The 102,335-nt window shown below is 72.2% G+C and carries 94 protein-coding genes; 53 read left to right on the top strand and 41 right to left on the bottom strand.

Translation table 11 applies throughout. The features are described from left to right. Both ACFY1P_RS10530 and ACFY1P_RS10535 read left to right on the top strand, forming a co-directional pair. The coding region (locus tag ACFY1P_RS10530; protein ID WP_390750412.1) for an FG-GAP-like repeat-containing protein at positions 1-200 on the top strand (200 nt) is incomplete at its 5' end. Positions 201-424: 224 nt separating this feature from the next. Beyond that, positions 425-1,555: an acyltransferase family protein gene (locus ACFY1P_RS10535; protein ID WP_390750413.1), complete on the top strand. Its 1,131-nt coding sequence runs from the start codon at positions 425-427 to the stop codon at positions 1,553-1,555. 23 nt (positions 1,556-1,578) lie between these two features. Here ACFY1P_RS10535 and ACFY1P_RS10540 read toward each other — a convergent pair whose 3' ends face one another. From ACFY1P_RS10540 to ACFY1P_RS10555, 4 genes are all read right to left on the bottom strand, one after another. Next, positions 1,579-2,100, bottom strand: coding sequence for a GNAT family N-acetyltransferase (locus ACFY1P_RS10540; protein WP_390750414.1), 522 nt, complete (start codon positions 2,098-2,100; stop codon positions 1,579-1,581). A gap of 4 nt (positions 2,101-2,104) precedes the next feature. Next, positions 2,105-2,764 carry a transcriptional regulator gene (locus ACFY1P_RS10545; RefSeq protein WP_390750415.1) on the bottom strand — a complete coding sequence of 220 codons (660 nt, stop codon included), beginning with the start codon at positions 2,762-2,764 and terminating at the stop codon, positions 2,105-2,107. Between the two features lie 83 nt (positions 2,765-2,847). Beyond that, on the bottom strand, positions 2,848-3,078 hold the full coding sequence (locus tag ACFY1P_RS10550) for a DUF6126 family protein (RefSeq protein ID WP_390750416.1): 231 nt from the start codon (positions 3,076-3,078) through the stop codon (positions 2,848-2,850). Beyond that, a complete protein-coding gene (locus ACFY1P_RS10555) occupies positions 3,075-3,722 on the bottom strand; it encodes an XRE family transcriptional regulator (RefSeq protein WP_361528286.1) in 648 nt (215 codons plus the stop codon). The genes ACFY1P_RS10550 and ACFY1P_RS10555 overlap by 4 nt, the downstream gene beginning before the upstream one ends. A gap of 213 nt (positions 3,723-3,935) precedes the next feature. Here ACFY1P_RS10555 and ACFY1P_RS10560 point away from each other — a divergent pair, with 213 nt between their 5' ends. From ACFY1P_RS10560 to ACFY1P_RS10570, 3 genes are all read left to right on the top strand, one after another. Further along, a complete protein-coding gene (locus ACFY1P_RS10560; protein ID WP_361528288.1) occupies positions 3,936-4,364 on the top strand; it encodes a ribonuclease domain-containing protein in 429 nt (142 codons plus the stop codon). 69 nt (positions 4,365-4,433) lie between these two features. After that, a complete protein-coding gene (locus ACFY1P_RS10565) occupies positions 4,434-6,164 on the top strand; it encodes a coagulation factor 5/8 type domain-containing protein (protein ID WP_390750417.1) in 1,731 nt (576 codons plus the stop codon). A gap of 110 nt (positions 6,165-6,274) precedes the next feature. Beyond that, positions 6,275-7,477 (top strand): cytochrome P450, encoded by a 1,203-nt coding sequence (locus ACFY1P_RS10570; protein WP_361528292.1) that lies wholly within the window; start codon positions 6,275-6,277, stop codon positions 7,475-7,477. Between the two features lie 269 nt (positions 7,478-7,746). Here the strand turns inward: ACFY1P_RS10570 and alc are convergent, their stop codons facing one another. Both alc and allB read right to left on the bottom strand, forming a co-directional pair. Next, a complete protein-coding gene (gene alc / locus ACFY1P_RS10575; protein ID WP_361522625.1) occupies positions 7,747-8,907 on the bottom strand; it encodes an allantoicase in 1,161 nt (386 codons plus the stop codon). Next, positions 8,904-10,298 carry an allantoinase AllB gene (gene allB / locus ACFY1P_RS10580; protein WP_390750471.1) on the bottom strand — a complete coding sequence of 465 codons (1,395 nt, stop codon included), beginning with the start codon at positions 10,296-10,298 and terminating at the stop codon, positions 8,904-8,906. The genes alc and allB overlap by 4 nt, the downstream gene beginning before the upstream one ends. A 257-nt stretch (positions 10,299-10,555) precedes the next feature. Between allB and ACFY1P_RS10585 the strand changes: the two genes are divergently transcribed. Further along, positions 10,556-11,335 (top strand): IclR family transcriptional regulator, encoded by a 780-nt coding sequence (locus ACFY1P_RS10585; RefSeq protein WP_361522627.1) that lies wholly within the window; start codon positions 10,556-10,558, stop codon positions 11,333-11,335. Positions 11,336-11,341: 6 nt separating this feature from the next. On the opposite strand, the gene ACFY1P_RS10590 is transcribed toward ACFY1P_RS10585, so the two are convergent. Then, positions 11,342-11,764: a DUF5955 family protein gene (locus ACFY1P_RS10590; protein ID WP_390750418.1), complete on the bottom strand. Its 423-nt coding sequence runs from the start codon at positions 11,762-11,764 to the stop codon at positions 11,342-11,344. A 151-nt stretch (positions 11,765-11,915) separates the two neighbouring features. Between ACFY1P_RS10590 and ACFY1P_RS10595 the strand changes: the two genes are divergently transcribed. From ACFY1P_RS10595 to pqqB, 8 genes are all read left to right on the top strand, one after another. Continuing rightward, complete coding sequence (locus tag ACFY1P_RS10595) at positions 11,916-12,560, top strand: NTP transferase domain-containing protein (protein ID WP_390750419.1); 645 nt, start codon at positions 11,916-11,918, stop codon at positions 12,558-12,560. Between the two features lie 178 nt (positions 12,561-12,738). After that, positions 12,739-14,364 carry a malate synthase A gene (aceB, locus tag ACFY1P_RS10600; protein WP_361522636.1) on the top strand — a complete coding sequence of 542 codons (1,626 nt, stop codon included), beginning with the start codon at positions 12,739-12,741 and terminating at the stop codon, positions 14,362-14,364. A 307-nt stretch (positions 14,365-14,671) separates the two neighbouring features. After that, positions 14,672-14,884 (top strand): pyrroloquinoline quinone precursor peptide PqqA, encoded by a 213-nt coding sequence (gene pqqA, locus ACFY1P_RS10605; RefSeq protein ID WP_361522750.1) that lies wholly within the window; start codon positions 14,672-14,674, stop codon positions 14,882-14,884. Further along, positions 14,884-15,576 (top strand): pyrroloquinoline-quinone synthase PqqC, encoded by a 693-nt coding sequence (gene pqqC, locus ACFY1P_RS10610; protein ID WP_390750420.1) that lies wholly within the window; start codon positions 14,884-14,886, stop codon positions 15,574-15,576. Before pqqA ends, pqqC begins: the two co-directional genes overlap by 1 nt. Then, positions 15,573-15,941: a pyrroloquinoline quinone biosynthesis peptide chaperone PqqD gene (gene pqqD / locus ACFY1P_RS10615; protein WP_390750421.1), complete on the top strand. Its 369-nt coding sequence runs from the start codon at positions 15,573-15,575 to the stop codon at positions 15,939-15,941. Before pqqC ends, pqqD begins: the two co-directional genes overlap by 4 nt. Continuing rightward, positions 15,934-16,998 (top strand): pyrroloquinoline quinone biosynthesis protein PqqE, encoded by a 1,065-nt coding sequence (gene pqqE / locus ACFY1P_RS10620; RefSeq protein WP_390750422.1) that lies wholly within the window; start codon positions 15,934-15,936, stop codon positions 16,996-16,998. Before pqqD ends, pqqE begins: the two co-directional genes overlap by 8 nt. A gap of 60 nt (positions 16,999-17,058) precedes the next feature. Further along, positions 17,059-18,636 (top strand): hypothetical protein, encoded by a 1,578-nt coding sequence (locus tag ACFY1P_RS10625; RefSeq protein ID WP_390750423.1) that lies wholly within the window; start codon positions 17,059-17,061, stop codon positions 18,634-18,636. 21 nt (positions 18,637-18,657) lie between these two features. Further along, the gene (pqqB, locus tag ACFY1P_RS10630) at positions 18,658-19,551 is read left to right on the top strand and encodes a pyrroloquinoline quinone biosynthesis protein PqqB (protein WP_361522651.1); all 894 of its coding nucleotides are present in this window, start codon (positions 18,658-18,660) and stop codon (positions 19,549-19,551) included. Between the two features lie 19 nt (positions 19,552-19,570). On the opposite strand, the gene ACFY1P_RS10635 is transcribed toward pqqB, so the two are convergent. The 3 genes from ACFY1P_RS10635 to ACFY1P_RS10645 all read right to left on the bottom strand — a co-directional run bounded on the left by ACFY1P_RS10635 (position 19,571) and on the right by ACFY1P_RS10645 (position 23,412). Then, entirely contained in the window at positions 19,571-21,097 is a 1,527-nt protein-coding gene (locus ACFY1P_RS10635; protein WP_390750424.1) for a YfcC family protein, read from the bottom strand. 205 nt (positions 21,098-21,302) lie between these two features. After that, positions 21,303-22,142 (bottom strand): TauD/TfdA family dioxygenase, encoded by an 840-nt coding sequence (locus ACFY1P_RS10640; protein WP_361522656.1) that lies wholly within the window; start codon positions 22,140-22,142, stop codon positions 21,303-21,305. Positions 22,143-22,212: 70 nt separating this feature from the next. After that, positions 22,213-23,412 (bottom strand): acetyl-CoA carboxylase biotin carboxylase subunit family protein, encoded by a 1,200-nt coding sequence (locus tag ACFY1P_RS10645; RefSeq protein WP_390750425.1) that lies wholly within the window; start codon positions 23,410-23,412, stop codon positions 22,213-22,215. Positions 23,413-23,623: 211 nt separating this feature from the next. Between ACFY1P_RS10645 and ACFY1P_RS10650 the strand changes: the two genes are divergently transcribed. Then, on the top strand, positions 23,624-24,046 hold the full coding sequence (locus ACFY1P_RS10650; RefSeq protein ID WP_361522662.1) for a hypothetical protein: 423 nt from the start codon (positions 23,624-23,626) through the stop codon (positions 24,044-24,046). A gap of 86 nt (positions 24,047-24,132) precedes the next feature. On the opposite strand, the gene ACFY1P_RS10655 is transcribed toward ACFY1P_RS10650, so the two are convergent. Then, positions 24,133-24,708, bottom strand: a complete 576-nt coding sequence (locus ACFY1P_RS10655) for an HD family hydrolase (protein ID WP_390750426.1) — start codon at positions 24,706-24,708, stop codon at positions 24,133-24,135. Between the two features lie 211 nt (positions 24,709-24,919). On the opposite strand from ACFY1P_RS10655, the gene ACFY1P_RS10660 reads away from it, so the two are divergent. Both ACFY1P_RS10660 and ACFY1P_RS10665 read left to right on the top strand, forming a co-directional pair. Continuing rightward, entirely contained in the window at positions 24,920-26,089 is a 1,170-nt protein-coding gene (locus tag ACFY1P_RS10660) for a helix-turn-helix domain-containing protein (RefSeq protein ID WP_390750427.1), read from the top strand. Positions 26,090-26,682: 593 nt separating this feature from the next. Continuing rightward, positions 26,683-27,726: a methyltransferase domain-containing protein gene (locus tag ACFY1P_RS10665; protein ID WP_390750428.1), complete on the top strand. Its 1,044-nt coding sequence runs from the start codon at positions 26,683-26,685 to the stop codon at positions 27,724-27,726. Here the strand turns inward: ACFY1P_RS10665 and ACFY1P_RS10670 are convergent. The 7 genes from ACFY1P_RS10670 to ACFY1P_RS10700 form a co-directional block, all read right to left on the bottom strand. Further along, complete coding sequence (locus ACFY1P_RS10670; protein ID WP_390750429.1) at positions 27,659-29,131, bottom strand: nucleobase:cation symporter-2 family protein; 1,473 nt, start codon at positions 29,129-29,131, stop codon at positions 27,659-27,661. The genes ACFY1P_RS10665 and ACFY1P_RS10670 overlap by 68 nt on opposite strands. A gap of 237 nt (positions 29,132-29,368) precedes the next feature. Then, the gene (locus ACFY1P_RS10675; protein ID WP_390750472.1) at positions 29,369-30,784 is read right to left on the bottom strand and encodes an 8-oxoguanine deaminase; all 1,416 of its coding nucleotides are present in this window, start codon (positions 30,782-30,784) and stop codon (positions 29,369-29,371) included. A 5-nt stretch (positions 30,785-30,789) separates the two neighbouring features. After that, positions 30,790-31,686, bottom strand: coding sequence for a factor-independent urate hydroxylase (gene pucL, locus ACFY1P_RS10680; protein WP_390750430.1), 897 nt, complete (start codon positions 31,684-31,686; stop codon positions 30,790-30,792). A gap of 8 nt (positions 31,687-31,694) precedes the next feature. Further along, positions 31,695-32,069 carry a hydroxyisourate hydrolase gene (gene uraH / locus ACFY1P_RS10685; RefSeq protein WP_361522676.1) on the bottom strand — a complete coding sequence of 125 codons (375 nt, stop codon included), beginning with the start codon at positions 32,067-32,069 and terminating at the stop codon, positions 31,695-31,697. Next, on the bottom strand, positions 32,066-32,620 hold the full coding sequence (gene uraD, locus ACFY1P_RS10690) for a 2-oxo-4-hydroxy-4-carboxy-5-ureidoimidazoline decarboxylase (RefSeq protein WP_390750431.1): 555 nt from the start codon (positions 32,618-32,620) through the stop codon (positions 32,066-32,068). The genes uraH and uraD overlap by 4 nt, the downstream gene beginning before the upstream one ends. Positions 32,621-32,720: 100 nt before the next feature. Beyond that, complete coding sequence (locus ACFY1P_RS10695; protein ID WP_361522758.1) at positions 32,721-33,056, bottom strand: helix-turn-helix domain-containing protein; 336 nt, start codon at positions 33,054-33,056, stop codon at positions 32,721-32,723. Between the two features lie 50 nt (positions 33,057-33,106). After that, positions 33,107-33,358, bottom strand: a complete 252-nt coding sequence (locus ACFY1P_RS10700) for a hypothetical protein (RefSeq protein ID WP_361522761.1) — start codon at positions 33,356-33,358, stop codon at positions 33,107-33,109. Between the two features lie 109 nt (positions 33,359-33,467). Here ACFY1P_RS10700 and ACFY1P_RS10705 point away from each other — a divergent pair, with 109 nt between their 5' ends. From ACFY1P_RS10705 to ACFY1P_RS10720, 4 genes are all read left to right on the top strand, one after another. Further along, the gene (locus ACFY1P_RS10705; RefSeq protein WP_390750432.1) at positions 33,468-34,298 is read left to right on the top strand and encodes a TIM barrel protein; all 831 of its coding nucleotides are present in this window, start codon (positions 33,468-33,470) and stop codon (positions 34,296-34,298) included. 59 nt (positions 34,299-34,357) lie between these two features. Then, a complete protein-coding gene (locus tag ACFY1P_RS10710) occupies positions 34,358-35,245 on the top strand; it encodes a 2-hydroxy-3-oxopropionate reductase (protein WP_361522685.1) in 888 nt (295 codons plus the stop codon). A gap of 73 nt (positions 35,246-35,318) precedes the next feature. Further along, the gene (gene gcl, locus ACFY1P_RS10715) at positions 35,319-37,043 is read left to right on the top strand and encodes a glyoxylate carboligase (RefSeq protein WP_361522688.1); all 1,725 of its coding nucleotides are present in this window, start codon (positions 35,319-35,321) and stop codon (positions 37,041-37,043) included. Positions 37,044-37,185: 142 nt separating this feature from the next. Next, positions 37,186-37,863 (top strand): hypothetical protein, encoded by a 678-nt coding sequence (locus ACFY1P_RS10720; RefSeq protein WP_390750433.1) that lies wholly within the window; start codon positions 37,186-37,188, stop codon positions 37,861-37,863. A 141-nt stretch (positions 37,864-38,004) separates the two neighbouring features. Here the strand turns inward: ACFY1P_RS10720 and ACFY1P_RS10725 are convergent, their stop codons facing one another. Both ACFY1P_RS10725 and ACFY1P_RS10730 read right to left on the bottom strand, forming a co-directional pair. Next, positions 38,005-39,639 (bottom strand): AMP-binding protein, encoded by a 1,635-nt coding sequence (locus ACFY1P_RS10725; RefSeq protein WP_390750434.1) that lies wholly within the window; start codon positions 39,637-39,639, stop codon positions 38,005-38,007. After that, positions 39,636-41,342, bottom strand: coding sequence for an AMP-binding protein (locus tag ACFY1P_RS10730; RefSeq protein WP_390750435.1), 1,707 nt, complete (start codon positions 41,340-41,342; stop codon positions 39,636-39,638). The genes ACFY1P_RS10725 and ACFY1P_RS10730 overlap by 4 nt, the downstream gene beginning before the upstream one ends. A gap of 156 nt (positions 41,343-41,498) precedes the next feature. On the opposite strand from ACFY1P_RS10730, the gene ACFY1P_RS10735 reads away from it, so the two are divergent. The 4 genes from ACFY1P_RS10735 (at position 41,499) to ACFY1P_RS10750 (ending at position 45,763) form a co-directional block, all read left to right on the top strand. Beyond that, the gene (locus ACFY1P_RS10735) at positions 41,499-42,332 is read left to right on the top strand and encodes a LuxR C-terminal-related transcriptional regulator (RefSeq protein WP_361522700.1); all 834 of its coding nucleotides are present in this window, start codon (positions 41,499-41,501) and stop codon (positions 42,330-42,332) included. Positions 42,333-42,637: 305 nt separating this feature from the next. Then, positions 42,638-43,039, top strand: coding sequence for an SAV_915 family protein (locus ACFY1P_RS10740; protein ID WP_390750436.1), 402 nt, complete (start codon positions 42,638-42,640; stop codon positions 43,037-43,039). Between the two features lie 55 nt (positions 43,040-43,094). Continuing rightward, positions 43,095-44,432 carry a diaminopimelate decarboxylase gene (gene lysA / locus ACFY1P_RS10745; RefSeq protein WP_361522703.1) on the top strand — a complete coding sequence of 446 codons (1,338 nt, stop codon included), beginning with the start codon at positions 43,095-43,097 and terminating at the stop codon, positions 44,430-44,432. Positions 44,433-44,560: 128 nt separating this feature from the next. Continuing rightward, positions 44,561-45,763 carry a magnesium and cobalt transport protein CorA gene (locus tag ACFY1P_RS10750; RefSeq protein ID WP_390750437.1) on the top strand — a complete coding sequence of 401 codons (1,203 nt, stop codon included), beginning with the start codon at positions 44,561-44,563 and terminating at the stop codon, positions 45,761-45,763. Between the two features lie 108 nt (positions 45,764-45,871). Here ACFY1P_RS10750 and ACFY1P_RS10755 read toward each other — a convergent pair whose 3' ends face one another. Beyond that, complete coding sequence (locus ACFY1P_RS10755) at positions 45,872-46,216, bottom strand: peptidase inhibitor family I36 protein (protein WP_361522709.1); 345 nt, start codon at positions 46,214-46,216, stop codon at positions 45,872-45,874. Between the two features lie 325 nt (positions 46,217-46,541). On the opposite strand from ACFY1P_RS10755, the gene ACFY1P_RS10760 reads away from it, so the two are divergent. From ACFY1P_RS10760 to ACFY1P_RS10800, 9 genes are all read left to right on the top strand, one after another. Beyond that, the gene (locus ACFY1P_RS10760) at positions 46,542-47,771 is read left to right on the top strand and encodes a helix-turn-helix domain-containing protein (RefSeq protein WP_390750438.1); all 1,230 of its coding nucleotides are present in this window, start codon (positions 46,542-46,544) and stop codon (positions 47,769-47,771) included. Between the two features lie 56 nt (positions 47,772-47,827). After that, complete coding sequence (locus tag ACFY1P_RS10765) at positions 47,828-48,268, top strand: hypothetical protein (protein ID WP_390750439.1); 441 nt, start codon at positions 47,828-47,830, stop codon at positions 48,266-48,268. Beyond that, positions 48,268-48,471: a hypothetical protein gene (locus tag ACFY1P_RS10770; protein WP_390750440.1), complete on the top strand. Its 204-nt coding sequence runs from the start codon at positions 48,268-48,270 to the stop codon at positions 48,469-48,471. The genes ACFY1P_RS10765 and ACFY1P_RS10770 overlap by 1 nt, the downstream gene beginning before the upstream one ends. Positions 48,472-48,713: 242 nt before the next feature. Next, on the top strand, positions 48,714-49,946 hold the full coding sequence (locus ACFY1P_RS10775; RefSeq protein ID WP_390750441.1) for a hypothetical protein: 1,233 nt from the start codon (positions 48,714-48,716) through the stop codon (positions 49,944-49,946). 104 nt (positions 49,947-50,050) lie between these two features. Next, entirely contained in the window at positions 50,051-51,373 is a 1,323-nt protein-coding gene (locus ACFY1P_RS10780; protein WP_390750442.1) for a UDP-glucose dehydrogenase family protein, read from the top strand. 48 nt (positions 51,374-51,421) lie between these two features. Beyond that, a complete protein-coding gene (locus tag ACFY1P_RS10785; RefSeq protein WP_390750443.1) occupies positions 51,422-51,748 on the top strand; it encodes a MazG-like family protein in 327 nt (108 codons plus the stop codon). Between the two features lie 104 nt (positions 51,749-51,852). Then, entirely contained in the window at positions 51,853-52,323 is a 471-nt protein-coding gene (locus ACFY1P_RS10790; protein WP_361522712.1) for an NUDIX hydrolase, read from the top strand. A 189-nt stretch (positions 52,324-52,512) separates the two neighbouring features. Continuing rightward, complete coding sequence (locus ACFY1P_RS10795; RefSeq protein WP_361522715.1) at positions 52,513-52,728, top strand: DUF6243 family protein; 216 nt, start codon at positions 52,513-52,515, stop codon at positions 52,726-52,728. A gap of 226 nt (positions 52,729-52,954) precedes the next feature. Continuing rightward, on the top strand, positions 52,955-53,821 hold the full coding sequence (locus tag ACFY1P_RS10800) for a DUF2127 domain-containing protein (protein ID WP_361522718.1): 867 nt from the start codon (positions 52,955-52,957) through the stop codon (positions 53,819-53,821). Between the two features lie 3 nt (positions 53,822-53,824). On the opposite strand, the gene ACFY1P_RS10805 is transcribed toward ACFY1P_RS10800, so the two are convergent. Continuing rightward, a complete protein-coding gene (locus tag ACFY1P_RS10805) occupies positions 53,825-54,361 on the bottom strand; it encodes a CGNR zinc finger domain-containing protein (protein WP_390750444.1) in 537 nt (178 codons plus the stop codon). A gap of 234 nt (positions 54,362-54,595) precedes the next feature. On the opposite strand from ACFY1P_RS10805, the gene ACFY1P_RS10810 reads away from it, so the two are divergent. Genes ACFY1P_RS10810 through ACFY1P_RS10820 form a run of 3 tightly spaced genes read left to right on the top strand, consistent with a single transcriptional unit; the run spans position 54,596 to position 56,234 of the window. Then, positions 54,596-55,213 (top strand): AzlC family ABC transporter permease, encoded by a 618-nt coding sequence (locus tag ACFY1P_RS10810; protein WP_361522723.1) that lies wholly within the window; start codon positions 54,596-54,598, stop codon positions 55,211-55,213. Beyond that, positions 55,210-55,521: an AzlD domain-containing protein gene (locus ACFY1P_RS10815; RefSeq protein WP_390750445.1), complete on the top strand. Its 312-nt coding sequence runs from the start codon at positions 55,210-55,212 to the stop codon at positions 55,519-55,521. The genes ACFY1P_RS10810 and ACFY1P_RS10815 overlap by 4 nt, the downstream gene beginning before the upstream one ends. Before the next feature lie 26 nt (positions 55,522-55,547). Continuing rightward, positions 55,548-56,234 (top strand): RraA family protein, encoded by a 687-nt coding sequence (locus ACFY1P_RS10820; protein WP_361522729.1) that lies wholly within the window; start codon positions 55,548-55,550, stop codon positions 56,232-56,234. Between the two features lie 141 nt (positions 56,235-56,375). Here the strand turns inward: ACFY1P_RS10820 and ACFY1P_RS10825 are convergent, their stop codons facing one another. The 5 genes from ACFY1P_RS10825 to mgtA all read right to left on the bottom strand — a co-directional run bounded on the left by ACFY1P_RS10825 (position 56,376) and on the right by mgtA (position 65,005). Continuing rightward, positions 56,376-58,172, bottom strand: a complete 1,797-nt coding sequence (locus ACFY1P_RS10825; protein ID WP_361522731.1) for a prolyl oligopeptidase family serine peptidase — start codon at positions 58,170-58,172, stop codon at positions 56,376-56,378. Between the two features lie 126 nt (positions 58,173-58,298). After that, positions 58,299-59,372: a hypothetical protein gene (locus tag ACFY1P_RS10830; RefSeq protein WP_390750446.1), complete on the bottom strand. Its 1,074-nt coding sequence runs from the start codon at positions 59,370-59,372 to the stop codon at positions 58,299-58,301. A 436-nt stretch (positions 59,373-59,808) separates the two neighbouring features. After that, complete coding sequence (locus ACFY1P_RS10835; protein WP_390750447.1) at positions 59,809-60,795, bottom strand: hypothetical protein; 987 nt, start codon at positions 60,793-60,795, stop codon at positions 59,809-59,811. A gap of 632 nt (positions 60,796-61,427) precedes the next feature. Then, positions 61,428-62,222: an MgtC/SapB family protein gene (locus tag ACFY1P_RS10840; RefSeq protein ID WP_390750448.1), complete on the bottom strand. Its 795-nt coding sequence runs from the start codon at positions 62,220-62,222 to the stop codon at positions 61,428-61,430. Positions 62,223-62,266: 44 nt separating this feature from the next. After that, positions 62,267-65,005 carry a magnesium-translocating P-type ATPase gene (mgtA, locus tag ACFY1P_RS10845; protein ID WP_390750449.1) on the bottom strand — a complete coding sequence of 913 codons (2,739 nt, stop codon included), beginning with the start codon at positions 65,003-65,005 and terminating at the stop codon, positions 62,267-62,269. 555 nt (positions 65,006-65,560) lie between these two features. On the opposite strand from mgtA, the gene ACFY1P_RS10850 reads away from it, so the two are divergent. Then, positions 65,561-66,547 carry an endonuclease/exonuclease/phosphatase family protein gene (locus tag ACFY1P_RS10850; RefSeq protein ID WP_390750450.1) on the top strand — a complete coding sequence of 329 codons (987 nt, stop codon included), beginning with the start codon at positions 65,561-65,563 and terminating at the stop codon, positions 66,545-66,547. Between the two features lie 7 nt (positions 66,548-66,554). Here the strand turns inward: ACFY1P_RS10850 and ACFY1P_RS10855 are convergent, their stop codons facing one another. The 6 genes from ACFY1P_RS10855 to ACFY1P_RS10880 all read right to left on the bottom strand — a co-directional run bounded on the left by ACFY1P_RS10855 (position 66,555) and on the right by ACFY1P_RS10880 (position 75,316). Next, positions 66,555-68,297, bottom strand: coding sequence for an FG-GAP-like repeat-containing protein (locus ACFY1P_RS10855; protein WP_390750451.1), 1,743 nt, complete (start codon positions 68,295-68,297; stop codon positions 66,555-66,557). A 143-nt stretch (positions 68,298-68,440) separates the two neighbouring features. Continuing rightward, the gene (locus ACFY1P_RS10860; RefSeq protein ID WP_390750452.1) at positions 68,441-69,586 is read right to left on the bottom strand and encodes an XdhC family protein; all 1,146 of its coding nucleotides are present in this window, start codon (positions 69,584-69,586) and stop codon (positions 68,441-68,443) included. Positions 69,587-69,640: 54 nt separating this feature from the next. Beyond that, positions 69,641-71,101, bottom strand: a complete 1,461-nt coding sequence (locus tag ACFY1P_RS10865) for an NCS2 family permease (protein ID WP_390750453.1) — start codon at positions 71,099-71,101, stop codon at positions 69,641-69,643. Between the two features lie 180 nt (positions 71,102-71,281). After that, positions 71,282-73,885 carry a xanthine dehydrogenase subunit D gene (gene pucD / locus ACFY1P_RS10870; RefSeq protein WP_390750454.1) on the bottom strand — a complete coding sequence of 868 codons (2,604 nt, stop codon included), beginning with the start codon at positions 73,883-73,885 and terminating at the stop codon, positions 71,282-71,284. A gap of 4 nt (positions 73,886-73,889) precedes the next feature. Next, positions 73,890-74,438, bottom strand: coding sequence for a (2Fe-2S)-binding protein (locus ACFY1P_RS10875; protein WP_361533961.1), 549 nt, complete (start codon positions 74,436-74,438; stop codon positions 73,890-73,892). Next, the gene (locus tag ACFY1P_RS10880) at positions 74,429-75,316 is read right to left on the bottom strand and encodes an FAD binding domain-containing protein (protein ID WP_361533958.1); all 888 of its coding nucleotides are present in this window, start codon (positions 75,314-75,316) and stop codon (positions 74,429-74,431) included. Before ACFY1P_RS10880 ends, ACFY1P_RS10875 begins: the two co-directional genes overlap by 10 nt. A gap of 245 nt (positions 75,317-75,561) precedes the next feature. Between ACFY1P_RS10880 and ACFY1P_RS10885 the strand changes: the two genes are divergently transcribed. Continuing rightward, positions 75,562-77,271, top strand: coding sequence for a PucR family transcriptional regulator (locus ACFY1P_RS10885; RefSeq protein ID WP_390750455.1), 1,710 nt, complete (start codon positions 75,562-75,564; stop codon positions 77,269-77,271). Between the two features lie 798 nt (positions 77,272-78,069). On the opposite strand, the gene ACFY1P_RS10890 is transcribed toward ACFY1P_RS10885, so the two are convergent. After that, positions 78,070-80,085 carry a GTP-binding protein gene (locus tag ACFY1P_RS10890; RefSeq protein WP_390750456.1) on the bottom strand — a complete coding sequence of 672 codons (2,016 nt, stop codon included), beginning with the start codon at positions 80,083-80,085 and terminating at the stop codon, positions 78,070-78,072. A 364-nt stretch (positions 80,086-80,449) separates the two neighbouring features. On the opposite strand from ACFY1P_RS10890, the gene ACFY1P_RS10895 reads away from it, so the two are divergent. Further along, a complete protein-coding gene (locus tag ACFY1P_RS10895) occupies positions 80,450-81,253 on the top strand; it encodes a hypothetical protein (protein WP_361529860.1) in 804 nt (267 codons plus the stop codon). Between the two features lie 189 nt (positions 81,254-81,442). On the opposite strand, the gene ACFY1P_RS10900 is transcribed toward ACFY1P_RS10895, so the two are convergent. Beyond that, positions 81,443-82,252 carry a GntR family transcriptional regulator gene (locus tag ACFY1P_RS10900; protein WP_390750457.1) on the bottom strand — a complete coding sequence of 270 codons (810 nt, stop codon included), beginning with the start codon at positions 82,250-82,252 and terminating at the stop codon, positions 81,443-81,445. 115 nt (positions 82,253-82,367) lie between these two features. Here ACFY1P_RS10900 and ACFY1P_RS10905 point away from each other — a divergent pair, with 115 nt between their 5' ends. Both ACFY1P_RS10905 and ACFY1P_RS10910 read left to right on the top strand, forming a co-directional pair. Then, positions 82,368-83,222, top strand: coding sequence for a (2Fe-2S)-binding protein (locus tag ACFY1P_RS10905; protein WP_390750458.1), 855 nt, complete (start codon positions 82,368-82,370; stop codon positions 83,220-83,222). A gap of 198 nt (positions 83,223-83,420) precedes the next feature. After that, entirely contained in the window at positions 83,421-84,470 is a 1,050-nt protein-coding gene (locus ACFY1P_RS10910; RefSeq protein WP_301891585.1) for a DUF2637 domain-containing protein, read from the top strand. Between the two features lie 33 nt (positions 84,471-84,503). On the opposite strand, the gene ACFY1P_RS10915 is transcribed toward ACFY1P_RS10910, so the two are convergent. Beyond that, positions 84,504-85,031, bottom strand: a complete 528-nt coding sequence (locus ACFY1P_RS10915) for an ATP-binding protein (protein ID WP_390750459.1) — start codon at positions 85,029-85,031, stop codon at positions 84,504-84,506. 486 nt (positions 85,032-85,517) lie between these two features. Continuing rightward, positions 85,518-87,992 (bottom strand): protein phosphatase 2C domain-containing protein, encoded by a 2,475-nt coding sequence (locus tag ACFY1P_RS10920; protein WP_390750460.1) that lies wholly within the window; start codon positions 87,990-87,992, stop codon positions 85,518-85,520. Between the two features lie 104 nt (positions 87,993-88,096). On the opposite strand from ACFY1P_RS10920, the gene ACFY1P_RS10925 reads away from it, so the two are divergent. Both ACFY1P_RS10925 and ACFY1P_RS10930 read left to right on the top strand, forming a co-directional pair. Then, positions 88,097-88,801 (top strand): LuxR family transcriptional regulator, encoded by a 705-nt coding sequence (locus tag ACFY1P_RS10925; RefSeq protein ID WP_390750461.1) that lies wholly within the window; start codon positions 88,097-88,099, stop codon positions 88,799-88,801. 112 nt (positions 88,802-88,913) lie between these two features. Next, positions 88,914-89,396, top strand: coding sequence for a DUF456 domain-containing protein (locus tag ACFY1P_RS10930; RefSeq protein WP_361529839.1), 483 nt, complete (start codon positions 88,914-88,916; stop codon positions 89,394-89,396). Positions 89,397-89,446: 50 nt separating this feature from the next. On the opposite strand, the gene ACFY1P_RS10935 is transcribed toward ACFY1P_RS10930, so the two are convergent. The 4 genes from ACFY1P_RS10935 to ACFY1P_RS10950 form a co-directional block, all read right to left on the bottom strand. Then, positions 89,447-89,950, bottom strand: coding sequence for a methylated-DNA--[protein]-cysteine S-methyltransferase (locus ACFY1P_RS10935; RefSeq protein WP_390750473.1), 504 nt, complete (start codon positions 89,948-89,950; stop codon positions 89,447-89,449). Then, complete coding sequence (locus ACFY1P_RS10940; RefSeq protein ID WP_390750462.1) at positions 89,947-91,410, bottom strand: DNA-3-methyladenine glycosylase 2 family protein; 1,464 nt, start codon at positions 91,408-91,410, stop codon at positions 89,947-89,949. The genes ACFY1P_RS10935 and ACFY1P_RS10940 overlap by 4 nt, the downstream gene beginning before the upstream one ends. Before the next feature lie 812 nt (positions 91,411-92,222). Beyond that, entirely contained in the window at positions 92,223-93,320 is a 1,098-nt protein-coding gene (rsgA, locus tag ACFY1P_RS10945) for a ribosome small subunit-dependent GTPase A (protein ID WP_390750474.1), read from the bottom strand. Positions 93,321-93,642: 322 nt separating this feature from the next. After that, positions 93,643-94,848 carry a YihY/virulence factor BrkB family protein gene (locus ACFY1P_RS10950; RefSeq protein ID WP_361529830.1) on the bottom strand — a complete coding sequence of 402 codons (1,206 nt, stop codon included), beginning with the start codon at positions 94,846-94,848 and terminating at the stop codon, positions 93,643-93,645. A gap of 237 nt (positions 94,849-95,085) precedes the next feature. Between ACFY1P_RS10950 and ACFY1P_RS10955 the strand changes: the two genes are divergently transcribed. The 9 genes from ACFY1P_RS10955 to ACFY1P_RS10995 form a co-directional block, all read left to right on the top strand. Beyond that, positions 95,086-96,333, top strand: a complete 1,248-nt coding sequence (locus tag ACFY1P_RS10955; RefSeq protein ID WP_390750463.1) for a GAF domain-containing protein — start codon at positions 95,086-95,088, stop codon at positions 96,331-96,333. 339 nt (positions 96,334-96,672) lie between these two features. Continuing rightward, positions 96,673-97,242: a GNAT family N-acetyltransferase gene (locus ACFY1P_RS10960; RefSeq protein WP_361535081.1), complete on the top strand. Its 570-nt coding sequence runs from the start codon at positions 96,673-96,675 to the stop codon at positions 97,240-97,242. Positions 97,243-97,330: 88 nt separating this feature from the next. Then, the gene (locus ACFY1P_RS10965) at positions 97,331-97,414 is read left to right on the top strand and encodes a putative leader peptide (protein WP_356458947.1); all 84 of its coding nucleotides are present in this window, start codon (positions 97,331-97,333) and stop codon (positions 97,412-97,414) included. Positions 97,415-97,578: 164 nt separating this feature from the next. Then, positions 97,579-99,276 carry a nitrite/sulfite reductase gene (locus tag ACFY1P_RS10970; protein ID WP_361535084.1) on the top strand — a complete coding sequence of 566 codons (1,698 nt, stop codon included), beginning with the start codon at positions 97,579-97,581 and terminating at the stop codon, positions 99,274-99,276. Between the two features lie 79 nt (positions 99,277-99,355). Continuing rightward, positions 99,356-99,535 carry a hypothetical protein gene (locus tag ACFY1P_RS10975; protein ID WP_361535087.1) on the top strand — a complete coding sequence of 60 codons (180 nt, stop codon included), beginning with the start codon at positions 99,356-99,358 and terminating at the stop codon, positions 99,533-99,535. Continuing rightward, positions 99,532-100,224: a phosphoadenylyl-sulfate reductase gene (locus ACFY1P_RS10980; RefSeq protein WP_361535090.1), complete on the top strand. Its 693-nt coding sequence runs from the start codon at positions 99,532-99,534 to the stop codon at positions 100,222-100,224. Before ACFY1P_RS10975 ends, ACFY1P_RS10980 begins: the two co-directional genes overlap by 4 nt. Positions 100,225-100,244: 20 nt before the next feature. Beyond that, positions 100,245-100,778, top strand: coding sequence for an adenylyl-sulfate kinase (cysC, locus tag ACFY1P_RS10985; RefSeq protein WP_361535093.1), 534 nt, complete (start codon positions 100,245-100,247; stop codon positions 100,776-100,778). Next, on the top strand, positions 100,775-101,695 hold the full coding sequence (gene cysD / locus ACFY1P_RS10990) for a sulfate adenylyltransferase subunit CysD (RefSeq protein ID WP_390750464.1): 921 nt from the start codon (positions 100,775-100,777) through the stop codon (positions 101,693-101,695). Before cysC ends, cysD begins: the two co-directional genes overlap by 4 nt. Positions 101,696-101,697: 2 nt before the next feature. After that, positions 101,698-102,335: GTP-binding protein (locus ACFY1P_RS10995; protein WP_390750465.1), on the top strand; the 638-nt coding region annotated here is incomplete at its 3' end.

The following is a 102,335-nucleotide window of genomic DNA, read 5'->3' on the forward strand; positions in this document are numbered from 1 at the left end:
CCACCGGCGTCGGCCAGCCCGGCGACAAAATCCGCTTCGCCGACATCAACGGCGACGGCAAAGCCGACTACCTCGTCCTCCACGACGACGGCGCCATCGACGCCTGGATCAACAACGGCGGCACCGGACACGGCGGCTGGACCGAACAAGGGACCCTCGCCACCGGCGTCGGCGAACCTGGTAGTAAAGTCCGAATCTAGCAGCTTGTCCCGTCATGGTGATCAAGCTTGCTGATGTCCTTTACGGGACGATCTTGACGTAGGCAGTACCCCCTGTCTTCCGCCCGGCTCCTGCCGGGCGGAAGACAGGCGTTTCAACGGGCCTTGGAGAGCATTTCCCCAAGGCCCGCGCAACGCTCGCGCACTGCTCTGCGACGTAACCGACGCCGCAGGACTCGCCTGCTCTTAACCTGGGATAATCGACAGTGAGCCTGATAGCCCCCATCACCACCGTGCCGTCCGACAAACCCCCCACCTCACGGGTACGTCTGGACTCGCTGACCGGCCTGCGGTGGTACGCGGCGCTGCTCGTCGCCTGCTTCCACTTCGGCTACGAGGAGATATCCTCCGGCACCTCTTTGCACGTCTTCAGGCTTAAGGAGATCGTCTACGCCGGCCCCTCGGCGGTTTCCTTCTTCTTCATTCTCTCCGGGTTCGTCCTCGCCTGGTCGGCCCGTCCTCATGACACCGTGACCGGGTTCTGGCGGCGCCGTTTCGCCCGTATCTACCCGAGCCACCTGGTGACGTTCTTCGTCGCAGTGGTCACGATGATCTGGATGAGCAAGGCCCTCGATCTCCGCATCGCGCTGGCGAACCTGAGCCTGCTCCAGTCCTGGATTCCGAACCGGAAGGACTGGTGGTTCGGGTACAACGGCGTCTCCTGGTCGCTGAGCTGCGAGTTCCTCTTCTATCTGTCGTTCCCGCTGGTGATGAAGCTCGTCCGGCGATTCTCCACCCGCGGCCTCTGGGCGACGGTGGTCATAGGCAACGCATGTGTCGTCCTGGCCCCGCTGTACATGAAGTCCGTCGAGCACGCGACCGGCTGGGACCCGAAGTTCCTGCTCTATGTCTTCCCGCCCATGCGACTGGTCGAGTTCGTGATCGGTATCGCTGTGGCGCTGCTCGTGAAGAAGGGCGCCTGGCGCGGCCCGGGGCTGACCGCCAGCCTCGCCCTGTCCGTCCTGGTCGTCTTCGGGCCGAGCCACGTCATGCCCTTCGACTTCCACTGGGCCGCCGACACGGTCATCCCGTACACGCTGACCATCGCCGCGGCCGCACGAGCCGACGTCCGAGGAGAACCCTCACCGTTCAGGAACCGGATCAACGTGTATCTGGGAGAGGTCTCTTTCGCCTTCTACCTCGTGCACGAGATCGTCATATTCAGCGTCGACCATTTCCTCAAGTCCCACCACTTCACCATTCCCCTGGTCGCGCATCTGGGCCTGGTGCTGGCGATCTCTCTTGGCGGCGCGGTGCTTCTGCATGAGTACGTGGAGAAGCCCGGCGTGAGGCTGCTGTCCGGCGGCCGACGGAAGAAGCAGTCGGCCACGGCCTGAAACAGGTCTGCGGAGCCGGGGGTTCACAACCCCCGGCTCATGAACAGCGCCACCTCCCCCTCCGACTCCGTCCCGACGTACAGCGACCTATCCAGCCCGCACAGCGCGAAGCCCAGGCGGCGGTACGTCCTCACCGCCGGGGCATTGACGTTGGTGACCTCCAGCCATGCCGTGCGGGCGGAGAGTTCGCGGCCGTGGGTCAGGGCTTGTTCCATCAATGCCGTGCCGATGCCGTGGCCGCGGTGACGTGGGGACACTCTCAAGTCGGTGATGTGCAGGCGGCGGTTCCAGGTGGCGTACGCCAGGGTGATCGCTCCGCACACCTCGCCCTCGGCGTCCAGGGCCACGATGACGTGTTCCCCACCGTCGGCCTCGTCCTCGTCGTCCGGGTAGACCTTGCGCACCGGTGGGTCCACCGGCACCGGGCGCACCCGGAATTCGTCGTCGGTGGCGGTTACTTCGAGGACCGTGTCGGTCGTGAAGGAGTTGTCGATCTCCTCGGCCCGCTTACGGTCCTCCGAGGTCGCTACGCGGTAGGTCACCATGGGCTCACCGTACAGCGAGCGTCTCCCAGAACATCAGCTCGTAGGACTGGAGCAGCCGGCCGTAGCGGTGGGCGGACGGTTCCGAGAGCAGGCCGGTGTCCAGGCCGGAGTGGACGGCGGCCAGGGAGAGTTCCTCGGCCTCCGGTGACGGGACGGCGAAGAAGTCGAAGAAGCCGCACGCGCTCTCGTCGAAGCCGTAGTGGTCGCGCATGGCCCGGCTGACGGTCGCGCAGTAGCCGGACCAGGCGGCGAAGTTAGCGGTGAGGGCCACGGCCGCGTCGACGGGTTCGGCGCCCAGGGCGAGCCAGGCCGCGTACGCGGGGTAGGCCTGGCAGCCGGCCTGTGGCTCGTACTCCCGTACCGCCTTCTCGTCCAGGCCGCAGGCGGTCGCCAGGGTCGTCAGCCGGTGCAGGGCCTCGGTCTCGCCCTCCGCGAGGAAGCGGAAGAAGGCGGCCACGGCGGGCTGGAGCCCGGAGCGGTCGGCCAGGTGCAGGAAGCTGCGGCGGTCGCTGGGGATGATGTGGTGCTGTTCCAGGGCGAGGGCCGCGAACACCTCGCGGGGTGCCTCGCCCGCCGCGATCAGCGGCACCAGCCGGTTCGCCCCTTCGGCGGGCGCGAGGCCCGCCACCGCGTCCGCCAGCACTTCCCGGGCCGTACGAGCCATCGCGACGCCTTCCTGTCCCGAGCGGTGAGGAACCCCGGGAACAGGCTGCCAGAAGATCGTCGATCAGCGCCCGGCCGCCGCGCTCACTTCGCTCCCGCCAGGTAGAAGAGGAGGAAGAGGAAGCCGGCGAAGAAGTGGACGGCGACGAGGTAGATGAAGATGCGGATCGTGATCGCTATCGGCGCCCGGTCCTGCTCGTTCACCTTCTTCTTCCCGCCCGGTGCGACAGCGGATGCGGTCGGCGCGGCCGGTGCCGCAGTGGTGACGTCCGCGGTGTTCAGGTTCTGCGAGGCGTCCTGCGAGGCGTTGCTCACGGCATTCCCCTCCGGGTCGGTGCGGCGCCGCCGAGGCACAGCTCGGTCGCGCCGCTCTGCATCAGCGTGTGCATGAACAGCAGGTCCGCTCCCTCGCCCGACGCCGCCGCGATCCGGTGCGGGGTCAGCGAGTCGAAGTGCGCGGCGTCGCCGGGGTCCAGCACGTGGACGGCCTCGCCGAGCGTCAGCCGCAGCCGTCCGCGGGTGACGTAGAGCCACTCCTCGCCGGGGTGCACGCGGACCAGCTCCGCCTGGCCGCCCGCGCCCGGAGGCACGTGCAGCCGCAGCGCCTGCATGGCCCGCCCGGAGCCCCCGGCCCGCCAGTAGGTCCAGCCGCCGGACTCCTGGGCTTCCATGCGATCGGCGCGCACAATGGGATCGCGCTCGGGGATCGCCTCGCCCAGCAGGTCGGAGACGGTGGTTCCGTACGTGCGCGCCAGCGTCAGTAGCATCGGCAGGGACGGGGTGCGGCGGCCGGTCTCCAGGCGGGACAGGTGCGCGGGGGACAGACCGACGCGCGCGGCGGCGGCCTCCAGGGTCAGACCACTGCGTCTGCGCAGGTCACGCAGGCGTGGGGCGACGGACGGCAGATCGGCGAGATCGGCCGGGCCGGACGGCGCGGCCAGGTCGGGCGACGGGCTCATGCCTCCGGTATAGCGGCCCGCATGCCTCAGAGGCAAAGGTTTTGCCTCTGAGGCAAAAGGCGGCTGAGGCAAAGATTCCGCCCAGGGTCCCACCAGGGCTCCTCATGGATTTCTCTTGATCAATTCAGTACCCGGCACGCCCCGGTGAACAGCCGGGAAACTTCGCCATTTGGCATTGACATGTCATGCGCTACGCGCGTCATGCTGGGCGTCATGACCAACCCCCCTCGTTTCATGCGTACCGCGGCGCTCGCCGCCCTGGCCTCGGCGCTGCTGATCGGCGGCCCCGCGGCCGCCGCCACTCCCACCACCGCCGCCCACCCGGCCATCGCCTCCGCCTCCGTCTACGAGGACGCCGTCGGCAGCATCTGTTACGGCAAGCTGCCGTCCGAGGCGCACGACACGATCACCCTCATCGACAAGGGCGGCCCGTTCCCCTATCCGAGGGACGGCATCGTCTTCTCCAACCGGGAAGACGTGCTGCCGGAGCAGTCCGCCGGCTACTACCACGAGTACACCGTCAAGACCCCCGGTGCCCCGAACCGCGGCACCCGACGGGTCATCACCGGTGAACAGCAGCACGAGGATTACTACACCGCCGACCACTACCAGACCTTCAGCCGGGTCGACTTCACCTGCTGAGCCCACCACCCACCGCGAGTCCCGTCCCGCCGTCGCTCCCGACGGCGGGACGTCCGCTTCAATGGCCCGGTGAGATCCCGGTCCGTACGTGCCCTGATCACCGCGGTGGCGGCTGCCGCCTGCCTCTCCCTCTCCCAGGCTCCCTCCGCGGCCCCGCCGGCCGTCCCCGACCTCGGCCCGTACGTCAGCGTCTTCGGGCCCACGACGCCGCGGGCCGTGATCCAGCGGAAGGTGGACGAGGTCTTCCGGCGGCAGGAGCGCGACCAGTTCGGGGCCGGCCGCCAGGCTCTGCTGTTCAAGCCGGGCACCTATGACGTCGACGTCAACGTCGGCTTCTCCACGCAGGTCGCGGGCCTGGGGATGTCACCGGACGACGTCGTCGTCCGGGGTGCCGTGCACGCCGAGGCCGACTGGCGGCAGGGCGACGCCACCCAGAACTTCTGGCGCGAGGCCGAGAACCTCAGTGTCACCCCCGCCTCCGGGGCCGACCGCTGGGCGGTGTCCCAGGCCGCCCCGTACCGCCGGATGCACCTCCGCGGCGACCTGCGGCTCGACGACGGGGGCTGGGCCAGCGGCGGCTTCCTCGCCGACTCCCGCGTCGACGGGCGGGTGCGCTCCGGCACCCAGCAGCAGTGGCTGACCCGCGACAGCAGCCTCGGCGGCTGGACCGGCGGTACCTGGAACATGGTCTTCGTGGGCGTGCGGAACGCCCCCGCAGGCACCTTCCCGCACCCTCCCTACACCCGGGTCGAACGGGCGCCCCGCGTACGGGAGAAGCCGTTCCTCTACGTCGACCGCGCGGGCGCCTACCGCGTCTTCGTACCCGGTCTGCGCACCGCCGCCCGGGGCACCTCCTGGGAACGCGGCGCCCGGCAGCCGGGCTCCTCGCGGCCGCTCGACCGGTTCCTCGTCGTCCGCCCCGGGACGCGTACGGACCGGATCCAGGCGGCGCTCGCGCGCGGGAAGGACCTGCTGCTCACGCCGGGCGTCCACCACCTCGACCGGACGCTGCGGATCACCCGTCCCGGCACGGTCGTCCTCGGCCTGGGGCTGGCGACCCTCGTCCCCGACCGCGGCACGAGTGCCCTGTCCGTCGCCGACGTGGACGGCGTACGCGTCGCCGGTCTCCTCGTCGACGCCGGGCCCGTCGCCTCGCCCGCGCTGATGGAGATCGGACCGCCCGGCGCCCGGCGGCGGCACGACCGCGATCCCGTCTCCCTGCACGACGTCTTCTTCCGCATCGGCGGGGCGGGCGTCGGCAGGGCGGTGCGCACCCTCGTCGTCAACAGCTCGGACGTCATCGGCGACGACCTGTGGCTGTGGCGCGCCGACCACGGCTCGGGCATCGGCTGGACCGCCAACACCGCCTCCGAGGGCCTGGTCGTCAACGGCGACCGCGTCACGCTGTACGGGCTGTTCGTCGAGCACTACCAGCGTCGGCAGACCGTCTGGAACGGCGAGGACGGCCGTACGTACTTCTTCCAGAACGAGCTGCCCTACGACCCGCCCTCCCAGGCCGCCTGGAGCCACGGCACGGCCAGGGGCTACCCCGCCTACGAGGTCGGCGGCCGGGTGGCGCGCCACGAGGGCTGGGGGCTGGGCAGTTACGGCCACTTCACCGCGGATCCGCGCGTGGTGGCCGATCGCGCCTTCGCGGCGCCGCGCCGGGCCGGGGTGCGCTTCCATCACCTGGTCACGGTCTCGCTCGGCGGCACGGGCACGATCCGGCACGTCGTCAACGACACCGGAGGTCCGTCCGACGCGATCACGAATGTCGCGTATCTCCGCTCCTATCCCTGACCGGTGACCTACTGGCGCGGCCAACGACGCTGCCTCATGGGGCATTTGCCATCCGGCGTGGCGGCCGCCGAACGTTAGTATGGTCGCCTTGGGCAACGAGGAGGTTCACCATGGGGACGGACACCGGCGCGATGGTCGATCTGGCCGCGATGGGTGAGGAGTTCGCCAGAGACCCCTATCGCGTCTACGCGGAACTGCGCGCGCTCGGGCCCGTGCACCGGGCGTGGATGCCGGAGGGCGCGGAAGCCTGGCTCGTCGTCGGCTACGACGAGGTGCGCGCCACGCTCAACGACCCACGGCTGTCGAAGGACTGGCAGACGGCCGCCGGTGACATGGGGCTCATACCCGTGGCCTCGGGGCCGCACATGCTGATCGCCGACGCACCGCAGCACACCCGGCTGCGCAAGCTGGTCGCCAAGGAGTTCACCCCCAAGCGCATCGAGAGGATGGCCCCTCAGGTGCGGCGGATGACGGACGAGCTGATCGAGGCGATGGCGGCGGCCCCGGGGCGCCGTGTCGACCTCGTCGACGCGCTGTCGTTCCCGCTGCCCATGGGCGTCATCTGCGAGTTGCTCGGGGTGCCCTCGCTCGACCGGAAGGCGTTCCGGGCCTGGTCCAACATCGCTGTCGGGGCCGCACCGCTGGAGGAGAAGGCCGTCGCCTCCAGCGAGGGCGGGGCGTATCTCGCCGAACTCATCGCCGCCAAGCGCGAGGACCCGGGTGACGACCTGCTGAGCGCGCTGATCCGCACCACCGACGAGGACGGTGACCGGCTCTCCTCCGAGGAACTCCTCGGCATGGCCTGGCTGCTGCTCGTCGCCGGTCACGAGACGACCGTCAACCTGATCTCCAACGGCGTCCTGGCCCTGCTCCAGCACCCCGACCAGCTGGCGCAGTTGCGCGCGGACCCCGGTCTGATGGAGAACGCCGTCGAGGAGATGCTGCGCTACGACGGGCCGGTGGAGACGCCGACCTACCGCTTCACGACGGATCCGGTGGAGATCGCCGGTGTGCGCATACCGGGTGGCGGGGCGCTCGTGCTGCCCGTCCTCGCCGACGCGGACCGTGACCCCGCCCGCTTCCCGGAGCCGGACCGCTTCGACATCCGGCGCGACGCGCGCGGGCACGTCGCCTTCGGGCACGGCATCCACTACTGCCTCGGCGCGCCGCTGGCCCGGCTGGAGGCCCGGATCGCGATCGGTGCGCTGCTGGACCGCTTCCCCGATCTCTCACTCGACGCGCATCCGGCTTCGCTGGCTTGGCGGGAGGGGCTGCTTATCCGGGGGCCGGAGAGGTTGCCTGTGCGGTTCTGAATTGGCGGGTGGGGTGCGGGTTGCTTGCGCCTGCGGCGCTTTGTTCCCCTACCCCGCCCCTTCCCGGCTGCATCTGATGTGCGGCTCCGCCGCGCGGGGGGAGACCCCGGACCCCAGCGCACTGCGTGCGCGTCCTCAAACGCCGGACGGGCTGAATTGGCACCCACATCAGCCAAATCCAGCCCGTTGGGGGCACCTCTGGGGGCACCCCCGGACGGAGTCTGGGGGAGGTAGCTGGGGGAGTTTGAGGACACCGCGCGTCAGCGCGGTCAAGGGGTCTGGGGCGAAGCCCCGGTTTCGGGAAGGGGCGGGGCTGGGGACAAAGGAACCGCCAGAGACCCGTGCACCCGCACCCGCGCCACACCCCCGTCCGGATGAATGTCCAGCCTCACATGCGTCGCCACCACAGAACCCCCCAGCACGAACCGATGCACCGCATCCGGCTCCAGCCGCGTCCGCGGCAGGATCTCCGTCCAGCCGGTCTCGTGGGACGAAGGGTCCGCCCCCGTCGTCGCGTCGAGTGCGGAAAGTGTCGCCCAGCCGGCCGCGTTGCCCTTGTAGCCGCTCGTGTCGATCTCCACCGCCCGCAGTTCGGAGCGGCCGGTGAGGCGGTAGCGGACCCAGTCGTGGCCGCGGTCGCGGCGGCGGCGCGTTTCCCAGCCTTCGTCCATCCGGCGCGAGCGGCCGGGGTGGATGCTGTGGAAGGGGGAGGAGAAGAAGCGGTCCGAGGCGTCCTCGACGTGACCGCCGTTCTCCAGCGAGGCGAGGTCGTACGTGCCCAGGGCGGCGAGCCAGGCGAGGTCGGGGACGGACTCGCCGTGGACGCGGAGGCGGGCGATGCCGCCGTCGGGGTACTGGCTGAGCCGCAGGTGGGTGAAGCGCTCCGGGCAGTGGACGGCGAAGCCGTTCGCCGCGTGGCCGCCGACGGGCGTACGCGGCACGAGGACCGTCCACTTCACGCCGCCGGCCAGCAGATCCTCCGGGGAGGGCGTGCCGGGCAGGGCGGTGGCCTCGACGCTGACGGCCTGCGGGTGGTTGCCGCGGAAGTGGGCGGTGTCGACGACGACGCCGTGAATGATCCCGGGCGCCCCGAGCCGGACGAGCGCCCAGTCGTGGTCGTCCTCGGCCGGATGGGGCGTATCGGCACAGGCGCCCCGGCGGCGGCGGGTCTCCCAGCCGTCCATGACCTTGCCCTTGTGGCCGTAGGCCCCGGGGTCGAAGTGCGCGGCGCCGGGCTGGAGGAGGTTCTCGCGCTCGGCGAAGAACTCGTCGTTGGCGGCGATCACCCCGGCGCCCAGCCGCCGGTCGGCGAGGTCGGGGAAGTGGTCGAAGGGGAAGGCCGCGGTGCGGTAGTCGGCGTACGGGTCGCCGCCCGCGTAGGGCTTCGCGTGGTCGGTGAAGGAGGGTATGTCCGCGGGTGTGCCGCTCATGCGCTGCGCTGCCTTTCGAGGAGGAGGCCGGTGGGCTCACGGCCGGTGACCCGGCGGCCGCGCAGCCAGGTCGCCCGTACGACGCCGTGCAGGGTCTTGCCGGCGTAGGCGGTGACGGGGTTGCGGTGGTGGAGCGCGGCCGGGTCGACGGTGAAGGTCTCGTCGGGGGCGAGGACGGCGAAGTCCGCGTCGCGGCCCGCCTCGATGGCGCCCTTGTGGTGCAGCCCGGCGAGGGCGGCCGGGCCGCCGGACATCCAGCGGGCGAGGTCGTGGAGGGTGTGGCCGCGCCGCCGGGCCTCGGTCCAGACGGCGGGCAGGCCCAGCTGGAGGGAGGAGATCCCGCCCCATGCCCGGCCGAAGTCGGGGACCTTGAGGTCGGTGGTGCAGGGTGAGTGGTCGGAGACCACGCAGTCGACGGTGCCGTCGGCGAGCCCGGCCCACAGGGCGTCCTGGTTGGCGGCCTCGCGTATCGGCGGGCAGCACTTGAACTCGGTGGCGCCGTCCGGGACTTCCTCGGCGGTGAGGGTGAGGAAGTGCGGGCAGGTCTCGACGGTGATCCGCACACCGTCGGCCTTGGCGGCGGCGATCACCGGCAGGGCGTCGGAGGACGACAGGTGCAGGACGTGGACGCGGGTGCCCAGCCGGCGGGCGACGGCGATCAGGCGGGCGATGGCGTCGTTCTCGGCGGCGCGGGGACGCGAGGCGAGGAAGCCGGAGTAGCGCGCTCCGCCGGGCTGCGGGGCGCGCGCCAGGTGGCCGGGGTCCTCGGCGTGCACGATCAGCAGCCCGTCGAGGGCGGCGATCCGCGCCGCGGCCGCCTCCAGGTCGCCTGGGGCGAGCGAGGGGAACTCCTCGACGCCGGACGGCGAGAGGAACGCCTTGAAGCCGAACACCCCGGCGTCGTGCAGGGGCCGCAGGTCCGCGAGGTTGCCGGGCAGGGCCCCGCCCCAGAAGCCGAGGTCGACGTGGGCTTTGCCGCGCGCGGCGTCCTGTTTGATCCGCAGGTGTTCGAGGGTGGTGGTGGGCGGGAGGCTGTTGAGCGGCATGTCGACGAGCGTGGTGATGCCACCGGCGGCCGCCGCCCGGGTGGCGGTGGCGAAGCCCTCCCACTCGGCGCGGCCGGGGTCGTTGATGTGCACATGGGTGTCGACGAGGCCGGGGAGCAGGACGTCGTCACCGAGATCCTCGACGACCGCCCCGGAGGCGTACGGCCCGGGTCCGCGCGGCGCGTCGGCCCCGTACGGCAGCGCGCCGGTCCCGGAGGGCAGTACGTCGGCCCCGTACGGCAGCACGGCCGTGATCCGGCCGCCGGCCACGGTGACAGTGGCGGGCCGGATGCCTTCCGGGGTGACGACGCGGGTGGAGCGCAGCACCAGTTCCACCGGTGGCACCGGCTCTCTCGCCTCCGTCGTGCCCACGCCCACGCCCCTTCCTCCGGAGGGCCATTCGAGCCCCTCGAGCGAGATTTCAACGTTCTGTTGAACCGCGGTGCACGCAGTCTTCAGCCGTGTCCCGTACCCGTCAAGACCCCCTGACCCCTTATGTTTTTCATTCACCAGAAGTCGGATTTCAAATCGCGGAAGGCTGGGCGTAAAGCCCCCGATGTCCCGGTAGGCTGCTCCCACCCCTGTACCGGAAGGACCCAGACGTGCCCTCGTCCGCCGACCCCCGAACCGCCCCGACCAGTGGCGGTGTCCAGTCACTGGAGCGCGCCTTCGACCTGCTGGAGCGCATGGCCGACGCCGGTGGCGAGGTCGGGCTGAGCGAGCTGTCGACGACCAGCGGGCTGCCGCTGCCCACGATCCACCGTCTGATGCGCACGCTGGTGGCCTGCGGTTACGTACGTCAGCAGCCCAACCGGCGATACTCCCTCGGTCCGCGGCTGATCCGGCTCGGCGAGAGCGCCTCCCGGCTGCTCGGCACCTGGGCCCGCCCGCATCTGGCCCGGCTGGTCGAGGAGACCGGCGAGACGGCGAACATGGCGCTGCTCGACGGCGACGAGGTCGTCTATGTGGCGCAGGTGCCGTCGCGGCACTCCGTGCGGATGTTCACCGAGGTGGGCCGCCGCGTGCTGCCGCACACCACGGGCGTCGGCAAGGCGCTGCTCGCCCAGAGCCCGGACGACGAGGTGCGGGGGCTGCTGGCCCGCACGGGCATGCCCGCCGCGACCGAGAAGACGATCACCACGCCGGACGCCTTCCTGGAGGCGCTGGCCCAGGTGCGCGAGTCGGGCTACGCGGTGGACGACAACGAGCAGGAGATCGGCGTCCGCTGCCTGGCGGTCCCGGTGCCCAATTCGCCCACGGCCGCGGCCATCTCCATCTCGGGGCCCGCGGGCCGGGTCACGGACGCGGCCACGGAGCGGATCGTGCCGCTGCTCCAGGAGGTCGCCGCCGAGCTGTCGCTGGCGCTGGCGGCCACTGCCTGATCCTCTTCACCGCCCCTGACGGAAGCCCTCGGCCCGTGCCGGGGGCTGCTGTCCGTCTTCCCGCCGGCCCGCGCACGCGGGTCTGTCGGCGGATCTGCCCGAGCCCTGCTCCGGCACGCGTGCCCCGCCCAAGCGGTCGACGGCGGCGCGGAGTTCGCCGAGCGCGGCCGCCAGGGCGCTGACCGAGCCCACCGCGCCCACGACCAGGAGCAGGGAGCGGTGCAGCCGGGCCACCTCGGGCTGCCCCTCGCGCGCCATGGAGTCCAGCGCGGCCAGTTCGTCCTCGGCGGCTTCCCGGTCGGGTAACCGGGCGGGGTGCGCCGCGAGCGCCCGGCGCAGCCGGAACACCGCGTCTCTCAACGCGTCCACTCCTGGGTCCTGACCGACGCGGCCTTGCTCCTCTTCCACCACAACGGCGCCTTCCGTCACGACACTCCCCCTCCCACGCTCGCGCCGATCAGTTAACTGACTTTCCGTACAGCGCGCTATACGCACAGCGAAATCAAGTCCGTACTCCGCACGCACGGGTGACGAAGCGGACTCTTTCCGACCGGGTGAACGGATGGGGTATGCAGGGTCCATGACGCGCATCACGAACACGACAGACGGCCCCGCCGGGGACGCCCGGCCCGGCGGCCCTCCTGTCGCCGGGCTGCTGCTGGCGGCGGGTGGCGGGCGGCGGCTGGGCGGCCGGCCCAAGGCGCTGCTCGGCCACCGGGGCAGGCCTCTGGTGGAGTTCGCGGCCCGGGTGCTGCGGGACGGTGGCTGCGTACCACGGTACGTAGTGCTGGGCGCTCGCGCGGCGGATGTGCGGAACCGGGCCGAACTGCCGGGCTGTGTCCTGGTGGACAACCCCGACTGGGCCGACGGCATGGGGTCCTCGCTGCGGGCCGGGCTCGCGGCACTGGCCGCCACGGACGCCCCGGCGGTGCTGGTGACGCTCGTGGACCAGCCGCGCGTGGGGGCCGCGGCGGTGGCCCGGCTGCTGGCCGCGCACCGGGCGGGCGCGGGTCTCGCCGCGGCCGCGTACGGGGGTGAGCGCGGCCATCCCGTGCTGTTCGCGCGCGAGCACTGGGAGAGCGTGGCGCGGTCGGCCGTCGGCGACCGGGGGGCGCGCGCGTATCTGCGGGAGCACGCCGGGGCGGTGACGCTGGTGGAGTGCGGGGACGTCGCGGCGCCGGACGACGTGGACACCCCGGACGATCTGCGGCGGCTCCTGGAGTGAGGGCGGGACCGGAGCGAGGGCGGGCGGGACCGGAGCGCGCCGTTCGACTTGGCACCGGGCGTCACTCCACCCCATTGAACTTCCACCATGAGGAAACTATTCTCCATTTGATCAGGATCCGCGCGGCACTCCGTGCCGTCCTCGCGGTAGCCGTCCCCCGCTGAAGGAGTGACAGTTCATGTCCGCACCAGCGCCGTCCTCGCCGGTCATCGTCGACGCCCCGCACGTGGAGCGGCAGGAAGAGGTACTGACACAGGAGGCGCTCGCCTTCGTCGGCGCACTGCACGACCGGTTCACTCCACGCCGCGACGAACTGCTCGCGCGCCGCGCCGCACGGCGCGCCGAGATCGCGCGGACGAGCACCCTGGACTTCCTCCCCGAGACCGCCTCGGTCCGCGAGGACGACAGCTGGCGGGTGGCGCCCGCCCCGGCGGCGCTCCAGGACCGCCGCGTGGAGATCACCGGCCCGACCGACCGCAAGATGACCGTCAACGCGCTCAACTCCGGTGCGCGGATCTGGCTCGCCGATTTCGAGGACGCCTCGGCGCCCACCTGGGAGAACGTCGTCCTCGGCCAGCTCAATCTGACCGACGCGTACGAGCGGCGCATCGACTTCACCGACGCCCGCGGCAAGGCGTACGCGCTCCGGCCGGCCGAGGAGCTCGCCACCGTGGTGGTCCGGCCGCGCGGCTGGCACCTGGACGAGCGCCACCTGACCGTGGACGGCCGGGCCGTCCCCGGCGCCCTCGCCGACTTCGGGCTCTACTTTTTCCACAACGCCCGGCGCCTCGTCGACCTGGGCAAGGGCCCGTACTTCTACCTCCCCAAGACCGAGTCGCACCTGGAGGCCCGCCTCTGGAACGACATCTTCGTCTTCGCCCAGGACTACGTGGGCATCCCGCGGGGCACGGTCCGCGCCACCGTCCTGATCGAGACGATCACCGCCGCGTACGAGATGGAGGAGATCCTCTTCGAACTGCGCGACCACGCCTCGGGGCTGAACGCGGGCCGCTGGGACTACCTGTTCTCGATCGTCAAGAACTTCCGCGACGGCGGGCCGCGGTTCGTGCTGCCCGACCGCAACGCCGTGACGATGACGGCGCCGTTCATGCGCGCGTACACCGAGCTGCTGGTGCGCACGTGCCACCGGCGCGGCGCGCACGCCATCGGCGGCATGGCGGCCTTCATCCCCTCCCGCAAGGACCCCGAGGTCAACAAGGCCGCCTTCGAGAAGGTCCGCGCCGACAAGGACCGTGAGGCGCGCGACGGCTTCGACGGCTCGTGGGTCGCCCACCCCGACCTGGTGCCGGTGGCGCGGGCATCGTTCGACGCGGTACTCGGCGACCGGCCGCACCAGAAGGACCGGCTGCGCGAGGACGTGCGCGTGACGGCCGGCGAACTCCTCGCGGTCGACTCGCTGGAGGCGAGGCCGACGTACGAGGGGCTGCGCAACGCGGTGGCCGTCGGCATCCGCTACATCGAGGCGTGGCTGCGCGGCTCGGGCGCGGTCGCCATCTTCAACCTCATGGAGGACGCGGCGACCGCCGAGATCTCCCGCTCGCAGATCTGGCAGTGGATCAACGCCGGGGTGGTGTTCGAGAACGGCGAGAAGGCCACCGCCGAGCTGACGCGCCGGGTGGCCGCCGAGGAGCTCGCCACGATCCGCGCCGAGGCGGGCGAGGAAGCCTTCGCCGCGGGCCGCTGGCAGCAGGCCCACGACCTGCTGCTGAAGGTCGCCCTGGACGAGGACTACGCGGAGTTCCTCACGCTGCCGGCGTACGAGCTGCTGGACCGGCCGGCTTGAGGGCGGGACCGGGCGGGGGCAGCTCCGGGCCGAGGGGCGCCCGGGCTGCGGCGGGCTCCGAGCCGAAGGGCCCCGGGCTGCGGCGGGGCTCCGGGCCGCGTAGGGGCTCCGGGCCGCGTACGGGCCGGGGGCGCTCTGGCCTGAGAGGTGAAACGGCCGCATGTGACGGGTGATTGGATGATTGTTCACCCGATTCAGCGATTGTGGCTCATGTGTGCCCTGGCTCACCCTGGAAGGGAGCAGGGCACACCCGCCAGTCGCCCTGCACACGCGGACGACAGGGGGAGACACCATGGCCGAAGCGGCGATGACCACTGCTCCCCGGCCTGTCACGGCATCACCGGCCCCGGGCTCCCGCCCCGGCCCGGCGACGGCGGAGCGAAGCGCCGGCACGGCGCGGCAGTCTCCGCCCGCACCCCGCGAGAGCCCCGGCGGGCCCACGCTCCGGCCCTGGTCACCACCCGCCTTCACGGACATCGAGCTCGGTCAAGAGGTCACGGCATACGCCGGGCGATGGTGATGACCACCGCCTTGAGCACGGAGGAGTTCACCACCGCGCTGCGCGCCCACTCCGACCGCTATTGGCACAGGCACCCGTTGCACCTGCGCCTCCACCGCGGGGAGCTGAGCCGCCAGGAGCTGCGGCAGTGGATAGCCAACCGGTGGTATTACCAGAAGTGCCTGCCACAGAAGGACGCGGCCATCGTCGCCAACTGCCCGGATTCGGAGGTGCGTCGGCGCTGGGTGCGGCGGGTCCTCTATCAGGACGGCGCCGACGACCGGCACGGCGGCCACGCCCAGTGGCTCGACCTCGCCGAGGCCGCGGGCCTGAGCCGCTCGGAGGTGCTGGACGAGCGCCATGTGCTGCCCGGCGTCCGCTTCGCCACCGACGCCTATGTCACCTTCGCCCGCACCCGCCCCTGGACCGAGGCCGTGGCCTCCTCGCTCACCGAGCTGTTCTCACCCGACCTGATGCGCGAGCGCCTCGCGGCGCTGCGCGCGCACTATCCCTGGGTCGCCGCGGCCGGTCACGCCTATTTCGCCGAGCGCCCGGCCGCCGCCACCTGCGACGCCCGGCACGCCCTGGAGCTGGTCCTCGCGCACTGCACGACGCGGGAGCGGCAGCAAGCGGCGCTGGCCGCGCTGGCGTTCAAGTGCGAGGTGCTGTGGAGCATCCTCGACGCCCTCGAGCACGCGGGCCGGGCCCGGTGAGCGCGGGCGGCGCCCCGGCCCCGGGCAAGGCCCCGCGCGGCGCCCCGGGTGACAGTGCCTGTGCCGGGGTGCGGTGGCGGCTGCGCCGGGGCGTGCGGCTGGGCCATGACGCGGTCCGGGATGCCGGCGTCCTGCTGCACCCGGAGGGTGTCCTGGTGCTCAACGACACGGGTGCGGCCGTGCTCGCGCTGTGCGACGGCGCCACCGACGAGCGGACCCTCACCCGGGCCCTGGCGCGGCGATACGTCTCGGTGTCTCCAGAGGAAGTACGAGCGTTCCTGGCGGAGTTGGCGCGGCGGCATCTCGTCGAAGCCTCTCCCTATCCCCCGGAGCGGTCCGATGGACAGGCCGCTTCCGATGGATAGGCCGCTGGGGATGCTCGCCGAGCTGACGTACCGCTGCCCGCTGCACTGCGCGTACTGCTCCAACCCGGTGGAACTCCACGCTTATGCCGAGGAGTTGACCCTGCCGGACTGGTGCCGGGTGCTCACCGAGGCCCGTGAGCTCGGGGTGCTCCAGGTGCATCTGTCCGGTGGGGAGCCCCTGGTGCGGCGGGATCTGGCGGCGATCGTCGCGCACGCGCACGGCCTCGGTCTCTACATCGGCCTGATCACCGGCGGTCAGGCCCTGACCGAGCCCCGGCTCGCCGCGCTGGTCGCCGCCGGACTCGACCATGTGCAGATCAGCGTGCAGAGCTCCGACGCCGCGGAGGCGGACGCCCTCGCGGGCCGTCCGGCGCACCGGCGGAAGCTCACCGCGGCCGCGCTGGTCAAGGAGGCGGGTCTGCCGCTGACGCTCAACGCCGTGCTGCACCGGGCCACCATGGGGCGCGCCGGGGAGCTGATCGAGCTGGCCGTGCGGCTGGGGGCCGACCGGCTGGAGCTGGCCAACGCGCAGTATTACGGCTGGGCCCTGCTCAACCGCCGGGCCCTGCTGCCCACGCGCGAGCAGCTGCGGGCGGCCGAGTCCGTGGTCCGCGCCGCTCGGGAGCGGCTGGCGGGGCGGCTGGAGATCGTCTATGTGGTGTCCGACCTGCACGACGGTGTGCCCAAGCCCTGTATGCACGGCTGGGGCCGCCGCCAGCTGACCGTCGCGCCCAACGGCGATGTGCTGCCGTGCTCGGCGGCGGCACGGATCCCGGGGCTCGCCGTGCCGAACGCCGGGCGGGCGGGTCTCGCCGACATCTGGTTCCGTTCCCAGGCGTTCAACCTCTTCCGTGGCACGGACTGGATGCGGGAGCCGTGCCGCGGCTGTCCGCGCAAGGAGATCGATCACGGTGGCTGCCGCTGCCAGGCGTTCCAGCTGACCGGCGACGCGGCCGCCACCGACCCGGCCTGCCGGCTCTCCCCGCACCACGGCCTGGTGCGGGACATCGTCCGGGACGCCACCGGCATACCCGGCGCGGCCCTCCCCCGCCGCTGATCCCGGCCCGCCCCGGCCCGTACGCCCGCATCCACCACCCGGCCCGCAGGAGGCGACGCCATGTACCCGCTGCCACCGGCCGGGCTGTCGGTCACGACCCAGCACAACGACAACCGCCGTACGGGCGCCAATCCGCTGGAGACGACGCTCCGTCCGGGAAATGTCCGCCCGGCCACCTTCGGCAAGCTCTTCAGCCGCGCGGTCGACGGGCAGATCTACGCCCAGCCCCTCTATCTCGCCCGCTGCCCCGTCGAAGGCCACGGGGTGCGCGACGTCGTCTTCACGGCGACGATGCACAACAGCGTCTACGCCTTCGACGCCGACGACCCGGCGGCCTCCGCGCCGCTGTGGCACACCTCGCTGGGCCCCTCGGTCACCCTGCCCGACGCGAACGTGGGACCGCCGGGTTACCGCGACATCGCGGTCGAGGTGGGGGTGGTCAGCACGCCGGTCATCGACGTGGAGCGGCACGTCCTTTACGTCGTCGCCTTCACCGGGGGGCAGGGCGCGTACCACCACACCCTGCACGCGCTGGACCTCTCCACCGGCCGGGAGGCGCTCGGCGGTCCGGTGCGGATCACCGCGACCGTGCCCGGCACGGGTGACGGCAGCGTCCAGGGGAAGCTGACCTTCACCAGCAACCGGCAGATCCAGCGCGCGGCGCTGACGCTGGCGGGCGGCCGGGTGTACGTGGCGTTCGCCTCGTACGGCGACCAGGACCCGTACCACGGCTGGGTGTTCGGCTTCGACGCGGGCGACCTGCGGCGCACGGGGGTGTACGTGACCACGCCCGGCACCCGTCGGGGCGGCATCTGGCAGGCGGGCCAGGGGCTGGGGGTGGACGACCGCGGAAACCTCTATTTCATGACCGGCAACGGCGGCTTCCGCGCGGACGGCTCGGAGCTCGGTGACGCCGTCGTCCAGCTGACCCCCGATCTCGCGCTCGCGGACTGGTTCTCGCCATTCGACAACGCGGCCCTGGACGCGGCCGACGCCGACCTGGGCTCCGCCGGGCCGCTGCTGATCCCGGGCACCCGGCTGTTGCTGGGCGGTGGCAAGGCGGGCAAGTTCTATCTGCTGGACACCGGCGACATGGGTCATTTCCAGGCCGGTTCGGACAGCCAGATCGTGCAGAGCTTCCAGGTGGTCGCACCGGACCGCGACAGTCACCACATCCACGGCGGCGCGGTGCACTGGAACTTCCGGGGCGGTGGCGGGCCCTGGGTGTACGTATGGCCGGAGAACGCCTTCCTGCGCGCCTACCGCTTCACCGGCGGCACGCTCGGGACGACGCCCGTCTCGACGAGCACCACCACCGACCCCAAGGGCGTGCCGGGCGGTGCGCCCGGGATGCCCGGCGGCATCCTGTCCGTCTCCGCCGACGGCGACGACCCGGCGACCGGCCTGGTCTGGGCGACGCATCCGTACCGCGACAACGCCAACCAGGCCGTGGTCGAGGGCGTCTTCCGCGCCTACCAGGCCACCGACCTGACCCAGGAGGTGTGGAACAGCAAGATGAACGCGGCCCGCGACGACGTGGGCCTGTTCGCGAAGTTCGCGCCGCCGACGGTCGCAGGCGGCAGGGTGTACGTACCGACGTTCTCCGGGGTGCTCCAGGTGTACGGGCTGCTGGGCTGACGGCAGAGGGGGGGGGCGGCGATGAGGCTGCGCGTTCTGGGCACCGCGGCGGGCGGCGGGCTGCCGCAGTGGAACTGCGCCTGCCCCGGCTGCCGCCGGGCACGGGCCGCGGGCCCGGCGGTCTGGCGGACCCAGGAGTGCCTGGCGGTGAGCGCCTCGCCCGGCGCCTGGTATCTCGTCAACGCCTCCCCCGACATCCGCGCGCAGATCCTCGCCACCCCCGAGCTCTCCCCGCCGCCCGGCACCCGGCACACCCCGCTGCGCGGCGTGCTCCTCACGGACGGCGAGCTCGACCACACGGCCGGGCTGCTGGCGCTGCGCGAGGGCGCGGACCTCGACCTCGTCGCCCCGGCGGCCGTGACGGCCTCACTCGCCGAGGACTTCCCGCTGCGCGGCCTGCTCGCTCCGTACGGCGGGGCCCGCTGGCGGCCGCTCGCCGGTGGACTCTCCTTGGGCGACGGCCGGTTGCGCGTCACCGCGGTCCCCGTGAGCGACAAGCGGCCGCGCTACGCGGCCGCCTCCGACCGGGCCGGGCCGTGGGTGGTGGCCTATCGCTTCGACGACACCGTCACGGGCGCGGCCGCCGTCTACGCCCCGTCGCTCGCCCGGTGGCCCGCGGAGCTGGAGGCCGCGCTGGCAGGGGCGGGGTGCGTGATCCTCGACGGCACCTTCTGGAGCGAGGACGAGATGGAGCGCAGGACGGGCCACGGCCCGGGGGCCCGCGCGATGGGCCACCTCCCCATCAGCGGCCCCGGCGGGACGCTGGCCCGGCTGCGCGGCCGCACGGGCGTGCGCTGTCTCTACACCCATCTGAACAACACCAACCCGGCCGCGGACCCCGCCTCGCGCGAGCGTTCCGCGCTGGCGGCGGCGCTCGTGGAGGTGGCCGCGGACGGGCAGGACATCCGGCTGTGAGCGCCGGTGGCGCGGCCGCTCAGCCGGCGACCGCGCCCAGGGCCACGAAGGCGCAGACGAGGACGGACAGGAGGAGCAGCAGCGGCCAGACGAACCGCAGGTATTTGTCGTAGCCGACCTTGGCCAGCGCGACGCCACCCATGATGACGGCGGTGGTGGGCACCCAGAGGTTCATCACGCCGCTCGCCGCTTCCCAGGCCGTGACCACCACCGAGCGCGCGACGCCCGCGAAGTCGGCGAGCGGCGCGAGGATGGGCATCGCGAGGGTGGCGTGGCCGGAGGTCGAGGGGATGAGGAACGCCAGCGGGAGATTGACGATGTAGACCATGATCCCGAAGAGCGCCGCCGGGGTGCCGGAGACGGCGCCCTCGATGGAGTGCAGGACGGTGTCCGTGATGCGCGCGTTGTTCATGATGACCGTGACGCCGCGGGCGAGCACGATGGTCAGCGCGGGGGCGATGAAGTCGCCCGCGCCCTGGACGACCCGCGCGCTCAGCTCCTGCTCGCCCAGCCGGGCGACGACGCCGATGAGTACGGCCGCGACGAGGAAGAGGGCCGCCAACTGTGCGAAGGACCAGCCGAGTTCCCAGCCGTACGGTGTCGCGTCGGCCTTCCCGGTGAGCGCGCTCGCCCAGGGGATCACCGAGAAGATCATGAAGGCGAAGACCAGGGTCACCGCGGCGAGCACGCCCTTCTGCAGTCCCGTCAGCTCGGGCGGCTCCTCGGCCTCCGCCGCCAGCTCGCGGTCCCCGGGCAGGAAGCCGACCAGGGAGCGGGCGGGGTCCGTACGCACCTTGTGCGCGTACCGCAGGACGTAGCCGATGGTCACGGCGGTGAGCACGATCCACATCGCGAAGCGCAGCACGATGCCGTCGCCGAGCGAGACGTCGGCGGCCGAGGAGGCGACGCCGGTGGCGAAGGGGTTGACGGTCGAGGCCAGCACGCCGACGCCCGCGCCGAGGATGATGGCGCCGGTGGCGACCATGCGGTCGTAGCCGAGGGCGAGCATCAGCGGCACGATCAGGCCGTAGAAGCCGAGGGTCTCCTCCGCGAAGCCCTCGACGGTGCCGAGCAGCGAGAAGACCGCCATCACCCCGGCGATCAGCAGGGCCCCGCGCTCGCGCAGCCGGTGGGCGAGCCGTTCGATGCCGCGGTCCAGGGCGCCGGTGGCGAAGACGACCGTGATGAACGCGCCGATGGCCAGCACGAAGAGGAAGACCCCGGCACTGCCGTAGAGCGTGCCGACCGCGTCAGGGGCGACCTGCCCGGACTTGCCGTCGCGAATGCCGTAGAGGCCGTTGACCGGGGAGAGGAAGAGATCACCGAGCCGGTGCACGAAGTTCCCGGGCGCGGCCTCGCGGTGGTATGTGCCCTGGAGGGGCTTGCCGGTGTCGTTGCGGTGGTAGGCGCCGGAGGGGATGACGAAGGTGAGCGCCCAGACGACGACCGTGACGACGGCGAGGACGGTGAGGGCGCTGGGGAAGACGAACTTCCGGCGCCCCGGACGCGGGTCCGTGGGGGCGAGGGTCTCGGCTGACTGATCCACGGCGGGCCTCTCCGGGGGCGATGATTTCGCCCATTTTGCCCGGGTTGAGGTGCGGGGTGGCTGTCGGTGCCGGGTGTGTCTGGGATTTCCGCGGTGAACGGTCCGCGGGCCGGTCGCCGGTGCGGGTCCGGATGAGCGGGTCGCCCGGCCCCTGCCCGCGGGCCTGGCCCGAGGCACATGTCGACGCCGGAGGCCGGAGAACGGCTCAGTCGGCCCACACCCGCACCAGGCAGCGGCCGGCGTGCGGTGGGGGCGGGTCGGTGAACGAGGTCCTGCCGTGCAGGACGGCCGTGTTGTCCACCAGCAGCAGATCACCGCGGCGCAGCCGCACGCGCAGGGCCATGCGCGGATCCGCCAGGATCTCGTCAACGGCGTCCAGAGCGGCAACCTGGGCGGTGGACAGCGGGGTTCCGTGCTCCTGCTGGCCGCGGGTGATCCAGTATCGGTTGTACTGCACGATCAGGCGGCCGGCGCCGCGCCGGAAGACGGGGTAGGTGCGCTCGAAGCCCGGCCCCCGGCCGAAGTGGAACTCCCGGTAGAGATCAGGCAGGACATCCGGCCGGGACCTGAGCAGCACGTTGTGTACGGCGTGGCCGCTGACCAGCACCGACTCGCCGCCGTGGCGCGCCGGGCGGACGCACAGCATGCCCAGCAGCCGTGGAGGTCCGGGGAACCTCGCCCGGTCGGTGTGCAGGGCGAGATCTCCCTCGGGGCCGTGTGCGCGTGCCGGGGGTGCGGTGGCGGGGGCCGCGGCCGTCACCAGACTGTCGCCCGGGTGGTCCGGGTCCACGGGGCGCGCGTCGCCCAGCGGAGCCATGAACCGCCGGCACGCCTCGACGCACTTGTCGTCGGTCAACCCATCGAGGCCGAGGCCGCGTACCACCGCCAGCCCGGGACCGTCATGCAGACACCGCGCGGCCCGGGCCACCGGACCGGCACCGTCCCGGCCTGGCTGCGGAGGGTACGCAGGGATGAGCCAGTCCCGTTCCTTCAGCGTCGCGCCCTGCCACGCGGAGGGTCCCGCGACCGCGACCGGCGTGTCCATCCGTGGTCTCCTTCCGGTCTTTCGGACCTCGCGTGCCGGCAGAACGGACCGGACATGCGTCAGGGCGCAGTCACGCGATCTCCCAACGCCGGGCGGCGAGGAAGGCGGCCACGGCACGGTCGACGCGCTGCTCGTCGGCTCCGGTGGCCACCAGGACGCCGAGGAAGTCGCGGTCGGAGTGATAAAGAGGGTGCTCCTCGCCGATCTCGCGCAACGGTCGGTAGGCCAGCCGCACCCCCTCCCGTTCGCATTCCGTCGCCGCGGGCGCCGCCTTGAGGATTCCGCCGCGTCCGGCGCTCACGTACTCGATGCGCAGTCGGCGAGGTGACCTGACGCCGAGGTCGGCGGGGAGCCGCTCACCCAGGTGGGTACGCAGGACATGCTCGAAAAGCGGAATGCCCAGTGCGTCGGCGAGGTCCAGATCGCCCCGAGAGCCAATGGTGCGGTAGTTGACCTCGATGATGCGGATACGGTCGCCTTGGACGACGTACTCGGTGTGGCAAGCACCGAAGGCGACGCCGAGCGCCCGCAGCCGGTCGACGACCTGCTCGGCGTGCGGCCGCGACGGCGCGGGCAGCAGGTCCGACCGGCGCAGGGTGAAGTACGGCAGCGGCGCGAGCGTGTCGCGGAAGGAGCCGAGGACGTGCAGGGTGTGCCCGTCGCCCAGTGTCTCCAGGGTGTGCAACGGCCCCGGTAGATACTCCTCGGCCACCAAGGGCAGGCCCGGGCGCCGTGAGCGAACCTTTCGGCAGTGCCGGACCAGTTGTTCCCGGTCGTGGACGAGCGCGGAGTCCTCGCCGGCCACTCCCTCCCGGGGCTTCACCACGCAGGGGTAGTGCGGTGGTTCGCCTCCGTCCCACGCGTGTGTCAGCTCGGTGCTCCACACCCTCTCCGCCCCCGCCTCGGCCAGAGCGCGGCGCAGGAGCGCCTTGTTCTTGGTCCGCAGCGCGGCCCTCCAGTCCTTGCCCGGCAGGCCGAACCAGTCGGCGGTCAACGCCACTTGGACCTGGAGATGGTCGGAGTTGGTGAACACGGCCTCCGGCCGCCGGTCCCGTGCCGAAATCCCGGCGATCACCTCGCGGAAGTCCCGCACTTGACAGTCGACGATGTCGAGCCGGGGCCAGGAGGGCCCACCGCAGTGCGCATAGGCCCGCCGGTGCGCGTCCGGAGCATCGGTGAGCAGTGTGACATCCAGCCCCAGCCGGGCGGCGGCGGGCAGGTAACCCTCGGTGACGGAATCGGTGGGAGGGAGCGCCACGAGATACAGCACAGGGCAGACGGTAATGCAGAGAGAGGTTATGTCAATGCCGGTCACAGCACGGGCAGTTGGCCCGACGAGTGGGCGGCGCGCCTTGCATCCCTCCGAGGCCCGCCAGGCTGCCGACCGGGGACAGGACCGTAACCTGCACCCCGGCGCGCCGTTAATCGCCCTGTATGAGCAGCCGATCATCCGGCTTCTGTGTTCCCCCCAAGGAGACTTCATGTCCGTACGGTCCTGGTTCGGCGCCACGATGCTCGCCGCCGTCACTGTCCTGGCAGGCACGCAAGCGGCCTCGGCGCACGGGGAGCACGGTTCTCACGAACGTCACGGGACGCGCATCACCACCACGCAGGCAGGCGCCGATGTGTTCCCGCCGAGTATCGGGGTCCGGGCCTACCTGCACGACGTCAACGACGGCAGTCCCCTGGCGGACAAGCGCGTCGACTTCACCACCCCGGGGGGCGCGGAGATCTGCCGCGCCTACACCAACGCCGAAGGCGAGGCCGCGTGCACCGGCCCTCTCCGTCTGGGCACGTCCAGCGTCGGTACGCTGACCAATGGCTATGTCGCCACCTTCCGAGGCGACGACCACTACACGTCGTCCCACGCCTTCGGGACGGCGGGCATCCTGGTGCGTCCCTGACACCGGCGTTTCGCGGTGGTTCGCCGGGATGAACATCCGGGCGAACCACCGGGCCGCCCCGTACCGCCGTCACTCGGGGCGGCCCGTCAGCGCAGGTAGGTGCGCTGCCACTCGACCGACGACATCGTCTGCGCGGCGTCGGCGAGGCTGATGGCAGAGGCTGTCTTGAGCTTGGCCCGGGTGCTGTCGACCCACTCGCGGGCGTTGCTGTATCCCTGCTCCAGGTATTCGAGCCCCTGGATCATGCACTCCAGCTTGTCCGCGTCACGGGCGACCATGACCTCAATCGAATCGCCGTTCTCGTACTCGTCGACGACGGCCTGAATTCCTGCCGCTACCGCCGGATGCGCGTCCGCGACCTGATCGGCGGTGACGTCCTCGTTCTTGGCGGCCGTGAGATAGCGCCGGCCGATCCAGGGGATGTCTCCGACCCGGGTCTCCTGAGTGTCGTGGAAGGTGCACAGAAGGGCGACCTTCGCGGGGTCGGCACCCTCCATCATCGCGAGGACGGAACCGACCACGGCGGTACGGAAACTGTGCTCGGCGATCGTCTCTGGGTCCTTGACCCCGGCGATCCACCACCCTGATCGCTTCGCCCTCTTGAGAGCGCCCATTTCCATGAGGTAGCCGACGGAACCTTTGGCGTGCCGGTCGTCGGTCATGCGACTTGTCCTCTCCACGCGATGATGGGGCGCTCAGTCTCAACCACGTCCTCAAGCCCTCCTTGCCCCGGTCGGCCACAGGACACGAACGGGAACACCGGTGCGTCGTGCGTAGGCGACCACATCGGGCGGTTCCGCCGTAGCCGCGAGCCGGCTGTCCGTCCCCCACCGCACAGAGCCTGTCCCCCGCCCTGCGACGTACCCTCGTGACATGAGCAACGCTGGCGAGAACGTGAAGACCGTTCGTAAGCGTAGGGGCTTGTCGCAAAGGGAGTTGGCCGCCGCATCGGGGGTTTCGCTCTCGACCATTCGGAAGCTTGAACAAGGCGATCGTGAAGGGGCACGGTTGGAGACGCTGCGGATGCTCGCCGTCGCGCTCCGTGTACCGACCATGCTCCTGGCCGCAGGACCGCACGAGGAAGACCCGAGCACAGCGACCGTGGATCGGTGGGCCGAAGTCCGGAACGCCATTGAACGACCGCCGCTGACGGTTTGGGCGGACGACGAACCACCCACGGTCGCGGGAGTGCGCAACGCCGCCCAGGAGATCTCGCCACTGTTCTCGAGTGACGAGTACGACGCCCTGTCCGTGCTGTTGCCACGATTGCTCCAGGAAGCCGAGGCACTGGGGCCGGAGGGCAGGGCCGTCCGAGTGCGGCTCTTGCAGCTCGCAGGGTGGCTCATGGTCCAGACACGCCAGTTCACTGCCGCTGAGACGGCTTTGGAGCGCGCTCTGGACGATGCGGCAGACCGCATGGAGGCTGCTGCCACGATCAACACACAATGCTGGCTTCTCCTGCGCCAAGGCGAGTTGAGCAAGGCGTACGACTTGGCCGTGAAGTGGGCGGACGAGACAGAGCCCAAAATCTCCCGTGCGACTCCGGCGGAGCTGAGCACGTGGGGGTGGATGCTCCTTCGGGTATCCGCCGCAGCCGTCCGCAACTCCCAGCCGGGGGATGCCGCCGACGCTCTCAGGTTCGCCAAAGCGGCCGCCGTCGCGCTCGGCAGGGAACACTCCCCGGAGAACGACTTCCTGAGGACGTTCGGGCCCACCACGGTGGCTCTCAAGAGGGCGGAGAACGCGAGCGTCGCGGACAGGCCGGACCTGGTCCTGAGGCTGGCCGAGGCAATCCCCGCAACGGGGCTCAAGCCGACGTCCAACAATCGCAACCGTCACCTTTTGGATGTCGCCGACGCATACGCCAAGACAGGCCAGTACACGGAAGCGTTCGACAAGCTCGGGCAGATCAACAACGACAGTCCGGAGTGGCTGCCGAACCAGCGGTACGCTCGCGTGATCCTCGAACGGGTGGTCAAGGGGCGCCGCACCTTGACGGCCGAGATGCGGACCATGGCCGACGTGGTGGGCCTCCCGTTCTGAACGATCACTCAGGGCACTTCCGTCCGGCGGATAGCCGAAGTGCCACAGACAACCGCCGCTCCGCTTCCCAGGTTGGCCCGCAAGCCAGGAAGAAAGGGCAGGCGAGGCACGATGACAAGCGAAGCACGGGCACAACTGACCCGATTGATCGCCACAAACGGAACCGACGGCGTGCTCGTGGTGAAGCGAAGCCCGGGGCCCGGCTTCTCCACCGGGTCCATGGCGTACCCTCCGTGCCGGTGCACTCAACACCGCACTGACACGGGCCTCCCGGACACCAGCATCCGGCACCGTCCAGGCGTCGACGTTCACGAGCCCCAGCCCCACAGCGAAGCACCGGAGCCGACACGCCAGGAGGTGCACCCGTGCTGATCATTCCCACCCACCCTTGGGCCGTCGTCTCCGTGCCTCACAGCAGTGGGCCCGGCGTGCCCAATCCGCCGAAGGCGTCTCGGGCTTCCGTCCGGTGAGTACCCACGAGCGCCCCGGCCTGGCCGAGCTGGGGCGCGCCCCTCACGGCCGCCGGTGCCCTTTCGGCCGAGTGGGCAGCCGCGTTCGCCGCCGTGCCCCGGGCCGCGTTTCTGCCCGATCTCATGTGGCCGTACGACATGGGCGCCGGGCGGAGCATTGCCGTCAGCAGGGCCGACGACCCCGAAGCGTGGCAGGGGTTCGCGGACGCCGATGTCCCCGTGGTCACGCAGTGGGACGACGGAGAGCACTCCGGAACGGCGCCCGGCAGGGTCTCCACCAGCTCGGCGCCCATGCCGAGCGTCGTGTTCTCCATGCTCCGTGATCTCGATGTCCGGCCGGGACACCGGGTGTTGGAAGTCGGTACCGGCACGGGCTGGAACGCCGCGCTGCTGGCTCACCGGACCGGTGCGCGGAACATCGTCACGGTGGAAGTGGACGTGAGCGTGGCGGCCGCCGCGCGGGCGGCACTCGTACGGTTCGGGACGCCTGCCCGGGTTGTCCACGGCGACGGGTTCCAGGGGTTTCCCGAAGGGGCCCCGTACGACAGGATCATCGCGACGTGCGGTCTCCGGTCCATTCCGTTCGCGTGGGTGGAGCAGTGCCGGCCCGGCGGGGTGATCACGGCACCGTGGGGGATGCACTTCGGCAACTCCGACGCGGTGGCCCGCCTGGTCGTCTCGCAGGAAGGGGACCGCGCCACCGGGAAGTTCACCGGGCCCGTGGAGTTCATGAAGCTCCGGGCGCAGCGCCTTCCGCCCGTGGTGCACGACGAGTACGTCACGGGCAGTGTGGCCGATGGCGAGGAGTCGGCCGGCGACATCGCGGAATCCGCTTTCGTGGGCGGGCGGTTCGATGCCCAGCAGTTCGCGCTGGGGCTCCGCGTGCCGGATTGTGTGCGTGTGGTGGCGGACAAGCGCGACGGTGCGCGGCCCGTCTGGTTCTACGGACTCACCGACCGCTCATGGGCGTGCGTGCTGTTCCGTGACGGGGACACCGCGCGCGTCTGGCAGTCCGGTCCCCGCCGGCTCTGGGACGAAGCCCGCGCCGCCCACCGCTGGTGGATCGGCCACGGCGCACCCGATCACTCCCGCTTCGGCCTCACGGTGACCGCCGGCGGACAGCGAGTGTGGCTCGACGGGCCAGGCGGGGCCTGGGCCTTGGGATGACGGGGTCTTCCGTACACTCCTCCCCCGGAGCCTCCCGCCCCCGCCCCACGTGGTTGAAGAGCAGGTTCAGGGCCACCGCCGAGATGCAGCCCGCGCTCACGCCCGAGTTCAGGATGATCTTCAGGGTCTCGGGGATCCCTGCGCCGTCGTAGAACTTGTCGGAGATCACGGGGATCAGCCCGACGCCCAGCGACGTCGCCGCGACCAGCAGGTTGTCGCCCCGGTCCAGGCCCGCCTTGAGCAGGACGTTGACGCCGCTGGCCGCCACGCTGCCGAAGAGGACGATGCCCGCGCCGCCGAGGACCGGGCGGGGTACGACGGCGATGAGGGAGGCGAAGACCGGGCTCAGGCCCAGGAGTACGAACATCAGCCCGCAGGCCGCGACGACGAAGCGGCTGCGGACGCGGGTGATCGCGACGAGGCCGATGTTCTGGGCGAAGGCGCTGTTGGCGAAGCCGTTGAAGAGGGGGCTGACGGCGGTGCCGAGCGTGTCGGCGCGCAGGCCGCGCGCGATGACCTTCTCGTCCGCCTCGCGGCCGACGACCTCGCCGAGGGCGAGCATGTCGGCGGTGCTCTCGGTCATGCAGACCAGCATGAGCACGCACATCGACACGATCGCGGAGATCGCGAAGTGCGGGGCGCCGAAGTGGAAGGGGCTGGGGAAGCCGACGAGCCGGGCGTGCTCGGCGGGGGTGAAGTCGACGGCGCCGACCGGGATGGCGATCAGGGTGCCGACGGCCAGGCCGAGGAGGATGGCGATCTGCTGGAGGAAGCCGCGCAGCAGCCTGCGCAGCCCGAGGACGACGGCGAGTGTCGCCCCGGCCAGCCCGAGGTCGGTGAGCGAGGCGGGATGGTCCCGGTTGCCGTCCTGGATCCAGGTGAAGGCGACCGGCAACAGCGTGATGCCGATCAGGGTGATGACGGTGCCGCTGACGACGGGCGGGAAGAAGCGGACGAGCCGGCAGAAGTAGGGGGCGAGGACGAAGCCGAGGACGCCGGCCACGATCACGGCACCGTAGATGACCGGCAGCGCGTCCCCCTTGTGGGGCTGGGCGTTGGCGACGGCGACCATGGGGGCGACGCCCGCGAAGGAGACGCCGTTGACGAAGGGCAGCCGGGCCCCGACCTTCCAGAAGCCGATCGTCTGGAGCAGGGTCGCGATGCCGGCGGTGAAGAGCGCGGCACTCACCAGGAAGGTGATCTGGAGCGGGGAGAGCCCGAGGTTCGCGCCCAGGACAAGGGGTGGCGCGACCACGCCCGCGTAGCTCGCGGCGACGTGCTGGAAGCCGCCTGCCAGCAGCCTCCCCGGTGGCAGGAGCCGGTCCACCGGGTGGACATCGCCGCTGTCGCCGCCCGCTGCGGCCGGCTCGGTGCTTCGCTCGGTGAACCTGGGCACTGCGGCCACGGCGGTTCCTCCTGTCGATTTTCGTGTCGCCGATGTGACACGGCTTCAGGGAGGCGGCGTTGCGAGGGTGTACGTGAGGGGGTGGTGGTGCGAAGTGGGTACGGACCGGGGCGCCGTCGTGCGGGCGCCCCGGTCCGCCGCCCGTGGGACCCGGAGGTCCGACGGGCCCGGCCGAGGGCCGTCCCCCTCCGCCGGGTCTCGGGCCGGTCCGCGCCGGACCGGCGTCAGAGCGGGGGGTCAGTCTCCTGCGGCGATGCGTGCCAGGCGGCGGGAGGCGTCGCGGGCGCCACGGGCGATGGCGTCCTCGTCGACGGTGGTCAGCCTGCCGTCCTCGACGACCGGCCGGCCGTTGATCAGGGACAGGGTCACGGGGGCGGCGGCGCCGAGCACCAGGGCCGCGACGGGGTCGGCGATGGTCGAGTGCCCGAGTCCGTCGAGCTTCCAGAGCACGAGGTCGGCGAGCTTGCCCGGCTCCAGGGAGCCGATCTCGGCCGCGCGGCCGAGGACTTGGGCCCCGCCGTACGTCCCCATCCGCAGCACCTGACGCACATTCAGCGCGTCGGCGCCGCCCGCGAGCCGGTGGATCAGCAGGGCGTTGCGGAGTTCGGTGTGCAGTTCCCCGGACTCGTTGGAGGCGGTGCCGTCGACGCCGAGGCCCACGGGGACGCCGGCCCGCAGCAGGTCGGGGACGCGGGCGGTGCCGGCCGCGATCCGGGCGTTGGAGGAGGGGCAGTGGCCCACGCCCGTGCCGGTGCGGGCGAAGGCCGCGATGTCGGTGTCGTTCATGTGGATGCAGTGGGCCATCCACACGTCGTCGCCGAGCCAGCCGGTGGACTCGAAGTAGTCGGTGGGTCCCATGCCGAACAGTTCCTTGCAGAACTGCTCCTCCTCGACGGTCTCCGAGCCGTGGGTGTGCAGGCGCACGCCCTTGCGGCGGGCCAGCACGGCCGCCTCGCGGAGGAGTTCGGTGGAGACGGAGAAGGGCGAGCAGGGGGCGACGCCGATCCGCAGCATCGAGTCGAAGGCCGGGTCGTGGTAGGTGTCGATGGCCTCCTCGGTCGCGATCAGCGCGGCCTCGGTGGTCTCGACCGCGAAGTCGGGGGGCAGGCCGCCGTCGGACTTCCCGCGGTCCATCGAGCCTCGGGTCGGGCTGAACCGCACGCCCATCTCGCGCGCGGCCCGGATCTCGGCACCGAGGAGGTCGCCGGAGCCGCGGGGGAAGACGTAGTGGTGGTCCATGGCGGTGGTGACACCGCCCCGGACCATCATCGCGAGGGAGCCCTGCGCGGCGGCGTACACCATCTCTTCGTCGATCCGGGCCCAGGTGGGGTAGAGGGCGACGAGCCAGTCGAAGAGCGGGGAGTCCTGGGCGAGGCCGCGGGTGAGCCACTGGTAGAAGTGGTGATGGGTGTTGACGAGGCCGGGAGTGACGAGGTGTCCGGTGCCGTCGACGCGGCGGACGACTCCGGTCAGGCCCTCGGGCGCCGGCCCGGGGCCCACGGACTCGATCCGCTTCCCGGCGACGACGACGTGGCCGCTGGGGTGTTCCGTGTCCTGGGCGTCGACAGTGGCGACGGCGCAGTTCTCGATGACGGTCCGCTCGGGTGCGTGCGGTGCTTGCGGTGGTGCGGCCACGGTGATGATCCCTCGCAGTCGGGTCACGGGAGGTTCGTCAGGTCCACCGGTATGGCGGGCTCGGCGCCCTCGCGCAGGACGGTGGCCTCGATGAGGCCGTACGGGCGGTCGGCCGCGAAGTAGACCTCGTTGTCGTTCTTGAGGCCGAACGGTTCGAGATCCGCCAGGAAGTGGTGCTTGTTCGGGAGCGAGAGGCGGATCTCGTCGATCTCGGGGCGGCGGTCGATGACCCGCGAGCCCATCCGGAAGAGCGTCTGTTGCAGGGAGTAGGAGTACGTGTCGGCGAACGCGGTCAGCAGGTGCTCCCGGGTGGCCCGGTAACTGCCGTTCCAGTCCGGGTGTCTGGCCGTGTCGTCGAACCGGGCGTGCCGCCACCGGGCGTGGACCTGGGTGGCCAGGATCCGGTCGTGGGTCTCCTGGAGTGTGGTGTAGCGGTCCTTGACGAAGCCGTGGAACTCGGAGTCGGTGGTGTTGAGCACCACGAGGTCCTTGAGCCCGGATATCACCTGCCACGTGCGCCCGTCGAAGGTGACCTGCGCGGTGCGTGTCTCCTGGTTCGCGCGGACGAAGGAGTGCTGCCGCTCCCCCGGGGTGGCTATGCGCTCCCAGGCGTACTCCTCCAGCCTGATGCGCGCGGTCCTGACGGCCGGCTGGCTGACGACGAAGTGCCGGGCCAGGTGGACGCCGAACGCCTCGGCCGAGGCTATGCCGCGCTCCTTGGCGAAGGCGAACACGGTGTTCTTGGTGGTGTCCGTCGTCAGGACGCGGGAGTTGGAACCCGAGAGGTGGACGTCTTCCATGTCCCCGGAGAGCGCGACCGAGACGTTGAGGTCCTTCAGGTGGTGGGTGGCACCGTCGCGGGTGACCTTCAGGACGCGGGTCTCGGCTTTGCCGTACTGGTTCTGGCCAAGGATGGGCATTGCGGTCGCTAGCTCCCTCGGTAAACGGAATAGCCGAACGGGTTGAGCAGCAGCGGTACGTGATAGTGCTCGCCCGGGGTGACGGCGAAGGCGATCGCCACCTCGGGGAAGAAGGCCGGGTCCCCGGCCCGCTCGCGGTGAGGTGAGAGGGAGAGATAGGGCTCGACGGCGAAGAACAGTCTTGCCTGAATGGTGCCCGCGGGGAGCGCGGGGAAGTCCTTGCAGCGGCCGTCGGCGTCGGTGGTCGAGTTGCCGGCCGGTTCCCAGGGGCCGTCGGCCTTCTCCCGTACGGACAGCTCGACGGTGACGTCCCGGGCCGGGCGGCCGGCGGTGGTGTCCAGGACATGGGTGGAGACGGTCACGTGGGGTGTCCCGCCGCTCATGGTGGCGCTCCTCCGTCGTCGGGCTCCGGTGTCGCGGCCGCCTCCCGTGGTCCTTCCGCGAGGCGGGTCAGCCGGATGCGATTGATCTTGCCGAGTTCCGTCCGCACGATCTCGCGTTCGCGTTCCGGCGTGTTGTCGATCCGGTTACGGATCGCGTCGTACAGCTGTCCGGCGGTGAGGCCGGTGGCGCAGATGAGGAAGACGTGCCCGAACTTCTCCTGGTAGGCGAGGTTCCGCGCGAGCATCTCCGCCTGGAGGGCGGCGGGCGCGTCCGCCATGCCGCGCTGTTCGCGGGCGGACACGGCATCGCCCGGGGTGGGGCGTCCGATGGGCGGATGGCCGGTCATCGCCTCGGCGAGGTCGGCCGGGGTCAGGGCGGCCATGGCGGTGTCACTGGCGGCGCACAGGGCGGCGGTGTCCGGATAGGGCCGGTGGGCGAGCAGGGCGCTCGCCCAGGTCCGGCTGGCGCAGATCTCGCGGAGTGCGGTGCGGGCCGCGCTGTCCGCCACCGTGTTGAACCGGGTGAGCCCCGGCGTCGGACTCGAAGTCACGGGTGCCTCCGTGGCCGCTCGTCGGTGGGCGTGGAAGGGCTGCGCATAGCTAACGCCTCGAAGAACACGGCGTCAACAGTTTGTTGAATTCCGCGGCCCGCTATTCCGCCTGGCGCCCGTCGCTCCGGGCGGAGTTCTCCCGGTTGAGGTAGTTGTAGACGGTGAAGCGGCTCACACCCAGCGCCGACGCCACGGTCTCGACGCCGTGCCGCACGGAGAAGGCGCCGCGCGCCTCCAGGCCCCGTACGACCGACTGCTTGGTCTTGCGGTCGAGTTCGGACAGCGGCAGGCCGTGCCGGCGTTCGAGGTCGGCGAGGATGCGGTCGAGGGAGTCGGACAGGTGGGGCAGGCGTACGGCGACGACGGCGCGTCCTTCCCAGGACAGCAGCACGTCGTCGCCCAGGGCGCGGTCCGGGTCGATCATCTCGCCGCCCATGGCGTCGACGAGCGGCCGGACGGCGGCGCGGAAGGCGTCGTCCGCGGCGGTCACGAGCCATCCTCGCCGACCACGTTGAGCTGGAGGGACACCCGCGTCGCACCGGCGCGCAGCGACTCGCGGAGCACCTCGTCGACGGTGGCCAGCACCACCTCGGCGCGGCCCTCCGCGGCAGTGCCGAACGGGCCGACGTCCACGGCGTCGAGGTCGGCTCCCTGGAGGACCTCCCGGGCCGCCTCCGCGTGGGGCGGCGCCTCGTCGAGGTCGAAGGGCTCGGTCGTGAACTCCACTCGCAATCGCAGCATGCGCACACGGTAGCTCCGCGGCTCCCCTTGACAGCCCTTCCGGCCCGCATGCACGCTTCCGTTGAGCAGAATTCAAATTCCATCATACGGAAGTGAGGTCTTTCTCGTGGATCTCCCGGAGCCGCGCTTCGCTGTGAATCTGTCGATCCTCCTCACCGAACTCCCCCTCCTGGAGCGCCCCGCCGCAGCGGCCGCGGCCGGCTTCACGGCGGTCGAGCTGTGGTGGCCCTGGCCCGGCCGGCCCGTGCCGGAGAAACGCGAACTCGACGCGCTGCGCGGTGCGTTGACCGACGCGGGAACCCAGCTCGTCGGGCTGAACTTCTTCGCCGGGCAGCTGCCCGGCCCCGACCGGGGCGCGCTCTCCGTCCCCGGTGCGGCGTCCGACGCCTTCCGCGCGAACCTCGACGTCGCCGCCGGCTTCGCCGCGTCGCTGGGCTGTACGGCGCTCAACGCCCTCTACGGCAACCGCGTCCAGGGCGTCGACCCGCGGACGCAGGACGCGCTGGCCCTGGAGAACCTCGTGCGCGCGGCGCGCGCGGCGGACCGGGTGGGGGCGGTGCTGCTGATCGAGGCGCTCAACGCGGTGGAGTCACCGCTGTATCCCCTCACCGGCGCGGCGAGGACGGTCGAGCTGGTCGAGGCGGTGAACGCGGCGAGCGGCCTCGGCAACGCGCGGTTCCTGATGGACCTCTACCACCTGTCGATGGGCGGCGAGGACCTGCGCGCCGTGATCGACGACCACGCCGCGGTGACGGGCCACGTCCAGATCGCGGACGCCCCGGGACGCGGCGCGCCCGGCTCCGGAGCCCTCGATTTCCCCGAGCTGCTGGGGCACTTGGGGAAGGCGGGCTACGGCGGGTGGGTGGGTCTGGAGTACGTAGCACCGCGCGCCGACGCGTTCGGCTGGCTGGAGGACTTCCGCCAGGGCGGCGCGTGACTCCTGATCCCCCGCCCCGATCCCCGTCCCCATCACCATCACCATCGAAAGGACCCCCGATGCCCACCCCCCGGATCGCCTGGATAGGACTCGGGATCATGGGATCCCCCATGGCCGAGAACCTGCTCAAGGCCGGATACGCCGTCACCGGCCACACCCTGGAGCAGCACAAGCTCGACCGGCTCGCCGCCGCCGGAGGCACGCCCGCCGCCTCCGTCGCGGAAGCGGTCCGGGGTGCCGACATCGTCGTCACGATGCTCCCCGCCGACCCCCAGCTGGAGGCCGTCGCCCTCGGTGAGGACGGCGTGCTGGCCCACGCCGCGCCCGGCACGCTGCTGATCGACATGTCGACCGTCGCGCCGAGGACGTCCGTCGCCCTGGCCGAGGCCGCCGCCGCGCGGGACATCCGCGTGCTGGACGCGCCCGTGTCGGGCGGTGAGGCGGGTGCTGTCGAGGGAGTGCTCTCGATCATGGTCGGCGGGGAGCGCGCCGACTTCGACCGGGCCGCGCCGCTGTTCGGAGCGCTGGGCACCACGGTCGTCCACTGCGGGACGCACGGCTGTGGCCAGACCGTGAAGGCCGCCAACCAGCTCGTCGTCGCGGTCAACATCCAGGTCTGCGCGGAAGCGGTCGTCTTCCTGGAGAAGTCGGGCGTGGACCTCGGCGCGGCACTGGAGGTGCTGGGCGGGGGGCTCGCCGGGTCGGCGGTGCTGGAACGCAAGCGGCACAACTTCCTCGCCCACGACTTCGCTCCCGGCTTCCGTATCGACCTGCACCACAAGGACATGGGCATCGTCACCGAAGCGGCCCGCTCCGTCGGCGCCGCCCTCCCCCTCGGTGCCGTGGCCGCGACGCTGGTCGCCGCGGCGCGGGCGCAGGGCGACGGCGCCCTCGACCACTCCGCCCTGCTGCGCGGCGTCGAGCGGCTCTCGGGGGTGGCCTCATGAGCGAGCGGAGCGAGCGATTCAAAGGAAGGTGCGCGCCACGCGAAGGCGGGCCCGAGCGAAGCGAGGGACGCGCATGAGCGGCCCGGCACGCGTGCCCGCCATGGAGGCGGCCGTACGGATCATGAAGGACGAAGGCGTCGACATCGCGTTCGGCTGCCCCGGGGCCGCGATCCTGCCGCTGTACAAGGCGATGGAAACGGTGGGCGGCATCGAGCATCTGATTGTCCGTCACGAAGAGGGCGCGACGCACATGGCCGACGGCTGGGCCCGGACGAACGGCCGGGTCGGCGTCGCGCTCGCCACCTCGGGCCCGGGGGCGACGAACCTGGTCACCGGGCTCTACACCGCGTACGCCGACTCCGTGCCCATGGTGTGCGTGACCGGGCAGGCGGTGTCGGCCAAGCTGCACCAGGAGGCGTTCCAGGCGGTCGACATCGTGGAGATCGTCCGGCCGGTCACCAAGTGGGCCGTGCAGGTCAAGGAGGCCGGGCAGATCCCGTGGGTGTTCCGCGAGGCCTTCCGCGTCGCGCGCGAGGGCCGCCCCGGGCCGGTGCTGATCGACATCCCGCTCGACGTCGCGCTGCGGGAGATCTCCTACGATCCCGCGCTCGACTCCCGGCTGCCGGTCGCCACCGTGGCCCCGCACCCGCCGCGCGTCGAGGCGGCTCTCGACCTGCTGCTGGCCGCCGAGCGGCCGCTGGTGCTGGCGGGCGGCGGGGTGATCCTCGCGGAGGCGTCGGCCGCGCTGCGCGAGCTGGTGGAGTTCCTGCGGGTGCCCTTCCAGGTCACGCTGATGGGCAAGGGCGCCGTCGAGGACGACCACGAGCTGCACATGGGCACGACCGGCATCCAGACCTCGCAGCGCTACGCCAACGCCTCTTTCCTGGAGGCGGACTTCGTGCTCGCGGTCGGCGCCCGCTTCGGTGACCGGCACACCGGCGCGGACCTCGGCGTCTACCGCGGCGAGCGGACGTTCGTCCACGTGGACATCGAACCCACCCAGCTGGGCAAGGTCTTCGAGCCGGACCTCGGCATCGTCTCCGACGCCGGCCTCTTCCTCACCGCCCTGCTGGACGCCGCGCGGGCCCGCGGCGCCCGGCCGGCGATCGCCCCGTGGCTGGAGCGCTGCCGGGAACTCAAGCGGACCCTGGTGCGCCGGGAGGACTTCGACAGCACGCCCGTCAAGGCGCCCCGGGTCTACAAGGAGATCAACGAAATCTTCGGTCCCGACACGTATTTCGTCACCGCCATCGGGCTCTACCAGATCTGGGGCGGCCAGCACCAGAAGTCCCATCTGCCGCGCCGCTACCAGGTGTGCGGGCAGGCGGGCCCGCTGGGCTGGGAGATCCCGGCGGCGATCGGCGTGAGGAAGGCGCTCCAGGGCCAGGGCAGGGGCGACACCGAGGTCGTCGGCGTCGTGGGCGACTACAGCTTCCAGTACATGGTCGAGGAGCTGGCGGTCGCCGCGCAGTACGACGTCCCGTTCGTCCTGATCATGCTGAACAACGAATACCTGGGCCTGATCCGCCAGGCGTCGGCCGGCTACGGCATGAACTACCAGGTCGACATCCACTACGACGAGACGGGCACCGACAACGTCAAGCTGATGGAGGCGTACGGCTGTTCGGGGCGCCGCGTCGTGGACCCCGGCGACATCCGCACGGCGGTGGAGTGGGCGCGCAAGGAGGCCGCCGCGACGTCCCGGCCGGTGCTGGTGGAGATCCTCATCGAGCGCGAGGCGAACACGCCGCACGGCGCGAACATCGACTCCGTAAGGGAGTTCGAGCCCCCCTGTTGAACCGGGCGCGCCTGACCGGCACACGACGGCAGCTCGCGCCTCCCGATACGGGCAAGGACACCATTCACGCCCCCGGCGCGCCCTCATCGTGGACGATGGGGCCCGTACTCACACCTACGGACCCGTTGCTGGAGCCGAGAAAATGGCCAAGAGCGTGCCGGTTCACTGCCCGACGTGCCGTCGGGAGCACTCCTTCACCCCGCCCACCTTCCCCTGCGCGTGCGGCGCCCCGCTCACCCTGCCCGTCCTTTCGGACGCCTCGCCCGAGTTACTGGTGCACCGCACCTGGCGCGACTCCTGGGTGGCGGTCCGCTGCCCCGCCTGCGACCGCCAGGACCAGTGGCCCCGACCGGAGTTCGGGTGTTCCTGCGGGACGGTGGTGCGGCTGCCCGTCGAGCCCGCGCGCGGCCCGGCCGACGGGAAGCCGCAGGCGCTGCGGCCCGCCTTCCGCCCGGTGGCCATCCGCACCGCCGAGGACGCGGTCGTGGCGGCCGAGCGGTATCTGACCTGGCTGGGCTTCACGGCCGTGACCCGGCCCGGCGACCCCGCCGGGTCTGGGGTCGACCTGCGGGCCGAGGGCCTGGTGGCCCGGGTCGACCCGACCACCCTGCCCACCTCGCTGCGCGCGGTCGAGTGCCTGTGGCTGCACGGCCTGACCGACGCCGCGACCGGCACCTTCTTCTCCCTCGCGGGATACGAGCGGGACGCGAGATCGCGTGCCGAGGAGCTCCGACTGCCGCTGTTCGTCATGGATCTGACGGGCACTCCGCAACCCCTGAACCGGGCGGCCGACGAGCTGGTCGAGCGGGGCCCGTCCTGACCACGCGGACCGAGGACCGCACCGCCAACCTCAATTCTTCCTCTGAACCGGAGCCTCGGCGTGGCACTCCGGCCCCCGCCGGGCACAGACTTGCTGCGGGCCCGCGACAATGAACGGGGGATCGCGGGCCCTCCAGCCGTCTCAGCTCGCGCGGGCGGCGGTCAGCAGGCTCGTCGCGGCCCGCTCCCTCAGCTCCACCTTGCGGACCTTGCCGCTGACCGTCATGGGGAAGGACTCCAGGATCCACAGATGGCGCGGGATCTTGTAGTGCGCGAGGCGGCCCCGGCAGTAGCGGGCGAGCTCGTCGCGGCTGAGGGACGCGGCGGGGTCGCGGAGGACGACGCAGGCCATGATCTCCTCGCCGTACTTCTCGTCGGGGACCCCGATGACCTGCACGTCCGCGATCTTGGGGTGGGAGTGGAGGAACTCCTCGATCTCCCTCGGGTAGACGTTCTCCCCGCCCCTGATGATCATGTCCTTGATGCGGCCGACGATCCGTACGTAGCCTTCCTCGTCCATCACCGCGAGGTCGCCGGTGTGCATCCAGCCGTCGGCGTCGACGGCCTCCGCGGAGCGCTCGGGCTCCCCCCAGTAGCCGAGCATCACGGAATAACCGCGGGTGCACAGCTCGCCCGCCTCGCCGCGCGCGAGCGTGGCGCCGTCGTCCGGGGAGACGATCTTGACCTGGAGGTGCGGCAGGACCCGGCCCACCGTCCCGGTGCGCCGCTCCACCGGGTCGTCCGCCCGGGTCTGGGTGGAGACGGGTGAGGTCTCCGTCATGCCGTAGCAGATGGCGACCTCGGCCATGTGCATCTCCGTCATGACCCGCCTCATCACCTCCTCCGGGCACGGCGAGCCGGCCATGATGCCGGTGCGCAGCGAGGAGAGGTCGTAGGTGGCTGCGTCGGGGAGGTTCAGCTCGGCGATGAACATGGTGGGGACGCCGTAGAGCGAGGTGCAGCGCTCGCGTTCGACCGCGTGCAGGGTGGCGGCGGGGTCGAAGGAGGGTGCCGGGATGACGACGCAGGAGCCGTGGGTGGTGGCCGCGAGGTTGCCCATGACCATGCCGAAGCAGTGGTAGAAAGGCACGGGCACGGCGATCCGGTCGGCCTCGGTGTAGCCGAGCGACTCCCCCACGAAATAGCCGTTGTTGAGGATGTTGTGGTGGGAGAGCGTGGCGCCCTTGGGGAAGCCCGTGGTGCCGGAGGTGTACTGGATGTTCACCGGGTCGTAGCAGCCGAGCTGCGCCTCCCGCTCGGTGAGCCGCCCGGGGGCCACCCGCTCCCCGAGGCGGAGCAGCCCGTCCCAGGTGGGGTCGTCGATGTAGACGACGTCGCGCAGCGCCGGGCAGTCGGCGCGGACCTGCTCGATCATGCGGCGGTAGTCGCTGGTCTTGTGCTCGACGGAGGCGACGAGCACGCCGATGCCGGCCTGCCGCAGGACGAAGCCGAGTTCGTGGACGCGGTAGGCGGGGTTGATGTTGACCATGACGGCGCCGATCCGGGCGGTGGCGTACTGCACCATCACCCACTCCGGGCAGTTGACGGCCCAGAGCCCGACCCGTTCCCCCTTCGCCACCCCCTTGGCGAGCAGTCCCAGCGCGACCTCCTCGACGGCCCGGCCGAACTCCGCGTAGGTCCAGCGGCGGCCGCTCGGGACGTCGACGAGCGCCTCGCGGTCACCGAAGCGTTCTATGGTGAAGGCCAGGTCGGCGCCGATGGTGTCGTCGATCAGCGGGACGGAGGTGCTGCCGGCCGCGTACGCGGGTGTGGTCACCGGTGGTCTTCCTCTCGGTATTCGTCTCCGCCGCCCCGCGCGGTGCGCTCGCGCAGCTCGACGCGGCGGATCTTGCCGGACACGGTCTTCGGCAGCTCGGCGAACTCCAGCCGCCGGACGCGCTTGTAGGGGGCGAGCGTGGCCCGTGAGTGCGCGAAGAGGGCCTTCGCGGTGCCGGGGCCGGGCTCCCAGCCCTCGGCGAGCACGATGTACGCCTTGGGCACGGCGAGCCGCAGCGGGTCCGGTGCGGGCACGACCGCGGCCTCGACGACGGCCTCGTGTTCGAGGAGCGCGCTCTCCAGCTCGAACGGGGAGACCTTGTAGTCACTGGACTTGAACACGTCGTCGCCGCGGCCCACATAAGTGATGTACCCGTCGGCGTCGCGTGTGCCGATGTCCCCCGTGCGGTAGTAGCGGCCGCCCATCACCTCGGCCGTGCGCTCCGGGTCGCCCGCGTAGCCGGTCATCAGGCCGACGGGACGCTCGCCGAGGTCGAGGGCGATCTCCCCCTCGTCGGCCGGGAGGCCGGTCGTGGGGTCGAGGAGGACGACCGTGAAGCCGGGGCTGGGGCGGCCCATGGAGCCGGTCTTGAGCACCTGGCCGGGCGGGTTGGCGACCTGCACGGAGGTCTCCGTCTGCCCGAAGCCGTCCCGGATCGTGACGCCCCAGGCCCGCCGCACGGTCTCGATCACCTCGGGGTTGAGCGGCTCCCCCGCCGCGACCACCTCGCGCGGCGGGGTGCGCAGCGCGCGCAGGTCGGCCTGGATGAGCATCCGCCAGACCGTGGGCGGCGCGCAGAAGCTGGTGACCTCGCAGCGGTCCATCTCCGCCATCAGCCGGGCGGCGTCGAAGCGGGTGTAGTTGTGCACGAAGACGGTGGCCTCGGCGTTCCACGGCGCGAAGAGGTTGGACCAGGCGTGCTTGGCCCAGCCGGGCGAGGAGATGTTGAGGTGGACGTCACCGGGGCGCAGCCCGATCCAGTACATGGTCGACAAGTGGCCGATGGGGTACGAGATGTGGCTGTGCTCCACCAGCTTGGGGCGGGCGGTGGTGCCCGAGGTGAAGTAGAGGAGCAGCGTGTCGTCGGCGCGGGTCGGCCCGTCGGGGGTGAAGGTCTCGGAGGCGGTCGCGGAGTCCTCGTAGGCGAGCCAGCCGGGGGCGGTGGTGCCACCGACGGCGATCCGGGTGTAGTCACCGGGCACGCCGTCGAACTTGCCGGTGTCCTCGGCCCGTACGAGCACGTGTGCCGCCCGGCCGCGCTCGATGCGGTCGGCGAGATCGGCGGTGCCCAGCAGCGGGGTGGCGGGGATGACGACGGCCCGCAGCTTCATGGCCGCCAGCGCGGTCTCCCACAGCTCGGTCTGGTTGCCGAGCATGACGACGACGCGGTCGCCGGCCCGGACGCCGTGCCCCCGCAGCCAGTTGGCGACCTGGTCGGAGCGGCGCCGCAGCGCTTCGAAGGACAGCCGCGCCTCGCCGCCGTCCTCCTCGACGATCCACAGCGCCGTGCGGTCGTTGCCCTCGGCGATGGTGTCGAACCAGTCCAGCGCCCAGTTGAACTCCGCCGGGCGCGGCCAGCTGAACCCCTCGTACGCGGCCGCGTAGTCCGTCCGCCGCGCGAGCAGGAAGTCGCGCGCCGCGCGGAACTCCGCCGTGGGCCCGCCCGGGCCCTCCACCGCGTCCGTCAGCTGCGTGGGCTCCATGTGTCCTCCAGTTCACGGGGCGGGTGACCGGCCCGCTGGTTAGCATCGTGCGACGGTGATCTGAGTCTCACCACCCCCGGACGGGGGTAGCCGCACTTCAGGGATATTTCAGGGATACGGAGCTTCCGACTTCGCGTCCACGATGGGGAGGCAGTGATGGGTGATCCTGACGGGGCGGCTGAAGTCCGGGCCGCTCTGCTGCGGATGCGCAGGAACACGGGTCTTTCGGTCGCTTTCGGGGGGCTGTCGACGGGCTCGCGGCAGTTCCGGATATCGGACATGACGGGCACGACGACGCACGCGCTGCGCGGGCTCGCCATCCGTACGGGCAGCGGACTGGGCGGCAAGGCGGCCGCCCTGACCCGGCCGCTCTCCGTCACCGACTACCAGTCCTCGCACGTCATCAGCCATGAATACGACGCGGCGGTGGCCGCGGAGGGCCTGCGCTCCGTCATGGCCGTGCCCGTGGTCGTACGGGGCCGGGTGCGCGGCGTCCTCTACGGCGCGCTCCGGCGGCCGCTCGCGCTCGGCGACCGGTCACTGAGCGCCGCGATGGACGCGGCGCGGGATCTCGAACAGACCCTCGCCGTACGGGACGAGGTCCACCAACTGCTCTCGGTGGCCCGGCAGCCGACCACGGCGGACCCGGCGATGTGGGAGGAGGTCCGCGAGGCCCACGGGGCGCTGCGCGCGCTGGCCCAGCGGGTCCAGGACCCCGCGCTGCGCCAGGAGTTGCTGGCCGCCTGCGGCCGCCTGGCCCGGGCCTCCTCCTCGGACCCCGTCGCCGAGCCCGCCGTGGACCTGTCACCGCGCGAGGTGGACGTGCTGGCGTGCGTGGCCTCCGGCGCGACGAACGCGGCCGCGGCGGAGCGGCTGGGCCTCCGGCCCGAGACCGTCAAGAGCTATCTGCGGTCGGGCATGCGCAAGCTGGGGGCGCACACGCGGCTGGAGGCGGTGGTGGCGGCACGGCGGGCGGGGGTGCTGCCGTAGCCCCGGGGGCGGGTCCTGCCGTAGCCGGGGGGCGGAGGTTCTGCCGCAGCCCGTGCGCACCCGCATCGGCCGACTCGGCCGCCCCCGTCGCCTCGGCCGCCTCCACCATCCCGGCCGCCCCGGCCGCCCCGGCCGCAGGCACTGACACCCGATGCCGCGGCCGTGTCAACAGGTCGTCAAAGGAGCGGCACGGAGGGTCAACAGGCTGTCAATGAAAGGCTCCCGCACTCCTGCCCCGGGCATAGCGTGTGCGAGCGGCGGCACCACCCCGCCGTACCGACACCCTTCCGAGGACCGTCATGCACTTGAGCCGTACCCCCTCCGAAGCAGCCGCGATCGCGGCGGTCGACAGCCCGCAGGCCGACGACGGAGAGCCGTCGGAACCAGTCCCTTCCCCCGGCCCGGCCGCCAGGGCGCTGCCGCTGTACGTACCCGTACGGCGCTGCTCCAGTGGCTTCGCGCTCCGGGTCTTCCGATCGCCGCTGGGTGATCGCACTGCCGTCGCTTTCACCACAAAGCGGCGGCTTTCGGATGTTCTGGGGACCGAGCAGGTCTCCATCCGGCTGGCGCTGCCCGCCGTGCGGGCCCTGGCGGCGCCGCTCGGGGTGGACCTCGTGTCCGTGGACCCGCAGCTCACCGCCCCGCCGGTCCGCCCCACAGGCCCGCTCACGCTGCCGGACGGGAGGCCGGGCCCGTCCCGGGACTGACGGCTGCCGCCCCTCTCCGCCCCCGTCCGCACCGCACGCCACGAAGAAGGCTCCCGTGTCCCTACCCCTCACCGCATGCGCCCCGCCCCACTCCCCCTCGGGCGCGCCCGTGTGGCCCGCCTCCACCCAGCCGTTGCGGACCGGTGGCCTGGCCGTCGGCGGCGTGTCCCTCGCGGAGCTCGCCGACCGCTTCGGCACCCCCTCGTACGTCATCGACGAGGCCGAGGTGCGCGGCCGCTCCCGCGCCTGGCGCGCCGCGCTCCCGGACGCGGACATCGCGTACGCGGGCAAGGCCTTCCTCTCCCGCGCGATGATCCGCTGGGTCGAGGAGGAGGGGCTGAGCCTGGACGTCTGCTCGGCCGGCGAGCTGGAGCTCGCCGCGCTCAGCGGCTTCCCCGCCGAGCGGATCGTGCTGCACGGCAACGCCAAGAGCCCGGCCGACCTGCGGGACGCGCTGCGCCTGGGCGTGGGCCGGATCGTCATCGACAGCACCGGGGAGATCGCCTCGCTCGCCGCGCAGATGCCGCCGGGCTCCCGTCAGCGGGTGCTGCTGCGGGTCGTGCCGGGCGTCGCGGCGGGCGCGCACTCGGCGGTGCGGACGGGGGTGGAGGGCCAGAAGTTCGGCCTGCCCATCGCGGGCGGCGAGGCCGAGGACGCGGTGGCGCGGATCCTGGCGCAGCCGCGGCTCGAACTGGTCGGGCTGCACTGCCACCTCGGTTCGCAGATCGCCGGCCTCGGCCCGTACGTCACCGCCGTCCGCAAGCTCACCGCGCTCCTCGCGCTGCTCCGCGACCGGCACGGGGTGACCTTCCCCGAGCTGGATCTGGGCGGTGGCTTCGCCATCGCCTACCGGGACGGCGACCCGGCCCTCGACCCGGAGCTTTACGCGACCCGGGTGACGGGCGAACTGGAGCTGCAGTGCGCCCGGTTCGGCCTGCCCGTGCCCCGGCTCACGGTCGAGCCGGGCCGCTGGATAGCGGGCCCGGCCGGCGTGGCGCTCTACCGCGTCCTGTCCGTCAAGGCGACCGGCGGGCGGACGTTCGTCGCCGTGGACGGCGGGATGAGCGACAACCCGCGGCCCGCGCTGTACGGCGTGCGGTACACGGTGCGGCTGGTGGGCCGGGCCTCGGGCGCGCCCGCGCGGACGGCGACCGTGGTGGGGCGGCACTGCGAGGCGGGCGACGTCCTCGCCGAGGACGTGGCGCTGCCCGGCGACATCCGGCCCGGCGATATCCTCGCCGTCCCCGCAGCCGGGGCGTACCACGTGTCGATGGCCTCGGCGTACAACCTGGTGGGACGGCCGCCCGTCGTGGCGGTGCACGAGGGGCACGCGCGGCTGCTCGTACGGCGGGAGACGCTGGAGGATCTGCGCAGCCGCGACGTGGGGGACTGACGGTCCGCCCCGCCCGCCGGTCCGGGCGGACCTCACATCAGTGCTCATGGGTCACACCTGCCCCGAACGCTTCTTTTGGCCCGTATATCCTGTTCGCGGTCCGAAGCCGAGCGAGAGGGGAGCGCCCCATGCCCGAGAACTCTCCGCGCCGGGAGCGGCCCGCGCCGAAGAAGCACTCCTGGCTGCGGCCGACGGCAGGCCGTACGAACGGCCCGGCCGGCCCCGCCGGCCCGGCGCCCGCGGACACCGGCACCAAAGCCCCGGCCGACGGCTCCGGCGGCTCCGGCGGCTCCGGCGGCTCCGGCGGCGATTCGAGCGTCGTGCACGCCGTGGTCTACCGCGACGGCCACCGCGTCGCCACGCCCGCCTCGCTGGCCGACACCTACCGGCAGCTGCGCGAGCAGCCGCAGGGGATGGCCTGGATCGGACTGCACCGGCCCTCGGAGGACGAACTCCTCTCCCTGGCCGAGGAGTTCGACCTCCACCAGCTGGCCGTCGAGGACGCGCTGGAGGCCCACCAGCGCCCCAAGCTGGAGCGCTACGGCGACACGCTCTTCGTCGTACTGCGAGCCGCCCGCTATCTGGACGCCCCCGAGGAGGTCGACTTCGGCGAGCTCCACCTCTTCGTCGGCCCCGACTTCGTGATCACCGTCCGGCACGGCGCGGCCCCCGACCTCTCCGCGGTCCGCCGCCGCATGGAGGCCACCCCGGAACTGCTGGCCCTGGGCCCGGAGGCCGTCCTCTACGCGATTCTCGACGCGGTCGTCGACGGCTACGCCCCCGTGGTGTCCGGCGTGCAGACCGACATCGACGAGATCGAGACCGAGGTCTTCAGCGGCGACCCCGAGGTCTCCCGGCGCATCTACGGACTCGCCCGCGAAATGGTGGAATTCCAGCGCGCGACCCGCCCCCTGGTGGGCATGCTGCACAACCTCATGGCGGGCTTCGCGAAATACGGCACCGACGACGAACTCCAGCGCTACCTCCGCGACGTCGCCGACCACGTCACCCACACCAGCGAACGCGTGGACGGCTTCCGCTCCGCCCTCGCCGACATCCTCGCCGTCAACGCCACCCTCGTCACCCAGCAACAGAACGCGGAAATGCGGGCCTTGGCGGAGGCGGGATTCGAGCAGAACGAGGAGATCAAGAAGATCTCGTCGTGGGCGGCGATCCTGTTCGCTCCCACGCTGGTGGGGACGATCTACGGCATGAACTTCGACGCCATGCCCGAGCTGCACTGGGCATTCGGCTATCCCTTCGCGATCCTGCTGATGGCGGGGGTTTGTGTGAGCCTGTACTTCATTTTCAAGCGGCGGGACTGGCTGTAGGGGCGAGGGCCGATCTCCTTCGTCGCCACCGGGTGGCCCTGCGGACACGGGAACAGCCCCGCGAAACCGCACGGGGCTGTTCGGCACACCTACCGCTCAGGCGTGGCCTCAGGTGAGGTAGCGATACGACCCGTAGTCGTCGGCCGGCACGTCCGAAAGCGGCGGCACATCAGCTCCCGTCGGCACGCCGCACGAACCGTCGAGGAACAGCCCCAGCACGTGCGACGTCCTGTTCTCGGTGGAGTGCGCGGTGAACCGGACGGGCACGCAGTGGCCCACGACCGCGTGATCGGTCGTCTGCTCGGCACCGGTGAAGTTGAGCCCGCTGAAGTTGCAGACCTTGCCGGTGGGACAGGTGAACGCGTGAGCCGGGGACGTCATGGCCACGGACGCGGCGACAGCCAGCACGGTGGCGGCACCGAGGCCGGCGATGCGAGATCGTATGCGACGCATTGCCTTTTCCCTTTCTGACAGGGGTGCCGGAAGAGGCTTCCGGTTGCCCGCAGTGTCCCGCTGGACGACGAGTTTCAGCCAGATAGGCGATCGGGGCGTGCGGTTGCGCTCCGGGGGCGTACGACTGGCGCCCTCAAGCTGCTTACTGACCGCCGGCGCGACGGCGGTCACGCCCTTCACCACTGTCGCTGTTCCGCCGTCCGTGGCTCCGGCTGCCGAGCTGACATAGGTACCGTTCTGATAGAGACGCCTGAACGGACGGAGGCACCATGCCCTGCCGCACGACTGAGCCGAGCCGGCCCATCAGCAGGACGGGGGCACGCTGATGCTGGAAGAAGCCGAGGAGATCGGTCGCCGAGCCCGTCGTGCCCGTCTCCGCCTGGGTATGCCGCAGGCCGACCTTGCCGCCGCGCTGGGCAAGTCGCAGGGCTGGGTCTCGAAGATGGAGCGCGGCCTGATCGAACTGGACAGGGTCGGCGTCCTGAACCTGCTGGCGGCCGAATTGCACGTCCATCCCAACGATCTGATCGGCCGCCCGTACACCAGCTCTCCCGACGAGAACCAGTGGCAGGTTGCCGCGTCCTCGATCCTGCGGGAACTGCGCCGCTACGACCTCGCCCCCGTGTTCGACGGCACCCCGCGTCCGCCGGCGAAGCTGTGGCGGGAGATGACGCGGCTGCACCGGCTGCGGGATGCCGCCGCGAACGTGGCCATTCTGCGCGTCCTGCCGGACCTGCTCCGCGAGTCACGTGCCCTCGCCGAGGTGACTACCGGCCATGAGCGGGAGGAGGCTTACGCGATCTACGCGGTGTGCTGCAAGTTCGCGCACACCGCCGCCCATTCGCTGGGCCACCCCGAGTTGGTCGCCATGGCCTGCGAGCGGGCCGCCTGGTCAGCGCGGCTGTCCGGTGACCCGGTCATGCCCGCGGTTGCCGACTGGATGCGGGTCTGGGACATGTGGGCGAGCGCGGACTGGGAAGACGCCGTCGTCCTGTCCGACAAGGCCATCAGCACTCTTCAGCGGGACTACGAGCGTGGCGAGCCGTTGGCCCTGCGGGCATGGGGCACGCTTCAGCTCCGTGCCGCGGTCTCCGCAGCGCGAGGCGGCCGGGCAGCGGAGGCGGAAGACCGCATCGATCTCGCGAGGGTGGCGGCCGACCGCATGGGCGAGTACGCCGGACCTCCGGTGTACGACAGGCACTCGCTGACGTTCTCGCCCGGCAACGTCCAGATCCACGCCATCAGCGTGGCTCTGGAGATGGGGCACCAGCGGAAGGCCCTGACGATAAACCACCGCACCAGCCCGGAGCTGGTCGCTTCCCTGCCCAACTCCCGTCAGGGCCACCACCACATGGACCTCGCGCGAGCCTGGCTATGGGACGGAAACCGCGACAAGGCACTGGGCGAACTGGAGAAGGCGGAGCGGATCGCACCCCAGCTCATCCGTAACCACCCCATCGCCCGCTCCACCCTTCGCAGCATCGTCTACGCCGAGCGAGCGGTCACACGCGAGAAGTTGCGGCACATGTCCGACCGCTTCCACCTGGACGGATGAGGGTCGTATTCCTCGGGCTCATATTCGGCCCCTGACCCGTTCCTAGCGTCAGGGGCATGAGCGGACGACCAACTCCCCAACTTCCGTCGCAGGTTGCCGAGTTAGGCACAGCGGCCCCCTTCAACCCCCAGCTCGGCGACCTCGCCGCCGACACCGCCAAGGACGGCCGAGTCGGCGTCGTTGTCGCCCTCCCCGGCGTAGGCGCCGCGACGTACCACTTGCGCCCACCAGGCGGTGGTCCGGCATGGTCCGCGCCGGCCGACGCCAGCACGTTGAAGCCGGTGCCCTTCAGGCCCACGCACGCGACGCTGGTCGTAACCGACGCGGTCTACGACCTGCGGGCCAAGCAGGGGTCAGTGGCCATCGTTGTGCATCACGAAGATGGCGACCGCAGCGAGGCCGCGCTGATCCTCACGCAGGCCGACCTTGAGCGCCTGCACGCCCAGACCGGACGCATGCTCGCCGACCACGAGCGCTCTGGCGGCGGGGCGCCGTGATGCCCCAGAGGCGGCACGGCGCGCCGGATCACGGGCCGAGCAACCCGGTCCACCGCGACTCCGGCGGCATCGCCCTGGCCGTCCTGGCCCTGCTCGGCCTCGCCGGCCCCGTGGAGATCCTGCGTGGCCAGGCTGCCGATCTTCTCTCCGCCGACTGGCCCACGGCCCTCTCCATGCCGGATGTCACCGAGCCGGACCCCTAGACCGCTCCGGCCCCCGGCACGGGGGCCTGCCCCCCCCGTGCCGGAGCACCGGACACCGCCCCGGACAAGGTGCGGTGAGGGACTGCCCGAGCTACGGCGGGCTGCCCCACAGCACAACCCGTTCCGCCCGGCAGAGGCCAGCGGCTCCGCCGTACGGAACGGTGCTCGACCTGGCACATGTCGTACGGCATCCGATCGACCGCCCACCGCTGTGGGCGGACCATCACCAGGGAGGGGACCTCATGGAGATCCCGTACATCGTCGTCGACCAGCTCACCCCGTCGCAGCAGCAGGTGTGGAACACCTACTTCGGCGATGCCGACCGACCCCGCTACATCGAGGAGGGCATCTGGCGTCGCACCCAGGAGGAGGCCACCGCCGGTCAATCGGGCTGGAGCGGGGGCGACGACGCCCGTCGTCGCCTCATCCATTACCGCTACCGGTACGGCCTGGTGCCGACCACGGCCGCCCCGGCGATCGGTCTGACCGACCTGTACCTGTACCACTCCGTGACCGCGCCCGGCGGCGAGATCACCGCCCACGAGGACGCGCTGAGGGCCGCGCTCGCTGTCGGGGGATGGAAGCGCACCCCCGGCGGAGCCTTGTGGATGCGCCGCGACCTCAAGTGCCAGATCACGCAGTTCGCACTCCACCCCCAGGACGCCATGGCCCGCCGCAAGCTCCCGCAGAACTACCGCAGCATCGACGTCCAGATCACCTCCGCCCAGTACGCCCCGCCGCCGGCCGTGCGGCAACGGCCGTGGGACGTGCTGGCCTTCGGTGTCCGGATCAAGGACCAGCGCGGCACGCCCACCGTCGTCCCGGACCTGTCCGTCTTGGCTGATCACCTGCCCTTCCATGTCGAGATCGGCTGCGGCACCTCCGTGGAGGCCGGCATCCCGCCCCTGCACCGGCTCCACGAGATCTACCGCGTCACCGACCGCCAGGGCGACGACCCACGCGAACACCGCTTCACTCTCTCCCCCACCTCCGATCCGCTGCTGCACGAAGTGCTCACCGAACCGGAGGAGAAGACGGCCGAGTTCACCGAGATGTTCAAGGCGTGCTTCCTGGCCGAGCCGACGCCCGCCATGCGCGCGCTGAAGGAACTCCACGACGCCGAGCACCTGGTCGGGCCCGTGATCACCAACAACTTCGACGTGCTGGCAGCCCGCGCCGGCTTGGAAGAGTGCTTCATGCGCCGCTACGACCAGGCCGTACCGGACGTCGAGTGGGTGGACGGCGCGAAGGCCCTGCTCGTCGTCGGCCTGCACGCCGACCGACGCAAGGTCCAGGCCCGTGCCCGCGAGCGCGGCCTGAAGGTCGTCTACCTCGACCCCGAGGGCTTCTGGCGCGACGGCCAGTTCAAGCCCTACCCGCTGGAAGGCCCCCAGGACGACGACCTGGTCTGCCGGAAGCCGGCCACGGAGGGCCTGCCGGAACTCGTCAACCTCCTTGCCAGGGCCACCAGCTGACCTACCTGCGCGATCGGATCCGGGCCGGACAGCGGCGCTAGCGTGTCGCCCCTGACCGGCCCGGAGCACCGGGCAGGCGAGAAAGGGAAAGGAGCGCCGCCACTATGCGCGTATCCGTCATCGGCTGCGGCCACCTGGGCATCCCGCACGCCGCGGCCATGGCCGAGATCGGCCACGAGGTCATCGGGGTGGACCTCGACCAGGCGAAGATCGACCGGCTCAACGCCGGCGAATGCCCCATCTACGAAGAGGGCCTGCCGGAACTTCTGGCCACCCATACTGCCACCGGCCGACTGCGCTTCAGCACCGACCTGGCCGAGGCCGCTGCCTTCGCCGACGTCCACTTTCTCGCCGTCGGCACACCGATCGACGCCGACGGCCGCAGCTACGACACCGGCCAGGTCTTCGGCGCGGCCCGCGCACTCGCCCCGCACCTGACCCGCCCCTGCGTGATCATCGGCAAGTCCACCGTCACCGTCGGCACCACCCGCGACCTGGCTACCCTCCTCGCCCGCCTCGCCCCTGCGGGCACCGACGTCGAGGTCGTCTGGAACCCGGAGTTCCTTCGCGAAGGTCACGCTATCGAGGACACCCTCCGCCCCGACCGGATCGTCGTAGGCGTCCCCTCCCCACATGCCGAGGACGTCGTCCGCGAGGTCTACGCCCCGCTGCTGCACAACCAGATCCCCCTGTTCGTCACCGACCCCGCCACCGCCGAACTGATCAAGGGCGCCGCCAACTCCTACCTCGGCATGAAGATCTCCTTCATCAACGGCGTCGCCGACATGTGCGCAGCAGCCGGCGCCGACGTCCACCAGCTCACGGAGGCCATCGGCCTCGACCCGCGCATCGGCCGCGGCGGCCTGAACGCCGGACCCGGCTACGGAGGGGGCTGCCTGCCCAAGGACGTACGCGCGTTCACCGCCTCCGCACAGAGCCTCGGCGCCCTCGACGCGGCAACCCTGCTGCGAGCCGCCGAGCAGGTCAACGAATCCCGCCCGACCGCCGCCCTCGCCTTGATCGAGCAAACCCTCGGCCGACTGGTGGCAGGGGCACGCGTCACCGTGTGGGGCGCCTCCTTCAAGGCCGGCACCGACGACGTGCGGGAGTCTCCGGCCCTCGCCGTCGCCGCCCTCATGCACCAGCGTGGCGCGACCGTCACGGTCCACGACCCCCACGCCGTGCCCACCGCACTCGTACGCCACCCCGAACTCGACTACGCGGAAGACCTGGAGAAGTCGGTCAAGGGCGCGGAGCTGATCGTCCTGGCCACCGAGTGGCCCCAGTTCCGCGACGCCGACCCCAAGGCGCTGTCCGCCCTGGTAGACCAACCGGTCCTCGTGGACCTCCGCAACCTCCTGAACGCCGACACCTGGCGCACAGCCGGATGGACCGTGCGCCAGCTCGGCCGACCCGCACAGCCATAGGACCCCGGCCCCACCCCGGGGCCAGGACACACGGATGGGAGATCCGTCATGGACGACCTGTGGGACGACATCACCAAACTCTCCGCCGTCTGCCGCAAGGCCGGTGAACACCTCCCGAACGAGGAACTCAAGGCCCTCCAGGTCGGCAAAGTCGCAGAGGAGGCCGGCGAGGCCATGCACGCCCTCCACGGCCTGAAGGGCCTGACCACCTGCGGCGACGCCCACAGCTGGTCCGAGGTCCAGAACGACCTCGTCGGCGCCGTCATCACAGCCATGCTGGCCATGCACTACATCGACCCCGAAGGCGCCCGCGCGACCTTCGAGGAGATCTTCCACAGCCGTACCCGCAGGGGCCGCGAAGCTGCTGCCGCCTGACCACTCCCTTCTTCCCCACGTCGGCGGTCGCGTGCCTTCGGGACGTGACTGCCGATCGGTGTCGTAGACACGTCACTCCCACCCACGGGGTGGACGATGGCGGGATGACCGACACCCAGCTGCAAACAGAAGCGATTGAGGCCGGCACGGGGGTATCCGCGCTGATCACGAACAGCCGGGGCGAATACCTGCTCCACCTCCGCGACGACATCGAAGGCATCTGCTGGCCCGGCTACTGGACACCTGTCGGCGGACGTCCCGAACCGGGCGAATCGCCGGCCGAAACCGTCGCACGTGAGGTGGCGGAGGAGACCGGACTCACCATCCCGCTGACAGAGTTCACCACCGTCCAGCAGAAGAACGCCGAACACCTCGGCAAGGGGCCGATCGCCGTCTACACCGGCCACTGGGACGGCGACGCCCACGCCCTCCCCTTGACCGAGGGCATCATGCTCCACTGGTTCCCGGTCTCGGTGCTCCCACGGCTCCGCGTACCCCCGTGGTGCCGAGAGGTGATCGCCCTCCACCAGAATGCGCGAGTGCGCCTTCCCGCTTCGGAGGACGCCCGCGCATGACCGCCGGCCGGGCGGCGAAAAGCCTGGTGCGCGGGGCGGACGGGACCAGGTAACGTCTTTGTCATGTTCTTCCAGACACCGATTTACGAGTGAGCGCGCGACGGGCCCGGCTGACATCCCTCGACGTCGCCGCGCCCGTCCCCCACCGATGAATCCGTAGATCACCGCACATCACCACCGGGAGAACCCGTGACCGACAGCAAGAACATCAACAACCCCGTGGGCCAGGGCGGCGGCCACCGCAAGAAGCTGTCCCGCGCCGAACGGCAGAACAACGGCCCGCACCGCAACCTCGACCGCCAGGGCGCCGCCGACAAGAAGGCGGAGCTGGTTCGCAAGATGCGCGAGAAGGCACGCGCAGCCGAGGCCGCCGCGCAGGCGAGCGACGACACCGCACGGAGCTGACGCACGGCCGCCGCAGGGCGGCACCCCACGGAGCAGGGCCCGGACCGCGACGCACGGTCCGGGCCCTGCCGCCGTACCAGCGCGCGGCGGGTCCCGCTCAGCGCTGTACGGCGCTGCTGGTAGTCGATGAAGCCCTCGGGAAGATTCCTCCTGGGCCCCCGCCCCCCTTCGCCCCTACGCTGGTCCGTATCGCCCACGGCATGAGCACCCGTACCGAGGAGGAGCAGTGGCGGACGAGCCCGAGACGGTGCATGCCCCCGGAGTGCGGCCGCGGAAGCGGAAGCTTTGGTACGAGCTGATCGAGTGTGGGCTGCACGGGCACCGGCTGGAGGGTACCGGCGCCGCCCGGGTGCGGTCCGAGGACGGGCTGTTCGTGCGGGAGGGGGCCGACGGGGTGCGCTGGCATCGTTGTCTGCGTTGCGATGCCTGGCTGCCGCACCCGCCGCCGGAGCGGCCCGGCCGTGAGACGCCTCCGGAGCGTGATGCGATCGAACTGCCCTTGCGTGGGAGGCCGTTGCGGGACCGGTACGTCCTGCGGCTGATCGCCGTGGACCGGATGCTGCACTTCGTGGTGCTCGCCGTGCTGGCTATCGCCGTGTTCCTCTTCGCCGGGGAGCGAGCCCGGCTCAAGGACCCGTTCTACCGCGTGGTGGACGCCCTGCAGAACGGCGTGGGCGGCCCCAGCGGCCGGTCCGGTCACGGCCTGCTCGGCGAGCTCGACAAGGCGTTCCGCGCGCACACCTCCACGCTGTGGATCATCGGCCTGGTGATCGCGGCGTACGCGGTGCTCGAAGGCGTCGAGGCCATCGGCCTGTGGCGGGCCCGGCGCTGGGCGGAGTACCTCACGTTCGTGGCGACCACTGTGCTGCTCGTGCCGGAGGTCTACGAACTCACGGGGCGCATCAGCGCGACCAAGATCCTCACGCTGGTCATCAATCTCGCCGTCGTGATCTATCTCCTCTTCGCCAAGCGGCTGTTCGGCCTGCGCGGCGGCGGACGCGCCGAGGAGGCCGTACGCGCGCACGACATGGGCTGGCACGCCCTGGAACGCGTCTATCCCGGCCCGGCCGCCACCCCGCCGCGCGCTCGCTGACCGTCAGCCGTTCCGCGTGGCCGCTCCCTCCTTGCGCCGGGCCCGGTGGGCGGCGGCGTGGGCGCGGTTGCCGCAGATGAGGGGGGAGCAGTAGCGGCGGGACTGGTTGCGCGAGGTGTCGACGAAGACCTCGGCGCAGCGGTTGCCGACGCAGACGTGGAGGCGCTCCATCCCGCCGGTGGTGATGACGCCGAGCAGGGCCATGGCGGCGTTGACGGCATAGCGGTCGACGGGGGCGGCGTCGGGTGCGGCGACGTGGAGGTGCCAGGTGCCGTCGTGGTCGGTGTAGTGCGGGACGGCGTGGTGGTCGGCGAGCACGCGGTTGAGCAGGGCGACCGCGGTGGCCTCGTCGGGGGCGCCGAAGACCTCGCGCAGCACCGGGCGCAGCCGGTGGGCGGCGGCGAGGTCGGCGGCTGACAGCTCGGTGGCGAGGGGCATGCCGTACCGGGAGAAAAGAGCCGACAGACCGTCAACTTCCGGCATCTTCTCGATATTTCGCACCACGTTGTAGGTGTTGACCAGGTCTTCAGCCAGCGTCACCGAAGCTTCTGAGTAACTAGTAAACCGCACCATGACTCCGTACTATGGCTGCCTGTCGGAGGCACCGCACCCGCGGTTCCGCGGCGCCGCACCCTAATTGCCCGCTCCGAAGCAGAGGGCTCGATGGATTCACAAAAAGAGTTACCCACCCCTGCCACACCTGTCCCCACCGCGGAAACACATTCTCCCTCGGCCGGATTCCGCGCGGAAGCGGCGCAGGGGCTGCGGGCCGCCGTGCCGCTGGCCGTGGCGGTCTTCGGGTTCGCCGTGTCGTTCGGCGTGGTCGCCCGTGCCGCGGGCATGGGAGTGCTGGCGCCGCTGGTGATGTCGGTGACGACCTTCGCCGGCTCCGCGCAGTTCGCGGCCGCGTCGGTGCTCGGCACGGGCGGCGGCACCGCGGCGGCGATCGTCGCGGCCGTCCTGCTCAACTCCCGCTATCTGCCCATCGGCATCAGCGTGGCCCCGGCGATGACCGGCGGAGTGCTCAAGCGGTTCCTCTCGGCCCAGCTGGTGGTCGACGAGTCGTGGGCCGTGGGCCACATCGGCAACGGCCGCTACTCCCGGGGGCGGCTGCTCGGGGCGGGCGTCCTGGTCTACTGCGCCTGGGTCGGCGGCACCGCGGTCGGGCTGCTGGGCGCGCGCTATCTCGGCGACCCGGAGCGCTTCGGCCTCGACGTGGTCTCCCCCGTGCTCTTCATGGCCCTGCTCAAGGGGCAGATCACCAGCAGGAAGGCGCTGGCCGCCGCCTGTCTCGGGGTCGCGATCACGCTGATCCTGGTTCCCTTCGCGTCGCCCGGCGTGCCGTTGATCGCCGCCACCGCCGCCTGTCTGCTGGGGTTGAGGAAGCGATGAGCGGACTGTGGCTCGCGGTGCTGCTGGTCGGCGCCGTCTCCATGGCGCTGAAGGCGACGGGCCCGGTGCTGCTGGGCGGTGAGGAGCTGCCCGCCGCGATGCAACGGGTGGTGACCCTGATGGCCCCGACCCTGCTGGCGGCCCTGATCGCCACTCAGATGTTCGGTCAGGGAAGGGCGTTGGTCCTCGACGCGCGGGTGGCCGGGCTCCTGGTGGGTGCCTTCGGCATCTGGCGGAAGTGGCCGACCCTGCTCGTCGTCGCGCTCGGAGCCGCGGCGACCGCCCTGACCCGTCTGGCCGTCGGCTGACGGCCCCACCCCCCAGGAGAACTCCCATGGTCAGCAGCTCCGGCGAGCACCCGACGATGTGGCCCACGGCCGCCCTGTGGGACGCCGCCGCCCGGCTGGACGCGCCCCTCGGCCTCCCGCCCCGCACTCTCTCCCCCGCCGTCCCCGGCATGCGCTGCTTCGGCCCGCTGCGCCGGATCGCGCACACGGAAGGAGTGGCATCGGTCTTCGAGGGCCTGGACCGCACGGTGCCGGGCGAGGTGCTGCTGATCGACAACGGCGGCCGTACGGACGAGGCGTGCGCGGGTGACCTCGTCGCGATCGAGTCCCGGCTCGCCGGTGCCGCGGGCCTGCTCCTGTGGGGCTGCCACCGCGACACCGACGAACTCGCCGCCATCGGCCTGCCGGTGTTCAGCCTCGGGCCCTGCCCGGCCTCACCCCGCCCCCACCCGGAGGGCCCCGGCGAGGGCGTGCCCCTCTTCGAGGGCCGGGACGGCGACACCGTGGTGGCCGACGCGGACGGCGTCGTGGTCGTCCCCGCGGCCGTACGGGAGGACGTCCTGGCCGTCGCCGAGAAGATCGTCCGCGCCGAACGGGACCAGGCACAGGCGGCGCTGAGCGGCGTGAGCCTGCGGGAGCAGCTCCAGTGGAACCGCTTCCTGGAGCGACGCCGTACGGATCCGGGCTATACGTTCCGCTCCCACCTGGCCCAGGTGAAGGGGGCGTTGGAGTAGGAGCCGCCCCCTCCCCGGAGCGGCGGCATCCGGTGGCCGCGCCGGGGAGGGCACAGCACGATCTCGTCCCGCGGGCACAGCGCGGTCCCGCTCGGCCCGGACAGCGTGGGGATCAGCACAGGAACGCCCTTTCCCGGAACTTCACTGGCCGGATGTACGGCCCGTCAGATGAGTACGTACGAAGGCGAGTTGGCGTCGGAAGAGTGCCACTCGTTCGGCCACGTCGGTGAGGCTGTGCCCGGCGTCGTAGCAGTGGAACTCATGGGGCACTCCGCGCTCCGCGAGCCGCTCGGTGTAGTCGCGCGCCTGGTCCACGGGGCAGCGGGCGTCGTTGGTCCCGGCGCAGACGAGCACCGGGGCGCGGACGGCGTCGACATAGGTGACCGGAGAGGCCTCGCGGTAGCGCTCGGGGACCTCGTCGGGCGAGCCGCCGAAGAGGCTGCGGTCCAGCGCCCTGATCTCCTCCATCGCCTTGCGGTGGGCATCGGCGCAGTCGGCCACTGGTGCCCCGGCGAGCCCCAGCGCCCAGTCGTCCGGCTGCACGCCGAGGGCCAGCAGCGTCAGATAGCCGCCCCACGACCAGCCGGACAGCACCAGCCGGCGCGGGTCGGCGATGCCGTGGTCCACGGTCCACCGCCGCACGGCGGCGACGTCCTCCAGCTCGGTCAGCCCCACCCGGGCACGCAGCGCCTCGGTCCAGGCCCGCCCGTAGCCCGTGGAGCCGCGGTAGTTGACCCGGACGACCGCGAAGCCGTGGTCGACCCAGGCGGCCACCGTCGGGTCGAAGGCGTCCTGGTCCTGGTCGTCGGGGCCGCCGTGCAGCAGGAAGACCGTGGGATACGGTCCCTCGCCGGCGTCCGGGGTGCTGAGCAGGGCGTGGATCCGGCCGCCGGGCCCGTCCACCCACAGGTCACGGGACTCGGCCGTCAGCGGCGGCACCTGCCGCGGGGCGGGGAACCCCGGGTCGTCGAGCAGCCCGCGGAACGCCGGTGGCCGCGAGGAGCTCGACCACAGCAGCCAGGCATCGCCGTCCGGCCGGGTGCGGGCGTGCTCGATCGTGCCCGGCGGGGTGTCGAGGCGGGTGAGCTCACCGCCCCGCAGGTCGTAGCGGTAGGCCGTGGACCGGGCCTCGTGGTCGTGGACCACCAGCAGGGAGCGGGCGTCCTGGAACCACTCGACCGTCACGTCACCGGGCAGGCCGAGGCCGATCTCCGCGCGCTCCCCGGTACGCGGGTCGAAGATCACCGGTTCCCAGCGGTCGTCGCGCCGGTGCTGGAGCAGCAGCCGGGCGTCACCGCGGACCGGCGAGAAGCCGACGGCCTCCAGCCCGCTCCCGTCGTCGGCGAGATCGGCGACGGTGGAGCCGTCGGTGGCCAGGACGCGTACGCCCAGGTCCCACAGGTCGCCCCGCTCGCTGTGCGCGATCACCGCGAGGTCCAGCGAGCGGGACAGGTCGACGGCGTAGGCGGGCTCGTCGTGCCGGTAGAGCGGGCGGGTCGCGCCGCCCGGCAGCACCAGGTGGACGGTGGCGCCGTCCTCGGTCGAGCAGCCGAGCAGGGCGTGGTCCTCGAGCCCGACGGCCAGGCCGGACGGCCAGTAAAGGCCGGTGGAGGGGGCCGCCGGGGTGTCGGGCCCGCCTTCGAATGGCTGCCGCATCCACTGTCCGTACTCGTCCCCGCCGGCGTCGGCGAACCACCACACCGCCCGCCCGGACGCCTCGATCGCGCAACTCTGGGTGCCCGAGGGGCGGTCGGTGACCTGCCGGATGCCGCCGGTCGTACGGTCCCAGCAGTACACCTGGGCGATGCCGGACAGGTCGCTGACGAAGGCGCAGCGCTGCGGCGCGCTCTTTGCCCACGCGGGCAGGGTGTAGCGGGGGGCGCGGAAGCGCTGTTCCCACCGGGGAGTTGCCACGGTGTGCGGCACGGGCGTGGTCATCGCTTGCGTGTCTCCTACGGCTGCGTCGGGTGCCGGCGCGCTCCGCGGGCGGGGAGCGGCGGGCCGGTCACGGGCTCGGGCGCCGGGCGGCCGGGCGGTCCCGGAGCCCGCATCGCGCGGCCGTGGTCAGTGGCAGCCGCAACTGGACGCGGTGACACGGTTCATGCGGCGCCGGGGGCGCCCGCCCTCGCCGGTCTCCGTGCCGGCGCCGGCCAGTGCCCCGGTGCCGACCGCGGCCGTGACGGTGCTGGTCGCACAGGCCAGGGTCAGCTGGTACGGGGTTCGCGGCAGCGCGCCGAGCACCACGTGGACGGAGGCTTTCGCGCGGCCTGTGGCGGACGCGTTGGCCTCGGTGTGGAAGGGCAGCGGCTGGGTGGCCGGGCTCAGGCCGAACCCCACGCCGGAGACGGCGCAGTGGCCGGGGTCCTCGGCGAAGAGGCTCTCCAGAGCGGTCGCGGCGGCGGCCGAACCCGACGCGGCGGCCTTGAGGTCGGTCACGGTGCCGTCGTCGACGGTGAGCACCAGCGGGTGGTGGGACAGGCCCGTCAACCCCTCGTAGAGCTCGTGGCGGCGGGCGTCGTCACCGGTGCGGCTGTGCACGACCGGCCAGCCCTTGACCGCGATCTGGCCGGAGAGCGTCGTGCCGGTGACGTCGGTGGCCAGGCGCAGCCTTCCCGTGGGGGCCAGTTGGACGGCGCCGGGCTTGAAGGCGCCGACGTCCGAGCGCGACCAGGTCGGCCGGGCGAAGCCGGCCTCCGCGAGGGAGCCGGTGAGCGGGTCCTCGATGCGCAGCCCGCCGGCCGCTGCCAGGGCCTCGGCCAACGCGTCGGCGTGGCGCTGCACTTCACCGGGGTCGGTCCGCTCCAGGGCCTCCAGCAGACTGCGCGTCTGGTCGAGGGCGAGCGGTCCGGTGCCCGTCCGGACAGCGGCCACGGTGCGCCCCGGTCCGATCTCGACGGTCGGGGCGGTCAGCAGGGAGTCGGCGGCGGCCACCACGAGGACGTCGGAGTTCTCCGGTACGTCGGAGCGCAGCACGTCGGCGAGCGTGCGGCCGGGCTCCGCGAGGACGGTGGCGTGGTGCTCGTGGCGGGTGCCGTGCTCGAGCCGGAAGAAGTCGGCAAGGGCCTTTTCCACGACCAGCACGAACCGGTTACGGCCCGCCACGTACTGGCGATAGGCCTCAGGACGGACGACAATCATCTCGGCACTCCCAGATGGATAAACGGTGCAGTGCGGCGAGGCGGGTCGAGTCAGCACCTCGACCCGCCTCGCACTGGGCCGGTCCCGAAGGTCCGGCCGTCACTCGGTTCAGCCCAGGAGGGTGCCGAGGTAGTTGCTGTTCTTACGCACCTTGATGGTCTTCTTCATGGCGGACACCTCCCCTCACGATCGAATCCGACGGCCACCCGGGCTCAGCCCAGGAGGGTCCCGAGGTAGTTGCTGTTCTTGCGGACCTTGATGGTCTTCTTCACGGAGAACACCCCCTCTCGCCATCGAATTCGACAGGCCACCGGGGGTCAGCCCAGGAGCGTCCCGAGGTAGTTGCTGTTCTTGCGCACCTTGATGGTCTTCTTCATGGTCGTCACCTCCTCCCTGGTCCGTATTTCCGCGCTTCCTCGCGCCGGGGCCCGGCCGGTCAGTGACCGGCGGCCATCCGGACGCCGGGAGCGCCGCCCTTGTTGCCCAGCACCACTTCACCGCTCTCGGTGTAGACGGTGGTGTCGGGCGAGATGATGTCGAGGTGGTACTGGGTGAAGGGGGTGAGCCCCAGTCCCCAGTGGAGGCAGCCCTGGTCGCCTCCGTACACCTCGTTCATGGCGTGGTTGCCCGGCAGGATGTCCAGGCTCGTGTTGAGGGCGTGTCCGATCTCCCAGACCAGGGTGTAGCGGGAGTCGATCTCGAACATCGCCTCGAAGACCTTGGCGACCGCGGCGCCGGAGGGCCGGTGCGGGCGCAGTGCGGCGATGCTGCCCTTGCGCACCTCGGCGATCACCGCCTCGTGCTCGAGTCCGGCGAGCTTCCCCTGCAACCGGGCCTGGTCCTTGCGGGTGAAGGACGGCGTCCCGTTGTGCAGGATGGGGAACCCGCGCAGGGCGATCTCGCCTTCCAGCGGCAGGTGCAGGCTCTCGTCGAATTCGACGATCTGCATCGGCAGGACACTGATCTCACCCGACGGCACGATCTGCTGCTCGCCCCACTCCAGCGGGCCGGCCTGCTGGTTCCACACGAGGTCGTCGGCGAGGTGGTCGAGGACCGCGCGGGTGCCGTGCCGCTCGTCGACGTAGACGAGGTGGTCCGTGGATTCCGCCAGTTCGAAGAACCGGTCGCTGAATTCGGCCTGTTCCTGCGCCGAGGTGCGCTCGATCACCCCGATGAAATGCCGGATGATCTCCAGATCGGTGGGCGTGGAGTTGCACGCCATGCCCATGAGTTTCCGGCGCGGGCCGAGAGCTTCCTCGGACGGGGACTCGAAGAATCGGTAGGGGGAGATGACCAGTGAGTGCGACTGCTGCGGAATCGTTCCGTCGGCGAGCATCGCCTCGAAGTCGTCCCCGGGGCCCAGGATTATCGTCCGGTACTCCGCGTAGGGGGCATCCCTGACGATGTCGAGTTCCTTTTCCATCTCCTGATTGGTGATCAGGCAGAAGACGCTTCCCTCGGCCGGCCCGAACTGACTGAACCGAGCAGGATCGATCTTTATTGCCATAACCGGCATACCCCCAGGTGGCTGCTGACCTGATCGCAAGAAAACAGCACCGCTCGAAGGCCGCGCAATATCGTCAACGACAACGGCCAGAATGTATGCGGGTTTGATCCACCACATGTCCGTATTGCCGTCCGGGCGGCCTTGGTCCGGATTGGCAGAGGTCTCGCAGGAGTTACGCCCCCGGCCGTTCCTGCCGACATCGGGCCGGATGTCGGGAATTGCCCCGCTCCGCTGCTTCCCTCCCCGATTAGAAGGATCAATTCCACCGGAGGGGTGACAGCCGGAATGTGACTCCGAGGCAAGCCGGCACCTCGCACCCCCGCCGACTTTCGGCCATGGTCCACCACGTCCGGCATGCCCCACCGAGCCGCGACCCGGGAAACCGGTAACGACACACAGATGTGACGTGAATCACATATGGCACGTATTTGTGATATGCCGCAGGCACTCGCGCGTATCTGATGTGACGTCAATTCCCTGCTCGGAGCGGGTTTTACGGGAGGCGGGCCGCCGCCGGCGCGTCCGGCGCCGGTGGCGGCCCCCACCGGTCACCGCCCCGTGAAGAAGTCCCGCACCCGCCGCCGCCCCCGCGTCTCCGTGGGGTAGTCGTCGTCGTCCGTGTCGTCCGGCCCGTGCAGGACCGTCCAGCGCACGGCCGAGACGGCGGGCTCCAACGAGAGCCTGCTGACGGCCTCTTCGAGCAGGCTGTCGTTGCGTCGCTCGGTGGTGAGGTCGGCGGCGACCGTCACCTTGCCGCCGGTCTCCACGTCGCTGCTGTACACCGAGCGCAGCCGGAAGCCGGGACGGGTGACGGCCTGCACGACGAGGGTCCGGATGTGGGCCTCCTCCGGTTCGGTGCAGACGACCTCGAAGTGGTAGTCCGTGGCCACCTCGGCGCCGCCGTGCGGGCCCCGGTCAAGGCCTCGGGCCAGTGGCCGCAGCAGGGTGTTCGCGCCGACCACGCCGACGGTGCCGAGCGCCGCGACCACATAGAGCCCGGTCCCCGCGAGGGCGCCGACCGCGGCCGAACACCACAGCGTGGCCGCGGTGTTGAGGCCGCGGACGCTCAGCCCGTCGCGCATGATGACGCCGGCGCCCAGGAAGCCGATGCCGGAGACGATCTGGGCGGCGACCCGCGAGCCGTCGTAACCCGTGGTGCTCGTCGCCGCCGAGAAGCCGTACTGCGACAGCAGGACGAAGAGGGCGGAGCCCGCCGCGACGAGCGCGTTCGTCCGCAGTCCGGCCATGCGCGCCCGCCACTGGCGCTCCAGCCCGATGATCGCACCGAAGCCCAGGCCGGCCGCGATGTTGGCCGCCATGTGCCACTCATTGACGATGACCATGCCGCACTTTCCTCCTCGTGCTCGTCCGTATCCCTATCGGCCGGTCACAGCCAGGTGCTGAACCGCCGGATGTACCAGGTCTTCACCACCTGGGTGAGCGCGCAGTAGGTCAGCAGGATGCCGATCAGCCAGGGGAAGTAGGCCATCGGCAGCGGCTCCATCGACAGCGCGTGCGCCAGCGGCGAGAACGGCAGGAAGACGCCGAACGCCATCACCAGCGCGGTCATGACCAGCACCGGCGCCGAGGCCCTGGACTGGACGAACGGGATCCTGCGAGTGCGGATCATGTGGACGACGAGGGTCTGGGAGAGCAGTCCCTCGACGAACCAGCCGGACTGGAAGAGCGTCTGGTGCGCCTCGCTGTCCGCCCCGAAGACGTGCCACATCACCAGGAAGGTGGTGATGTCGAAGACGGAGCTGATCGGACCCACGCAGAGCATGAACCGGGCGATGCCCTTGGCGTCCCAGGTGCGCGGCTTGCGCAGGTAGTCCGGGTCCATCCGGTCCCACGGGGTGGCCAGCTGGGAGATGTCGTACGCGAGGTTCTGCACCAGGAGGTGGATCGCGAGCATCGGCTGGAAGGGGATGAACGCGCTGGCCACCAGCACCGAGAAGACGTTGCCGAAGTTCGAGCTCGCCGTCATCTTGATGTACTTGATGGTGTTGCCGAACGTCGTCCGGCCCTGCTCCACGCCCTGCTCCAGGACCATCAGGTCCTTCTCCAGCAGGATGATGTCCGCCGACTCCTTGGCGATGTCGACGGCCGTGTCCACGGAGATCCCGACGTCGGCGTCCCGCAGCGCCACGGCGTCGTTGATGCCGTCGCCGAGGAAGCCCACCGTGTGCCCCTCGGCCTGGAGCGCCCGCACGATCCGGGCCTTCTGCACGGGGTTGGTCTTGGCGAAGAGCGTGGTGGTCCGCACCAGGGCGCGCAGCTCGTCGTCGTCGAGCCGGTCGATCCGGGTGCCGGTGACGACCTCGCCCACGTCGATGCCGACGTCGGCGCAGACGCGCGCGGCGACCAGCTCGTTGTCACCGGTGACGACCTTGACCGTGACGCCCTTGTCGGCGAGGGCCTGGAGGGCCTGCGCCGCGTCGGCCTTCGGCGGGTCGAGGAAGGCGAGGAAGCCGATGAGGGTCAGCTCGGCCTCGTCGGCGACGGTGTAGACCGTCCGCTCGGCGGGGAGCGTACGGGTGGCCACGGCGAGGACGCGCAGGCCCTGCCGGTTATGGTCCTCGGCCGTACGGGTGACCTCGCGGCGCAGCTCGTCGGTGAGCTCCACGCGCTGCCCACGGTCCGTCATATGGGTGCACAGGGCGAGGACTTCCTCGACGGCACCCTTGGTGATCATGATGTGCTCGCCCGGCTCGGGGGCCGCGGCGAGGCTGTTGCGGTTCAGGACCACCGACATCCGGCGGCGGGCGAAGTCGAAGGGGATCTCGTCGACCATCGTGAAGCGCGCGTCGACGACAACCTCCTCGGCCTCGAGCACGCGGTCGATGACCGCCTGGTCCATGAGGTTGCGCAGCCCGGTCTGGAAGTGGGCATTGAGATAGGCGTGTTCGAGAACCTCGGTGTCCTCCTGGCCGCGCACGTCGAGGTAGCGGTCGAGGACGATGCGGTCCTCGGTGAGCGTGCCGGTCTTGTCCGTGCAGAGCACGTCCATGGCGCCGAGGTTCTGGATGGCGTTGAGGCGCTTGACGACGACCTTGCGCCGGGACATGGCGACCGCGCCGCGCGCGAGGTTGGTGGTGACGACCATCGGCAGCATCTCGGGGGTCAGCCCGACCGCGACCGCGAGGGCGAACATGAACGCCTCGTCCCAGTCGCCCTTGGTGAAGCCGTTGACCGCGAAGACGACGGGGACCATGACCAGCATGAAGCGGATCAGCAGGAAGCTGACCTTGCGCACGCCGGTGTCGAAGCTGGTCTGCGGGCGCTCGCCGACCAGGGAGCCGGCCATCGAGCCGAAGTAGGTGTCGGAGCCGGTGGCGACGACCACGCCGGTGGCCGTGCCGGAGGTGACGGTGGTGCCCATGAGGCAGAGGTTGTCGGCCTCGACGGGGTCGGTGGTGGAGCTCTGCCCGTAGTCGTGGGTCCTGGTGTCGGCCTTGGCCACGGGCAGCGACTCGCCGGACAGCGCGGCCTGGCCGACCATGAGGTCCTTGGCGGTGAGCAGCCGCAGGTCGGCGGGTACGAGGTCGCCGGCGGCGAGGCGCACGATGTCGCCGGGGACGACCTGGTCCATGGGGATCTCGACGGTGGTGGGCCGCTCGCCGCGCCCGGCCCGGCGCTGCACGGCCGTGGTCGTGGTGACCAAGGCCCTCAGGGCCGCGGCCGAACGTCCCGAGCGGTATTCCTGCCAGAACCGCAGGGCGCCGCTGACCAGCACCATCGTGGCGAGGATGGCGATACCCGGGTCGAAGGGCTCGTCGCCGGCGGCCCGGAGCCACTGCCAGAGCATGACGAGGTCCAGCGCGACGAGCACGGCGATGAAGGGGTTGACGAACGCCTTGGCGAGCTGCGTGAACCAGCGGGGCGCGCGCTCGTGGGCGACGACGTTGGCGCCGTGGCGCTCCAGGCGGTGGGCGGCCTCGTCGTGGCGCAGTCCCTGCGCGGTGACGCGTACGTCCTGGAGGACCTGGCTGCCGGGCAGGGAGCTGTAGCGGGCGAGCCGCTCACCGGCCGCGCGGGTACGGGTCTCCAGCTCCGCGGCCTTGCGGTCGCGGCGGCCACGGCCCGGCGGCGCGAGCTTCTGAGGGGTGAGGGTGGTGTCGGTCATGGCGGAACCTCTCTCCGGGCACGACGGCACGGCGGCGCGACGAGTTCGCCGGGTTCGACGAAGCGGCGGCGCGCGACAACGCGACGGCATGGCGGCATCGCGGCACGGCGCGGCCGCGCCGGGGCACGGAATAGTGAAGGGTGACCGCGCGGCGGGACGGCGAAAAACGCCACCGTGCGCGGAAATGGGGAATTCGACGGCCAGGGAGGCCGGAAACACCGGAAAGGGAAAGGGCTCGCGACAACAGCGCGGCAATGAACGCCGGAAAAAGGCGGTGCCGCAGGTCAGCTCAGTGGGGAATCAGCGGAACGCCTGCGCCCGGAAAGGGAGAAGCGGGGCGCCTACGCTCGGCGAAGAGCGGCCGACCGACTGTAGCGAGGACTTCCCTCGGGACTCCGACTGGTCATCCCGATCACCTCCTCGCTCGTCACGGACAGCACAGGCGCCGCGCGGCGTAAATACGCGTCAATGCGGCCGGAGCGGCACCTTCAGCGTCTAGCTTGCCATAGGAAGTCAAGCGGGTCCGCCCCGGGCGGGTAATGCGAGGGTCAAACGATGCGGAAAGACCTCGGGAAGGGAATGCGGCTGCCGGGCGGGCGGCGGCGCTGGGCACGCCGGTGCGCGGGGCTGCTGCTGATCCCCGCGAGCGCCGTGCCGCTGTGCCGCGCCCTGGGGACCGACGCCTTCACGCCGGTGCCCCAACTCCTGGCGTTCCTGCCGTGGTTGCTGATCCCCGCCGCCGTCGCGCTGCTGCTGGCGGCGGGCGCGCGGTGGGTCGTCGGCTGCGTCTGCGGGCTGCTCGCCGTCGCGGCTCTCGCCTTCTTCCTCCGCCCGTACCACGCGGCGCACCCGCCCGCGCCGGGCCCGGTGCGGGCCCAACTGCGCATCCTCACCGCGAACTTGGAGTTCGGCGGCGCGACCCAGGGGCTGCTGGAGGCGCTGCGCCGGGAGAAGCCGGACCTGGTGTCGGTGCAGGAGTGCGCCCCGGAGAACTGCGCGGTCGCCCTCGACGGGCCGGAGGTGCGCGCGGCCTACCCGTACCGCCGGATCGTCGGAGGTGGCCGGGCCGAGGGCTCGGCGATCCTGAGCAGGTTCCCGCTGGAGCCGGACGGTGAGGTGCCCGGCACGCTGGCGATGCCCCGGGCGGTGGTGCGCGTGGCGGGGGTGGCGCTGCGCTTCCAGGTGGCGCATCCGATGCCGCCGGTGCCCGGCCAGGTGGCGCTGTGGCAGCGGGAGCTGGCGCGGCTGCGGGCCGTGGCGGCCGGGCGGGGTGCGGCGCCGACCGTCATCGCGGGCGACTTCAACGCCACGCAGGACCACGCGGCGTTCCGCTCCCTCCTGGACACCGGGGTGCGGGACAGCGCGGCCCTGGTGGGCCGGGCGCGCACGCCCACGTGGCCCGCGCTGACCGCGCCGCCGCTGGGCGCGCAGATCGACCACGTGCTGGTCAGCGCCGCGGTCCAGCCGCGTGCGGCGCGGTTCCTGGACCTGGCCGGCACCGACCACCGGGCGCTGGTGGTCGATGCCGCACTGCATGACTGACGGTGTGTCAGCCGGTATTGACCAGCGGGTTCCAGGTGCCGAGGGTGTCCGCGGCGGTGCTGCCGTAGAGCGCGGTCTCGCCGTCGGCCCAGCGGACGAGGAGGCCGTCGGCGCGGCCCGAGCCGCCGAAGTCGCCCGCGGTCATCGCGGGCGCCGCCCAGGAGGGGTTGGCCGCCTGGAGGCGGGTGCCGGAGAGCCCGCTGCCGGAGAGGGCGAAGCTGCCCAGCGAGCCGTCGGTCCAGCGCACGACGACCTGCGAGCGGTCCCGGCCCGCGGGGAGGGTGGCGGCGAGGGCGGTGGAGTTGCGCCAGAAGGAGCCGGAGTCCGCGAGGCGGCGCTCGGTGCCGGTGCCGGACGGGTTCACTCCGCTGTGCAGGGTGACCTTGCCGTCGGTCCAGCGGACGACCAGGTCGGCCGCCTTGCCGGTGGAGTTGAAGCGGCCCGCCGTGATCTGCGCGGCGTCCTTCCAGGCGGAGCCGGCGGCCGCGAGCGTGAACTCCTTCTTGGCGCCGAAGCCCGCCGCGTCCACGTCCTCGTAGTAGCTGACCTTGCCGGTGTCCCAGCGGACCAGGACGTCGGGCCTGCCGGTGCCGCTGAAGTCGCCGGTGGTCACGGCCTGGGCGCGCTGCCAGTAGCTCTTCGGCTTCGCGAGCTGCTGCTCCGCGCCGAAGCCGCCCTTGCCGTCGCCGGGGTAGAGGGTGACCTCGCCGTCGCTCCAGACCGTCATCAGGTCGTCGCGGCCGTCGCCGGTGTAGTCGCCGGAGGTGAGGAACCTGGCGTGGCTCCAGGTCGACGCCGCGCCGGGCAGCCGTGCGGCGTCGGAGGGCGGCTGGTACGGGGCGCGGACGGGCGTGCGGTCGGCGACGGCGTCCTGGTAGAGGTCCTGGATCTCGTGGTCGTACACCGGGGAGTAGCTGATCCAGTCGTCGCCGGTGTCGTTGCCGCCGCCGTTCCAGCCGCCGAGGTTGCCGATGACGTCGCCGGAGCGGCTCTTGGCGTCGTAGTTGGTGATCCAGGGGCTGCCGGAGGTGCCGCCGTAGAAGCCGCCGCACTTCATCTGGAGCTGGCGGAAGCCGGCGAGACGCGAGGTCGGCACCGTGCAGCTGACGGCCTTCTGGTCCGGGTTGTGCGAGCCGGGGTAGCCGGCCACCGTGACCGTGCTGGTCCAGCGCGGGGTCGGGGTGAGCCGGAGGGCGCCGGTGCGGTCCTCCACGGAGGCACCCTGGGCGTTCGGGGAGAGGCGGGCGAAGCCGAAGTCCAGGTTGGAGTCGGGGCCCTTGCTGTTCTTCGTGTAGCGCGGGTCGGTGAAGACCCGGTCGACAGGGAAGACGCCGTACGGCTGGTGGGCCGCGTCCAGGCCCTTGCGGTACTGCGGCACGAAGATCCGCTGGCCGCCGCCCGCGAGGGACTTGGCGCAGTGCCCGGCGGTGAGCACGAGGTTGCGGCCCGCGCTGTGCACCACGCTTGCGGTGCAGTAGGTGGGCCCGTCGGGGCCGGTGCTGCTGAAGAACGTACCGACCATGGGTATGCCGTCGCCGTACGCGCCCTGCGGCGTACCGGCCGGGGCCGCGGCGCCGACGAGCGAGCGGCTCCGGGCGGCGCCCGGGGCGGGCGCTGCGGCGCGGCCCGCGTCGGCCGGCTTGGCGGCGGCCATGCGCTCGGCCGTCCAGAACTTCTCGGCGGCCCGGCCGCCGGCCGTGTCCGGGGTGGCCGCGACGGCGGCGGTGGCGGTCGTGCCGCACGCGGCCATGCAGAGAAGGACTGCTGCGCTGCGGGACCATCTGAAAGGTGACAAGGTGACTCTCTGAGGTGGTTGAACCTGCAATCGAGGCATCCTGCCACAGGGGCACGGGCGCTCCCGAGGCCGTCCCCGGAACGCTGTCTTCCGTACGGTCAGGCCGCGCGTGCGTCCCGGTGGATGGGCGTCCCCGCGCCGGTGAGCGGCACGCCCGTGCCGCCGCGCCGCGTGGCGACGATCTCGGCGGCGATGGACAGCGCGGTCTCCTCCGGCGTACGGGCGCCGAGATCCAGGCCGATGGGCGAGCGCAGCCGGTCCAGCTCGCGTTCGCCCACCCCGGCCTCCCGCAGCCGGCCGAGCCGGTCCTCGTGCGTGCGGCGTGAGCCCATCGCGCCGACGTAGGCGACCGGGAGCCGCAACGCCCGCTCCAGCAGCGGGATGTCGAACTTCGCGTCGTGGGTGAGGACGCACAGCACCGTGCGGCGGTCGAGCTCCTGCGAGTCGAGATAGCGGTGCGGCCAGTCGACGACGACCTCGTCCGCCGCGGGGAAGCGGTCGGCGGTGGCGAAGACGGGCCGGGCGTCGCAGACGGTCACGTGGTAGCCGAGGAACTTCCCGACGCCGGTGAGGGCCGCGGCGAAGTCCACGGCCCCGAAGACGATCATCCGGGGCGGCGGGAGGCTGGACTCGACGAGCAGCACGACCTGTTCGCCGCAGCGCGATCCGCTCTCCCCGGCCCCGTCGGCGCCGTACGCCACCTGGACGGTTCCGGTGCGGCCGAGGCCGAGCAGCGCCGCCGTCTCCCGCGCGGCGGCGGCGTCGAGCGCGCCGGGGCCGCCGAGGGTGCCGGCCCGGCCGCCGTCGGGCCGTACGAGCAGGGGGCGGCCCAGCAGGGCGGCCGGGCCGTCCACCACGCGTGCGAGGGCCGCGGTCTCCCCGCGCGCGGCGGCCGCCAGCGCGGCCGCGTGCACCCCCCGGTCCGGGGCGTCGGCCCGGACCGGGGTGACGAGGATGTCGATGACACCGCCGCAGGTCAGGCCGACCGCGAAGGCGTCCTCGTCGGAGTAGCCGAAGCTCTCGCGCACGCTTGCACCCTCGGCGAGGGCGGCCAGGCACAGGTCGTAGACCGCGCCCTCCACGCACCCGCCGGACACGGACCCGACGACGGTGCCGTCGGCGTCGACGGCCAGGGCCGCCCCGGGCTGCCGTGGCGCGCTGCCGCGCACGGACACGACGGTGGCGACGGCGAAGTCCCGGCCCTGCTCGCACCAGCGGTGCAGCTCCTCTGCGAGGTCCAGCATGTCTCTCTCCTCGGGTGTTCCGTCAGGTGCGGTGGCGGGCCGCGCCGCGGCCTCCTACGCCGCCCCCAGCCACCTCTCGATCGGGTGCAGCGCGAAGTACACGGCGAAGACCAGTGTCAACAGCCACATGAACACGCCCGGTTCGCGCCACTTCCCCTGGGCCGTCCTGATGGCCGTGTAGGCGATGACCCCCGCGCCCACGCCCGCGGTGATGGAGTAGGTGAAGGGCATCAGCACCACGGTCAGGAAGGCCGGGACGGCCACCGCCCGGTCGTTCCAGTCGATGTGCCGGGCGTTGCTCATCATCATCGCGCCGATCACCACGAGCGCCGCGGCGGCGACCTCGCCGGGCACGATCCGGGTGAGCGGGGTGAAGAACAGGCAGGCGGCGAAGAAGAGTCCGGTGACCACCGAGGACAGGCCCGTGCGGGCGCCCTCGCCCACCCCGGTCGCCGACTCGATGAAGACGGTCTGGCCCGAGGCCCCCGCGACGCCGCCGATCGCGCCGCCCGCGCCGTCGATGAAGAGCGCCTTGCTCAGGCCCGGCATCCGGCCGGAGGCGTCGGTGAGCCGTGCCTCGGTGCCGACGCCGATGATGGTGGCCATCGCGTCGAAGAACCCGGCCAGCACCAGGGTGAAGACGATCATCCCCACGCTCATGGCCCCGAGCGAGCCCCAGCCGCCGAACTCGACGTGCCCGAAGAGGGAGAAGTCCGGCATGGAGACCGCGCTGCCCTTGAGTGCGGGCGCGCCGTTCTGCCAGGTGCCGGGGCCGAGATGGCCGACGGCGTTGACGACGACGGCCAGGAGGGTGCCGGAGACGATGCCGATGAGGATCGCGCCGGGGACCTCGCGGGCCTGGAGCATCAGGACGGTCAGCAGGGTGACGCAGAAGATCAGCACCGGCCAGCCCGTGAGCTCGCCGGCCGGGCCGAGGGTGACCGGCCCGCCGCCCGTGGAGGCGTGCACGAAGCCCGCCTTGACCAGGCCGATGAGGGCGATGAACATCCCGATGCCCATGGTGATGGCGTGCTTGAGGGCGAGCGGTATCGCGTTCATGATCAGTTCCCGCAGGCCGGTGACGGCCAGCAGCACGATCACCGCGCCGTAGATCACGCACATGCCCATGGCCTGCGGCCACGTCATGTGGGGTGCCACCTGGGTGGCGAGCACGCCGGAGACGCCGAGGCCGGCGGCGAGGGCGAGCGGCACCTTGCCGAGGAATCCCATGAGCAGGGTGCTGACGGCGGCCGCGAGCGCCGTGGCGGTGATGAGCCCGGCGTGGCCCAGGGTGTGCCTTGACGCGTCGGGGCCGGAGAGGATCAGCGGGTTGAGGAGCAGGATGTAGCACATCGCCATGAAGGTGGTGATGCCGCCGCGTACTTCACGCGCGACGGTGGAGCCTCGCTCGCCGATGTGGAAGTACCGGTCGAGCGGAGAACGCGCGGCGGGCGGACACGGGCCCGCGCCCGCGCCCTCCGCCGTGGCCCCGGTCTCCACGGATGACTGGGTCATGATGCCTTCCCAAGGTTCAGAGGGGCATCCGTGGGCGGCCGGTGGGCCCGCCCGCGGAATTTGGGATGCGGAGCGGCTGCACAACCCGGGGGACGGCCCGAGATGAAGGGATTGCACCACACGACCCTGCGGGGGGCGCGCGGGAGGTGCGGTCCTGATGATCTGTCACATGATGGTGGTTCAGGTGCCGGTGAGGTGTTCCGGCCGGACGGGCACCCGCCCCAGCGGCAGGCCCGTGGCGGCGCGGATCGCGGCGACGACGGCGGGGGTGGAGGAGAGGGTGGGCGCCTCGCCGACGCCGCGCAGCCCGTACGGGGCGTGGTCGTCGGCGAGTTCGAGCATGTCGACCGGTATGGCGGGGGTGTCCAGGATGGTGGGGATGAGGTAGTCGGTGAAGGAGGGGTTGCGCACCCTGCCGTCCGCCGCGACGACGATCTCCTCCATCACGGCCAGCCCGAGGCCCTGGGTGGTGCCGCCCTGTATCTGACCCACCACCGACAGCGGGTTGAGCGCCTTGCCGACGTCCTGTGCGCAGGCGAGCTCGATCACCTTGACCAGCCCGAGTTCGGTGTCGACCTCGACGACGGCGCGGTGGGCGGCGAAGGAGTACTGCACATGGCCGTCGCCCTGCCCGGTCCTCAGGTCGAAGGGCACGGTGGGCCGGTGGCGCCACTCCAGCTCGACGTCGACCACCTCGTCCTCCAGCACGTCGGCGAGGTCGGCGAGCACCTCGCCCCCGTCGGTTGTGACCTTGCCGCCCTCCAGGAGGAGTTCGGCGTGGCTCCAGGCCGGGTGGTGGGCCGCGAACCTGGCGCGGCCGAGCTCCAGCACCTTCTCCCGTACGGCCTCGCACGCGTGCCGGACTGCGCCGCCGGTGACATAGGTCTGGCGGGAGGCGGAGGTGGAGCCCGCCGAGCCGACGCGGGTGTCGGCGGGCCGGATGGTGACCTGGCTGACGCCGAGCTCGGTGCGGGCGATCTGCGCGTGCACGGTGACCCCGCCCTGGCCGACCTCCGCCATGGCGGTGTGCACCGTGGCCACGGGCTGCCCACCGACGGTCTCCAGCCGCACGCGGGCGGTGGAGTAGTCGTCGAAGCCCTCGGAGAAGCCGACGTTCTTTATGCCGACCGCGTAGCCGACGCCCCGCACGACGCCCTCGCCGTGGGTGGTGTTCGACAGGCCGCCGGGCAGGGCGCGCACGTCGGGCGGGCCGCCCGCGCTCTCCCACTCCCGCTCGGGCGGCATCGGCAACGCCTTGACCCGGCGCAGGAGTTCGGCGACCGGTGCCGGGGAGTCCACGGTCTGCCCGGTGGGCATGACGGCGCCCTGCGCCATGGCGTTGCGCTGCCGCAGCTCCACCGGGTCCATCCCCAGCGCGGCGGCCAGCTTGTCCATCTGCGCCTCGTAGGCGAAGCACGCCTGCACCGCGCCGAAGCCGCGCATCGCCCCGCAGGGCGGGTTGTTGGTGTAGAGGGCGAGGGCTTCGCTCTCGACGTTGTCGACGACGTACGGGCCGACGGCGAGCGAGGCGGCGTTGCCGACGACGGCCGGGGAGGACGAGGCGTACGCGCCGCCGTCGAGGACGATGCGGCAGCTCACGTACAGCAACTCGCCGTCCCGCGTCGCGCCGTGCTCGTAGTGCAGCTTGGCGGGGTGGCGGTGGACGTGGCCGAAGAACGACTCGAAGCGGTTGTAGACCATCTTGACGGGCCGTCCGGCGCGCAGCGCCAGCAGGCAGGCGTGGGCCTGCATGGAGAGGTCCTCGCGGCCGCCGAAGGCCCCGCCGACGCCGGAGAGCGTCATGCGGACCTTGTCCTCGGGCAGGCCGAGTACGGGGGCGATCTGGCGGAGGTCGGCGTGCAGCCACTGGGTGGCGACGTAGAGGTCGACGCCGCCGTCCTCGGCGGGGACGGCGAGTCCGGACTCGGGGCCGAGGAACGCCTGGTCCTGCATGCCCACTTCGTAGTCGCCGGTGACGACCACCTCGGCGCGGGCGCGGGCGGCGGCGACGTCGCCGCGGATCACCGGCTGGCGGTGGACGATGTTGGGGTGGGGCACGTGCCGGGCGTGGTCGTCGTCGCGGCCGGGGTGCAGCAGGGGCGCGCCGGGCGCGGTGGCCGTCTCCTCGTCGGTGACGGTGGGCAGTTGCTCGTACGCCACCTTGATCTTCGCGGCGGCGCGGCGGGCGGTCTCGGGGTGGTCGGCGGCGACGAGCGCGACGGGCTCGCCGTGGTAGCGGACGACGCCGTCGGCGAGGACGGGGGTGTCCTTGATCTCCAGGCCGTAGCGGGTCTCGGCGGGCAGGTCGGCGTGGGTGAGGACGGCGTGGACGCCCGGCGTGGCGTACGCCTCGGAGAGGTCGACGGACAGGATCCGGGCGTGGGTGTGCGGGCTGCGGAGCGTGAACCCCCAGAGCATGTCCTCGTGCCACAGGTCGGAGGCGTAGGCGAAGTCGCCGGTGACCTTCAGGGTGCCGTCGGGGCGCTGGGTGGACTCGCCGATGCCGCCGCGGGTGCGGCTGCCCTGGGTGAGCGCGGTGGGGACGCGTGCGGTGGCCGCGCCTCGCACGGCATGGGAGACGCCGGCCTGAGGCGCACCGGCTTGTGACACGACGGCCTGGGAGGCGGCGGCTTCCGACGTGACGGTGAGCGTGTCGTCCGCCCGCGGCGCCGTGCGACGACGGGGCGCGTCGTGGTTGCGTTCCCGGCCGGCGGCCGGGGACCGGGAGCCGGGCGGCTCGACGGGGCCGGGCGGAAAACCACGCCGTGCGCGGGCCGGAGACATCACGTCAGCTCCCCTCTCCGGCGCGGGCGGCCGCGAGGCGCACCGCGTCGAGGATCTTCTCGTAGCCGGTGCAGCGGCAGAGGTTGCCCGAGAGCGCCTCGCGGATGTCGGCGTCGGTGGGGTCGGTGTTGCGCTCCAGCAGTTCGTCGGCGGCGACGAGCAGGCCGGGGGTGCAGAAGCCGCACTGGACGGCTCCGGCGTCGATGAACGCCTGCTGGACCGGGGAGAGTTCGGTGACCGCCGCGTCGGGCCGCCAGTGCGCGGCCGCGCCGGGGTCCGTCGCGCCCGCGCCGCCGGCCCGCCGCTTCGCGTAGTCGGCGAGCCCTTCCACGGTGTCGACCGTACGGCCCTGGACCTGGCCCGCGGCCACCAGGCAGGCACACACCGGCACCCCGTCGAGGCGGACCGTGCAGGACCCGCACTCGCCCTGCTCGCAGGCGTTCTTCGAGCCCGGCAGGCCCAGCCGTTCCCGCAGGACGTACAACAGGCTCTCGCCCTCCCAGACGTCGTCGGCCTGCTGCGGCCGCCCGTTGACCTCGAAGTTCACGCGCATCGGGTGTTCCTCTCGCTGCCGCGGTACGCGTCCCAGGTCCAGCCGAGCGTCCGGCGGGCCATGACGCCCACCGCGTGCCGCCGGTACCGGGCGCTGCCGCGCACGTCGTCGATCGGGTTGCACGCGCCGGCGGCGAGCTCGGCGAACTGCCGGGCGAGCGACGGCGCGAGGGCCGCGCCCGACTCCCAGAAGCCGCCCTCCTCCAGCGCGGCCGCCAGGAAGTCCTCCGCCGCCCGGGCCCGCACCGGCGTGGGCGCGGCCGAGCCGATGCCGGTCCGCACGGTGCGGGTGTCCGGGTGCAGGGCGATGCCGAAGGCGCAGACCGCGATGACCATGGCGTTGCGCGTGCCGACCTTGGAGAACTGCTGCGGCCCGTCCGCCTTCCTGATGCGTACGGCCCGGATGAGCTCGTCCGGCGCCAGGGCGTTGCGCTTCACGCCGGTGTAGAACTCCTCCACCGGGATCAGCCGGGTGCCGCGCACCGACTCCGCCTCCACCTCGGCGCCCGCCGCGAGCAGCGCGGGGTGGGCGTCCCCGGCCGGGGACGCCGCGCCGAGGTTGCCGCCCACGCTGCCGCGGTTGCGGATCTGCGGGGACCCCACGGTGTGCGAGGCGAGCGCGAGGCCGGGCAGCGGGTCGCGGAGCTCTTCCATGATCCGGGTGTACGGCACGGACGCGCCGAGGCGGACGTCGCGGTCACCGATCTCCCATTCGTACAAATCGCCGATGCGATTCAGGTCGAGCAGATACTCCGGCCGGCGGTGGTCGAAGTTGATCTCGACCATCACGTCCGTGCCGCCCGCGATGGGCACAGCCGTGGGGTGCTCGGCCTTCGCGGCGAGCGCCTCCTCCCAGCTGCCGGGGCGCAGGAAGTCCATGGATCTTCTCTTCTCGATCGGGTCCCGTGGAGTGGTGCCGGGGGGTGTTCCTGCCGGGCGGTTCATGTCCTGTTCACGCGGCGTGGAGCCAGTAGAAGGCCGGGCGGGCACCCGGGTGCAGTCACCGAAACCATGAAGCGGTTCGCTGGCCGCGCGCCCCGTCTTGTAGATTCGAACGAAAGACGGGGTTCAGAAACCCCACTGCATTCCACTGGTTACAACAAGACAGATCGGCGGCGACCACGATGCGGCTGCGCGCACTCCTGGAGACCGAAGCACTGGGCCTTCGGCTGCTCGGCGGCGAGGACGAGCTGGACCGCTCCGTGCGCGGCGTGATGACCACCGACCTGCGCGACCCGAGCCGGTATCTCTCCGGCGGGGAGCTGGTGCTCACGGGCCTCGCGTGGCGGCGGGAGCCGGAGGACTCCGAGCGCTTCGTACGGATCCTCTCCTCGGCCGGGGTGGCCGGGCTCGCGGCGGGCGAGGCCGAGATGCGCTCGATCCCCGACGACCTCGTGCAGGCGTGCGCGCGGCACCGGCTGCCGCTGTTCTCGGTGGTCGAGGACGTGTCGTTCGCGTCCATCACCGAGCACGTGGTGCGGCAGGTCTCCAGCGAGCGGGCCGGGGATCTCGCGGCCGTCGTGGACCGGCACCGGCGGCTGATGACCTCCGGCCCGGCGGGCGGCGGCCCCGAGGTCGTCCTCGACCTGCTCGGCTCCGACCTGGACCTGCGGGCCTGGGTGCTCTCCCCCACCGGCCGCCCCATCGCCGGGTCCTCGCTGGCCGGCTCCGGTCCCGCGCTGCCGGCCGCCGTCTGCGCCACCCTCGCGGGCGAGCACCTCGCCGCCTCGCGCACCGGGCGGCGTGGCCCGCACCGGGTGAGCGCCGGGGGCAACACCTACTCCCTCTTCCCCATCACCGGGGCCGGGCGGGGCGCCGCCCGCGACGTCCGGGAGACCGTCCTGTCGGACTGGCTGCTGGCCGTCGAGGCGGACGCCGGCGACTGGCCCGCGGAGCGTCTCGACCTGCTCGACGGCGTCACCCAGCTGATCGCGGTCGAGCGCGACCGGCGCGACGCCGCCCGTACGGTGCGGCGCCGGCTCGCCCAGGAGGTCCTGGAGCTGGTCCAGGCGGGCGCGGCCCCGGCCGAGATCGCCGCCCGGCTGCGGGTGGCGGCGCCCGTGCTGCTGCCGGGCCTCGGCACCGCGCCACACTGGCAGGTCGTCGTGGCCCGGGTCGAGTGGGACAGCGGCGACATCCCCGGCGGCCCGGTGGCCCAGGCCCTGCTGGAGGAGATCCTGGCCGACCCGGACGCGTCCGGCACCGAGCCGTCCGACCGGATCGCGGTCGCCCACCTCGGCGACGAGGCCGTGGCCCTCGTGCCGCTCCCCGCGCTGCCCGCCCGCCCCGACCTCGCCGGTGAGGTCGCCGGTGAGGACGGTGCCCCGGCGGCGGCGCCCGGGCTGCACGCGGACACCCTCCTCGCGGCCGTCCACGAGCCCCTCGCCCGCGGGCTCGACGACGACGGCCGGCTCACGCTGGGCGTCAGCGCCCCGGTGCACTCGGCGGAGGGCCTGCGCGGCGCGCTGGAGGAGGCCCGGCACGCCCGCCGCGTCGCCGCCGCCCGCCCGGGCCGGGTCTGCGCCGCGGGCCACCAGGAGCTGGCCTCGCATGTGCTGCTGCTCCCCTTCGTCCCCGACGACGTCCGCCGCGCCTTCACCGCACGCCTGCTGGACCCCCTGCGCGACTACGACCACCGCCACCGGGCCGAGCTGATCCCGACCCTGGAGGCGTTCCTCGACTGCGACGGCTCGTGGACTCGGTGTGCGACGCGTTTGCATCTGCATGTGAACACCTTGCGCTACCGCGTGGGGCGGATCGAGCAATTGACGGGGCGTGATCTGTCGCGTCTGGAGGACAAGCTGGATTTCTTTCTGGCGTTGCGGATGAGTTAGGGGCTTCTGGGTGCGGGTTGGTGTGTGGCTGGGGTGGGGTGGCCTCAAGCGCCGGCCGGGCTTGAGTGTGTGGTGGGTGCGCTTTCCGCTGGGTGCGGGGGCGATTCTGGGTGCGGGTCCGTTGCCGCCTGCGGCGGGCGGCCTCAAACGCCGGCCGGGCTGGGTTGTGGCGGGTTCCGGGGGCGGCGCCTCCGGGCTGGGAACCTGGAACGCGGTGCGGGCACCCTTACGCGTATTGAGTGCCCTGAAGTCGCACCGCGTTCCAGAACCCCACCCTCCGACCCCACCCCCTCCCACCGGTGGGCAACATCGGGTTGTGGGGTGCGCCGCGTTTTCCTTTCAGCCCGTCCGGGGCGCTCAGTCAGCCCGGGCACGCCATGCTTTTGTCTTCAGCCCGTTGGGGGCACCTCTGGGGGCACCCCCGGACGGAGTCTGGGGGAGGTAGCTGGGGGAGTTTGAGGACGCGGCCGCAGGCCGCTCCCGCCGCAGGCGGCAACGAGCGTGCAGGTTCGGGGGCTGGGGCGGAGCCCCAGTTCGGGGGTCTGGGGGCTTGCCCCCAGTTTCGGGAAGGGGCGGGGTAGGGGAAAAGGCCCGCCGCAGGCGCGAACCGGCTCGCAGCCAGGGGTCTGGGGCAGCGCCCCCCACGCGGCGGAGCCGCACATCAGACGCAGCCGGGAAAGGGCGGGGCAGGGGAACGAAGCGCCGCAGGCACCCACCCGCAGCCGGGGGCCTGGGGCACGGCGCCCCAGTGCGGGAAGCGGCGGGCTGGGGAACAAGCCCGCCGCACGCGCGACCGCCTCACACCCCCGTCAAGAACCGCAAATACTCCGCCCGATTCAGCGGGTTCCCATCCGTGCGGGCCCGCACAGGCGGCAAGCCCGCGCAGCGAAGATCTTCCGCCGGCATCGACCACCACACCGCCTCCCCACTGGAGAGCGCCGGCAGCCGCCGCTCCAGCGAAGCCACCCGCCCCGCCGGGATCAACCCCTTGAGCACGCACGCCTCGCCCCCGACGGCCGTGTCGCGGATCCGTGCCCCCGCCGAAGCGAGCGCGCCGCTCACCCCGCTCAACGCGCCCACGGGAACCTCGAGTTCGAAGGAATGGCAGGGCTCGTACACCGCCGTGCCCGCCGACGCCAGCGCCCCCATCAGGACCAGGGGGGTCACCCGGCGGAAGTCCGCCGCCGTGCTCACCGGGCCCACGAAGCCCGAGCGGGTCAGGGTGACGACGCAGTCGGTGACGGGCCAGCCGTGCAGGCCCTGGGTGAGCGTGCGGTGGACGGTCTCCTCGATGGCGCGGTCGAAGGCGAGCGGCAGGGCGCCGAGTTCGGTGTCGCGGCGGAAGACGTTGCCCGACCCCGGTGGGCCGGGCTCGACGCGCAGGCCCACCGTCGCCCAGAAGTCGTGGCCGCCGTGGCGTTCGATCTGCTCGTACGCCTCGCCCGTGCCGGCCGGCCGCTCGCGGTGGACCGTGCTGCTGGGCTCGAAGAGCGCGTCGACACCGAACTCCTCGCTGAGCGTCGCCGCGATGATCTCCTTCTGCACCTCGCCGTAGAGGAGCACCGACATGCCGGCCCCGGCGGGCAGGGCGCGGGTCCCGATGAGGGGGTCCTGGTCGGCGAGGGCGGTGAGCGCGGCGTGCAGCCGGGCCGCGTCGGCGGCGCGCACCGGTCGTACGACCGTCTCCAGGCTCGGGCCCGCGAAGTACGGCGTCGCGTCGCCGCCCGCCGCGCACCCCAGCCGGTCGCCCACCCTGACGCGCGGCAGGCCGCGGATCCTGGCGATGCCGCCCGCGGTGAGGCGGCGCCGGTCGCCGGGTGCCCCGCCGATCACGTCGAGGGCGGTGATCCGGCCGGAGTGCTCGGCCCGCATGCCGTCCCCCTCACGCCGGTGCAGCGTGATGTGCTGACGTTCCGTCACCTCACCGGCAAACAGGCGGAGATACGCCGTCTTCGCGCCCGACGCGCCCCGCTCCACGGCGAAGACCGTGCCGGTCGGACCGTCGCCTTCTGCCGGGCGCGGTGGCAGCCAAGCGGCGATGCCGTCGACGAGTGCCGCGACGCCGTCCCCGGACAGCGCCGAGCCGAAGTACACGGGGTGGACCAGCCCGCGCGCGGTGCGGTCGGCGAGCAGGGCGCGCAGTTCGTCCGCGCCGGGCGGCGCGCCGTCGACGAGCCGGGCGAGCAGTTCGTCGTCGGCCTCGGCCAGGGCCTCGCCCACCGCGTCCCGGAAGGCCGGGTCGGCGAAGGAGCCCGGGACCGTACGGGCGCCGGGCGTGCCGATGCCGTCGACGGTGCCCATCGGCACCACCGCGGGCGCGAGTCCGCGGCGGATGCCGGCCAGCGTCCCGGCGTCACGCGCCCCCGCGCGGTCGGTCTTGTTGACGAAGATCAGCGTGGGCAGCCGCAGCCGCCGCAGGGTCTTCATCAGCACGCGCGTCTGCGCCTGCACACCCTCGACGGCGGACAGCACGAGCACGGCGCCGTCGAGGACGCCGAGGGCGCGTTCCACCTCGGCGATGAAGTCGCTGTGGCCCGGGGTGTCGATGAGGTTGACGCGGCGGTCGCCGACGCGGAAGGGGGCGACGGCGGTACGGATGGTGATGCCGCGGCGGCGTTCCAGCCCGCCGCTGTCGGTCAGGGTGCTGCCGTCGTCGACGCTGCCGAGCCGGTCGATGACACCGGCGTCGAAGAGGAGACGCTCGGTGAGGCTGGTCTTGCCGGCGTCGACGTGGGCGACGATGCCGATGTTGAGGGTGTGGCTGGCGTCACTCGCGGTGTTCCGGGAGCGCGAGTTGCTGCTGGTGGTGTGCATACGCGAAGAAGTCCTCGGGGACGGTCGTCCGGTCAGGGCGCTGGTGGTTTCCGAGGTTTCCGCGCATGCCCGTGTCTCCCGAGGTCTTCGGCGTCCTTCGCGCCCGCGGTGGTGCGGGCGCCGGTCATCCTGCCAGCAGCGCACCGGCCGGGGCGACGCATTTTCTTCCGCACCACATGAGCACCCTCACGCTCATAGGTCCGTTCACTCTCCGGTAATCTTCGACTACTGCTGGAAGTCGTCCGCCCTTTGTGAATTGCTTCACACCTGACCCTTGGCCGCGTCCGGGTCTTCGTGCTGAGATTCGGGTCACGGCTTCCAGCTCGACGGCGCGCTTGGGGAGGGCACTGTGGCGGATACCGCCATGCGGAATTCTGGGTTGTCGGAGGAGCCACCAGGACCACAGGGGCGGGACCCGCAAGGGGACGATCCCCTCGAAAGAGCCGTATGGCGACTGCGGTCGCGCGCCTGCTGGGACGACGCCGCCGCGCTGCTCGCCCCGCACGCCGCCGAGGATCCGGGCGCGGCGCTGCGGCGGACGGAGGTGCTGACCGAGCGGTGCGTCTTCACCGGACGGGGCTGGGGGGCCGCGGAGGACGCGCTACGGGCGGCCGAGGCGCTCGCCACGGACGACGAGGAGCGGGGCGCGGCAGCTTGCGAGCGGGGCCATCTCGCTTACGCGGCCACCCTTTTGGGCGTACGGGACCGGGCGGACGAGGCGCGGTCCGCGCTGGGCCGGGCGGCCGCGCTGCTGGCTCCCGCCTCGCCGACGCGGCCGTTGCTGAACTTCCGGCGGGGGCTCATCGCCCAGCACCTGTCGGAGAATCCCTCCGACGCCACCGCCGCCTTCCAGCGCGCCCACGCGGGGGCGGCCGCGCACGGCCAGCGGCTGCTGCTGTCCTTCACCTGGCGGCACGTGGCGGCCATGGCCGAGCACGACGGCAAGCTCACCGAGGCCCGGTACGGCTTCGCGGAGTCGCTTCGCATAAGGGAAGAACTGGGCTATCTGATCGGCATCGCCCCGGCCCTGGCCTCCCTGGCCGCCGTCCTGCCCGACGCGGAGGAGGCGGCACGCCTACGCGCGGAAGCGGGCCGGCTCGTACGCCTCCTGGGCGGCGTCCCGGCATGGCTGGCGGACCGACTGCCTCCGGACACGGCTCCGGCCTGAAGCCGGGTCCCGCCACCCGTCAACGGCGAAGAACCCGACAAACCAGCCCGGCCAGCGTTCGAGGACGCGCCCGAAGGGCGTTCGGGCCACACTCGGCGAAGGCGAACCCCACAATGAGCCCGGCCGGCGTTTGAGGCCGCCCGCCGCAGGCGCACACAACCCGCACAAGACAACGGCGAGCAACCCGAATCACCGCCCACCCGAAAGGTGCCCGGTCAGCAGCGTCTCCACCCGCCCCAGATCGCCCGCCGCCAAGGCGTCGAGCAGGTCCAGGTGTTCGGCCGCGTCCGCGGCGAGGCAGGCGGTGCGGACGGCGGGGCCGTGGGCCGCGGGCCACTGGGCGCGGCGGTGGAGCTCCTCGGCGATGGTGACCAGTTGGCGGTTGCCGGAGAGGCCGAGGAGCGCGCGGTGGAAGGCGCGGTCGGCCTCGGCGTAGTGGGCGCGGTCGCCGGTCGCCGCCACGGCGGCGGCCGTCTCGGCGAGGGGCCGCAGGTCGGCCCAGCGTGCGGCCGGCACGCTGCGGGCCAGCCGCAGGACAGCCGGGACCTCCAGGAGGGCGCGCACCTCGGCGAGTTCGGCGAGGTCGCGGGCGGTGCGGCGGGTCACGCGGAAACCGCGGTTGGGGACGACCTCGACGGCGCCTTCCATGGCCAGCTGCTGCATCGCCTCGCGGACGGGCGTCGCGGAGACGCCGAAGCGCTCGCCCAGGGCGGGCCCGGAGTAGACCTCGCCGGGTATCAGTTCGCCGCTGAGCAGCGCCTTGCGCAGGGCGTCGAGGATCTGCCCGCGCACGGAGTACCGCTGCGGCATGCGGCGTGCGGGAGCGGACCGCGGGGCGGGGACGGCGGCCGGGGCGCCGTACGCGTCCTCGCCGTACGCCTCCTGGCTGTGGACGTGCTCGCCCCGGACGTGGCCGGTCGGCGCGCCGTGCGCGGTGGCCCGTCCGGGCGCGCCGGGGCCGGGCCGCGGTGCCGCGCTGTGGGGTCTGCCCTGCTCCATGGGGGTCCTCCTGTGTCCACCCGAACCATAGGCGGCCGTTCTGACAGTTCAAACCCCGAAGCATCCGGGTAAGGTAAGGCTTGCCTGTAAACGATCGCGATTCGGTGGTATTCGCATGCCTCCCGCCCCGGCCGCCCCGTTCTCGCACGTGCCCTCTCCACCTGCCCCGGAGTCTCCCGTCGGCGACGCGTACGCCCGGCTCGCCGAGCTGCTCCCCCGGCCGGCCGTCAGTGTGGAGCCGCCCCGGCGGGGCGACGGCTGGGTGACCGCGGCGGGGCTCGCGGCGGGCGGGGCCGAGCTCGACGCGTTCCTCGCGTGGGACGACGAGCAGCTTCTGCGCGACCACGGCGAGCGGGCCCGCCCGGATGTCGTCGCGAGCGTCGGCCTGCACCGCTACGCCTGGGCCCTGTGCCTGCTCGTCACGGTGCCGTGGTTCCTGTGCCGCCGGGTGGTGCGGCTGCCCGTCGAGGCCGTCTCCTGTCACCGGGAGCAGGGCCGGATGACGGCCCGGATCACCGAATTCGCCTGCCTGGCCGACGATCCGGCGGCGGGGGATCCGGGCGCCCGGGTCGTCGCGGACGAGGAAGAGCTGCGGGCCCGGGTGCGGGAGGCGGTGGCCGAGCACCTCGCGCCGGTGCTGGCCGCCTTCCGGCCGCGGATGCGGCGCGGCTCGCGCGCCCTGTGGGGCATGGCGACCGACGAACTCGCCGAGGGCCTCTGGCGGCTGGGCGGGCTGCTGGGCGAGGGGCCGCGCGTGGAGCGGGAGTTGGAGCTGCTGCTGCCGGGCGCCACCCCGCCGTACGCGGGCGGTGCGGCCTTCCGTGCGCTGACCGGACCCGCGGGCGAATCGCTGCGAACTCGTGACCGAGCCAGCTGCTGCCTCTTCTACACCCTGCGTCCCGATGACACCTGCCTCACCTGCCCTCGTACCGGTGATGCCGTACGAGTAGCACGTATGACCACAAGCTGATTACCTTCACACCACTCGATCGGGTGGAGTGAAACGAACGCAATTCCCTTTTCGCTGGGCGGCGTTCGAATACTCCCACACCTATCTGTATGCCCTTGGCGTCCATTGGCAGGCAGTTGCCCGGAAACCCTTTGGCGAACGGTCCGATTCCGTCAGGATGGCGCGCGAAAGGCCGTACTGCTATGCAAGGGACGCAAGATGAGAGTGACCGATATACCGCTGAATTGGATGCTCCCCAGTGTGGTGGCGCTCGCCGGGGCCGTGGTGGCGGTGACGGTGCTCGCGCGCGGCGGCCGGAACGGCGGCGCGGACGACACGGGGGCTCCCACGGACTCCTGGGAACGCACCGAGGAGCGCAGGCGCCGCAAGGAGGCCATCTACGGCAGCGCCTCGTACGTCCTGCTCTTCTGCTGCGCCGCCGTGGCCGCCGCCCTCTCCTTCCACGGGCTGGTCGGCTTCGGGGTGCAGAATCTGGGTCTGACGGGCGGCTGGGAGTATCTGGTGCCCTTCGGACTCGACGGTGCCGCCATGTTCTGCTCGGTGCTCGCCGTGCGCGAGGCCAGCCACGGTGACGCGGCGCTCGGCTCCCGGCTGCTGGTGTGGACCTTCGCGGGCGCGGCGGCCTGGTTCAACTGGGTGCACGCGCCACGGGGAATGGACCACGCCGGGGCGCCGCAGTTCTTCGCCGGCATGTCCCTCTCGGCCGCGGTGCTCTTCGACCGCGCGCTCAAGCAGACCCGCCGGGCAGCGCTCCGCGAGCAGGGACTCGTGCCCCGCCCACTCCCCCAGATCCGCATAGTCCGGTGGCTGCGCGCCCCCCGCGAGACCTTCGGCGCCTGGTCGCTGATGCTCCTGGAGGGCGTGCGGACGCTGGACGAGGCGGTCGAGGAAGTCCGCGAGGACAAGCGGCAGATGGAGCGGGACCGGGTGCGGCGGCGGGAGGCGGGCAAGCTGGAGCGCGCCCGCATCAAGGCGTACAACCGCCAGCACCGGGTCTGGGGCCGCGCCCGCACCGGGCGGCAGGTGGAGGTGACCGGGCCGGCCGTGCCCGCCGCCGCGCAGCCGCCGCAACTCGGCGCGGAGCCTTCCATAGCGGCCGAGGGACAGCTTCCCGTACGCGCGCGTCCGCTCCAGGCGGTGAGCGGCCCTGATCCGATCGACCTCACCGCCGAGGACGACACCCAAGCCATCCCGCGGCTCGACTCGCTGGAGGCCAAACTCGCCCAGATCGAGCGACAGTTCGGCTGAGCCCCCATGAGCCCTGGGCCGCCGCGCGGCGGTTCAGGGCTCTTGGGCGTCCAGCTCGAACCAGACCGTCTTCCCCACGCCGTGCGGGCGGACACCCCAGCCGTCGGCGAGGGAGTGTACGAGCAGCAGACCGCGGCCCGAGGTCGCGGTCTGCTCGATGTCGTCCATCGCTTCGTGAGGGCCGCCTGGAGGGCCGGCGTCCGGTGCGCCCGTGCGTGCTCCCGGGACGCGCAGGGCCGGGTGCCGCGCGGCGAAGTCCCGCACCTCGACGCGCAGCCGTCCCTTGGCCCATGCCTCCGTGCCGCCGGTGAGCGCGGCCTTCACCACCGCCGCCCCGTCGGTGTGCACCAGTGCGTTGGTGACCAGCTCGCTCGCCAGCAGCTCGGCCGTCTCCGCGCGGCCCGGTGCGCCCCAGTGCGCCAGCAGCGCGCGCAGCTCCGCCCGCACTTGGCCCACCGCCGTGAGGTCGCGGCGTCCGAGCCGTCTTTCGAACCGTGGCCCCCAGGACGCCGGCACCTCCTCCCGCTCCGGCCGCCTCTCCCCCGCTCCGCTCGCCGCCATGCCCTCCGCGGCCCTTCCCCGGCCCGCGTGGCCGTCCGCGCTCGCCAAGCCTGCAGTCCGCCGTTTCATCCTTCCCTGTACCCGACCCCTCCCCGGCGCACCGGCATCGAACACGTTCACGCTCGCTCACGGCAATGCATGCCCCGGCCCACTGGTGGCGACTCCTGTTGACCCGTCAACAGCGCGATATGACTGGAATACCGAACTGCCTTGTGCCTCACGCGAATATGCCGTCGGTCTGTGGCGGACGGAGGTTTTCCGCACGGCATTCCGTGGTCAGGGGCGCGGTACGGTGCGGAGGCCGCAGCGCGCCACCCGGAGCATCGGGCCGGTGCTCCGGAAAATAAACCGGTGCCGGTCTCGCCGCTGGGGATGTGCGAGGCGAGGACCGGCACCGGGGTCATGGAGCGGTGGGCGTCGTCAAGGCCGTTGATCAGGTGAAGGTGGCCGGGGCGCTTCTTCCCCGTGCACCCGTGGAACCCATGGCTATGCCTCCCAGAGCGCGCACGCGGTGCGGTCGTCGGCGTACCCCGTCACCCTCAGCTGGGCGTCCCCGAGGAACGCCGCCAGACCCGGCGGCTCGCCCCCGGACCAGCGGCGGGCGAGCTCCTTGCCCAGCTCCGGCTCGCCGCGCAGCGGCTCGGCCAGGCCCGTGCTGCACAGCAGCAGGCTGTCGCCCGGCCGGGCGACCGACGCCCGGAAGCGGAATGGCTCGCCCGGCACCTCGACCGGTTCGACGGCCGGGGTGATGCCGGGGGTGGGGATGCCGAGGTCGATGGTCATCCGCTCGTCGGGGGTCGTGCCCTGGTCCACCGCGGGTTCGAGTCCCGGGCAGAGGTCCGCGGGATCCGGGTCGAGGTCCTGCCAGACCCCCTCCCGGAGCCGGAAGAGGCCACCGGTGCCGACGCCGAAGAAGACGCGCGTACGGCAGGCCGGGTCCGCGGTCAACAGCAGGCAGCGCACGGCGGCGGTGTACTCCTCCGGGCGCAGGCCCAGTTCGGCCGCGCGGGCGCGCAGCCTGCCGTACGAGCGGTCGGTGAGCCGGTGCAGCCCGGACCTCAGCTCGCCGCGGCGGCCGCCGCGGATGTCGTCGGCGAGCCGGGCGTGGCTGCGCCCGACGGCGCCGCCGAGCCAGGCGCAGATGTCCCGGGCCGCGCGGTGCGCCTCGCCGGCCGCGCGGGTGCCGCTGGCCATCGCGACGAAGACCAGGGCGCCGTCGCCCTCGCCGAAGCGGGTGGTCAGCAGGGCGTCGCGGCGCGGCTCACCGCGGTAGCGCGCGGAGTCGCCGCGCAGCGAGGTGGCGCGCAGGGTCACCGCGCCGTAGCAGGCGCCGTCGAGCACGGTGTCCGGCACGACGTCCGCCAGGTGCCGGGGGTCACCGGCGGGCCAGGCGGTCGGCTCCGCGTCGTACGTGGGCGGGCGTTCCCCCACGAACTCGGCGGCGCGGGCGGGCTTCCGCCCCTGCCGGGGCACGGTCGGCAGCCGTGGTGCCCGCTCCTCGGCGGGCTCGGGCCGGGCGGAGAAGAGGGCGTCCCAGGGCTGCATGGTCTGCGGCGGCTGGGAGGCGTCGCGGGGCTGGGGCGACCTGGCGGGCGAGAGCGGCTCACGCGAACGGCGGGATCCGGGTGACAGGGGGTCGCCGGGCTGCCGGGGGTCGGCGGGCGGGACGGCGGGGTCGCGCGGTGGACGGGAGGACGTGGGGAAGAGGGCGTCGAGAGGCGAACGCGGATCGGTGGGCGGAAGCGGATCGCGGGACGCACGGGAGCCGTTGGACGGAAAGGATTCGCGCGACCGGCGGGAATCGGCGGGCGGCTGAGGATCCCGCGAACGACGTGAAGCGGGCGCGGGCGACGCCTCGTTCGACCGGGACTGCGGGGACTTGCGCGAGGGCGTCGCCCCGCGCTGCTGCGGCTGCCGCTCACGGGGGGCCGGGGCGGTGTCGCGCGGCTGCTCGCGCCGTGGTGTCGGGAGCGTGGCCCGGCGCTCCGGGGGCGCGGCCGGCGGGTCGTCCGGCTGCCCGGCGTCCTGGACGGCGTCCTGAGGCGCGTCCTCCGGTGAGGGCTGTTCAGTCCCACGCGGGGCCTCCGCGGCGGCCTTCTCCCGGGACTTCGGGGACCAGAGGGGCTCCCGCGACTGCGGGGGCCGGGGCGGCAACGGCCCCTCCCACAGGTCCCCGGGCTCCTGCTCCAGGGGCTGCGGAGGCTCGTCCCGCTGCGGCAGATCGTCCCTCTGCGGCAGATCGGGCGGCGGGAGCGCGTCCCGCACGGGGAGCGGTTCGAGCGGCTCCCCCGGAAGCGGGGACTCCGCGGAGGGCAGCGCCTCCCGTGGCGGCGGCACGGCCTGCCCCGGCGGTTTACGCAGCGGAGACGTGGGCCGCGGGGTGTTCATGGGCCGGGGCGACGGCCGCCGTACGTTCACGGGCCGGGGCGCGCTCGCCGGCCGGGCGACGTTGGCCGGCCGCAGGGACTCCGGGAGCTTCACCGGCTTCTCGGTCGGGCCGCTGGGGTCCGCGGGCTCGGGAAGCCGGGGCGGCGGGGCGGGGGCGCGGGGCGGTGGCACCTGCCCCCTGGTATCGGGCGGGGGTGCGTCCCGGGTGATCCGCTGCGCCCGGTCCGGCGTGGGGAGCGGGGGCGGACCCACGAGGTCGGCGGGCGGCTGGAGTTCGGGCGGGCCGGGCAGGCCCCGGGTGTGCGGTGCTCCGTAACCCATCGACAGCGAGGGGAGCCCTCCCGAGGGTGGAGCGGGCCGGTCGCCGCCGTCTCTCGCCGCGCGCGCCGCCCGTCCGACCGGTTCCGCTTCGGGCACGGCACCCGTCGCCCTGACGACCGCGGCGACGGAGGTGAAGCGTTCGTCGAGGCTGTCGTCCGCGGCGGCGGAGCCGGTGTCGGGTTGATTCTTGTCGTACAACTCGCCCCACCAGGCGTCCTCTTGGCCGGAGCGTTGATCCCCCTGCTGACTCATGCCCTTATTGTCCACACCTCGGGGCATACGGGAAGAGTGCACGAAGGAACCGCCCCCAGGGATGATGTCCGTATTCGAAACACGGTCGCGGGGAGGGATGTCGCTTGCTCAGTGCCATAGGTCTGGACGCCGTCCGGGAGACAGGGCAGTGCGAGCGGCCGACGGAACAGCCGGTCGGGAACGGCGTGGTGGAACTGGTGACCGGTTACCACGCCGTCGCCGAACGTCTGTTGCGACTGCGGCTCGCCGCCACCCGCGAGATCTGCACGCTGATGGCGGACAGAGCGTGGCTCACCACGGGTGACGCGGTCAACGGCGTGCACCAGCGCATCGTTGTCGGACGTGACGCTCCGGCGCGCGGCGCCGCTCCCGCGCCGGTGCCGGGCCGCGGGCAACCGCTCACCCGGGTCCGGGCCGCCGCCCGGGTGCCCGCCGAATTCGTCGTCGCCGACCGCTCGGCGGCCCTGGTGGCGCTGTCGCCGCACGCCGCCGAGCCCGCGGCCCTGGTGGTCCGCCCCGGCGCGCTGCTGACCTCGCTGGCCGACCTCTTCGAGGACGTGTGGCACCAGGCCTCGGGGGCGGGCGCGGACGACGTTCCGTACGAGGGCACCGGGCCGGACGCCGTCGACCTGGAGGTGCTCTCGCTGCTGCTCGCCGGGCTGACGGACGCCAGCGTCGCCAAACAGCTCGGGCTCGGGCTGCGGACGGTGCAGCGGCGGGTGAAACGGCTGATGGAGCTGGCCGGGGTCACGACCCGGCTCCAGCTGGGCCGGCACGCCGCCGAACGGGGCTGGACGGCACGGCGCTGACCTGCACTGATCCATTCGGCGGCCGAGGGGCGACGGCAGAGGGGCGATTACCGGCCATGCTGTCCGCAATCGTCCGGAAGCGGTGCCGCGCGCCTTCCGGCAACCTTGGTCCATGGGGACGTGGCAGCTGGTCCTGGTCGGCCTGGTGATGCTGCTCGGCCTGCTCGGCGTGGTGACCCCGGGGGTGCCCGGACCGCCGATCGTCTGGGCCGGAGTGCTGTGGTGGTCGATGACCGAGCGGACCGCCCTGGCCTGGGCCGTGCTGGCCGGCGCCACGGGAGTGCTGCTGCTCAACCAGGCCGTGATCTGGCTGCTGCCCGCCCGGCACCTACGGGGTGCGGGCATCACTCGGCGCGCCTTCCTGGTGGCCGGTTCGGCCGGGATCGCCGGGTTCTTCCTCGTGCCGGTGCTGGGCGCGGTGCTGGGCTTCGTCGCCGGGCTCTACGGGGTGGAGCGGCAGCGGCTCGGCGGGCACGGCGAGGCGTGGGCGTCGACGCGGAACGTGATGCGGGCGCTCGGGACGAGCGTCCTGGTCGAACTGTTCGCCTGCCTGCTGGTCGTGGGGGCGTGGATCGGATCGGTGTTGCGGGGGTGATCTCCCGCGACACCGATTGACGAAACGTCCAGTTCCGTTGACCGAGGTGGTCAAGCGCGCGGTGCTTCGAGACCCAACAGCAGCCGCTTGCGCTCCAGTCCGCCCGCGTATCCGGTGAGCGAGCCGTCCGCCCCGATGACCCGGTGGCAGGGGCGCAGCACCAGCAGGGGGTTGGCGCCGATCGCGCCGCCCACGGCGCGGACGGCGGCGCGCGGGGCACCGATGCGGGCGGCCAGTTCGCCGTATGTGGTGGTCGAGCCGTACGGGACGGTGTCGAGCGCGTCCCAGACCCGGCGCCGGAACTCCGTCCCCTGGACGGCGAATTCGAGCGCGAAGCCCTTGGACTCCCCCGCGAAGTACGCCGCGAGCTGCCGTGCGGCCTCCGTGAAGGCGCCGGGGTCGCGCTGCCAGTCGGGCCCCACGGTGGCGCCGTTCTTCTGCTCCGGCACGGACAGCGAGACGAGGGCGGTGCCGCCGGGCGCGGTCGCGGAGGGCCGGCCGGCGAGCAGGAGCGGGCCGAGGGGGCTGTCGATCTCGGTGTAGAGCACGGTCAGGCGTCCTTCGGTGTGTCGGGGCGGGGCTCGGGGCTGCGGAGCCGCAGGTAGTGCCGGGCGTACGAGCGCCAGGGGCGCCAGGCGGCGGTGTTCTCGACGGGTGTGCCGGTGTCCTCCGCCAGGAAGACGTCCGGGTCGCCCAGGGCCCGCATCCGGATGTGACCGGCCGTCCGGGCGTCGATACCGGGCAGGGCGAGCAGGGCGCGTTCGGCGGCGTCGCGGTCCGCGCCGGGATCGAGCCGGACCGTGCCGTCCGCCAGGGCGGTGGTGAGGGCGCGCAGCGCCCGGCGATCCGGCTCCGGGACGTCGTCGAGGGCGGCACCGGCGAGGGTGCCGGCATCGGGGAAGACGTGGGTGAGGGTGCCGTCCGGCGCCGCGAGGGGCTTCCCGCACGCGGCCACGAGCCCGCCCGCGAGCGCCGCCGCGTCCCCGGCGGACCTGCCCCGGGCCAGCACGGCGCGTACGGCGAGCTCGTCGCCGTCGGCCGCACCGGGCGAGCGCAGGCCCGGCCGGGCGTCGACGAGGGGCCGCAGCAGGGGGTCTGCGCGGAGGCGGTCGGCCACGGCGTACGGATCGGCGTCGAGGTCGAAGAGCCGGCGCGTCCGCTGCACGGCGGTGGCCAGGTCACGCGGGTCGGACAGGTGCAGGCGGCAGTCCAGCCACCGGCCGCGGTGCGCCGGGGCGGGCTCGCGGACCTCGACGACGGCGGTGCCGTACGGAAGGCGCAGGGTGCGGCGGAAGAGGCGGGCGCCGGGGGCGCCGCGCGTCTCCTCGACGCCCGGGACGGCATGCCGCTGGAGGTCGTCGAAGATCTCCCGCGCGGCGTACGGGCCCCGGTGGGCGAGCCGCAGCGGAATGCCGGCCGTCGTGGCCGGCGCACGGCGGCCCCGGGCGTCGTCGCGCAGCGCGGTCGGTGTGCGGGCGTAGATCTCCCGGACGGTGTCGTTGAACTGCCGGACGCTTCCGAAGCCGGCCGCGAAAGCGATCTCCGTGACCGGCAGCGACGTCGTCGTCAGCAGGATCCGCGCGGTGTGGGCCCGCTGCGCCCGCGCGAGGGCGACCGGGCCCGCGCCGAGCTCCGCCGTGAGCTGGCGGTGGACCTGCCGGGCGCTGTACCCGAGCCGGTCCGCGAGGCCCTCGACGCCCTCGCGGTCCACGACCCCGTCCCCGATCAGCCGCATCGCCCGGCCGACGAGATCGGCCCGCACGTTCCACTCCGCGGACCCGGGCACGGCGTCGGGCCTGCACCGCCGACAGGCCCGGAACCCGGCCCCCTGCGCGGCGGCCGCCGACGCATAGAAGCTCACGTTGACCCGCTTCGGGGTGACCGCGGGGCAGCTGGGCCGGCAGTAGATCCCCGTGCTCGCCACGCCGAAGAAGAACTCTCCGTCGAAGCGGGCGTCCCTGCTGCTCACCGCTTGATAGCGGGAGTCGTCGAGGGGGGTGGGGGTGGGTTCCATACGGTCAAGTTTGCGGCATGGGGGGGTGGGGGTCTGGCGGGAATCGGACGGCGTTGTCGAGTGGGGGTTGTCTGTGGCTGGGGTGGGGTGGCCTCAAGCGCCGGCCGGGCTTGGGTGGTGGTGGGTGCGCTTTCCGCTGGGTGCGGGGGCGTTTCCGAGTGCGGGTTGTGTGCGCCTGCGGCGGGCTTTGTTCCCCTACCCCGCCCCTTCCCGAAACTGGGGCTCCGCCCCAGACCCCGATGCGCGGGCCGGTTCGCCGCCTGCGGCGGGAGCTCCCCCAGCTACCTCCCCCAGACTCCGTCCGGGGGTGCCCCCAGAGGTGCCCCCAACGGGCTAAAAGAAAGGCAAGAAGGGCGTGCCCGGGCTGGAATGAGCGCCCCGGACGGCGAAAAGAAAGAATGGCGCACCCCACAACCCGATGTCGCCCTCCGGCGGGAGGGGGTGGGGTCGGAGGGTGGGGTTCTGGAACGCGGTGCGACTTCAGGGCACCCAATACGTCTTACGCTGCCCGCACCGCGTTCCAGGTCCCCAGCCCGGAGGCCCCGCCCCCGGCCCCACAACCAAAGCCCGGCCGGCGTTTGAGGCCGCCCGCCGCAGGCGCCACGCACCCGCACCCAGAACCGCCCCCGCACCCAGCGGAAAGCGCACCGCGTTCCAGGTCCCCAGCCCGGAGGCCCCGCCCCCGGCCCCACAACCAAAGCCCGGCCGGCGATTGAGGCCGCCCGCCGCAGGCGCACAAAACCCGCGCTCAGACACACGCAGCCCGTCCGGCGCCTGAGGACAAACAGAACCCCCGCCCCCACGACAAAGCGTCAGCGCCCCCGCTTGCGAGCCAGCATCTCCCGCCCCTCCGCCTGTCGACGCTTCCAGTCGCGCCGCATCTCCGAGCGGAGCCTCGCGTCCGTGCGGGCGGCGATGCGCTCGTTCTCGCGGAGCAGCTTGCGGTAGCTGTCGAGGCGGCGCTGCGGGAGGTCGCCGGAGGACAGCGCCTCCAGGACCGCGCAGCCCGGCTCGCTCTCGTGGGCGCAGTCGTGGAAGCGGCAGCGTGCCGCGAGGGCCTCGATCTCCGCGAACGCCCGTGCCACGCCGGTGTCCGCGTCGTACAGGCCCACCCCGCGCAGGCCCGGCGTGTCGATGAGGACGCCCCCGCCCGGCAGCGGCAGCAGGTTGCGTGTGGTGGTGGTGTGGCGGCCCTTGCCGTCACTGTCGCGTGTGGCGTTGACGTCCTGGACGTCCTCGCCGACCAGGGCGTTGGCGAGGGTGGACTTCCCGGCGCCGGACTGGCCCAGGAGTACGGACGTGCCGCCGGTGAGCGTCGCGGCGAGGGCGTCGACGCCCTGGCCCGTCGCCGCGCTGACCGCCAGGACCTGTGCGCCCGGTGCGGCCGCCGCGGTGTCGTCGAGGAGGTGGCCGAGGACGACGGGGTCGGCGACGAGGTCTGCCTTGGTGAGGATGACCAGGGGCGCGGCCCCGCTCTCCCAGGCGAGGGTGAGGAACCGCTCGATCCGGCCGAGGTCCAGCTCGGCGGCGAGCGAGGAGGCGATCACGGCGTGGTCGACGTTGGCGGCGAGGATCTGGCCCTCGGAGCGCTGGGAGGAGGTGGACCGGACGAAGGCCGTACGGCGCGGCAGCAGCGCCCGTACGAAGCCCCGGTCGAGGTCGACGGCCGCCCAGTCGCCGGTGCACATGATGCGCAGCGGGTCACCCGTGGTGACGAGCGCGGTGTCGGCCTGCACGGTCCGTACGCCGTCGCCGTCGGGGACGACGAGGTCGCAACGACCGCGGTCGACGCGGACGATCCGGCCGGGCGTCAGGTCTTCGGCGGCGTGGGGGGCGAAGCTTTCAGCGAACCCTTCGTCCCAGCCGTAGCGGGTGAGGGGGTGCGGAGCGGTGAGCTCGGACAAGGTGATGGTCCTTCAGGAGGGAGTGGATCGTTACCTGCTTCCGTGTGCGGGCAGCGCCCGTCGCCGTGACAGTCATCGGTCCTCACCTCCTGTTCCTGCACCCTGTTGTGCGAAGCGATCGTATGCAGGGGGTGCATACGATCGCCATTTGTTTTTCCGCCTCGCGGCCGGACGCCCTGCGGGCGGTGTCCTCAACCGCCGGACGGGCTGTCATTGCGGCACCCGCATCAGCCACATCCAGCCCGTCCGGCATTTGAGGACACCGCCGCGTAGCGGTGGTGCGGACGAGAGCCACCCGCACCCGAGCACAGCCGCCCGCCGGAGGCGCCTAGTGCCCGCCGTTGGGCCTCGCGTGTTTGCCCGGTGAGTCCGGCTTCGCGTGTTTCGGGCGGTGTTCCGGGCGCTGGATGCGCGAGCGTACGTCCTCCGGCGGGAGGAACTGCGCCCAGCGCTCGGGGAATTCCGAGGGCGGTTCGCGGTCCTGGCCTATGACGCCTTCCTCCACCTCGTCGTCGGAGTCCTCCTCCAGGCCCGCCTCCAGTGCGCGGGCGGCCCGTTCCGCGGCCTCGCGGGCCAGGGCCACGGCGCGCTGGCGGTCGACCTCGGCGCGGGCGCCGGCCGTCGCTACGGACGGCCAGACGCGGTCTATCGCGGCGTTCACCGCGGCGCCGACGAGGACCGCGAACGCCGAGACGCCGATCCACAGCAGGACGGCCACGGGCGCGGCGAGCGACCCGTAGATGGTGAGGCCCTCCACGGTGTGGGTGAGGTAGACGCGCAGCAGGAGGCTGCCGATCACCCACATCGTGAGGGCGACCAGTGCGCCGGGGATGTCCTCCTGCCAGGGCGAACGGACCGGCACGGACACGTGGTAGAGCGTGGTGAGGAAGGCGACGGAGAGCAGGATCAGGACGGGCCAGTAGAGGTAGCGGACGAGGTCCGCGCTCCAGGGCACGACGTTCACCACCTCCTCGGGTCCGGCCACCATCAGCGGCAGGACGATCGCCCCGATGACGAGGGCGACGACGTAGAGGACGAAGGCGAGCACGCGCGTCCTGACGATGCCGCGTTTGCCCTCCAGCCCGTACATGATCGTGATCGTCTCGACGAAGACGTTGACGGCCCGGGAGCCGGACCACAGGGCGACCGCGAAGCCGAGCGAGATGACGTCGGGGCGGCCCTTGGTGACGTCCCGGAGCAGCGGTTTGGCGATCTCGGTGACGCCCTTGTCGCTGAGGACGGTCGCCGACGCCTTGAGGATGTTCTCCTGGATCGAGCCGATGGTGTTGGTGCCGGTCCAGTCGTCGAGATAGCCGAGCAGACCGAGGAGCCCGAGCAGCAGGGGTGGCAGGGAGAGCAGGGTGAAGAAGGCCGCCTCGGCCGCCAGTCCGGTGACGCGGTACTCGACGCAGGAGTTGACGGTGTCCTTGAGGAGCAGCCACGCCATCCTGCGTTTCGAGACATTTCGGTACAGGACCCTGGCCCTGTGGAGCCGGCCGACCCGCCGCCCCGATCGTTCGTTTGCTGCCTGCACGCTCTAACCGTATCGGCCCTGGCCAGGTTGGTTCGCACAGTGGCCGGGCGGGCCCGCGAGGGGCGCGACGGTGACGGAGGCCCGGGGCGGAGGGTGATGCTGCGCCGACTCGGCACCACCCTCCGGCCGCTCGTGGAAAAGCTTCCGCCCGCGCACTACCGGACCGCAACGGTTGCATGGAGTTGCAATCACGCGGATGCCCCTGCGCGCGGGGCCCCGCGGCGGCACCATGGCAACGTGAACCGCGGAACCATCGACTCACGCCTGCTGCCGGCCGTCCGCGAGGCATGCCTCGGCGACGGCGAACCCCCGGCTCCGCCCCGGCCGGTGATCGGGGACTCCTGGCGCCGGGTGCGGCTCCACGGCCTCGACCCGGAGCACGGGAGCGCGGCCCCGCCCCCGCTGCCGGTGGAGGAGGTCGAGCACCGGCGGCACACCTCGCAGTTGGGCGGTCTGCTGCCGCAGCTCCGCGAGGGACTGGGCGCCTTCGTGGACGTGGAGCGGCACCTGCTGGCCGTCACGGACGGCGAGGGCCGGGTGCTGTGGCGGGAGGGGAGCCCGGGGACGCTCCGCAGCGCCGACCGGCTGGAGTTCGCGGTGGGCGCCGCGTGGACCGAGGAGCGGGTGGGCACCAACGGCATCGGCACGTCCCTGGTGGAGCGGCGGCCGGTGCAGGTGCACTCGGCGGAGCACTTCGTACGGACCCACCACGCCTGGACGTGCGCGGCGGCTCCGCTGCACGACCCGCGCGACGGGCGGCTGCTGGGCGTCGTGAACGTCAGCGGCCCGGCACCCGCCTTCAACCCCGCGACGCTTCCCCTGGTGACCGCCGTCGCGAAGGTGGCCGAGGGAGAACTGCGCGCCCGGCACTGGGAGTCCGTGGAGCGGCTGCGTTCGGTGGCCGCGCCGATGCTCTCGCGCCTCGGTGGCCGGGCGCTGGCCATCGACCGGGAGGGCTGGATCGCGGCGGTGACCGGGGCGGCGCCGGTGGGCCGGGTGGCGCTGCCCAAGTCGGTGCGGGCGGGGCTGGTGTGGCTGCCGTCGCTCGGGCTGTGCTCGCTCGAACCGCTGCCGGACGGCTGGCTGGTGCGGGTCGCGGAGACCGCGCAGCCGGACGCCCAGCCGAACCGGGTGGTGCTCGACCTGCGGCACGCCCGCGACTGGACGGTGACGGTCTCCGGCGCCGCGGGTCAGTGGTCGCAGGAGCTGAGCCCGCGCCATGCGGAGCTGCTCTGCATCCTGGCGCTGCATCCCTCGGGGCGGACGGCCGCGGAGCTGGCGGCGGATCTCTTCGGGGATCCGTCCCGGACGGTAACGGTACGGGCTGAGATGTCCCGAATGCGGCGCACGTTGGGTGGGGTACTGGGGCATCGTCCGTACCGTTTCGCCGATGGCATCGAGGTGCGGCTGCTGTCGCCGGCGGATCCGGACGATCTCCTGCCGGGGTCTACGGCGCCGGCGGTTGTGGGGGTGCGGCGGGGTTAGGCGGTGGTCTGGGCACCGTTGCCGCCTGCGGCGGGCTTTGTTCCCCTACCCCGCCCCTTCCCGAAACCGGGGAGACCCCGGACCCCCTGACCGCGCTCCGCGCGGTGTCCTCAATCGCCGGACGGGCTGGATTTGGCTGATGAGGGTGCCAATTCAGCCCGTCCGGCGATTGAGGACACCGCGGCGAAGCCGTGTTGCGGGATCTGGGGCAACGCCCCGGTTTCGGGAAGGGGCGGGGTAGGGGAACAAAGCGCCGCAGGCACGGGCTGGGGAACAAGCGCCGCAGGCGCCAACCCACCCGCATCAGCCCACCCCCCGCCCCATGATTGGCTGAGCCCCATGAACACCCGCACCGTCACCACCTGGTCCCTGGAGCAGACCGCCCCCGGCGACCTGCTTCCCGCCCGCGAACCCGACGCGTCCGCCGGGATCCGGATCGTCCGGGCCGAAGTGCCCTCGCCCGAGTTCAGCCGCTTCCTCTACACCGCCGTGGGCGGGGACATCGTCTGGACCGACCGGCTGCGCTGGACGTACGAGCGGTGGCTGGCGTTCCTGGAGCGGCCCGGCGTGGAGACGTGGGTGGCGTACGACCACGGGACCCCGGCCGGTTACATCGAGCTGGACGCGCAGGACGACGGCGCGGTGGAGATCAGTTACTTCGGCCTGCTCCCGGCGTTCCGCGGCCGTCGGATCGGGGGTCACCTGCTGTCGTACGGGACCGCGCGGGCGTGGGACCTGGCCGAGCGGTGGCCCGGGCTGGCGCCTACGAAGCGGGTGTGGGTGCACACGTGCACGCTGGACGGGGAGTTCGCGCTGGCGAACTACGAGCGGCGGGGATTCCGGCTGTTCGACACCGCGGTCGCGGACGAACCGCTCGTCCCCGCCCCGGGGCCGTGGCCCGGGGCCTGACCCTTATCCGTCCCGCATGACGGTACAGATTCGTCCGCCATGCGGACAATGGTGGACTCCCCCGAGACCGCCGTGCCACGCTTCCGTCATGTCCCGCGCCGGAGTTGCCTTGGTGAGTCGACGTCACGTCGATCTCGGCCGCATGTCCAGCGCCATCTGTCCGGCGCGCTGACAGCCTCAGCACCGCCGCGCCTCTCCCCACCTCCCGCATCCCCGCGCCAGCGTCGACGCGTCGGGCCATTTCGGCATACGCGCAGGTCAGCAGGGCCCCTCATGATCCGGGGCCGCTGCTCGCCGACGCGCTCCCGAGCGCCACCCCCAGAAGGACAGATCGCCATGGCTGCCACCTCGGAACTCCCCGCCGCCGCCACGTCCCGCCGCAAGGCCGGCCGCCACCGCGGCGAGGGACAGTGGGCCGCCGGCCACTTCACCCCGCTCAACGGCAACGAGCAGTTCAAGAAGGACGACGACGGTCTCAATGTGCGGACACGCATCGAGACGATCTACTCCAAGGCCGGCTTCGACTCGATCGACCCCAGCGACCTGCGCGGCCGGATGCGCTGGTGGGGGCTCTACACCCAGCGCAAGCCCGGGATCGACGGCGGCAAGACCGCGATCCTGGAGCCGGAGGAGCTGGACGACAAGCACTTCATGATGCGGGTCCGCATCGACGGCGGACGGCTCACCGTCGCCCAGCTGCGGGCCATCGGCGAGGTCTCGGAGCAGTACGCCAGAGGCACCGCGGACATCACCGACCGGCAGAACATCCAGCTGCACTGGGTGCGTATCGAGGACGTGCCCGCCATCTGGGACAAGCTGGAGGCCGTCGGGCTGTCCACCACCGAGGCGTGCGGGGACTGCCCCCGCGTGATCATCGGCTCGCCCGTGGCGGGCATAGCGGCCGACGAGATCATCGACGGCACGCCCGCGGTGGACGAGATCCACGACCGCTACATCGGCAGCAAGGAATTCTCCAACCTGCCGCGGAAGTTCAAGACCGCGGTGTCCGGCTCGCCCGTGCAGGACGTCGTGCACGAGATCAACGACATCGCCTTCGTCGGTGTGGACCACCCCGAGCACGGCCCCGGATTCGACGTCTGGGTGGGCGGCGGGCTCTCGACCAATCCCCGGCTCGCCGAACGGCTCGGCGCCTGGGTGCCGCTGGCCGAGGTCGCCGACGTATGGGCCGGTGTGGTGGGCATCTTCCGCGACTACGGCTACCGCAGGCTCCGCAACCGCGCCCGGCTGAAGTACCTGATGGCCGACTGGGGGCCGGAGCGGTTCCGGCAGGTGCTGGAGGAGGAGTATCTGGGGCACAAGCTGCTCGACGGCCCCCCGCCCGCCCAGCCCGTCTCGCGCTGGCGCGACCACGTGGGCGTGCACCGGCAGCGCGACGGCCGCTTCTACGTGGGCTTCGCCCCGCGCGTCGGCCGGGTGGACGGCGCCACCCTCACCAAGATCGCCGAACTCGCGGGCGCGCACGGCAGCGACCGGCTGCGGACCACCGTCGAGCAGAAGATGCTGATCCTCGACGTGGCGGCCGACCGCGTCGACTCCCTCGTCGCCGGCCTGGAGGCGCTGGACTTCCAGGTGCGGCCCTCGCCCTTCCGGCGCGGCACGATGGCCTGCACCGGCATCGAGTTCTGCAAGCTCGCCATCGTCGAGACCAAGGCGCGCGGCGCCTCGCTCATCGACGAACTGGAGCGCCGGATGCCGGACTTCGAGGAACCGGTGACGATCAACATCAACGGCTGCCCCAACGCGTGCGCCCGTATCCAGACCGCGGACATCGGTCTCAAGGGCCAGCTGGTGCTGGACGCGGACGGCAATCAGGTCGAGGGTTTCCAGGTGCACCTCGGCGGCGCGCTGGGGCTGGAGGCCGGTTTCGGCCGCAAGGTCCGCGGTCTCAAGGTGACCTCCGCAGAACTCCCCGACTACGTCGAGCGCGTCCTCACCCGCTTCTCCGAACAGCGCCGGGAGGGCGAGCGGTTCGCGACCTGGGTCGGGCGCGCGGCCGAGGCGGACCTGGCGTGAACGGCGCCCGTACGACCGCCGGAATGCGGGCGGGGAAATCGGTGACAGGCACAGCACGGACGCGGACAAGGGGAACGGAATGAGCGAGCGGGCCGCCCCCTTCTACTGCCCCTACTGCGGTGACGAGGACCTGCGCCCCTGTGAGGAGGGCCACGGCGCCTGGGAATGCGGAATGTGCAACCGTGCGTTCCGGCTTTCGTTCCTCGGGCTGCTGGCCAAAGGTCTCGCGCCCGGACACCGTGAAGGGGGCAGCACATGACCAACGGCACCGATCTGCGCGACATCGCCGTACGGGCGGGCCGCGAACTGGAGGACGCCACGGCGTCCGACGTCCTGCGCTGGGCGGCGGACACGTTCGGCGCGCGGTTCTGCGTCACCTCGTCCATGGAGGACGCGGTGGTCGCCCATCTCGCCTCGCGCGTACGGCCGGGCGTCGACGTCCTCTTCCTCGACACCGGCTACCACTTCCCGGAGACCATCGGCACGCGGGACGCGGTGGCGGCCGTCATGGACGTCAACGTCGTCACGCTCACACCGGAGCGCAGCGTCGCCGAGCAGGACGCCGAGCACGGTCCCGCGCTGCACGACCGCGACCCCGACCTGTGCTGCGCGCTGCGGAAGGTCGCCCCGCTGGCGGCCGGTCTGGACCGCTACGACGCGTGGGCGACCGGCCTGCGCCGCGACGAGTCGCCGACCCGCGCGAACACGCCGGTCGTCGGCTGGGACGAGCGGCGCGGCAAGGTGAAGATCGCGCCGATCGCCCGCTGGACGCAGGACGACGTGGACCGGTACGTCGCCGAACACGGCGTGCTCACCAACCCGTTGCTGATGGACGGCTATGCCTCCGTCGGCTGCGCGCCCTGCACCAGCCGGGTCGCCGCCGGGGAGAACAATCGCGGCGGCCGGTGGGCCGGCCGCGCCAAGACGGAGTGCGGGCTGCACGGATGAACGGACACGGAGAGCAAGTGATGAGCGGGGCCACGATCTGGCTCACCGGCCTGCCGAGCGCGGGCAAGACGACGATCGCCAAGGCGCTCGCCGGGCGGCTGCGCGGCGAGGGGCACCGGGTGGAGGTGCTGGACGGCGACGAGATCCGCGAATTCCTCTCCGCCGGGCTGGGCTTCTCCCGGGCGGACCGGGACACCAACGTGCAGCGGATCGGCTTCGTCGCCCAACTGCTCGCCGCACACGGCGTGAAGGTCCTGGTGCCGGTCATCGCCCCGTACGCGGATTCACGCGCGGCGGTGCGCGAGCGCCACCGGAAGCAGGGCACCGGCTATGTGGAAGTGCACGTGGCGACACCGGTGGAGGTGTGCTCCGTACGGGACGTGAAGGGTCTGTACGCGAAGCAGGCGGCCGGGGAGATCGCCGGGCTCACGGGCGTGGACGACCCGTACGAGGAGCCGGCCGATCCGGACCTGCGCATCCATGCGCACGAGCAGAGCGTCGCGGAGTCGGCGGCGGCACTGCACGCCCTGCTGTCCGAAAGGGGGCTGGCGTGAGCGGATTCCCCGACGACGGTCTCTACGCGCTGTCGCACCTGGACGTGCTGGAATCCGAAGCGGTGCACATATTCCGCGAGGTGGCGGGTGAGTTCGAGCGGCCGGTGATCCTCTTCTCCGGTGGCAAGGACTCCATCGTGATGCTGCACCTGGCGCTGAAGGCGTTCGCGCCCGCGCCGGTGCCCTTCGCCCTGCTGCACGTGGACACCGGGCACAACTTCCCCGAGGTGCTGGCCTACCGCGACCGCACCGTGGCCGAACACGGCCTGCGGCTGCACGTCGCCTCCGTGCAGGAATTCATCGACGACGGCCGGCTGCGGGAACGCCCGGACGGTACGCGCAATCCGCTCCAGACCGCGCCGCTGCTGGACGCGATCGAACGGAACCGTTTCGACGCGGTCTTCGGCGGCGGGCGGCGCGACGAGGAGAAGGCGCGCGCCAAGGAGCGGGTGTTCTCCCTGCGCGACGAATTCGGCGGCTGGGACCCGCGGCGGCAGCGGCCCGAGCTGTGGCAGCTCTACAACGGCCGGCACGCGCCGGGCGAGCACGTCCGTGTCTTCCCGCTGTCCAACTGGACCGAGCTGGACGTCTGGCAGTACATCGCCCGCGAGAAGATAGAACTGCCCGGCATCTACTTCGCCCACGAGCGCGAGGTCTTCTCGCGGCAGGGCATGTGGCTCGCGGCCGGTGACTGGGGCGGCCCCAAGGACACCGAGCCGCTGGAGCGGCGCAGAGTGCGCTACCGCACGGTCGGCGACATGTCCTGCACCGGTGCCGTCGAGTCCGACGCCGTGACCATCACGGACGTCATCACCGAGATCGCCGTCTCCCGGCTCACCGAGCGGGGCGCGACGCGCGCGGACGACAAGCTGTCGGAAGCCGCGATGGAGGACCGCAAGCGCGAGGGGTATTTCTAGCCATGAACGTCATCGACTCCCTGGCCGGCGAGGTGACCGCCCCGGCCTCGCTGCTGCGTTTCGCGACCGCGGGTTCCGTGGACGACGGCAAGTCGACCCTCGTCGGGCGGCTGCTGCACGATTCCAAGTCCGTGCTCGCCGACCAGCTCGAAGCCGTCGAGGACGCCTCCCGCCGCCGCGGCCAGGACACCCCCGACCTCGCCCTCCTCACCGACGGCCTGCGCGCCGAACGCGAACAGGGCATCACCATCGACGTCGCCTACCGCTACTTCGCCACCCCCCGACGCCGCTTCATCCTCGCCGACACCCCCGGCCACGTGCAGTACACCCGCAACATGGTCACCGGCGCCTCCACCGCCCACCTCGCCGTCGTCCTCGTCGACGCCCGCAACGGCGTCGTCGAACAGACCCGCCGCCACGCCGCCGTCGCCGCCCTCCTGCGCGTCCCCCACCTCGTCCTCGCCGTCAACAAGATGGACCTCACCGACTACGCCGAGCCCGTCTTCGCCGCCATCGCCGAGGAATTCGCCGCCTACGCCACCACCCTGGGCATCCCCGACGTCACCACCATCCCCATCTCCGCCCTCGCCGGCGACAACGTCGTCGAACCCTCCGCCCACATGGACTGGTACGGCGGCCC

The organism is Streptomyces sp. NPDC001407 (assembly GCF_042895325.1).
Lineage (GTDB): Bacteria > Actinomycetota > Actinomycetes > Streptomycetales > Streptomycetaceae > Streptomyces.

What these genes read in the sequence shown, in the direction of transcription:
- ACFY1P_RS10540 (WP_390750414.1), bottom strand. Translation starts at nt 2,100, where the DNA reads ATGGTGACCTACCGCGTAGCGACCTCGGAGGACCGTAAGCGGGCCGAG.
- ACFY1P_RS10545 (WP_390750415.1), bottom strand. Translation starts at nt 2,764, where the DNA reads ATGGCTCGTACGGCCCGGGAAGTGCTGGCGGACGCGGTGGCGGGCCTC.
- ACFY1P_RS10555 (WP_361528286.1), bottom strand. Translation starts at nt 3,722, where the DNA reads ATGAGCCCGTCGCCCGACCTGGCCGCGCCGTCCGGCCCGGCCGATCTC.
- ACFY1P_RS10560 (WP_361528288.1), top strand. Translation starts at nt 3,936, where the DNA reads ATGACCAACCCCCCTCGTTTCATGCGTACCGCGGCGCTCGCCGCCCTG.
- ACFY1P_RS10570 (WP_361528292.1), top strand. Translation starts at nt 6,275, where the DNA reads ATGGGGACGGACACCGGCGCGATGGTCGATCTGGCCGCGATGGGTGAG.
- alc (WP_361522625.1), bottom strand. Translation starts at nt 8,907, where the DNA reads ATGAGCGGCACACCCGCGGACATACCCTCCTTCACCGACCACGCGAAG.
- ACFY1P_RS10595 (WP_390750419.1), top strand. Translation starts at nt 11,916, where the DNA reads ATGACGCGCATCACGAACACGACAGACGGCCCCGCCGGGGACGCCCGG.
- aceB (WP_361522636.1), top strand. Translation starts at nt 12,739, where the DNA reads ATGTCCGCACCAGCGCCGTCCTCGCCGGTCATCGTCGACGCCCCGCAC.
- pqqA (WP_361522750.1), top strand. Translation starts at nt 14,672, where the DNA reads ATGACCACTGCTCCCCGGCCTGTCACGGCATCACCGGCCCCGGGCTCC.
- pqqC (WP_390750420.1), top strand. Translation starts at nt 14,884, where the DNA reads ATGACCACCGCCTTGAGCACGGAGGAGTTCACCACCGCGCTGCGCGCC.
- pqqE (WP_390750422.1), top strand. Translation starts at nt 15,934, where the DNA reads ATGGATAGGCCGCTGGGGATGCTCGCCGAGCTGACGTACCGCTGCCCG.
- ACFY1P_RS10625 (WP_390750423.1), top strand. Translation starts at nt 17,059, where the DNA reads ATGTACCCGCTGCCACCGGCCGGGCTGTCGGTCACGACCCAGCACAAC.
- pqqB (WP_361522651.1), top strand. Translation starts at nt 18,658, where the DNA reads ATGAGGCTGCGCGTTCTGGGCACCGCGGCGGGCGGCGGGCTGCCGCAG.
- ACFY1P_RS10640 (WP_361522656.1), bottom strand. Translation starts at nt 22,142, where the DNA reads ATGGACACGCCGGTCGCGGTCGCGGGACCCTCCGCGTGGCAGGGCGCG.
- ACFY1P_RS10650 (WP_361522662.1), top strand. Translation starts at nt 23,624, where the DNA reads ATGTCCGTACGGTCCTGGTTCGGCGCCACGATGCTCGCCGCCGTCACT.
- ACFY1P_RS10655 (WP_390750426.1), bottom strand. Translation starts at nt 24,708, where the DNA reads ATGACCGACGACCGGCACGCCAAAGGTTCCGTCGGCTACCTCATGGAA.
- ACFY1P_RS10660 (WP_390750427.1), top strand. Translation starts at nt 24,920, where the DNA reads ATGAGCAACGCTGGCGAGAACGTGAAGACCGTTCGTAAGCGTAGGGGC.
- ACFY1P_RS10665 (WP_390750428.1), top strand. Translation starts at nt 26,683, where the DNA reads ATGTGGCCGTACGACATGGGCGCCGGGCGGAGCATTGCCGTCAGCAGG.
- pucL (WP_390750430.1), bottom strand. Translation starts at nt 31,686, where the DNA reads ATGCCCATCCTTGGCCAGAACCAGTACGGCAAAGCCGAGACCCGCGTC.
- uraH (WP_361522676.1), bottom strand. Translation starts at nt 32,069, where the DNA reads ATGAGCGGCGGGACACCCCACGTGACCGTCTCCACCCATGTCCTGGAC.
- ACFY1P_RS10695 (WP_361522758.1), bottom strand. Translation starts at nt 33,056, where the DNA reads ATGGGCGGCGAGATGATCGACCCGGACCGCGCCCTGGGCGACGACGTG.
- ACFY1P_RS10710 (WP_361522685.1), top strand. Translation starts at nt 34,358, where the DNA reads ATGCCCACCCCCCGGATCGCCTGGATAGGACTCGGGATCATGGGATCC.
- gcl (WP_361522688.1), top strand. Translation starts at nt 35,319, where the DNA reads ATGAGCGGCCCGGCACGCGTGCCCGCCATGGAGGCGGCCGTACGGATC.
- ACFY1P_RS10720 (WP_390750433.1), top strand. Translation starts at nt 37,186, where the DNA reads ATGGCCAAGAGCGTGCCGGTTCACTGCCCGACGTGCCGTCGGGAGCAC.
- ACFY1P_RS10730 (WP_390750435.1), bottom strand. Translation starts at nt 41,342, where the DNA reads ATGGAGCCCACGCAGCTGACGGACGCGGTGGAGGGCCCGGGCGGGCCC.
- ACFY1P_RS10735 (WP_361522700.1), top strand. Translation starts at nt 41,499, where the DNA reads ATGGGTGATCCTGACGGGGCGGCTGAAGTCCGGGCCGCTCTGCTGCGG.
- ACFY1P_RS10750 (WP_390750437.1), top strand. Translation starts at nt 44,561, where the DNA reads ATGCCCGAGAACTCTCCGCGCCGGGAGCGGCCCGCGCCGAAGAAGCAC.
- ACFY1P_RS10755 (WP_361522709.1), bottom strand. Translation starts at nt 46,216, where the DNA reads ATGCGTCGCATACGATCTCGCATCGCCGGCCTCGGTGCCGCCACCGTG.
- ACFY1P_RS10760 (WP_390750438.1), top strand. Translation starts at nt 46,542, where the DNA reads ATGCTGGAAGAAGCCGAGGAGATCGGTCGCCGAGCCCGTCGTGCCCGT.
- ACFY1P_RS10765 (WP_390750439.1), top strand. Translation starts at nt 47,828, where the DNA reads ATGAGCGGACGACCAACTCCCCAACTTCCGTCGCAGGTTGCCGAGTTA.
- ACFY1P_RS10770 (WP_390750440.1), top strand. Translation starts at nt 48,268, where the DNA reads ATGCCCCAGAGGCGGCACGGCGCGCCGGATCACGGGCCGAGCAACCCG.
- ACFY1P_RS10775 (WP_390750441.1), top strand. Translation starts at nt 48,714, where the DNA reads ATGGAGATCCCGTACATCGTCGTCGACCAGCTCACCCCGTCGCAGCAG.
- ACFY1P_RS10780 (WP_390750442.1), top strand. Translation starts at nt 50,051, where the DNA reads ATGCGCGTATCCGTCATCGGCTGCGGCCACCTGGGCATCCCGCACGCC.
- ACFY1P_RS10785 (WP_390750443.1), top strand. Translation starts at nt 51,422, where the DNA reads ATGGACGACCTGTGGGACGACATCACCAAACTCTCCGCCGTCTGCCGC.
- ACFY1P_RS10790 (WP_361522712.1), top strand. Translation starts at nt 51,853, where the DNA reads ATGACCGACACCCAGCTGCAAACAGAAGCGATTGAGGCCGGCACGGGG.
- ACFY1P_RS10815 (WP_390750445.1), top strand. Translation starts at nt 55,210, where the DNA reads ATGAGCGGACTGTGGCTCGCGGTGCTGCTGGTCGGCGCCGTCTCCATG.
- ACFY1P_RS10820 (WP_361522729.1), top strand. Translation starts at nt 55,548, where the DNA reads ATGGTCAGCAGCTCCGGCGAGCACCCGACGATGTGGCCCACGGCCGCC.
- ACFY1P_RS10825 (WP_361522731.1), bottom strand. Translation starts at nt 58,172, where the DNA reads ATGACCACGCCCGTGCCGCACACCGTGGCAACTCCCCGGTGGGAACAG.
- ACFY1P_RS10830 (WP_390750446.1), bottom strand. Translation starts at nt 59,372, where the DNA reads ATGATTGTCGTCCGTCCTGAGGCCTATCGCCAGTACGTGGCGGGCCGT.
- ACFY1P_RS10835 (WP_390750447.1), bottom strand. Translation starts at nt 60,795, where the DNA reads ATGGAAAAGGAACTCGACATCGTCAGGGATGCCCCCTACGCGGAGTAC.
- ACFY1P_RS10840 (WP_390750448.1), bottom strand. Translation starts at nt 62,222, where the DNA reads ATGGTCATCGTCAATGAGTGGCACATGGCGGCCAACATCGCGGCCGGC.
- mgtA (WP_390750449.1), bottom strand. Translation starts at nt 65,005, where the DNA reads ATGACCGACACCACCCTCACCCCTCAGAAGCTCGCGCCGCCGGGCCGT.
- ACFY1P_RS10850 (WP_390750450.1), top strand. Translation starts at nt 65,561, where the DNA reads ATGCGGAAAGACCTCGGGAAGGGAATGCGGCTGCCGGGCGGGCGGCGG.
- ACFY1P_RS10855 (WP_390750451.1), bottom strand. Translation starts at nt 68,297, where the DNA reads ATGGCCGCGTGCGGCACGACCGCCACCGCCGCCGTCGCGGCCACCCCG.
- ACFY1P_RS10860 (WP_390750452.1), bottom strand. Translation starts at nt 69,586, where the DNA reads ATGCTGGACCTCGCAGAGGAGCTGCACCGCTGGTGCGAGCAGGGCCGG.
- ACFY1P_RS10865 (WP_390750453.1), bottom strand. Translation starts at nt 71,101, where the DNA reads ATGACCCAGTCATCCGTGGAGACCGGGGCCACGGCGGAGGGCGCGGGC.
- pucD (WP_390750454.1), bottom strand. Translation starts at nt 73,885, where the DNA reads ATGTCTCCGGCCCGCGCACGGCGTGGTTTTCCGCCCGGCCCCGTCGAG.
- ACFY1P_RS10875 (WP_361533961.1), bottom strand. Translation starts at nt 74,438, where the DNA reads ATGCGCGTGAACTTCGAGGTCAACGGGCGGCCGCAGCAGGCCGACGAC.
- ACFY1P_RS10880 (WP_361533958.1), bottom strand. Translation starts at nt 75,316, where the DNA reads ATGGACTTCCTGCGCCCCGGCAGCTGGGAGGAGGCGCTCGCCGCGAAG.
- ACFY1P_RS10885 (WP_390750455.1), top strand. Translation starts at nt 75,562, where the DNA reads ATGCGGCTGCGCGCACTCCTGGAGACCGAAGCACTGGGCCTTCGGCTG.
- ACFY1P_RS10890 (WP_390750456.1), bottom strand. Translation starts at nt 80,085, where the DNA reads ATGCACACCACCAGCAGCAACTCGCGCTCCCGGAACACCGCGAGTGAC.
- ACFY1P_RS10895 (WP_361529860.1), top strand. Translation starts at nt 80,450, where the DNA reads ATGCGGAATTCTGGGTTGTCGGAGGAGCCACCAGGACCACAGGGGCGG.
- ACFY1P_RS10900 (WP_390750457.1), bottom strand. Translation starts at nt 82,252, where the DNA reads ATGGAGCAGGGCAGACCCCACAGCGCGGCACCGCGGCCCGGCCCCGGC.
- ACFY1P_RS10905 (WP_390750458.1), top strand. Translation starts at nt 82,368, where the DNA reads ATGCCTCCCGCCCCGGCCGCCCCGTTCTCGCACGTGCCCTCTCCACCT.
- ACFY1P_RS10910 (WP_301891585.1), top strand. Translation starts at nt 83,421, where the DNA reads ATGAGAGTGACCGATATACCGCTGAATTGGATGCTCCCCAGTGTGGTG.
- ACFY1P_RS10915 (WP_390750459.1), bottom strand. Translation starts at nt 85,031, where the DNA reads ATGGCGGCGAGCGGAGCGGGGGAGAGGCGGCCGGAGCGGGAGGAGGTG.
- ACFY1P_RS10920 (WP_390750460.1), bottom strand. Translation starts at nt 87,992, where the DNA reads ATGAGTCAGCAGGGGGATCAACGCTCCGGCCAAGAGGACGCCTGGTGG.
- ACFY1P_RS10930 (WP_361529839.1), top strand. Translation starts at nt 88,914, where the DNA reads ATGGGGACGTGGCAGCTGGTCCTGGTCGGCCTGGTGATGCTGCTCGGC.
- ACFY1P_RS10940 (WP_390750462.1), bottom strand. Translation starts at nt 91,410, where the DNA reads ATGGAACCCACCCCCACCCCCCTCGACGACTCCCGCTATCAAGCGGTG.
- ACFY1P_RS10960 (WP_361535081.1), top strand. Translation starts at nt 96,673, where the DNA reads ATGAACACCCGCACCGTCACCACCTGGTCCCTGGAGCAGACCGCCCCC.
- ACFY1P_RS10965 (WP_356458947.1), top strand. Translation starts at nt 97,331, where the DNA reads ATGTCCCGCGCCGGAGTTGCCTTGGTGAGTCGACGTCACGTCGATCTC.
- ACFY1P_RS10970 (WP_361535084.1), top strand. Translation starts at nt 97,579, where the DNA reads ATGGCTGCCACCTCGGAACTCCCCGCCGCCGCCACGTCCCGCCGCAAG.
- ACFY1P_RS10975 (WP_361535087.1), top strand. Translation starts at nt 99,356, where the DNA reads ATGAGCGAGCGGGCCGCCCCCTTCTACTGCCCCTACTGCGGTGACGAG.
- ACFY1P_RS10980 (WP_361535090.1), top strand. Translation starts at nt 99,532, where the DNA reads ATGACCAACGGCACCGATCTGCGCGACATCGCCGTACGGGCGGGCCGC.
- cysC (WP_361535093.1), top strand. Translation starts at nt 100,245, where the DNA reads ATGAGCGGGGCCACGATCTGGCTCACCGGCCTGCCGAGCGCGGGCAAG.